Genomic DNA, 114,805 nt, shown 5'->3' on the forward strand with positions numbered 1-114,805 from the left:
AAAAACCTACGCTATGTTCGGTTCCGCCAGTGAAGTTTCCCGCGGCAAGGACACGCCATCGGGTCACTGGGAGATCGCTGGGACGCCGGTGACATTCGACTGGGGGTACTTTCCGACGGAAGGCGAAGCGTTTCCGGCGCAGCTCATCGAGGCGCTCTGCAGGGCGGCTGATGTTCCAGGAATTCTGGGCAACTGCCACGCCTCCGGCACCGACATCATTGCCCGCCACGGCGAAGAGCATATCCGGACCGGAAAGCTGATTTGCTACACCTCGTCAGACTCCGTCTTCCAGGTTGCCGCGCACGAGACACATTTCGGCCTCGACAGGCTGATGACCTTTTGCGCGATCGCGCGGGCGCTGCTCGACCAATACAATATCGGTCGCGTCATCGCTCGGCCATTCGTTGGGGAAACGGCCTCGAAGTTTCAGCGCACCGGAAACCGTCGCGATTTTTCGGTGCCGCCGCCGGAGCCGACGCTTCTCGATCGGCTTGTGAAGGAAGGCCGCAAGGTCCATGCCATTGGCAAGATCGGCGACATCTTTGCGCATAAGGGTGTATCCCGAGTGATCAAGGCGAACGGCAACGAGGCGTTGATGGACGCCAGCCTCACGGCCATGGATACTGCTGAAGATGGCGAGCTGGTCTTCACCAACTTTGTCGATTTCGACATGGTCTACGGCCACCGCCGGGACGTCGCGGGCTATGCCGCTGCGCTTGAAGCCTTCGACGCCAGGCTGCCCGAGGTCGGCGGCAAGCTGAAGCCCGGCGACCTTGTTATTCTGACCGCTGATCACGGTTGCGACCCGACATGGCGCGGAACAGATCATACGCGCGAACGCGTGCCGATCATTGCCTACGGACCTGGAATGCGATCTCGCGATATCGGCATTCGCACCACCTACGCCGACATTGGCGAGACGATCGCCCGCCACTTGCGGATTCCGCCGGGGGCACACGGGAGAAGTTTTCTATGACGTCGCATTTGAAGAAGGTCGAGCTGCACTGCCACCTGGAGGGTGCCGCGCCACCGGCGCTGACCTTGGCGCAGGCCCGGAAATACAACATCGACATCAGCGCGTATCTCGCGGATGGCGTCTATGTCTGGCATGACTTTGCGAGCTTCCTCGAGTGCTACGACAAGGTCTCCGAGGTCTACAAGACCGAGGAAGACTATGCGCTGCTGACCGAAACATATCTGAATGAGCTCGCGGGTATCGGCACCATCTACAGCGAGCTGATCGTCTCTCCTGATCACGGCAAGCGGATCGGGCTTGGCGCCGACGCCTACATCGAGGGCGTGTGCGAAGGCATCCGTCGTGCAAAGAGCAAAAGCGGCATCGAGGCACGCCTGATCGTCACTGGTGAGAGGCATTTCGGCCCGGAAAGTGTCATCGGCGCAGCCGAATATGCCGCCAAGGCGAAAAACCCGCTGATCTCCGGCTTCAATCTTGCTGGCGAGGAGCGGATGGGTCGGGTTGCCGACTATGCACGTGCTTTCGACATCGCCCGCGATTCAGGGCTCGGCCTTACCATCCATGCTGGTGAAGTCTGCGGCGCCTTCAGCGTTGCCGATGCGCTCGACGTTGTCAGGCCTTCGCGCATCGGACATGGCGTCCGTGCGATCGAGGACACGGATCTCGTCAAGCGGCTCGCCGATCTCGGAACCGTGCTGGAGGTTTGCCCCGGCTCGAATATTGCCCTGAAGGTCTTTCCGGACTTCACATCTCACCCTTTGCGAAAGCTCAAGGAGGCTGGTGTCCGCGTGACGATCAGTTCCGACGATCCGCCGTTCTTCCATACTTCGCTGGAGCGCGAGTACGAATTGGCCGCTGACGCCTTCGGCTTCAACGATGCCGCAATCAACGAGTTGACCCGAACCGGCATCGAAGCAGCCTTCGTCGATGAGCCAACGCGCCAGGCGCTGTTTGCCCGGATGTGATCCCCCAGCCCTGGGGATCAGCGTTGCAAAATGGCCTCCGCTCTTGCGGCGGAGGCAATTTCCATGAAAGAAACATCCGATAAGAACAACGATAGGAAGGGCTCTGGCCATGGACGGCGTAACGGTCATCGATCACCCGCTTGTGCAGCACAAACTCACGATCATGCGGCGCAAGGAGACATCGACCGGGAGTTTCCGCCGACTCCTGCGTGAAATCTCGACGCTGCTCTGCTACGAAGTGACCCGCGATCTGGAGCTCACGATGGAAACCATCGAGACACCGCTGCAGACAATGGAGTCGCCGATCCTCGAAGGCAAGAAGCTTGTCTTCGCCTCGATTTTGCGTGCCGGAAACGGCCTTCTTGAAGGCATGCTCGATCTCGTGCCGTCGGCGCGCGTTTCGCATATCGGCGTCTACCGTGACCATGAAACGCTGCAGCCCGTCGAATATTATTTCAAGGCGCCTGAAGATATCTCCGAGCGCTTGATCATCGTCGTTGACCCGATGCTTGCCACCGGCAATTCGTCGATCGCCGCGATCGATAAGCTGAAGGAGCGTGGCGCGCATAACATTCGCTTCCTCTGCCTTCTGGCCGCACCTGAGGGCATCAAGAACTTCCGCGACGCGCATCCCGACGTGCCGGTCTTCACGGCCTCGATCGACAGCCACCTGAACGAGAAGGGTTACATCATGCCTGGTCTCGGCGATGCGGGCGACCGCATGTACGGCACGAAGTAATTCGCAATTCGTTTACCAAGTTCATTGTTGCCTGTGGCCCGGACAAGTTTGCCGGGCCATTGGCCTTGCTGGCATTAGCAACTTATCAGCAATTATGGCGTAGAACCTGTAAGCATGGCCACGCATGACGCGGGGTTTATACAGGAAGGATTTCTGTCCCGATGCTCGTGCGTACCGTCATTTTTGCAAGCGTTGCCGCAGTGCTTGCGACGCAAATTCCATCCATCATGGAAAAGCGCGGCGGCGAAGTGGCTCTTTCGGCCAACTTCGTTACCGGCAGCGCCGATCAGGCGCCTGCCACGGCCGCCGCTGGCGGCACAATGCGGCTTCGAGCCGACGCCCAAGGGCATTACTCCGGAGACTTCAAGATCAACGGTCGACCGGTGCAGGGTCTGATCGATACGGGCGCAACCTATGTCGCTCTGAACGAGAGCTTCGCTCGGAGGCTTGGTTATACCGGCAACCAGCTGGATTTTCGCTATTCGGTCGACACCGCCAACGGGCAGACGAAGGCAGCGCATGTGACGCTTGATCGGGTGGAAATCGGCGGCATCCGCGTGCGGGAGGTGGAAGCTTTCGTGCTGAAGGATGACGCCCTTACCTCCACGCTCGTTGGCATGAGCTTCCTCAAGAAGCTTGCTTCCTATTCCGTTGCGGACGGATCGCTCAGCCTGAAGCAATAAACGGTGACCTACGGCGTCATGACGGATCTGTGTTTCTTGCTTGGTCGGCGGTCCGCGCACTCTCTCGCGTTCCGGAGACAATGATCTCCAGGACCTCATGCTCGTCCGTGTTCTTGACGTAGCGGTCGCCCACATACTCGCCGCGCTTGAGAACCATGACGCGATCGCCTACCGCAAAAATGTCGACCAGACGATGCGAGATAATGATCTGGGCAACGCCTTGCTTCTTCAGCTCCAGCATGGTTTCGAGCAGTCGTTCGGTCGCCATGACGGAAAGGTTGGCGGTCGGCTCGTCGAGAATCACGACTCGCGGTTCAAAAGAGATCGCGCGGGCAATCGCCACGGATTGCTGGCGGCCGCCCGACAGACTCTCGACCTTCTGATAGACGGAATTCACGTCGACCTTGAGACGCTTCAGTACGCTGTCCGCCTCGGCATACATCTTTCGCCGGTCGACGAAGGGCCCCCTGAGGGGCCAGCGGCCAAGGAAGATGTTCTGGCCGACATCCATGTTCCCGCAGAGCGCGAAGTCCTGGTAGATCATTTCGATTCCTGCTTCCCGACTCTCGTGCGGGCTCTTGAAGTACACCGGCTGTCCGGCAACCAGGATTTCGCCGGCATCGCGCTGGTAGGCGCCGGTCAGGATCTTCATCAGCGTCGACTTGCCAGCCGAATTGTCGCCAACCAGCCCGAGGATCTCGCCGGGAAAAAGCGCGAGATCGACTTTGCGGAGCGCTTGCACGGCTCCGAAGGCCTTCTCGATGCCCCGCATTTCCACGATGGGCCGTAGGGGCTCTGCGTCAGCCATGGATGCGTTCTCCGGTTGGCGCAGCTGTCGCGACACGGGCCCGCAGTCGCGCGAAGAGATTGGCCTGCCGTACCCATATGTCGATCAGCACGGCGACGATAAGGATGAGCCCGATGAAAACATTGATCCAGTGTTGGGGCATGCTGAAGCCCTGGACATTGAGCTGTAGAAGCGCCCGGACGAGCGTGATCACGGCTGCACCTGCAAGCGAGCCGATCATCGTGCCGTAACCGCCAAAGATCGATCCACCGCCGATGATGACGGAGGCAATGGCGTCAAGCTCTCGGAATTGGCCGGCAACCGGGTTGAAGCTACGGAAGTAAGCGACGTTGATGATCCCGGCCATGGTGGAGCAGAGCGCTGCCAGCATCAGGGAGAGGAAGCGCACGCGGTTGGTGTTGATGCCGGCATAGGCGGCTGCGCGGACGTTGCCACCGGCAGCGCAGACCTTCAGTCCGAATGGTGTGTAGGCAAGTATGACGCCGGCGACGAGAGCGACGAGAAACATGAAGATCGTCTGGACACTGACGACCTCTGCCACCGCGCGAACGATTCCCGACGGCAGCGAAAAGCCGAAATGCAGGAGAACGTCGTTCACCTTGCGGCCAAGCAGGTTGTAGCCCTCCGGCCAGCCGGTCAGCTGCTGGCCTGCCACGAACCAGGCGGCAAGACCGCGGGCAATGTAGAACATGCCGAGTGTGGCGATGAACGCGGGCAGCTTGAAGCCGACCGTGACGACGGCGTTGACGAGGCCGGCAGCCGTCCCCGCCAGCAGACCCATCGCCACGGCTGTAAACGGATCGGCGCCCAGTACCTTCAGGAAATAGGCGGCGGTGCTGCCGGCAAGCGCAAGCACGGCGCCCACGGAGAGATCGATATCCCCGGCTGCAATGACGTAGGTGAGCCCGACGGTAATGAGTGCAAGTTCGGTATAGTTGAGCAGGATCGCGAAGGTGTTGGGCAAGTTCCACCAGTAGTCCGGCCTCAGCGCCAAGCCGGTCAGCCAGAGCACCACAGTCAGGATGATGGCCAGCGCGTCACGGCGCGCGAGGAACTTGCCGAGCCCCGTGGCCGAGAGAGCCATGTCGGTCGCCATCGCTCCTTTGGTCTGAACGCCTTCCAGTGCCACGCCGCCGGTTTCGTAGGCCGGCGGCGGCGGTCGACCGCGGAGCCAGGCCCAAAACCGAGTCGCGATCTGACGTCGAATGAGGAAGGGCTCGATAAGCACCGCCGTGACAAGGAGCAGGCCCAGGAAAACCAATACGGCCCCGGCGGGTAAGGTAAACCTCGCGCCGACGGCAACATTCTCGCCATCGATAACGACCGTGCGCGTGATCGGCCAGCCTTCACGCAACACCTTGTCGATCAACACAACGACTGCGGCGCCGAGGCAAGACCCGAATACCCGCCCACGCCCGCCGAGGATCGATGCGCCGCCAATGACGACCGAAGCGATAACGGTCAGTTCCCAGCTGACGCCGTAGAGGGGGGTGACACCCTTGTCCTGCGCCGCTGCCAGGAGCGCGGAAAGCGTCGCGCAAAGTGATGAGAGTAGGTAAGCGCGAATTCGCACCCACCGCGTGTTGATGCCGGCATAGGCCGCAGCCTGCTCGTTGCCGCCGGTCGCGAAGGTCTCATAGCCCCACCGGGTTTTAGCGAGCACATAGGCACCGACGACGGCGACGAGGAGGAAGACTGCGATCTGGTTGTTGAAACCGAGAGTATTTATCTCTCCGAGACGGAAGAAGAGCGGGTAGTCTTTCGCCTTGCTGGAATAGTAGATCGCCTGACCGTGCGTAAGCGCGAGAACGAAGCCGCGACCGATGAAAAGCATGGTCAGCGTTGCGATGAAGGCCGGCACTCTCAGGATCGTTACAAGGATGCCGTTGAGGAGGCCAATCACGGTACCGAGCAGCAAGCAGAAGATTGCGCACTCGATGACACCGAAATCGAGAGCATCAGACGCAAAGAGCCTGGCAAAAACCACGGCGATGAGGCCGTAGGTGGAACCGACCGAAAGATCGAGATCCTTGTTGGCGATAACAAAGGTCATTCCAACGGCGATGATCCCGACACGGGATGTATCGCGCAGCAGCGCCAGGAGGGCTTCCGCAGACCCAAAAAAAGCCGGATTAACAAGAGCTCCACCGAGATAGAGCAGGGCGAGAAAGATCAGCAGCCCCGCCTCCCAGCCGCCGACGAGCTGAGGTGGCGCACGGCCTAGCGATGTCGTCGTGGGCGCCATGGTATCCACCGATCAACCTTGCCGTCGCGATGCTGGGGGATTTTGCATCCCCCGCATCGATTTCCAGGCGTTCAGAATGGCTAGTTCTCGAAGCGCTTGCCGACTTTGGCGACGTTATCCTTCGTCACCAATTGGGCACGCGTGTCCAGGTTGGCGGCGGAAATGCCGCGATCGATCTGGAGGTAAAGCTGCATGACGGGCCAGAAGCCCTGCAGGAAGGGTTGCTGTCCCAGCGAGCCAGTGAGATTTCCAGCCGCGATCCCCTCTTGCTGTGCCGGGCCGAGATCGAAACCAAAGGCGCAGAACTTGCCGGTCTTCCCCATCTGTGCGACCGCCTTCACGAGCGGCGGCGTGAAGACATTGTTGGCTGTAAACGCACCGACTGCGTCACCACGCGACTCAAATAGCGAAACAAGCGCGTTGACGGGGTCGTTCGGATTCGTGTCGATGCCAACATTCTCCGGCCCGGCATCCACCTTGAACGCGTCAAGCTTGCCGGCATCCTTCAGCGTCTTGACGATTGCGTTGAAGGCGGCGGTCACGCGATTATTGACCTCGATGTTGCCCATCGCGGTCGACGACGGCAGGAGAATCGAGCCGCTGGTCGCGCCGCTATCAAGCACGCACTTGGCAAGCGCCTCGCCTCCGATGGCTGCGGCTGACGCGTCCTGGCCGGTATGGCTTATGCCACTGCGGTTCAAGATGGTTGCGTCGAACGAGTTGGTTGTGGCGATGGGAATGCCGGCCTTCTCGGCGGCCTTGACGATGTCGTTGTAGGCACCGACTTGCGGCGTCGTCATGATGATGCCGTCGATTGTCGGGTCCTGGACAATCTGGTTCAGGATCTCGATTTCGCGCGCCGGATCGTCAACTGGTGATTCCGAGCCGAGTAACAGGATCTTGGCACCGATCATGTTGCCGGCAACGGTTGCGCCGACGTAAACGGGGTCAAAAAAGCCATTGCCTGCCGTATGCGTCACAATCGCGAAGGTCAAATGACCGTCAGCCGAATGAAAATCTTTCGTGCCGGACGCTTCCTTGGCGGCCTCGACAAAATCATAGCCGCCTACCGCTTTCTCAACGCCGCCCGACTGCGCAAATGCATGTGTAACGCCCAGCGACAGTACCGCAGCCGACGCTGCGTACAGCAAAGTCCGCCTCATGATTAGTCCTCCCTTGAGCCGAGGGAGAAAGTCGTTCGGGCGCAAATTATGGAGAGTGAAGGCCCGAGGGCTTCCTCCCATGCGCTAATATTCTGCGCAATTTCAATGCAAGTAAACGGCGAACTCATCGTAAGGGCGAATTTATACGCCGCATAAGCATCTCATGGTTGCTTTGCTGGAAAATAGCCGCCGAAGTCGTGTTTCAGGCTTCCGAAAAGGGCGTAGCGCGCCAGTCGTGCCTCCTGTTCCGCAGTTGAGTGCGTCCGCCTCAGGCAATAGCCGCAATGCGCTCGCAAACGACATCAGGGATGGCGGGATGACGCTCGCCGATCCTGTAGTTGGCAGCCAGCGCGGCGACTGACGCGTCTGCGGCATCCTCGTTGGCTGCATGTACCAGCGCAATCGGATCGCCCTGTTCGACACGGGTGCCAAGCGGCAAAATGTCGGATACACCGACCCGGTGATCGATCCTGTCCTCGGGATGCCGTCGTCCGCCCCCGAGGTCGACGACGGTCATGCCGATCTCACGAACGTCGCAGCCGGAGAGCCAACCGGATTGAGTCGCGAGAACCGCCTTGGTTACCGGCGCGTGGACAAGGTATTTGTCCGACTCTTCCAGGAGGTCTGAGGGGCCGCCGAGCAGGCGCACCATGCGGGCAAAGCATTCGGCGGCCCTACCCGACGAAACGGCGTCAGCGGCTCGCGTTTCGCCATCCTGCACTGAGGAGGCCACGCCTGATTCCATCAGCATCTCGGCCGCAAACGCCAGAACGGCAGCCTCCAGCCGGGTGTTCTTCTTCCTGCCTGCCAGAAAATCCAGGCAGTTGCGGATCTCCACGGCGTTTCCTGCCGCATCCGCCAACGGCTGGTTCATGTCGGTGATCAGCGCCGACGTCCGCACCCCCGCGCTGTTGGCGACATCGACGAGCGCGCGTGCCAGCATCTCTGCGTCTTTCGGCTCGGCCATGAAGGCGCCGGTGCCGACCTTGACGTCGAGCACCAAGGTCTGCAGTCCGGCCGCGAGCTTCTTTGAAAGGATTGAGGCAGTGATGAGAGGGATCGAGTCGACCGTCGCCGTCACATCCCTGATGGCATAGAGCTTGCCATCGGCGGGAGCAAGCGCGCCAGTCTGACCGATGATGGCGCAGCCGACATCCTTCACGACCTTGCGGAAAACCGTTGCATCAGGCGTGATGGTGTAGCCGGGAATGCTCTCGAGCTTGTCCAGGGTGCCGCCGGTGTGGCCGAGGCCACGACCCGATATCATCGGGACGGCCAGGCCGCATGCGGCCGCGATCGGCGCCAGCATCAGCGAAACATTGTCGCCGACGCCGCCTGTCGAGTGCTTGTCGGCGATCGGCCGGTCGATGTCTGTCCAGCTCAGCGTGTCGCCCGAACGCGCCATGGCCAGCGTCAGCGCCACCACCTCCTCGCGCGACATGCCCCTGAACCAGACCGCCATGGCGAAGGCGCCGATCTGCCCCTCGGAGAGCTGACCGGAAGCAAGCGCGGCGATGAACGATTGGATGTCTTCTGTGGAAAGCGTTCCGCCGTTTCGCTTCTGGCGGATGATCTCCTGAGGGATCATTTCAATAGCTCGATGCAGCGGCAGGCGCGGACTGCGTGCCGCTGAGAACGGCAAGAATGTCGTCGAGCAGTCCGGATGCGCCAAAACGGAAGGTGGATGGCATCGGCCAATCGGGTGCCAGGATCGTTTCTGCGAGGCTCAGATAGAGCGCCGCGTCGGCCACCGACCCGATACCACCCGCCGGTTTGAAGCCGACCTTTCGACCACTTTGGCGAATGACCCGAAGCATGATGTCAGCTGCTTCGAGCGTCGCATTGACGGCGACCTTGCCGGTCGACGTCTTGATGAAGTCGGCACCCGCGTCGACGGCGAGTTCGGCGGCGCGACGGATCAGCGCCGCATCCTTGATTTCGCCGGTTTCGAGAATGACCTTCAGCAGGATCGGATCCTTGCACTCGGCGCGGATGGCCGTCACCATGTCGGTAACGGCCTTGCCGCTACCCGTCATGAACTTGCGATAGGGAATGACGAGGTCGATTTCATCGGCGCCGTCGGCAATCGCCTCGCGCGTTTCGGCGGCAACGTCGGCGATTTCCATTTCGCCCGATGGGAAGTTGACCACGGTTGCGATCCGCACCGGATGAGCGGTGCCGAGTTGGGCGCGTGCGCGGGCAACGAAGCGCGGCCAAATGCAGATCGCTGCCGTGTTGCCATAAGGGGTCTGCGCCCGGGCGCACAGCGCGTCGATCTGAGCCTCGGTGCAATCATCCTTGAGGTTGGTGAGATCGAGGAGAGAGAGGGCGACAGCGGCGGTCTCCTTGCTGGAATGAGTGGTCATTGTTCGCTTTCTCCTGCAATCATCTCTCTTAGGATGGCGGCGAGGCGGGAGCCGCCGATCGGAGCCATATCCTTGGTCTCCTCATGGCTCAGTTCACCACCGGTCATGCCCGCTCCATAGTTGGTGATTACCGACGCCGCTGCAACCCTTAAGCCCAGCATTCGCGCGATAATGACCTCCGGCACGGTCGACATCCCAACCGCATCCGCGCCGAGGATACGGGCCATGCGGATTTCAGCCGGTGTCTCGAAGCTTGGGCCGGAAAACCACATGTAGACGCCCTGTGCCAAGGGGATGCCGAGTTTCTCGGCGGCCTTGCGCATCTTGTCGGCAAGGCTGGCATCATAGGCGCTCGTCATGCCGACAAAACGGCGATCGCTTTCCTCGCCGATCAGCGGGTTCATGCCAGAATAGTTGATGTGATCGCTAATCTGCATGACCGAACCGGGCGGCATGTCGTCTTGTAGCGATCCCGCGGAATTGGTCAGGATCAGGGTCTCGATGCCAAGACCCTTGAGAACTTCGATGGGCAGCCTCATCGCGCCGGCATCGCCCTTCTCATAGAAGTGCACGCGACCGGACAGCATGACAACCGGCACACCGCCAAGCGAACCGGCAACCACTTCTCCGGCATGACCCGAAACCGCGCTGACCGGGAAGCCCGGCAAGTCGCGGTATGGAATCCGTTGCGCGTCCGTCACCTCGCCGACAAGCGAACCGAGACCGGAGCCAAGCACGATACCGTAGCGCGGCGAAAGGCCGCCGAGCCTTCCGGCAAGCACGTCGAGCGCGCCGCTCATCCGAGTTCAGTCTCGAAGCTGAACGGCAGAAGTTCGTCCATGGTCATCGTCCTCTGCACGCCGACCTCATCGCAGAGGTAGATCTTCGTGTCCTTGGAGGCGAACTCCGAGATCTTCTGCCGACAGCCGCCGCAGGGTGGGCAAAGCGGCAGCTTTTCGGCGATGACAGCCATTTCGACGATCTTCTTCGCGCCGCCCATGATCATGGCGCTGATGGCCGTCGGTTCCGCGCACCAACCTTGAGGGAAAGACAAGTTCTCGATGTTGGCGCCGGTATAGACCTTTCCGTCCTCAGCGCGAATAGCCGCGCCGACCGGGAACTTCGAATAGGGAGCATGAGCGAAAGCCATGGCGCCGCGAGCGGCCTCGAAAAGATCGTGGGACATGTTCTCAACGTTCCTTCGTATAGGGGACACCACCCGCCTTGGGCGGGATTGCCACGCCGATGAAGCCGGCGAGCAGGACACAGGTCAGGATATAAGGCAGCGCCTGGAAGATCTGCACCGGCACTTCGCCGATCAGTGGCACCTGCTTGCCCTGCATGAAGTTTGCCAGCGCATCGAGAAAGCCGAAGAGCAGGCAGGCGAACATGACAGGCACCGGCTTCCATTTGGCAAAGACCAGCGCCGCAAGCGCGATGTAGCCCTTGCCGGCCGACATATCCTTGATGAAAGCCGCCGACTGCGCGATCGCGAGATAGGTTCCGGAGAAGCCGCAGAGGATGCCGGCGCACATGACGGCGCGATAGCGCAGCCAGGTGACCGAAATGCCAGCCGTGTCGACGGCGCCCGGATTCTCGCCGACGGCGCGCAGCCGCAGGCCGAAGCGCGTGCGGTAGAGGATCCACCAGGAAAGCGGAACCGCGAAGAAAGCGAGATAGGTCAGGATGTTGTTGCCGGAAATCACGTTGGCATAAAGCGGGCCGATGATCGGAATATCGCGGATGGCATCGGCGCCAGGCAGCACGATCGGCACAAAGCGAGCCTCAGGAAGCAGCTGCGGCGTGCGGCCGCCCTGGCCGAACCAGGCGCCGCCGAGAACGATCGTGATACCGGCGACGAAGAAGTTGATCGCCACGCCCGAGATGATCTGGTTGCCGCGGTTGGTGATCGAGGCGAAGCCGTGCACGAGGCTGAGCGCCACGGAGCAGACGATGCCGGCGCCGAGACCGAGCCATGGCGAACCGGTCAGGTAAGCAACGCAGGCCGCCGCAAACGCCGATCCGAGCATCTTGCCCTCGAGGCCGATATCGAAGATGCCTGCCCGCTCGGAAAACAGCCCTGCCAGCGCCGTGAAGATCAGCGGGATCGACAGGCGGATCGTGGAGCTGAGGACGCTGATGAAGATGTCATAATAATCCATCGTGCGTTCCCTCACGCGGCCTTGAACTGTTGGTAGACGCGAACCATCGCGGGGCGGAACATGTATTCAAGCGCGCCGGCAAAGAGGATCACGAGACCCTGAATGACAAGGATCATTTCGCGCGTGATATTGGGCATCTCGAAGGAGATCCAGTCGCCACCCTGATAGAGGATGCCGAAGAGGATCGCCGAGAAGATGATCCCGACCGGATGGTTTCTGCCCATCAGCGACACGGCGATACCAACGAAACCAGCACCGCCGACGAACTCCACCTGCAGACGGGCCGAGGATCCCATGACCGGATTCAGCGCCATCATGCCCGCAAGCGCGCCGGACAGCAGCATCGCAATCATGACGATGCGAGGGTAGGGGATGCCGGCATAGGCTGCCGCGCTCTGGCTGACGCCAAGCGTGCGCATCTCGAAACCGAGCTTGGTACGCCAGATCAGCAGCCAGACGAAATAGGCCGCAACCAGCGCAATGAGGAAGGAAACGTTGAACGGCGCGGCGCCGAGCTTGGCGCCGAACAGGTCCATCAGCCAGCCGAGTTTCGGCAACTGGCCGCCTTCAAGGAAGGTGCGGGTTTCCGGCGCCATCTTGCCAGGCACGATCAGCACATGCACCAGCAGGTAGACCATCAGCGCCGCGCCGATATAGTTGAACATGATGGTGGTGATGACGATGTGGCTGCCGCGCTTTGCTTGCAGGAAGGCCGGAATGAAGGCCCAGGCCGCACCAAACAGGCCAGCACCGACAACCGCTACCGGCATGGTCACATACCATGGGACATAGTGGTCGAGCGCCAGCGCTACCAGGGCGCAGCCGAGGCCGCCGAGATAGGCCTGACCTTCCGAGCCGATATTGAACAGGCCGGCATGAATGGCGACGGCAACGGAGAGGCCGGTGAAGATGAAGCTCGTCGCGTAATAAAGCGTAAAGCCGATACCTTCGCCGCTGCCAAGCGCGCCTTCTATCAGCAGCGACAGGGCCGCAAGCGGGCTCTCTCCGATCAGCCAGACGACAAAGCCGGAGATCAGGAAGGCAACGAACAGGTTCAACAGCGGGATGAGGCCGTAGTTGATCCAATTTGGAAGTGGAACGGAAGCAGTGCTCATCGAGGCCTCACGCGGCAATGCCGGCCATCATCAGGCCGAGGGTCTGTTCACCGGCATCGGGCGTCTTCTCACCGACCACGTGGCCGGCAAACATGACAAGGATACGGTCTGAAAGGGCGCGGATTTCGTCGAGTTCGACGGAGACGAGCAGGATCGCCTTGCCCGCGTCGCGCATCTCGATGATCCGGCGGTGAATGAACTCGATCGCGCCGATATCGACGCCGCGCGTCGGCTGGCCGATGATCAGGGCCGTCGGATCGCGCTCGATTTCGCGCGCCACGACGATCTTCTGCTGGTTGCCGCCGGAGAAGTTCGCTGTCTTCAGGCGCGGGTTCGGCGGACGAATGTCGTATTTCTCGATCTTCTCCATCGCGTCCTTGCGGATCGCGTCGAGATCAAGCAGCGGCCCCTTGCTGTAGCCGGGATTGCGATGGTAGCCGAGAACCGAGTTCTCGTACTCCTCGAACTTCAGCACCAGCCCCATGTGATGACGATCTTCGGGAATGTGAGCGAGGCCGAGCTCCCTGAGCCGCGCCGGATCGGCCTTGTCGATTGGCTGGTTGTCGAGGAAAATCTCGCCGGAATGCGGCTTGCGGATGCCGGCAATTGCCTCCAAGAGTTCGGACTGCCCATTGCCAGCGACGCCGGCAATACCGACGATCTCGCCGGCTCGGACGTCGAAGGAGACGTTGTCGACCATGGTGACGCCGCGATTGTCCTTAACGGTCAGGTTGCGAGCCGACAGGATCACCTTGCCTGGATTGGCTTCGCCCTTCTGCACGCGCAGCAGGACGCGGCGGCCGACCATCAGTTCGGCCAGCTCCTCGACCGTCGTCTCGGAAGTCTTGCGGGTCGCGACCATCTCGCCGCGGCGCATGACCGACACCGTATCGGTGATCGCCATGATCTCGCGTAGCTTGTGGGTGATCAGAATGACCGTCTTGCCCTGGTCGCGAAGGACGCGAAGGATCTTGAAAAGATGGTCTGCCTCGGCAGGCGTCAGCACGCCGGTCGGCTCGTCGAGGATGAGGATCTCGGCGCCGCGGTACATGGCTTTGAGGATCTCGACGCGCTGCTGCAGCCCGACCGGAAGCTCTTCAATGAGCGCATCGGGGTTCACTTCGAGGCCATAGTCCTTCTCAAGGCGGCGCAGCTCGGCGCGCGCGGAAGAAACGCCTTTGGCGAGCAGGGCGCCGCCCTCGGCACCGAGCATGATGTTCTCGAGCACCGTGAAATTGTCGACCAGCATGAAGTGCTGGTGCACCATCCCGATGCCGGTCGCGATCGCGGCCTGGCTGTCCTTGATGGTGACGGGATTGCCGTTGACGCGGATTTCACCGGCGTCGGCATGGTAGAAGCCATAGATGATCGACATCAGGGTCGATTTGCCGGCACCGTTCTCGCCGATGATGCCGTGAATCGTGCCCTTGGCGACGGTAAGATTGATGTCTTTGTTGGCATGAACGGCACCGAATTTCTTGTCGATGCCCACAAGTTCGATAGCGGGCGTGTCTGTCACAGCAGGCTCCAAATACGAAAAGGGCGTATGGCGGAACGGATCCGCCATACGCCCGTCTCAGTCACGGATCACTTCGGGCAAGCATTGTCCGAGGTATAGTCGTGAACCTTGATGGTCCCCGCGATGATGCCTTCCTTGGCCTTGTCGAGAGCAGCCTGCATGTCAGGCGTGATCAATGCCTTGTTGTTGTCGTCCATGGCGGCTGCAACGCCGTCTTCCTTGACGCCGAGCGCGAGAACGCCGGCCGTGAACTTGTCAGCCTTGACGTCGCTGAAGCCGTTGTAGACAGCAAGGTCGACGCGCTTGACCATCGAGGTCAGGACGGAGCCCGGGTGCAGATGGTTCTGGTTGCTGTCGACGCCGATCGAGAGCTTTTTGTTGTCGGCTGCTGTCTGCAGGACGCCGAGGCCGGTCGCACCGGCTGCCGCGTAGATGACATCAGCGCCCTGGTCGATCTGGTTCTTGGTGAGCTCGCCACCACGAACCGGGTCGTTCCAGGCAGCGCCCGTCGTGCCGGTCATGTTCTGGAACACTTCGACATCGGCCTTGACCGAGCGGGCGCCCTGCTCATAACCGCATTCGAACTTGCGGATCAGCGGAATGTCCATGCCGCCGACGAAGCCAACCTTGCCGGTCTTCGAAGCGAGGCCGGCCAGCGTGCCGACGAGGAAGGAGCCTTCTTCTTCCTTGTAGACGACAGAACGAACGTTCGGCTTGTCAACGACGGCGTCAACGATGACGAACTTCGTGTCGGGGAATTCGGCTGCGACCTTCTCGATTGCCGAAGTCCAGGCGAAGGAGACAGCGATAACCGGGTTGAAGCCGCGGCTCGCGAAGTTACGGATGGCCTGCTCGCCCTGGGTGTCGCCGGTCGGCTCGAAGTCGCGATAAGCGATCCCGGTTTCCTTCTTGAACTTTTCGGCGCCGTTGTAGGCTGCTTCGTTAAACGACTTATCGAACTTCCCGCCGGTGCCGTACACGAGCGCCGGCTTGACGTCGGCGGCGAGCGCCGTCGTGGACATGGCAGCCACGGCCAGGAGAGTCAGAAGGGATTTTTTCATGAGTTGCAGCCCTATTGTTTCTAATTGTTTGGGTCCTCCCGCAAGCCGTTTAGGCATGTCTGCGGAACCACCGACCTCCCCCCGGAGGCCTGGCTGGGCGCATCCTTGCATGGCTCAAAAAAAAATTCACGAGAAATTTTTCGACTGGTAAAGATTTGCCGCAATTGCCAAAAATCAGCTCACGCGGGCTGAATTTTGTACAAAATCATCACCGGCTTGCGATTTTTCTCGGCAAATTTGGGTTCGCCAAGACCGCTTGTCATGCCGCAAAGCGGCCAGCCACCGAGGGCTTCTTGTAGCCCACCATCCACAACATCAGCGACAGCACCAGGAACACGGCAAAGGCCGGCTGGAGCATCAGCCACTGGAAGGCAAGCGTGTAGAAGCGCGGATGGATGTAATAGGCGATGGTCGATTGAAGGGTTTCCAGCGACGAGGGGCTAAGGTCCTGCCATGCGTCACCCATGGGAGTGATAACTACCGACGACGCGGCAACGGACTGAATGGAATCAATCGTACCGGCGATGACGGCGACGGCCAGCGCAACGAGACTTGCCAAACGCAAAAGGAAACGCATCAAACTCTCCGGCGATCAAACATGCCAGGCATTTTCCTGGCCAGCCGCGCCATTCGTCAACCTCTACAAAAGATAGTTATGGAGGGGTGGAGCTACAATGGAGGGCCAGAGCGCACTTTTACCGGAAGAAGTCAAAAAACTGTTAGATTTGGGTTGATCGGCAAAAATTCATCGGTATATATCGCGCCGTTCCGACGATTTGCATCTTCGCCGATGCAGACCGCCAAAGGACAGGTGGCCGAGTGGTTGAAGGCGCACGCCTGGAACGCGTGTGTACGTGAAAGCGTACCGAGGGTTCGAATCCCTCTCTGTCCGCCATTATTGTCTTTAAGTGTCTGATTTTGAAGATATATTTCAATCTGCATTCGGCCGGCCCGCCATTGAGCCCGCCACGAGAGTCCGGGCCCTGATTTTATTGTTGGCATCCCTTTATTGTTGGCATCCCACAGAAAAATGCGAATCCCCCGTTGCCAATCGTTACGACAATCGGCTATTTGAGATTCATTAACACCAACGAATCACTGCGCAAGAGGTGCGGTGTCCTAACAAAGGGACGCCTATGCCTACCAATTCGCAGTTGGGCCTGTTTTCCTCCCCCGACAAAATTGAAGCTACTCCAGAAAGCGATTTAGCGATTCACGCCACTGCTTCGCCCGAAGCAACTTTTTCTGTGGCCACTTCCGACGCTATACCCTGCGCAAAGCCCCGGGCTGCTGCAAATGTTGGCCTCCGGCGCAAGGGCGAGGGTTCTGCGCATGCCAAGCCCCAGGCTGAAGAGCGGTATCTCTCGGTTCAGAATGTGGCATCCCGCTATGCCATCAGTATCCAGACCGTCTGGCGCCATACCAAGCATAACCCGGATTTCCCGAAACCGATCAAGATCCTCAATGGCTCCACCCGTTGGCGCATGAGCGACATCTTGGCCTTCGAGGTTTCACGCCAGGAGGTCAGCCGGTGACCGTCGCCAGCGCTCTCCGCAAGAAACGTCGAAATCTCCAGAGCGATAGGAAGGCTAACCTTCACCAGCTCTACTCAAGTGATGATGTCATCAAGCTTTATGAGATCTCACGCAATACCCTGACCAACTGGATTGCCGACGGTCTTCCCTTCATTGATGCCGGGTCGCGTCTGTTTCGCGGCTCGGACCTTAACGCCTTCCACAGTCGACGGCGGCTGAAGGCTGCCGGAGAGCCACTCGGCCGGTTCTTGGTCAACTGCTTCGGCTGCAAGCGCTCTCATTCACTGCTTGAGGGAGATGTCTCGGTTTCTCCCGGTCGCACTGACGGGATTTTCCGCGTTTCCAAAATCTGCCCGGATACCGGAGTGAGGGCCAACAGGTTCGTCTGTAGGGAAGAATTGGATACGCTCCAGAGGCTTCGCGAAACCGATCCCGGAAGCAAGACTCCCGACTAATATGTTCCCTCGGTCCAATCGAGGTTTGTGCAAATCCGGCGGTCCCGCCTCCGGGGCCGTTGCCGCAACCAGACCATCACCAAGCTCATGGAGCGCCGCCAGCCGGAAATCCTGTCCCGAACCGAAGGTTCGCCTTTGGTAATGCAAACCCATGCGATCTCAAGCGATCGCATCAAATTTAGAGATTTAAAATGACTGCATCTATCGAGAATAATGCCTCAATCGTCTACCTCTATCAGGGCGAACTGAGGCACGGCAAAGGCTTCCACCCGAAGACCGTCAACGACATCCTGCGCCATATCTGGCAGTTTGAGGCGCACACCGGATCCGTCGACTTCCGGTCAGTGACGCGCAAGATGGTCGAGGATTTCAAGGATGAGCTTATCAGCCGGGCAGACAAAGCCGGCAAGGAGGGGTTGTCCGCCTCGACCATCGTACATACGTTCGGGAACCTGAAAGCCTTCTTCACCTGGCTTTCTGGTCAGAACGGCTACAGGAGGGCGATCAGCGCCCAGCTCTACAACCACTTCAACTCGCCGCGGCATTTGGTCGAGCTCGCTGGAGCCGCGGCGCAGAAGTTCGTCCCGAGTGCAGAGCAGCTGCGGTTGATGCTTGGGGAGATGCCGGCAAATTTGCCGGCCCAGCGGAGGGACCGCGCTATGCTGGCGGCCCTTTTCCTGTTTGGTGTCCGTGATGGGGCGTTGATCTCGCTGCGCCTGAAGCATGTCGACATCGACCGCAAGCAGGTGTTCCAGGACGCGCGCGAGGTGAAGACGAAGTTCAGCAAGACGAGCATCGTCGACTGGTTTCCGATAGGAGACGCTATCGAACGTATTGTCATCGACTGGATCGCGGAGTTGAAGGCAATGGGCGCCGGAGAAGATGCCCCTCTCTTTCCTACGACACCATTCAAGCCGTGGATCGGCCGGCACAGCATCGAGCTTGAGTTCCTGACCACGGCTGCCCCTGTGCGCCAGGTCTTACGGAAGGCGGCCGCTGCCGCGGGTGTTCCCTACTTCAAGCCCCATGCGATCCGCTCCACAGTCGCGAAGCTCTGTGATGAGTGGGCCTCTTCTTTGCGGGATATGAAGGCGCTCAGCCAGAACCTCGGTCATGAGCAGGTGAGCACGACGTCGAAGTACTATGGTGATGTCGAGCCTCACGTGAAACAGGAGCTGTTCCGCAAGATGCGTGACAAGCAGCGGAACCCGGGCGCCCGCGACATAAGCGATCTTGCCGAGCGGGTCGACCTGGATACGCAGGATATGGTTCGTAAGATCCTGCAGATGGCGCTGGACAAGAAATAGTCACACGTAGTGCGCGGTGGCAGACATTTGCCATTTGCCACCGCGCATCGCCTCTGGTTGGTTGGCCCTAGTGGTTCGAGGCCTGCAAAGCCCTTCCGAAAAAATAAAAAAATCTTCGCAAACGCTCTTGCGGTTTCCCCGCGATCCGCATAAATCACGGCCACCGACGCGGCGGACCAAACCGGACCGATTTCGCGAGGGCGATTAGCTCAGTTGGTAGAGCGCCTCGTTTACACCGAGGATGTCGGGAGTTCGAGTCTCTCATCGCCCACCATTCTTTCCCCTATGTTTCAAAAACCTAAGTGATATCAAGGGCTGTCTGAGACCCTAGTCATGTACACGGGTGACATACATGGTGCATTTGATGACGAATCCTACCAAGGCCCGAACGGCGTCTACTGCTACGTGAAGCGCGTCCCAAGGATCTGATCGCTAATATCGGCAAAGAGCGCTACTCTGTTTCCCTCCGAACGAAAGATCCCAGAGAGGCCAAACGCCTTTGCGGGGAGATGGACGTTGTGAAAGAACGAAAGTTCAGGGCGCTGCGCGCAGGGCCGAGAGCCCCGTTGAAAACGGGGGATTACCGAAGGACTCGACATATCCGTTCTGCATGGGCCTTCCCGGCGCGATGTAGTGCCACTCGACCTTGTGATCCTTCGCGGCCAGACCATGACCACCAGAACGGCGCGAGCGCTGCGGCACACCATCGCGAGCCGTCGCCCTACACTGTCGGCTCGGTCACCGGCCGAGCGGCATCTACTCGAACATCGGCGACTTCACCCCATAGTATTTCTTGAACACCGTTTCATAGCCTTTGATGAACCACTCCGGCGATGAAGCTGTTGGAAGCGGTCTGATCTGCATCGGAATTGCGTCCAGCTGGAGCCCTGTCTTGAGCGTGGCGTTATCGCCCAGCATAGCCCTCGCATAGACGACCTCGACCTGCCGTGAAAACGCATTCCCTTTTTCGATCTCCTGAAATGAGCCTTGCTGTAACTTGGAAAACAAGACGACGAGAAGTAACGTCAGGATAGGTTGAACTGCGCGGTGCTTGGAGGCGACACGCGAAACGACGAGTGCAAATAAATACAGGACAGCTATTTTCCCTACCAGCATGAGGTCGCCCCAGGGATATTCTGTTATCGCCAGATAGTTCACCCGTGTCTTCAGAGAGATCAGAAACGTCACCGCGAGCACGACCAGAGCCGTCTGAATGCAAAAAAGCACGCTGCTCCGATGCTCGGCATCTTCCGGCTTTTTTCTCCCATGCCACAATGCAATGGCACTCCCGCCAATAAGAAAAAGTGCCAACCCAACCGGTGCCAGCTTGGAAGCGGGACCGAACGTGAACACTTCGCCCGGCTCGGCACCGGTTGCCATCCTTGCTCTTTCGGAAAAGAAGATCGTGACGAGAAGAGCGAGCAAGCTGAAGAGTATGTTGGTCATCACGATCATCGATCGCGATCCAATTTTGACCTGCGACATGACCGCAGGCACCTGCCATCCGTTCTTGTGCAAATGCAACCCGACCAGCATTGCGTTGAATATGAGAATTGTCGCGGAAAATGCTTCGAGCGAGAACGAGCAGACATAGGACAGCAACAACAGGCACGAAGTTTTCTCGATGCTCGCCCCGTCATCCTTGATGCCTGCTGTCATCCCGAGCAGGGCGAACGTCAAGAATGCCGGCAGCTGGTAGCAGATAAAATGTACTTGGTTTTTCCAAGGTAATAATTTGAAAATGCAAACTGCAATGATCAGCGAAAAGACAAATGAAAAAACCTTGTTTCTCGGCTCGACAGGCAATGATCGAAGGAAATAAGCAAGCACTCCGGTGGAGAAGAGTGCAAAGGCGCTTGCTGAGAAAAGCTTGTAGAAGCTAAAGAAGCTAACCTTTGAAACTCCGTTCGCGGCAAAGAACAGAAAATTGAATGTCGAGGCGAAGATGCTTCTTCCGTAGTTGTCAAAGACTCTATTTGGAGTCCATCCGCCGCTGAATTTCGGAAGCATTGAGCTCTGCAGCGACGACGCATAGTGAACTACATCGTCACCATTCATGACGGCAACGCTATAGGTCGCCAACCATATGAGAACAAAAAAGCATGCAAGAAATATAGAATGTGGCCGATTGTTGCTGATCTTCATAAGTCCTCCGTATCGCTTTGTTTGGTGGTTGTCGACCGGCCGTTTGCCGCTTCAGGGGCACAAACGCGCCGCTGGCTGTGATGCGTACGCGGGAGGTTTAATTGGAGGGAATTGTGAATAGAAAAAAATGCGTATCCATCATTGTCCCGTTCTATAACGAAGCGGATGGTATCGATCGATTTCGGAATGCAATCGCTGGCGTCATGGCGAAAGCCCCGGCATACGACTTTGAAGTCATTTGCGTGGATGACGGGAGCCAGGACGATACGTTGGAACAATTGATCGCGTTGTCGCAGGAAGACAATCGCTTTCGGGTCATCGAGCTCTCCCGAAACTTTGGAAAAGAGGCTGCGTTGACTGCCGCCATTGATTTCTCGAACGGCGACGCGGCCATTCCTTTTGATGCAGATCTTCAGGATCCTCCAGAACTCATCTTGAAGATGATCGAAAAATGGGAAGAGGGCTACGAGGTCGTGCTGGCGAGGCGTGCGGACCGCACCATGGACACGTACGTGAAGCGGAAGACCGCGGGAATGTTCTATCGGTTTCACAACCGGATGTCCGACACGAAGATACCCGAGAATGTCGGTGATTTCCGCTTGATGGACAGCGCGGTCGTGGCTGCGATCAAACGTCTCCCGGAGCGGCAGCGCTTCATGAAGGGTTTGTTCGCCTGGGTCGGATTCAGGACCGCCGTGATCGACTACAAGCGCGCTGCGCGCCAGACAGGCGAGACCAAGTTCTCCGCCTGGAAGCTCTGGAACTTCGCGCTGGAAGGCATCACAAGTTTCAGCACCGTGCCACTCAGGCTGATGGCGTGGGTGGGAAGTGTCGGGACGCTGGCCACCTTGCTCTACGCGCTCTACATCATCTTCAAGACGCTCATCTATGGCGTGGATGTGCCCGGTTACGCCTCGCTGCTCGTCGCCATTCTGTTCATGGGCAGCCTCCAGTTGATCGGATTGGGAATCCTAGGCGAGTACATCGGTCGCATCTATATGGAATCGAAGCAGCGTCCTGCGTATCTGGTTCGCCGGCATTACGGCTTCACCAGTTCAGACGAGGCCAACTGGCTGGTATCGAGATAGCTAGGGCATCGTGCTGATCCCGCAGAACGCCGGCCCTCTCGGACGAGGTGAATCGGATCGGCGACGATCACTCCTTCGCGCGGCTCATTTTCTAAAACGGATAGTTGCCGGCAGGCGCAATGCAAACCCGACAACTTTGGGCGTTCAGGAGATGCCTCTTGCAAACTGAGGCGAGCAAACTAGAAGGGGATCTCAAGACGCTGACAGGTGCAGGATGAAGATCGAGATTTTGCCGCTGGCTGGTTTGGCCAAGATCATTCCAACAAGACTAGGCGATCATCGCGGATACTTTTCAGAAGTGTTCAAGGACGGCTGGTTCCGCGAGAATGTCGCGGGCGTTGCGTTCGTGCAGGAGAATGAATCCCTGTCGGCGACGGTCGGCACGGTGCGCGGCCTGCATTTCCAGCTTGATCCGTTTGCCCAGGGCAAGCTGGTGCGCTGCATCGCCGGCAGGATTTTCGACGTCGCTGTCGATATCCGCGTAGGTTCGCCTACCTACGGCAAGTGGTATGGCACCGAGCTGTCCATGGAAAACGGCGAGCAGTTATGGATACCGGCAGGTTTCGCCCATGGCTTTGCCACGCTCGTGCCGGACTGCATCATCTCCTACAAGGTGACGGCGCCCTATAGCGCCGCGAGCGACCGCGGCCTACTGTGGAACGACCCTGCAATCGGCATCGAATGGCCGCTGCCACTCGACAATGCGGTCCTGTCGGACAAGGATAAGGTTCAGCCGAAGTTGGCTGACTTGCCGCCATCCTTCACATACTGACCATCGGCCTTGTGGCTGAAAAGCGGAGTAGACAATGCGTATTCTCGTTACCGGCGGAGCAGGCTTTATCGGCTCGGCCCTCGTGCGGCATCTGGTCAAAAGCGTCGGTGCGGAAGTGCTGAACGTCGACAAGCTGACCTATGCCGGCAATCTCGCCTCGCTGAAGGAGATCGAAGGCGCACCGAACTACCGTTTCCTGCAGGCCGATATCTGTGATCTGCCGAAGATGTCGGAGGCAATGACCACGTTCGAGCCGGACCGGATCATGCATCTGGCCGCCGAAAGCCATGTCGATCGCTCGATCAGCGGCGCCGGCGATTTCGTGCAGACCAATGTCATGGGCACGTTCTCTCTGCTGGAAGCGGCCCGTCACTATTGGAACGACCTGTCGCCAGCTCGGAGAGACGCATTCCGCTTCCTGCATGTCTCTACGGACGAGGTTTATGGTTCGCTCGGGGACGAGGGCCTTTTCGAGGAGGTCACGGCTTACGATCCGTCCTCGCCCTATTCGGCTTCGAAAGCGGCGAGCGACCATCTGGCGATTGCCTGGCATCGCACTTACGGGCTCCCGGTCGTGGTCTCAAACTGCTCGAACAACTACGGGCCCTATCACTTCCCCGAAAAGCTGATCCCGTTGATCATCCTTAACGCCATGGGCGGCAAGCCGCTGCCGGTCTACGGCCAGGGCGTCAACATCCGCGACTGGCTTTATGTCGAGGACCATGCGCGCGCGCTCGACCTGATCGCGTCGCGTGGCCGTCTCGGTGAAAAGTACAATGTCGGCGGCCGCAACGAGCGCCGTAATATCGATGTCGTGCGCCGTATCTGCGCGCTGATGGATGAGCTGCGCCCGCAGGCAAAGCCGCATACCGATCTGATCACCTTCGTTACCGACCGGCCCGGCCATGATGCGCGCTATGCCATCGATGCCACGAAGCTGGAGACGGAGCTGGGCTGGAAGGCACAGGAAAATTTTGACAGCGGCATCGAGCGGACGGTGCGCTGGTACCTGGAGAATGAATGGTGGTGGCAACCACTGCGTCAGGGCGTCTATTCCGGAGAGCGTCTAGGCGTTCTGAAGAGGGGCTGAGCCATGCGTATTGCCGTGACGGGAAAACAGGGCCAGGTCGTCTCGGCCCTTCTGGAGCGCGGTCCCGCAGCCTGTGTCGAGATCGTCGCCGTTGGCCGTCCGGAATTCGATCTCACCGATCGGGCGTCGATCCGCGCGGTCCTTTCAGAGATTGAGCCGGATGCGATCGTATCCGCTGCCGCATACACGGCGGTCGATAAGGCCGAAAGCGAAGAGGCCCTAGCCTTCGTCGTCAATGCCGAAGGGCCGACGGCGATAGCGGAAGTGGCAAAGGAGCTCGGTGTTCCGATCGTACACCTGTCGACCGACTATGTATTTCCTGGCGACAAGCAGGGCGTCTACGTCGAGACGGATGCGACCGGTCCGGTTTCGGTCTATGGCCGCTCGAAATTGGCGGGCGAGGTAGGCGTCGCTGCTACCAATCCCAACCATGCGATTTTGCGCACTGCCTGGGTCTATTCGCCCTTCGGCGCCAATTTTGTGAAGACCATGCTGCGGCTGGCCGAGACCCGCGATGCGGTGAACGTGGTCGCTGACCAGCATGGCACGCCGACCAGTGCGTTTGACATCGCCGATGCGGTCATTGCCATAGCAAAACGCCTTTCTGCAGATCCCGATATGAAACTGCGTGGCGTTTTCCATCTGACCGGCAGCGGCGAGGCGACCTGGGCGGATTTTGCCGAGGCGATCTTTGCTGGTCTGCAAACCAGAAGCGGCAAGCTGGTATCCGTCGGCCGCATCACGACAGCGGACTATCCGACAACGGCGAAACGCCCGGCCAACTCGCGGCTTTCGAACGACAAATTGAAACAGGCCTACGGAATCGTCCTGCCCGATTGGAAGGAGTCCACAAAGGTCGTACTAGACCGTCTGCCCTAAGGATCGGCGCTTTCGGGCTCCCCACACACGGAAGGAAAACGCATGAAGGGTATTATTCTCGCTGGCGGTTCGGGCACGCGCCTTTACCCGATCACCAAAGCCGTCTCCAAGCAACTCATGCCGGTCTACGACAAGCCGATGATCTATTATCCACTGACCACGCTGATGCTGGCGGGGATCAAGGAGATCCTGATCATCACCACGCCGCATGACAACGAGGCCTTCAAGCATCTGCTCGGTGACGGTAGCCAATGGGGCATTTCCATCGAATACGCGGTGCAGCCGAGCCCGGACGGTCTGGCGCAGGCCTTCATCATAGGCGCCGATTTCGTGGGATCGAACCCCTCCGCGCTGATCCTCGGCGACAACATCTATTACGGTCATGGCCTACCGCAGCTGCTGCACTCCGGCGCGTCCACGGTTAAGGGCGCGCGCGTCTTCGCTTACCACGTCAGCGATCCAGAACGCTACGGTGTCGTTGAGTTCGACGGCAGCTTGAGAGCGCTGTCCATCGAGGAAAAGCCGGCTAAGCCGAAGAGCAACTGGGCGGTCACCGGCCTTTATTTCTACGATGAGCAGGTCATCGAGATTGCCGCCAACCTGAAGCCGTCGCCGCGCGGTGAACTGGAGATCACTGACGTCAACCGCGTATATCTCGAGCGCTTTCAACTAGAGGTTGAATTAATGGGTCGCGGCTATGCCTGGCTCGATACCGGCACGCCGGACAGCCTTTTGGAGGCTGCCGACTTCGTTGCAACGCTGGAAAAGCGGCAGGGCTTCAAGATCGCCTGCCCGGAAGAAGTAGCCTATCGCATGGGCTATATCGGCGAAGCACAACTGCAGCGGTTGGCAACCGAACTCGGCAAGAGCGCCTATGGCCAGTACTTGATGAAGCTCTCAAAGACCAAGCACGACCTGGAATTCTGAAGCGCCCCAGCCCGTTCGAAAGGAGGGCCGATTTTATGGTCAGAGCGACCGGCCGACCGCGTTGCAGATATGGCGACAGACGTCCTTGACCTGCCCCATGACGCGAGCCTCAGCTCGATCCGAGCCAAGGCTCACCCAGTCGAGCGCTCATTCATCGCGGTCTCCAATCGGAAACGATGCATCACCTTTCAACCCAAACTAATCAGTCCCTAGCCGCTCAGCGACGTCTCAAATTTCCAGCAGCGGCTTGGTTTCAGGATCGGGGTCAATATGCTACCGAGGCGAGATGATAACCTGGCGAAATCACATGCGAGACCCTTTCTGTCCACTCAAATCAACGACCGATTGTTAGTTACAATACCCAGATGGTGTATTCAGTCGGACAATGGCACCTGGCGTTGATATGGCGCAGAGCATAAAAAAACCAGACGGGAAGAAAACAAGGTGAGCGAGATCTGTCAGCTGCCTACAGAACCCACACTTCTTTCCGTCTGCATTGTAACATACAAACCAAATTGGTCTGCCCTGAAGGCGACTTTGAGTAGCCTCAAAGCCGCATTGGACGTCGGGGCCATCGGAGCCGATGTACTCATCGTGGATAACTCCGCTGTCGACGATGTGTCGACTTGGATTCATTCCGCTATGCCGGATTTTCCGGTGACGGTCATTTCTGGACATGGAAACATCGGCTTCGGCAGAGCCAACAATTTTGCCCTAAAAGGGAGCCGCTCCTTGCATCTCGTGCTCAATCCGGATGTCGAGATGGATCCTGATGCACTTCAGCGTGCGATATATTTCATGAGGTCCAACCCCGCTTGTGGCCTGCTGACCCCTGCGGCATTTTCATCTGATGGCAGTCGTCAATATCTCTGCAAGAGGTACCCTGCTGTACTCGATCTAGTCCTCAGAGGTTTTGCGCCCAACTTTATCCGGCGGCTATTCCACAAGCGCTTAGATCGCTACGAGATGTGCGACCAGATTGGCGATCAAACTGTGTGGAATCCACCCATTGTGAGCGGATGCTTCATGCTTTTCCGGGGAGACGTATTTCGTACGCTGAACGGCTTCGATCCGAGATACATGTTGTATTTTGAAGACTTTGACATGTCGCTGCGCGCTTCCGCCATTACGCGGATCGCATATGTGCCGGCGGTTAGAATTGTGCACGGGGGCGGAAATGCGAGCAGAAAGGGCGCTTGGCATATTTGGCAATTCGCTCGCTCGGCGCTCAAATTTTATGCGTCGCATGGGCTGAGGTTGTTTTGAGCCGCGACCGACTTGCCGCGGAACCGCTCATGGCGATACGGTGATATTCCTCGGGTCGACGGGCTGCGGCCATCCGCGTCTATGAATGAGGGGTGGGATTTTTGTGCCGAGCCTATCTCGTACTGCGGAACCAGATCGGGGGGCGTGGGAAGCATGATCGCGGAATACAGCGCAGCCCCTAACAAGTGACACTCGATCAGCCGGTACGCCGTGGACAGTCAATCTGGTGGCAGCGGCGGCAAGCCCTTGTCAGCTCCATCACCCTCTGACATATCTTCGACAATCTTCCGCGACGATTGCCAAACATCACTGCGGCACGTCGCCGCAGTTTTGGAATTTTGGATGGCAATCGACCTTGGCCTGCGACCTTGTGACTGGGTCCTAGCTTGTCTCTCCACTTAATTTAACACGCTTATGGAATGCAAATGAATGACAAGGCCGCGCAACGGATCTGCGCCATCATTGTGACTTTCAATCCGAACGGAGAAGTGCTGGCTCGGCTGGTGTCTACAATCACGCAACAGGTCGAACACCTCCTGATCATAGATAATAACTCGAGCTCGGAAAAAAGCCTTCCCCAGCCGCATCCTTCCTTGGAAGTCATCCGGCTCGACGACAACCATGGGATCGCTCGCGCTCAGAACGAGGGCATAGAGAGAGCGCGCTCCATGGGGTGCAATTATGTGTTGCTCCTCGATCAGGATAGTAATCCTGCGCCCAACATGGTGACTGTTTTATTCGAGGCGTTAAGGCGCCTCGAAAATCATGGCGAACGACCAGCTTGCGTTGGCCCTCGTTACTCCGATACAGCGCCGGTGAATGTTTCTCCCTTTGTAAGATTGGAGGGAATTCGCCTGAAGCGACTGGACTGCGGCGGAACAGATGCTGTGGTGAAGGTAGATTTTCTTATTGCATCCGGGTGCCTTATTCCAATGTCGGTGCTGGACACCGTGGGGCCGATGACAGAGTCGCTTTTCATTGACTATGTCGACATTGAGTGGGGGTTACGTGCTCATCAGCTCGGCTATAGCTCTTTTGGCGTGTGCGAAGCGCACATGCAGCATTCCGTTGGTGACTTCTCTCTCGCCATTGGCGCTCGCCGCATTCCAGTACATGGCCCAACACGGCAATATTACCAAATCCGAAACGCCCTGTGGCTTTGCCGCCAAAATCATATAACCCCACAGTGGAAGATGGCTCTTTTCCTTCGGATTGTTCGCCGCCTGGTTCTATTTAGTCTTTTCGTTTCGCCGCGCCGTGAAAATTGTCGGTCGATGATCGCAGGACTACGAGATGGCTATAAAAGTCGTATGGGGAAAAAGTGATTTAAACGCAGGCAATGCAGATGCTCAGGAGCGAAAACGACAAGAGCTGACTGGTAAGCTTGCTTGAATAAGCGCGGACCGTGTCGGCTTCCATGGGGAGTGCCTCCCGCGACCATCGGCGCTTGCGGCGCACACCCGAAGGGTTCAGGTGCATCGAGCCGAATTCAATCGCAAAAGACTGTGTCGCGACGCCTCGGCAGCCGGCGTCGATATGTCCATCCGATCGGAATTTGACTCGCTGGCGTGTATCTGAAATACGTCCGTTTCACTTGAAGGGCCTCGACCGAGAGATCGTCAACATTCGCGCCCTCTATACATCTAACCTCAAGAGCCGAACTACCGAGCTCTGTTCCGGGTTTTGTCCATGAATTGCCTTTGTAATTGCCCTACGCCCCACGCGACGAGCCGAAGCGCACGAATTGCTGATGCGGAAGGTAGCTACTGATGCAGCGCTTTTCTGCGAGCCCTCGCGAATGCATCGCGAGCGTATGGCGACATAAGGCATTGATTTGGAATTTGACAAAGCGGGAAGTTGTCGGCCGATATCGTGGTTCGGCCTTTGGCATTTTGTGGTCGTTCTTTAATCCAATACTTATGCTGGTCATATATTCTTTTGTATTCAGCGTCGTGTTTAAAGCTCGCTGGAGCGGCGGAAGTGGATCAAAGTCGGAATTTGCTCTTGTGCTATTTGCGGGCCTAATCGTATTCAATTTTTTCGCGGAGTGCTTTAATAAAGCGCCAGGACTGGTTTTGGCGAACGCCAACTACGTGAAAAAGGTCATATTCCCACTTGAGATCTTGGCTTGGGTCAATGTTTTTTCGGCGATGTTCCACGCCCTCGTGGGCATCGCTGTTTGGGTAGTCTTTAGAATACTTGCTGTAGGTCCGCCCCCTTTTACGGTTTTGCTATTTCCGATGGCATTATTGCCAATTGGATTGATGATCTTAGGAGTCAGCTGGTTCCTGTCTTCTCTTGGCGTCTTTTTGCGTGACATTGCCCAGCTTACCGCGGTAGCCACGACAGTGCTCATGTTTCTATCTCCTATCTTTTTCCCTATCGAGGCCCTTCCTGAGCAATACAGGGCATTTCTTGCGCTCAACCCGTTGGCGCCTGCCATCGAGCAGATGCGTGATATATTACACTGGGGGACCGTTCCTGATCCGCGTGGCTACTTGCTCTATCTCATCGCAAGTATTGCGGTTGCGCTTCTCGGTTTCGGCTGGTTCCAGAAAACAAGAAAGGGCTTCGCGGATGTCATCTGATGCGGTGATTGATATCCAGGGATTGGGAAAATGCTTCCAAATGTATGCCAAGCCGCAAGATCGTCTCTTCCAGATGCTGACATTGGGCCGGAAGGCGTTTCATCAGGAATTCTGGGCCCTCAAGAACGTTTCCCTAACGGTCAGAAAAGGCGAGACCGTCGGCATCATTGGTAGGAATGGCTCTGGCAAATCGACGTTACTTCAACTTGTCTGCGGTACGCTCAATCCATCGAGGGGTAACGTGAACGTAACTGGAAGGGTTGCGGCGCTATTGGAGCTCGGAGCGGGGTTCAATCCCGAATTTACTGGTCGTGAAAATGTTTATATGGCGGCTTCTCTTTATGGACTCTCGCGCGCGGAAACCCAGGCGAGATTTGACGAGATTGCTGCGTTTGCCGACATTGGGGAGCATCTCGACCAGCCCGTCAAAACCTATTCGAGCGGCATGTATGTTCGTCTCGCCTTCGCCGTGATCGCCCATGTCGATGCCGACATTTTGGTGGTCGATGAGGCGCTGGCCGTGGGGGACGCAGTCTTCACGCAAAGATGCATGCGTTTCATCCGGCGATTCAAGGAGACCGGAACGCTCCTCTTCGTCAGTCACGACATCAATTCGGTAGTGAATCTCTGTCAGAAGGCCGTCTGGCTTCGCAACGGCGAGATTTCTGAAATCGGCGAGGCAAAAACCGTGGCTGAATCCTATCTTCAATACACATTGCAAGAGATTTATGGTGAGGATGCGAAGCTACAGAGCATCAACGAGCAGGCGCGCGAAACCGCTAAGGAAACCGATCTCATAGAAAGCGAAGCTGCCCTCGCCTTGGACTACGGCAGTCGGTATCAGGTCCATCCGAACCTCAACGACGCGAACGGTTGGAAGAGTGGCGCCGCAGAGATTCTTGATGTCAAAGTGGCGCGTGCGGACGCCGAAGACATAGGCGTATTTCGAGGTGGGGAGCGCGTGAAAGTGGCCATACGGGCAGTGGCTCACAAACCGCTCAAGCAGCCGATTATGGGGTTTCTCGTCCGCGACAGGCTCGGGCAGGATCTGTTCGGCGAAAACACGGGAGTCTTTTCGCAGCTCAACCCAAGGTCGATTGACGCGGGAGAGCGGTTCGAGGCGGGTTTTGTGTTTAAGCTTCCTATGCTACCAAATGGACAATATGTCCTAACGGCATCGTTGGCCGACGGCGATGCTCACGACAACATACAGCATCACTGGCTTCACGATGCCATGGTCATCAATGTCAGCAACAGCAAGATTCGATACGGCCTCGTCGGGGCCGAATTCGAAGATGTTAAATTGAGTATCGTCGCATGAATCCACTTGAAGAATTGTATTCGACACACCAAGGGAAGCTTTCTGATAAGTGGCAGATTTACTTGCGGGAGTACGACCGTCTTTTTGGCGAGTTCCGCTTTCAGGATATCAATCTGCTTGAAATTGGTGTGCAGAACGGGGGGTCGCTTGAGATCTGGGGACAGTATTTCGCAAGTGCGAAAAAGATCGTCGGGTGCGACATAAACGAAGCATGTCGGGCTCTAAATTACGATGATCCTCGTATCTCTCTTGTGATAGGCGATGCGACGGAAGAAAATATATACCAAGAGATTACGAACATATCGGATGCGTTCGATGTCATTGTTGATGACGGGTCGCATACGTCCGGCGATATTATAAAGACGTTTTTTCGATATTTTTCCCGTCTGAAGGAGGGAGGGATCTATGTCGTGGAGGATTTGCACTGCAGTTATTGGTCGGATTTCGAGGGTGGTCTTTATCATCCGTTTTCTTCGATTTCCTTTTTCAAAAGGCTGGTCGATATCGCCAACTATGAACATTGGGGCGTCGACAGGAAGAGAAATGGTTATGTGGCAGGCATTGCCGATCATTACGGCATCCGTGTCGACGAAGAGATTCTATCGCATGTCCACTCCGTAGAGTTTATCAATTCGATATGCGTTGTCAGAAAACGCAGCTACTCCGACAATCAACTCGGAAATCGCATATGTGCCGGTGATCTTGAGCTTGTGGTTCCGGGTCACACGACACTTGCAGGCAAGCCGCATACTGCACCTCAGCAGGCTCATTTCTGGTCGACACTAGAGCGCGCACCTGACGAGGTGTATGAATATAACCTCTATCGGATAGATACGCTGACGCGCGATCTGGATGAGGCAAAGGAGCTTCACGCGCAACAAACGTCCGCGATTGCGGCACGCGACGCCATGATCCAGGAAATGTTGTCTTCGACGAGCTGGCGAATCACAAGGCCCTTGCGTTGGTTGAAGCGCCGGCGATTGCTCGCTGGTCGTCTAATGTCGCTGAGCTGTAGCATGTTCCGAAACCGAATGGGCCTGTTGGGCGCGGCGCGGCGCGCGAACGTGGTTTATCGGCAGGGCGGGCTTCGCGCGGTCAGGACGGCGCTTGCACGGCTGGAAGGCGAGATTAACGCTGCGCCGCGCCTTGCTTCTCCGAACATGATAGCTCCGCTCTCCTATAGCGAATGGGTGAAGGAGTATGACACGCCGAACGATCGCAGCCGCGAAGAGATTCGTAAGGAACTGGAGCAATTCACCAATCTGCCTAAGATCTCGATTGTCATGCCGACGTACAATTCCAACGTGAAATGGCTGGGAGAGGCGATTGAATCTGTACGGAAGCAGATTTACGGCAATTGGGAACTTTGCATTGCGGACGACGCATCGGTCGATCCGTCCGTCCGATCGCTGTTGCTCCAATACGCGGAAAAGGACGACCGTATCAAGGTTGTGTTGCGGCCGGAGAATGGTCATATTTCCGTCGCCTCGAACACGGCCATAGACATTGCGACCGGCTGCTGGATTGCGCTTCTCGACCATGACGATGTCCTAGCCGAACACGCTATGTCCTCGATCGTCCAAGCAATCAATACCTATCCCGACGCGGGATTGATATATTCCGATGAAGACAAGTTGGATGAGAAAGGAATGCGATGCGAGCCTTTCTTCAAGCCTGACTGGTCACCACACCTGGCGTGTTCGCAAGCCTACATGGGCCATCTGGTGGCGTTCAAGATTGGTGATGCCAAGCCGAAGTTTTCGGTCGATCTTAACGGATCTCAGGATTACGACATGTGGCTGTCCGTCGCCAGCGGGTTGAGGTCGGAGCAGATCATCCATATCAACAAAATTCTTTACCATTGGCGCAAGCATCCAGAATCAACAGCCGCCGTGCCGGCAAGCAAGTCCTATGCGGACGATGCTGGTCTGCAGGCTGTGTCCAGCTTCGTGCAAAAGCGCTATCCGGGCCGTAAAGTGCAGGCTGCTAAAAACGACTGGGGCTTCACCTACAAACTGGATCATGCCGTAGGTGATGATACGAAGTTCTCGATCATCATCCCGACAAAGGATAAGACCGACCTTCTCTCTCAATGTGTGGACAGTATTCTTTCAAAGACCACGCACAAAAACTACGAAATAATCGTCCTGAATAACAACTCCGAGGAAGACGAGACTTTCCAATATTTCAAGGAAATTCAGCAGCGAGACAGGCGCGTGCTTGTTGTCGATGCGAATATCGAGTTCAATTGGTCTCGACTGAATAATATCGGCGTACAGAATGCCAGCGGCGACGTCTTTGTTTTGCTGAACAATGATACGGCCGTCATTTCTCCGGATTGGCTCCAGCGTCTCGGAGGCTATGCATTGCTGCCCGACGTGGGTGTCGTTGGAGCCCTTCTTCAGTTCGAAGACGGGACGATCCAGCATTCTGGCGTAGTCGTGGGCATGGGGGGATGGGCAGACCACGTCTACCGGGCGGCAAGGGCGGAACACACGGCGGGAACAGGTTTCGTTTCGCCGATGTTGACGCGCAATGTGCTGGCCGTCACCGGCGCATGCATGGCCATCTCGCGAGAGAGATACGAGGTACTATCCGGCTTCGATGAAGAATTCATCATATGCGGCAGCGATGTAGCTATATGCATTGCCGCCCACAAAATGGGTTTCTTCAATGTTCTATGTGCTGAAGCGAGGCTCTATCATTACGAGTCCAAGACACGCTCTTCTTTCGTTCCGGAAGTCGACTTCCTTCAATCCGCAGCGAAGTATGCGCCCTATCGCGTCGATGTGACCGACCCGTTTTTCAACCGTAACCTGTCTCTAAGTTCGACCGAGGTTCGCCTGGAGGGCCAGCCGCGTGTCTCGTAAGCTTGTCGCCCTGGCCCGCAGTCGACCTGCCATCCGTGGGGCGCTTCGGAGGCTGAAAAAGGTGGCGCTTCAGCCGGCTGTGCAAATGCGCGGCGGCGTTCGCAAGCTTGTCGCGTTGGTCATCAGCCAGCCGAGAATTCATAACTCGCTTCGCGGCCTCTATCAGGCCGCCAGACCCGAAGCCCAAGTGCGTGCCGGTCTGTCCATCGACATTCCGGAAATTTTTCCTCTGAATATCCGCCGGAGCTCGTCCGACAAACCTCGCCTCAACCTTCTTGTTCCGGCTTTGTCGAATCAACACGTCTTCGGCGGAATTGCCACGGCTCTCAATTTTTTCAGCCGGCTCGCCGGGGATGATCGGGACGTCCGCATCATTTTGACGGACGAAACGCGTTTCAAACACGACAACAATCCAGATTTTAGCAGCTGGCGCATCCTGTCGCTGAGTGATGAGGATCAGGGCGGACGCGTTGTCGTTCCGGCTGGCAATCGTGCCGGAGAAACGCTAGCGGTTCGCGAGCATGACTATTTTGTTGCCACGTCGTGGTGGACGGCTTTGCTCCTGGATAAAATCATCCGCGATAAAAAGGAGCTTTGGCGTCAGGCCGATGTGGATCGCTTTGTCTACATCGTTCAGGACTACGAACCTGGATTTTATGCTTGGTCGAGCCGGTATGCGCTCGCAGAATCTTCGTATCATTTCGCGGAACGTTGCATTGCCGTTTTCAACACATCGATATTGTCGGAGTTCTTTATTCGAAACGGCTATAAATTCGGCAGATCGTTCGTATTTGAGCCGGTCTTGCATTCGAAGCTGAGGCCTTATCAAGCCACGTTTTCCGATGTTCCCAAAGAGCGCATCATTCTCTGCTACGGCCGTCCAACTGTCAGCCGCAATGCCTTCGAGATCGTCGCGTTGGCGCTGAAGGAGGCGGCGAGCAGGAGGGACCTCAGCAAATGGCAGTTGCTGTCGGTGGGAGAGGCGCACGCCAGTCTAGATCTCGCACGCGATGTCAGGCTCAAGTCGCTCGGTAAGCTGTCTATAGACGAATATGGCAAGCTGCTGCAGAAGTCCTATGCCGGCATTTCGTTGATGATATCGCCTCATCCAAGTTATCCGCCGCTTGAGATGGCAGCGTTTGGGATCAAGGCCATTACGAATAATTACGAAAACAAGTCGCTCGCGCGGTTGTCGGATAATATTGTTGCGCCGCCGGTTCTGTCCGTTCGCGATATTGCCGATACTCTGTGCGATCTGATCGACAAATATGAGCCTGTATCGTCCGCACCGCAGACCGTATCCTCTTACATGCAGAGGTTCTCGTCGTTGGAGGATCCTTTTTCTGCGGTGATCGGAGAGGTCCGATCCGCTTTGCTGTCTTGATCGACCGGATGTTGGCCCGCCTTTGCGTGACCCGACCGGGCTTGTGCCTCCTGAGCGGTCCGCGTCGACGGACCGCTTCCTTCGAATGGGCGCGCCTGTGTGATCCAGCTTGTGAAATTCGCGACGCGTGGTAATGGCGACTCCGAACCATTGGACTGCGAACCGTAAAATCAAAGGTATCATCGCTCATGAATCCAATCCTCAAAAAGACAATGATGCGCATTCCGGCCATCGGAAAATATGCTCGGCACATCCGGGCGCTCAGTGCTGGGTTGGAAAGTAGAGATATCGAGCTCGGCCGGCTTCGGGCTCTGATCGCCGGCTCTCGGAGCCCGGGTTTGTTCGATACCGCCGAAGACTTTCTGACCGAACGCCTCACGGCGCATCCGATCCGCAATCCACTTCCTTCGGTCGCATTGAGTAGCCACGGTGCCGTGCCTGACGCCAACCGCATCAAGATAGCGGAACGTCTGATCGACGCCTATCACAAGGCACTCGCCGACGAACACCAGTCGCCTTTAAAGCGTACGTCGGAAGACCTTTGGACGGGACTATTGCGACAGGAACTGCCGGAATTGATGCGAACCATCGACCAGCGAGACCCGGAGAGGCTTGCCAATTTTCTTATGAATTTCGGACAATCCTATGTATGGTTCGGCGGGATAACGACTTGTGTCGATGGATACAACCGAAACTTGGATCCGCGTCATGTGGCGCTTTCATATCACGACAAGATGATTTGCCTCGCCGAGTTTCTCGGGGTGCTGCGCACGGAAAATCCGGAGTCGGGCCCTTGGGGTGATAATGTTTACGCCGACATAGACAGCGTCGTTGACGCGATAGAAGACGAGTTGAGGATCGATATTGCGCCCCCGCTCGGAATTATTCACACAGAAGGGCTCGTCACTCAAAAAGGACTTTTCCATTACAGGCACATCAATGCCCTCTACAGCGCCATCAAGGTTTCCCGTCTGAACCCCGGCAAATCCGCAGTGTGTGAATTCGGGGGAGGACTGGGGTTGACCGCCATGTATGCCCGCAGATTGGGTGTCTTGGACTATACGATCCTGGACCTACCGATCACATGTCTTTTGGCCGGCCACTACTTGCTACAAGCACTGGGCGAAGAACAGGTCTCTCTTTATGGAGAGGATCTTCGTCCGGGAGCTGTTAAACTGCTACCCTATTGGGAAATCCTCAACGTTCCGTCAAGCAGTGTGGAGATTTCAGTAAACCAAGACAGCTTTCCTGAAATATCAGAAAACCTGGTGTTGGAATATCTGACGCATATTAAACGAATATCGACAGGATATTTCCTCAGCATCAACCATGAGTGCTTCCATCCGCACACGGTATTTAATTGTGCGAGAAGGAGTGGCGGCTTTGAGCTTATTGATAGGAGCCGGTGCTGGGTCAGAGAAGGCTATGTGGACGAGGTTTACAGGACTAGCTAAAGGTAACCCGATCGCCGCAGACCTGACCAAACCCCCATTTTGGAGAGAACGAGATGCGGGAAGGAATAACGAAACGACGAGCCGATCACGATTTGTGAAACGGATTTATTGAGCTATTCCGCAGGAGAGTGGGATCCGATGGACTTTGAATACCAGCAAGTATTGGCGCGGCGGAAAGCTAGGCTGCTAAGCGACTACACCGTCGCGGGTAAACGAGGCATCGAGGTGGGACCACTTAACCGACCGGTTGTCCGCCGGGACGAAGCTGAGGTTTATTATGTTGACCACTGCACGACAGAGGAGTTGAATAGAAAATATGTTGGATATCCTGAGCACACGAGTGGACTAGAGGAAATCGATTTCGTCTGGGGCGAACAATCACTTGTGGAGCTGCTCGGCGATATCGCTCCCTTGGATTTCATCGTCGCCGCCCATGTAATCGAACATGTTCCCGACCTACGCGGGTGGCTCGGGGAGATGCACGACGCGCTGAAGGTTGGCGGCAGGCTTCTCCTTATCATACCTGACAAGCGGTTCACCTTCGACATCTATCGGCGTCTAAGCTCTTGGGAGGAGGTCGTTCAGGCACACCAAGAGAAACGTCGTCGTCCTGGAATGCGGGTAATGCTGGACCACTTCGCCAACATAGTGGACGCGCCGACTTGGCCTCTTTGGGACAACTACGAAACCGCGGACAACCTGCAATATCACCATGGGCCAGAAATCCTTGAGTCAGCCATGAAGCAATACCTCGAAGGTCAGTACATGGATGTCCACACATGGGTATTCACGCCGTGGCATTTCATGCACCTGATGGGCCGCATGGTGAGTGAAATGGCTCTCAGGTTCGACCTTAAGTTCTTCCTAACAACGCAAGACCACGATCTAGAATTCTACGTTCAACTCGAGCGGGTTGATGAACCGTCAACCGAATGGGCAGGTGAAGCAAGCGACGCTCGGAACGGCGCGATATGGCCCCCAGGGGCGCCGCAGATCCCCGCTGACGGGATTGTGTCAAAAAGATCAGTCGCCATCATTGACAATGTTGAGAACCAAGCGACTATCCCGCCGCCTCGTTTCTCACTCCTGCAGCGCCTCAAAACTCGGCTCGAAAAGCTCTGAGGTTCGCTTGGTCACCTCCATATCTGCGGCCACATGCGGGAACTTCTGAAAGGGTTTCCCACGGCTGGGTCGAGACCGGCCAGATAGGAGTGCTGTCCGGTCCTGAGCGCCGTGGCGCAAGCTCGCAACCCAGGGTGCACTGACGGGCACCGCCTCGCAGGAAGAGCGTCCCGGCGTCCAATACCAAAATTCTGCTTTGACTCGGCTATCAGACGAAGAGGCGGAAGCAGTCGAGTACGCCATGGCTACTCAGCCTGCGCGTATGCGCGGCATCTGGAATTCAGCGACAGAAATACGGTCTGATAGCGAGTTCTTCGGTGTGCTTGAAGAATTTCTAACCGCGGTTCGGTGCCAAGCGTGCTGGCGAAATCATCGATGGGCAGCCGCAATGAGCCTCCATCGCGGGAGGCGGTTGATTGTGCTTCTTTCTCAACAGTTCGGCGCGAGAACTAGCGAGTCCTGGCCGTCGTTTGGTTCCGGGAACAATCCCGACCAACTGCCTCTCAGCACGCGTTGTGCATATTTCAAGCCGCTTCGCTCAACCATCCCGTCCCAAGCCTCCGTAGTAAAGGCAACGGCGCTTAGAGGATGGGTGAGGTCATTTATCCTGCATCCGGGCTCCACCAGATGTTCGAAACGAAGGTCGTGGGGCGTCAGATTGGTTGCGCGAGCGCTGGCCAAGACTTCATCATCGAATAGGAATGTTGTGGCGTAGACAAGACCATTTGGCCTCAGGACACGGCGAAACTCTCGTAGATAATGCTCGATATCGCCGCGCAGCATGTGTGTGAAGACAGAAAACAGAACGATGCGATCGACGGATTGATCATCGACCGGAAGCCTGATGTCCGCCGTCGCAGTAACGCCAGGTGGGTTGTGGATCTGGTCTTTGACATCGAAGTGGTAGAATTGAAAGTTCGGGTGACGGGGTGAAATGTGCAATTTGCACCACTCTATCGAACGTCCGATGATGTCTATGCCGACGTATTTTCCATCAGTGAGGATTTCGGTTAGGGGGATTGCGTCGCGCCCGATGCCACAGCCAATTTCTACAAGAGTATGGTTGGAATCCAGTCCAATCCATCGCCTCAAATTGTGCATGTGGACCGCTGAAATGACATCGAAAGTCTCAGTCCCCCCACCGGTCATCATTATGAGATCGATCGGGATGTCATAACCTTGGAAAGTGTAAGTGCCGGCCGGTTTTTGAGGGTACCGAAGGTGTTCAATTTCCCTTAGCAATGCTTCCCGTTCCCGCAAAAGAGCCTCAATTCGCTTATCGAGGGGTGTTCGGTCGAGCACCAACTTAGGAAACAGCGCCGCTTTAATCCGTACTAGGTGGCCTATAACCGCCATCCCTTACTCCTCCTCGGTCCCACGTCGACTATGGTCGATCGTCACATGTTTCGCAACCGATGGTGTTGCGGCCGCAATTAAGGAGGCATCCGCCTTTCGGCCAGTGCCTGTTCTTTCCCGACAATCTGGGGCTTTCAATGGATCGGACAGCGTCGTTGCCCTGCGCCGTCGCACGTCTGGCGTTTTCGGCACGTCTCTCAGCCAGTCGCAGGTGGACGGCATCAACCGCATTCTCGACGCCCTCGCCTCCCATGGACGAGGCAAGACGCTCGCCTATCCGAGGACGATCAGGGTGGATCAGGGCACGGAATTCGTGTCGCGAGATCTCGACCTTTGGGCCTATGCCAAGGGCGTGACCCTAGACTTCTCACGTCCGGGAAAGCCCACGGACAACGCCTTCATCGAAGCCTTCAACGGCCGCTTCCGGGCGGAATGCCTGAACCAGCGGTGGCTCCTGATCCTTGCGGATGCGCGCGAAAAGATGGAGGACTGGCGTAGAGACGACAATGAGGTTCGGCCGCATGGGGCGATCGGCAACAAAGTGCCGATCCCGCTGATGAATTCCGGAGGCAACCAGCCCGCCTCCCTGAATGAAGCCGGAAAACTCCAGCCTCTGCTGGTCCAAAAACCTGGGGCGGTTCAAACCCCGGAAAATTCCAGCTCCCACTAGCCCAAAATCGGGTAGCACGTCAAAATGGGCCACAGCCTATTTCAAAATGGATTATTCCAACGGCGCAGGTGAGACCCAATATCGTCGAACGAGCGATCACGCCCTCAGGCCACAGCCTTGCGAATGGGTGGCTCTATAGCGAAATCGACGTTCCCATCCTGTGGAAATACGTCGCCTGAAGCGCTACAGCTTGTCACGCGGTTTGCTCTCGGCCATGGCGGCTGAATTATAGCTCTATTCTAGAAAGAAGGCTGCTCTTAAGTTTGGCTAGCGCTGCGATGGCGAAATTTCGTTTGCCCACCCTCGGAAGGGCACCGCAGTTAACCAGGCCGTCGGCGACTGCCCGAGGGGATCCTATTGGCCATGGCGATACGGAGCGTGCCCGCGCTTCTTCGACAGCAAAATCGGTGCAAACCTGATCGGAGCGCTCCAACTGAACATAAAACTCAAGATCATGGTCTTGTGTCGTCAGAAAATAGCACAAGTCGAATTTAAGTCCCATTTCGCTCGTCATTCGGTCCATCAGATGCATGAAGTGCCATGGCGTAAATACCCAAGCATGGACGTCGACATACTCACCATCTTGCCACTTCTCCATAGCGTGAGGGAGAAAGCTGTCGTCGTGGAAGTAGGGCGCGTGATCTGCCCAACTATAGTTATCCCACAGTTTCCATGTATCCGCCCTTGTCACGTTGGCGAAATGGTCCATAACAACTCTTAGTCCCGGGCGGCGGCGGCGCTCGGAATGCGCTTGAATGACCTCTTCAAACGGGCTTAATCGTCGGAAGATGTCAAACGTAAACCGCTTGTCGGGTACTATTAAAAGCAGACGGCCGCCGATCTGTAGCGCGTCGTGCATCTCCCCAAGCCATCCCCGAAGGTCGGGGACGTGCTCAATAACATGTGCTGCGACGATGAAATCCAGAGGAGCTTTAGCACCAAGCATCTCCACAAGGGTTTGATCTCGCCACACAAAATCTATCTTCTCCATCTCCGCAACCTGTTCATGCCCCTCATACTTTCTGACGAGCTCCTCAGTAGTGCAGTGATCGACATAGTAGACCTCCGCTTCATGGCGCCGAACTACCGGGCGGCTTAATGGGCCAATTTCGACGCCGCGTTTTCCTTTGGGCGTCCAATCTGCCAGCAGGCGTTCACGCCTCCTTTGCATAACAGCTTCATAGCTCACGCCTTCTCCTCCCAGGGTGCAACGCATTCGGCATTCGCTAAGCGGAACGAGTGCTGTGCCAAGAACAACAAGATCGGATAAAACCGTCAAGTGCAATCACTCAGGAAATGAGGGAGCCCGGATTCTGCATGGTGGCTTTTCGTCGCCATATATCACCACCAACGCAACCGGCTTTTTCATGGAATCACTTCCGCTTACAGGGATGAGAAAACCCTGAAAGCCTTCCTCCGCGCCAATTGCCTTTGTAACGTCCGGGCGATCTTCTAGCGGCTTGGTGAAACCAAGCAGGCGCCCGTTCTGATCAAAGGCTAAAATCCAGGCAGGTGATCGCCCTTCCTCATCAGCGGCCCACCCTGAAGCCTGCCACTGATGTAAGGAGAGTTGAGTTATCGAGTCTACAGCTGACCGCGAGCATACTTGGTCTGAAGGTATATTTGCTCCTTCTAATACCTGATTTGCTGATGGCATCGGAAGCCCGCCCCACGTCGCAAATATATTGAGTTTTTGGTTCCGCAGCATTTCCAAAGCAGGCCGAATCGCTGCTGCATTGGGAAAAAGTGATTTCAGTTGACTTTCGTGATCGACGCCAGACGCGACGAAATAGGCGGCCCTCGTAGACCATTTTACGAAGCCGGAGTATGCTGCCGCGTTGTTCCGAAAGGTTGTCAAACCGACGCAGGTCACCATCAGAAACAGTAAGAGCGTAAACTTCGTCGGTTGTAGCTCGTATTTCTGGCACTTCAGCATTGCTTGTCGAATAAGAACCAACGAGATCGTCATGATCAGCAAAAGCATTGGCGTGCTGTAGCGAGACGAGAGTGCACTCTCAACTCCCATGGGCGTTCGTCCGTAGGAAGCAGCAGCGGCAGACGCACAAAGAAAGCTGCAGAGAGCGAAAAGTGCCGCCGATACCTTATCGACTGGTTTACCCTTCAACCAAGGAACGGCAGCGTAACGTGTGAACGCGGCAACGAGAATGAAGAAAGCAACAGCTCCCGCAGTGACCGAACTGTTCAGGTTGCTGGAGAATGGTCCACCCATCATTGAGAAGAAGTATACAGCCATATTCAACGGCGTCCGCAACGCCGCGTCTCCAACAACGGGAGGATCTCGTGTCAGCATGAGATCGACTGCGATTAGCAAGACACCAATAAGAGAAAATAAAAGCAGGCCCCGACGCGAGTATCGGACGAGAATGAAGAAAATAACGATCGATATGGGTAGCGCGAACCCGCTCGCCATTGAGAAAACGCTGAATGCAGTCGCTGAAACTAGAGCTCCGAACCACCGAGCCTGACCTTGCCATTTAGTGCTTTCGGACAATCGAAGCGCACATATTAGGCTGAATACTGCTCCAATTAATACGAGATAGAATTCTGTCTGAAAGCCCCAAAGCAAGTTCTGCCATTGCACCATGGAAAGGCTAGAGGCGATTAGTACACTCGACACCGCCCAAAATTCCGCTCCTTTGCGTGTCCTATGAAACAAAAGAAACGCGATAAGTAACGACGTTAGCACCGCGCACATGACGATTACTATTACGAGAGGCCCGTTTGTCAAATTAAAGAAGAAATAGTCGAGAATAACTAGAATTTTAGCCGTAGCAATAACGTGTTCGTTGTGAGCCTTGAAGAGATATCCAATTGATATTGTACCAGACGAATCTCGGGCCAAATCAATAAGAAAGTCCCACTGGTCCCAAAACAGCGGTACAATGTAGTTCTCGCATACAAGATATATAGACCGCAATGATAACATTGTTGCGGTGAAAATTATGATCAGAAATGGCCACGTTTCTTTTAGATGCCTACGAATCATCTAGTCGCTTTCGATTTTTATCCCGAGAAGGTGAAGTGTTTGTGCGCTAGATAGCTCGTTACCACTGGACTAAGAACGCCGATTCCGTGGGCTATCGTCTCTGAATGCCAAGTATACTTAACAAACGGGAACACCCAGTTGGCTAACCCTACGCTTACAAGCCAAACCTGAATCAGTGCGATTAGATTGACGATTGCGAACCGCACATACTGCTCTTTTTGATTGCTCCCAGTCGCTTGAAACACGTATCGGCGATTGAGAACGAATGCAGCTGTCAATGCAACAGGGAACGCTAAGACAATTGCCACTTCATACGAAGTAACTAAATTGAAGCCCATACGTGCTGCCACATTGAGGCCAGCTGAAACGCCGCCAACCGCAAGAAACCGAGCGAGGGGGGTATGAATCATTTACTTTACGGCCGTGACCAGAAATTGCTTTCCTAAGAGTTTCCATGCCAGCGGCATCCTTAGATAAGCGCGCACGAAGAAATCGTTCGTCGGTGCATTGTTGTTCATCGTATAGGGCATAAAGCGGGGGATATTTTCTTCAATCCGGAAACCGGCGATCCGAAGGCCCTCCGCCAGTGACAGATGGGAGAGCGGCAGATAATGGTCGTAGAAGTCCCAGTATTCCTTATAGGCATACCGGATATTTGGGCCCATAATGATGAACCGACCGCCAGGCTTCAGCACTTCGCGGACAGCTGTTAGGACCGTATCACACTCTTTCTTGTCCCGTAGATGTTCGAGAAAATTCGATGTGAAGACGACGTCGGCAACCTCTCTGCCAACAACAGACAGATCCGTCGCCATCGAATTCCAGAAGGAGACTTCTGGGTTCAAGTATTTCGGGGCGTCCGGGTTAAGGTCGACGGCCAGTTTCCGCGTCGCCTTCACGTTGTTGATGAACTCTCCATAGCCGCACGCCAGATCCAGTACAGTCGCATTCTGCGGAATCTTTTGATCGAAGAAGTGTTTGCACAGCACCTTCCACACACGATCGCGCCGAAGCAGGCCGGTTTGTTCGAAACGATCCTTATAGATTTTTGAAAGATCACTCATCTATTGCCCTCATTGAAGTGGAAGAAATTGCTTATCGGGGATTTACTGTCTCCGCCATCAGCCGCCCATAGCGAATGCTTTCGGCGACGCCTCTATCCTCCGGATAGTAGAAGCAGGTATCCGCAATCAGCAAACCCGATATCGCCGTCTCGATCGGCGGTAGCTTTTCCCTGAAGTTGGGTTGGCAGACCGGTTGTGCGTGGCGCAGCCGTCCAACGGTCGCCTCCATTAGATCGCCCGGTTCGATGGCCGGATTGATGCGCCTGATGTAACCGAATGCCTCATCGATGAACTGTTGGTCCGCCCAGCCCCATTTCGGCTGTGTCGTTGGCATGTAGTAGGGCACGTAGACGATGGTGTCCTTCACCGGTCGCAGATTGGAGAATTCGATGATGCCGGGAATTTCGATCTCGGGATCGACGATGTTGACCCAGAAATTCTTTGTCACCGACTTCTTCAGCTTGAACAGCAGGCAGACGACGCCGATGTTGCGGATTGCGTTATATTTCTGAAGCCAGTCTGACGGCATGTCGGGCACGAGCTTCGAGATCAGCGGTGTCGGAACGGTCGATATCACGGCATCTGCCGGAAAGAAAAGTCCGCCCGCCGTGACGCCGGTAACGCGTCCTTCTGCCGTCTCGACCTTTTCGGCAGGAGAGGAGAGGTGAAGCCTGCCACCCTTCGCGGCAAAGTCCGAAACGAGGGCGTCGACCAGCGTCTGGCTGCCGCCGTCGATGAAGCCTAGCTCTTCCTGAAATATCGAGCGGCGGGAATTGCCAATGCGCTTGACGCGAGTGGCGATCCACGAGGCTGAAATGTCGTCCGAAAGCTCATAGAACTTCAGTTCCATCAGCCGCTTCCACATTTTATCGTAGACTTCCTTTCCCGAACCGCCTTCCAGCCACCGTCGCGCCGTCAGCGCTTCGATGGAGGCGAAATCCCTGCGTTTCGTCGTGAAGAACATCTGGAGGCCGGTGCGGAGCTTCGCGATCGGGCTCAGATGCGGGAAGGTCAGCAGCGATATGGGATCGCCCCAGGGATGCACCTTTCCCTTCATGTAGTAGCCCATCGACGTTGCCTTCCAGCGCATCCTGTCGCCGATGCCGAGCTCGTCCATCAGCGCGAAGGTCGGTGCATCCGACTTGCAGACGAAGTGATAGAAACGCTCGATCGAGAGGCCGCCGAAATCGAAATGCGCAGCCATGCCGCCTGGCACGGAATCGGCTTCGACAAGGTCGACTTCATGGCCCAGATTGACCGCCCTGTGGGCCGCGGCCAGTCCCATAGGCCCCGCGCCGATGACGACGACACGACTCATGATGCTCTCCTCAGAAGTCAAGAATGATCCCCGCATAGCGGGGATCGAGGAAGGTTTCGGTCATCGCCTTGCGCAGCGGCGTAGCCTTGATCCCAAAAATGCCCTCCCAGTCGATGACGGGGAAGGTTTCGGGGATGACGAGCGCTTCCAGCTGGCTGGTGGTGAACGGCGGGTTCTTGCTGAATTTGCCGTAGACGAAAAGCAGCGCCCAGAACAGACCGTAGGGGATGTGCACGATCCTGGCCTTGGGCTTGACGATATGGTGGATCACCTCGATCAGCTCGCCGTAGTGGATCTGTTCGAGACCGGAAATATCGTAGGTGCCCGTCTTGCGGCGCTCCAGGCTGGAGGCGATGATGGCGGCGAAATCGCCGACATAGAGCGGCTGGCGAATGAACTTTCCGTCGCTCGGAATGGGGAAAACCGACGCGCGGTCCATGAAGCGACGCAGCCAGCCGAGATGCTTGCGGTCGAACCAGCCGAACATCAACGTGGGACGCAGCACCACATGCGGGATGTCGTCGACGGTGTCGATGAATTGCTCTTGTGTGGTCTTGGTCCGTGTGTAGAAGTCGTCAGCCTTGGAATTGACCACCGACGAGGAGATGTGGACGAAGTAAGGCGTCTTGTGCTCGCGCATGGCGGCGACAATACATTTCGTGGCTGTCACGTTGTTGTCGATGAATTCCCGCTCGACGAGGCCGCCGATCTGCGCCTGGTTGAGGACGAGCGCATCGGCGCCGGCCAGGGCCTCGCTCCAGGCGCCCGGGTTTGCGAGATCGGCTTCGATCACCTCGATCTCGGGATGCATCCGCCGCAGCAGCGCCGTGTTGGTCGGATGCTTGTCGATGCCGACGATCTTCAGACCGGGCTTGTCCTTTAGTCGGGCAATGAGGTTTTGGCCAGCAAGGCCTGCCGCTCCGGTAATGATGATCTTCTGCGTCATATATTCATCCGATTGAATATTCTTGCCGGCATCGCGCGGATGGTCAGCATGATGTAGCGCCAGAACCACGGCGCATAAACGACCGGCCCGCCGCGGTCGGCCGCGCGACGAACGACAGCGGCGACTTGCGAGGCGGTTGCCCACAGCGGGCCGTTGCGGTCGAAGCCTTCCGTCATTGGTGTGATCGTCGGCCCCGGCTTGACGATGACTGCGCGCGGGCCGTGGTCGGCAAAGCGGTGGGCAATCCCTTCCACAAGTACTGCAAGGCCTGCCTTGGCTGCGCCATAGACGAAATTCGCCCGCCGCCCGCGGTCGCCAGCTACCGAGCCGATAACGACCAGCGAGCCGCGCCCCTGCCGTTCCAACTCCGACGCGGCCGCAAGGCTCCAGGCGGCAGCGGAGTTGAAATTGACCCTGGCGATCTCTTCCACGATGGACAGGTCCCGCTCGGCATCGGCCTGTTCGCCGAGAATGCCGTAGGCAATGAGAACGTGGTCTACGCCCCCCAGTCGCCGGACGAAATCGCCGAACGCGGCCTCAATCCCTTGCGTTTGGGCAAGATCGTGGATGGCCGTTTCCGCGCTGTGAGCGCCGCGTATCGTCAGGTCTGTGGCGATGGAGGAGAGCTTTGCGGCCTGGCGGCCGACAAGCAGGAGATCGGCGCCTTCGGCCGCGTAAAGCCGCGTCGTTGCCTCTGCGATCGCAGATGTCGCGCCGAGAACAATCACTCGCAATTTGCCGCACTCCTGTTCATTGCGCCACCCTCTTCCAGAAATGTGACTGGAAATGGGGGTCGACATGCTGGGCGAAATCTTCCCATTGGCTGTAACCGGCGCGGAACATATCGGCGGGGATCCTGCCGTCCTTGGCCGGATAGAGCCGACCGCCGGCTTCGCGTACGATCGCGTCCAACCGCCCCATCAGCCGCAGAGTGACTTCTCCGCGATTGGGAAAGTCCAGCGCCAGGGTCGTTCCGGGGCGCGGAAAGGACAGCATGCCGGGCGAGAGTCTGTCGCCGAAGGTCTTTAGGACAGCCAGGAACGATCCTTCCCCAGCAGTCGAGATCGTTTCCAGCATGGCCTTGGTGGCGTCCCTTTCGTTTTCCGGCGGGACGACGGATTGATATTGATACATGCCTGCCCTGCCGTACATGCGATACCAGTGACCTATCGCATCTAGGGGATAGAAGAAGGGATGGATCGGCACCGCTTCACGTCCCGCCTTACGCTTGCCATTCCAATAGTACAACCCGTTGAACGCGCCTATCGACAGCCTATTCAGGATAAAAGCGGGAAAATTCAACGGCATTGTCAACTTGGGTTCGGCATTGGAAGGCAGGCGCGCGCCCTTCGACGCATGGTTTCCGCGCGTGAAAAGGCCGCGGCCGAGATCCTTGCCCTTCGCCAGGCAATCGATCCAGGAAACTGTGTACTCGTATCCCTCGCTTTCCTGGGCGATCTGGAAGAATTCGTCCAGATTGGCGAAGGGGATGTTCTCGGCCTCCATGATGGCGCTGCCGATACTCATCACCTCGATCTCCGCCCAGGTGATGATGCCCGTCAGCCCGAGGCCGCCGATCGTTGCCGCGAACAGCCCGGTATTGTCCTGCGGCGTCAGCTCGAGTTCCGTGCCGTCAGATCGCAGCAGGCCGATGCGCTTCACCCATCGCCCCAGCGTGCCGGCGCGATGATGGTTCTTGCCATGCACGTCGTTGGCGATTGCACCGCCGAGCGTCACGAAGCGTGTGCCGGGTGTCACAGGCAGGAAGAGCCCCCGCCTTATCAGCATCTTTAGGAGCGTATCGAACGAGACGCCGGCTTCCGCCCGCAGAATCCGCAACTCGGGTTCGAAGAAGATCGCCCTGTCGAGCGAGGTCATTTCGAGCAGCGCACCATCGGGATTGAGGCACGTGTCGCTGTAGGAGCGGCGCAAGCCCGTTGCGAGAAGGTGTAACCCTTCGTCACGCGCGGCAACAAGCGCCCGGGGCAGGTCATCGCGCCACAGCGGGCGGGCCACTTGGTGCGGCGCGCGCAGCACTCCTCCCCATGAGCGGATGTCGTTGGAACGCGAAAACCGGATCATAGCGCCGCCAGGAAGAGCAGGACGACTATGCTGCCCAACACTAGGCTGATTCTGTCGCGCAGGGCGAAGCTGACCGGGTCGTCGTTCATCCTCCCGCGATGAGCCAACAGCCAGACCCGTCCCAGCCATATGGCAAGAACAAGCGGCATGCCCGCCAAGATCTGCGGATGGCTGTAGATGTTCGCCGGCAGCATCTCCTCGATGATGAAGAGGACTAGTACAACCAGCGAAGCGATCGCCGACGCGATCCCAAGCGTGAGCGTCAGCGGCGCATCCTCGACGCAGTAGCCGCGGCTCGCAAGGCTGTGCGATCCCGTCACTGCCGCCCGTACGATTTCGGTGTGCCGCTTGGTCACAGCCAGGGAGAAAAAGAAGAAGACGGAGAAGGTCAGCAGCCAGGCAGGGCTGGGTCGCGTGAGCAGAACGACGCCCATTACGATGCGGACGGTGAAGAGAACACCGATAATCAGAGTATCGAGCAGGGGAACCCGTTTCAGGCCGAGTGAATAGGATCCGGTAATGACGAGATAGCTCGCGAGCGCCGCGGCGAAAACGGGCGAAATGATGATCGCCGAGATAAAGGCGACGACAAGCAATGTGCCGGAAAGCTTGAAACCGAGCGGGATCGACATGCGCCCGCTCGCAAGCGCCCGGTTGCGCTTCGACCAGTGCTGGCGGTCCGCGCTGAGATCAGCCATGTCGTTCAGGAGATAGGTCGCTGACGTGACCATGAGCAGGCAGATGAAAGCGAGCACGGTCTGGACGATGAGCGGAATGTCATGCCATGCATGCCCGAGGATCAGCGGCAGGAACATCAGCACGTTCTTCGACCAGTGATGGACGCGCAGCGCCTTCAACAGATCCTTGAACGAAAGCTCAGCGTTGCGGAATTCGGCCTCTACCGGCTTTCCGAGATTGCGTGCTGTCCTGGCAACGGATGGCGAAACGCCGGCAAGCACGATGCCGCTCGCTTCCCGCCAGACCGCAATGTCGGCGGCGCTGTCCCCGACATAGGTGAAACCGTCGGGAAAGCGTTGCTTGAGATAACCAGCCTTCGCCTTTCCCTTGAGATTGGCATCTGCAGACCCGATCGCGCTGGCAAAGAGGCCGAGCCGCTTCGCCATCATGTCGACGACGGGCTGTGCGGCAGCGGAACAAAGATGAAGCTCCCGGCCGAGGTCCGCCTGTTGATGAAGCCAGTGAACAAGATCTTCACGGATAGGAAGCGTAATGTGGGTAAGATCTATCTGGCGAGCGAGCGCCGCCTTGAGGGCTGCACGGCCGTTTAAAAGGAAAAGCGTCGCCCCCAGCACGGCTAGCGGGCGCGTAAACAAACCCACAGCAATCTGCTCGTAAAGCGTGTCGGTTACGACAAGCGTTTCGTCAAGATCGACGACAATAGGTGAAAGAGCCTGCGGTGCCGGTTCGCCCACGACGTCTAGTGACATTTCGTTGCTAAGCGGCCCCGAGTCCAGCATGCATTTCCCTTCGCAACCCACCAATGCCGAAAGCCTAAAGCACATTTTGCGCTTTATGTCATGCCAGAATGCTCCCTTTCAATGAACCACTTGTCTATCTGCCGTGGATATTGACTAAGTAGCAACAACGACGATCGCTTCACTTTGTCGGTTATATTTAAGCATCAACAGCATCCCTCCTGAACCCACTCGTTTTTTTGCGTTGCAGCGCTACAATTCGAAATTTTATACCATTGAATTTATTAGGTAATTTAGAAAAAATCACGATCGGCTGTCTTAAGAGCGCCATATCAAGCTCCGAGTCAGTGGTTCGGATTTTTGCCGTTGTTGTCATCGACGTTCTGACAACTTCAAGTCTAGGATTGGAAATGGCCGGTAGCAGTGTACGGCGCGCCCCACTGCGATTATTCTAGAGGGACCATCCAGAACCGGCTTGGTTATCTTATCGCCCGCCGAGACGACAGTGTCGATGACGACGCTAGGACAGTCACCATCGTTCCAAGCTACCGGACGCCTAGTCCGAAGATCGGCGGCTGCTAAGTTCCATAATCTGACATGGCAAGCTTCTTCTAATGCTGCCTCTGCGCAAATGGATTGCAGCCGTCACTTTCCTAGGCAGAAAGCCTCCCACGCGAACATCATGGAGCGCCGTTGCTCGATAAGGTCTGTGCGATGGTAAGCAGCTTCGACAGCATTCTTGACCGTATGGGCGAGCGCGCGCTCCGCAACATCACGGGAGTATCCGTTCTCAGATGCCCAATCTCTAAAGCTTGAGCGGAAGCCATGAGCGGTAGCGATGCGCCCTGGCGTATCGCTCATAACCTCATTGTCCCGCAGAAACTTGGTGAGTGCCATATCGCCGATCGGCGTGTTGTTTCGAGAAGGGAATACCAGCCCTTCGCCGGTTTCCGAGCTCTCAAGTCGGCTTTCAAGGATCTCGATGCCCCTCGGGGTAAGCGGCACGCGGTGAATGACCTTGGCTTTCATGCGTGCCGCAGGCACCGTCCAAATCGCGTTGGAAAAGTCGATCTCGTTCCATTGCATCTGACGGAGTTCGCCCGAACGGGAGGCGGTCAGGATCAGCAACTCCAGCATGTCGCGGGTCGCGTTTGGCATTCGCGGATGAAGGATATCGGAGAAGAAGCTCGGTAAATCCCGCCATGGAAGGGCAGGCTGATGCGCGACACGTTCTCGTTTGCCTGGTTGCTTGGGCAGAAGCTTATCGACGACGCCCACAGGGCTCGCAACGATGTATCCGCTGGCAGCGGCCCAGTTCATCACTGCATCGCAGCGCTGTTTGATGCGTGAGGCAGTGTCCGGCTTCAAAAGCCAGATTGGTTTAAGGCAAGCCGCAAAGTCGGCGGGACCGAGTGCGTTGACCAATTTCTTTCCGATTCTGGGAAAGACATACTGCTCCAGCGTGTTGATCCATTGATCGATATGCTTCCGGTTACGGAAGCCCTCGGCCTTGTCAGCGTGGTGCAGTCGCGCCGCTTTCTCGAAAGTCGGGACTGCCGCCAGCCGGGCTCTCGCCCGATCCCGGTCCCTGCGAGCGTCAAGCGGATCTCTTCCGTTATCGATCACACCTCTAGCCTCAAAGGCCTTGGTTCTGGCGTCTCTGATCGTGGTCGTCGGATAACTGCCAAGACCCATCTCACGACGCTTTCCGCTTGTCGGCGACACGAAACGCAGGATCCATTTTCCGCTGCCGGCCGTGCCGCTGGGGACGAGATAGAGGCCGACGATCATCCCATCGAGAACAGGTTTGGCGTTCGGTTTCAGCTTCCGGGCTTTGGCATCACTGAGCATTTTTTTGCAGGCCATCACAGGTTAGTTGAACCTTTCCTAGCCCGCCATCTGGCCCGCCACAAGAGCCGAAATTCGATGGGATGGAATGATACTGCATGAGGTTGTGGATGCCCGAGAAATCGAAAAAACATCAATTAAATCAATATGAAACTAGCTTACCTGAGATGCGATGAGATGGACGTCAAAGCGGCCTCTCTGTCCGCCATTTGGCTTTCCGAGGATTGCGTCATTTCAGCTGCCTAGCGGCAAGCTTGCGCCTAGCATCCGTGTTTCAGCCCGCATTTCCTGGTCGATTGTCTGAGCCAGCTTTTCGCGAGTACTGACGCTGCACCTCGCAAAGCAACGACGTAGGGTGGAGTGACGGCAGCCTTCAGACGAGCCGCCATAAGGAAAAAGGTCGGAACGATATCGTGCCGACCTTCCTCAATCCGCCGCGACCATGGGCTGCCAGTACCTCCGTGGTCAGCCTATCGAAGGCGAATTCCGTAAGTCGAATGTAGCGCTTTGGGAAAGGAACTCAAGCACCCCTTATGGACGATGCGGCTGTAACGTATACCAACCGTGACCGGCGATTGTTGGTACGAACGGATCATTCGCTGTGGAGGCGGCGTTAGCGGCTGTTGTCCCCAGCCATTCGCCTGAAACCAAGAGGCCCTGCTCCAACAGCAAGGCCTCTTGTCAGTACGCGCTCGAACGCCACGCGGGCAAGCTAGCGCCCTGTTATCCGGCGGCCGTGCTGCGGGCTCGTTTCGGCAGTTTCCAGCCAGGCCGCACGAAGTGGCAGGTGTAGCCATTGGGAATGCGTTCCAGATAGTCCTGATGTTCAGGCTCCGCTTCCCAGAAGTCGCTGACCGGAACAACTTCCGTGACGACCTTTCCGGGCCACAGGCCGGAGGCATCGACGTCGGCAATGGTGTCCTCGGCGTTCGCTTGCTGAGCGTCGTCGGCGTAGAAGATCGCCGATCGGTAGCTGGCGCCGATATCGTTACCTTGCCGGTTCATTGTCGTCGGATCATGGATCTGGAAGAAGAATTCGAGGATGTCGCGGTAGCTGGTCTTCGCCGGGTCGAACAGGATCTCGATCGCCTCGGCGTGGTTGCCATGATTCCGGTAGGTCGCATTGGCGACCTCGCCACCGGTATAGCCCACGCGAGTGGATACGACGCCAGGGAGCCGCCTGATGAGGTCCTGCATGCCCCAGAAGCAACCGCCCGCCAGTACCGCACGCTCTACAGTCATTGGAAACGTCCTTTCCAGTCAAACAATGGGCACAGACATCTGCGACCATTTCTTGGGCCATAGATGGGGATTGGCGCCCCATTTTGCCAGACCGCGTTTTGCCGTCTGCTTTTCAGGGCTAGCGGCTCAAGCTACCGCTTCATGTCGGGGCAGACATAGGGAGCCTTGACGGCGGCATAACTGCGCTCGACGAGATCCTTCACCGCGGAGATTTGAAGAGTGAGCCTATCAGTAGAGATCGTCTTGATCTTGGCCAGTATGATCGCGCCGTCCTCATCCCATGAAATCTCGTTGGCCGACGGCTGTTTCCATGACCTGAGAGCGTAGGTTTCCCAGCAAGAGTCGATAAGGAGTTTGCCTTTCGGCAAAAAGATCATCATTGGGCCTGGCAGACCGGATTGCGATTTGGTCTCCGTCCAAGGCGTACCAATCAGCGGGGACGCTGCAGACTTCTCGGCAGCAAGGGTCGGCGTTTGCACGGGATGGCGGGTCCTCGAACGGCCAGGAAATCTGCGCAGCCGATTGGGTCCTGCGGTTCAACCAATGCAACACCGGGTAGCAAGTCGGATCGGGTGTCGAGCCGTCCTCCGCCGTAAAATATGTCCCGGGGATCTGCGCGGAAGACTCGCGCTTAGCGCCTACACAAATACCGCCTGATCGACGCGATCCTCCGTACCGAAGAACTTCAGATAGCGTTGAACCTCCGCCGGGTCGCCGGTTGCCTTCTGCGGATTGTCCGATAGCTTCACGGCCGGGCGGCCGTTGGCGTCAATGACCTTGCAGACGATGGAGATGGGATTGAGCCCGGAGATCTCAGTCGGCGCGCAGCCGGCGAAGTCGTTGGTGAGGTTGGTGCCCCAGCCGAAACTCATCCGCACCTTGCCTTCGAAGTGCTTGTAGGTGTGGATGATCGCGTCGACATCGAGGCCATCCGAGAAAATAAGCAGCTTCTGGCGCGGATCGCGGCCCATCTTCTTCCACCATTCGATGATCTTCTCGCCGCCTTCGACGGGCGGTGCGCTGTCAGGTCGGAAGCCCGTCCAATCGGCGACCCATTCGGGCGCGTCGCGCAGGAACGCTGCCGTTCCGAACGCATCCGGCAACACGATCAGCAGGTTGCCGCCATAGAGCTTGTTCCAGTCCCGCAGCACCTTGTAGGGTGCGTTGTGCAGTTCCTTTTCGGTCTGGGCAAGGGCCGCGGCCACCATCGGCAGCTCGTGGGCGTTCGTGCCGACCGCTTCGAGATCTGAATCCATGGCGAGCAGCACGTTGCTGGTACCGGTGAAGGCAGGCCCGATGCCTTCCTTCAAGGCCTCGACGCACCAGCGCTGCCAAAGGAAGCTGTGGCGGCGGCGCGTACCGAAGTCGGAGATCCGCAGGCCAGGCAATTCGCGCAGCCGCTCCACCTTTTCCCACATCCGCGCTTTCGCGCGGGCATAAAGCACATCGAGCGTAAACGGTCCAAGCGCTTTCATGGCGGAGCGCGACCGCAGCTCGTTGATGATGGCGAGCGCTGGGATTTCCCACATGGTCGTGTCCTTCCACGATCCATGGAAGTCGAGCACGTACTGCCCGTCACGTTTCGACAGTTCGTATTCCGGCAGCTGGAAATGCGAGAGCCAGGCAAGGAACTCAGGCTCGAAAATCTGCGCGCGGCCGTAGAAGCTGTTACCAGCGAGCCAGATCGTTTCCTTCTTGGAGAGACGCAGGGTGCGGGCATGGTCGAGCTGCTCGCGCAGTTCGCCCTCGTCGATCTCTTCGGCCAAAAGCACGCGCTTGGTGCGGTTTATGAGCGTGAAGGTGGCGTTGACCTCAGGGTAGAGCTTCCAGATCATCTGCAGCATCAGCAGCTTATAGAAGTCCGTGTCGATCAGGCTGCGAACAATCGGATCGAGCTTCCAGGTGTGATTGTAGACGCGCCGCGCGATATCAGTCTTGGCCATGTACTCCGCCCATTCCCAAGCCGGGTAAGGTGCGCCGACCGGCGCACGAAAACCGGCTCGTGTGCTTTTCTTATCGAAAAATCAGCCGGTAAAGTCCAGCGCAAACAGAAAAGCACCCTGCCGGCGGTCCGACAGGATGCGTGGTAGTGACCGCCTTGACCCGCCCGCTCCTATTGTGCAGGAGGCTTGGGCGTTGCCGGCGCCGTGTTCGAGGCTGGCGGCTGAGTCGGTGTCTCGGTCGGCACCGCATTGCCGTTTTGCAGCGAGGGCGATGGTGTCGGTGCTAATTGCTGCGACTGGATCTGCTGTCCTGGCTGCTGGGGAGCGACATCCGCGGACTCTTTCTTGCCCCAGATTTCGACGGGAATCCATACGATGAAGGCGAGCACCAGCGCGACGATCAGGACCATGAGAATCCGGGTTCCCGTCCGGCCGTGTTTTGCCTTCACAGGTGAAATCGTCTCCTCGGCATGAAGCTTGCCGTCCGCTTCTTCCCAGCGCGTTTCCGTCTGCTGAGCCATGCTTGCCTCCTTCCGATGTCGCGCAAGCCGTCATCGGCTCGCCACCTCACCTCGGAGAAAAACGAACGGAAAGCAGCATGGTTCCGGCGCTTAGTAACCCATCTGCCGATCGACGACGAATTGCAGCGGCTCGCCGCCCTCGTAGCGGGCGATCTGGCGCTCGACGTGGCGGAAGAGCGCTGTCTCATCGGAAACTGCCGCATCGTGCGGCGTGATGAACACGTTTTCGAGCCCCCAGAGCGGATCGTCGGAGGCAAGCGGCTCGACTGCGAAGACGTCGATCGACGCGCCGCCGAGCACGCCGCCCTTAATCGCGGCGACGATGTCCGATTGCACCTGGCTCTTGCCGCGGCCTGCATTGATGAACACAGGCTTGCCGAGCGCACCACCCTGCCGCAGCTTCGAAAATAGCGCGGCATTGTAGAAGCCTGTCGTCTCCGGTGTCAGCGGCAGCAGGCCGACGAGGAAATCGGTCTTGGAGAGGAATTCATCGAGCTGGCTGGAATTGTAGGTTTCGACGCCGTCGATCTCCTTGCGGCTGCGCGACCAGCCGATGACATTGAAGCCCATGACCTTCAGCTTGTACGCTGCATCCTGGCCGAGCACGCCAAGGCCCATGATGCCGACGGTGATTTCGGCGGCCTCGGGCGGAACCAGCTTGCCCCAGATGCGCGCCCGCTGATCCTTGTCGTGCTGATGCTGCTGGCGGAGATGCATGAGGCACTGCATCACCACCCATTCGCTCATTCGCGTCGTCAGGCTGCGGTCGGAGAAGCGAATGATCGGGACGTCGGGCAGCCCCGGCAGGTTCATGAAGCTGTCGACGCCGGCGCCACCGGAGAAGATGACCTTCAGATTGGGCGCGCGGCTGAAAAGATCCGCGTCCGGCTTCCAGAGCAGCGCATAGTCGATGCCGGTCAGGTCGCGATCCTTGTTGGCGGGATCGGCGAGGTTGATGCTGCCGCGATCCGCAAAGGCCGTTTTCAGGATGCGGGCAACGGTTTCGGGGTCGAACTTGAGATCGACGAGAATGGGCGGTCTTGCGGACATGATCGTCTTTACTGTTGGACGGCGGGCGTCGGCACCGCCTCGATGTTGAAGGCGGCAGCCATCAGCGCCTTGGTATAGTCATCCTTCGGCGCACCGAAGATATCGGCGGACGATCCCTGTTCAACGACCTTGCCGAAGCGCATGACGATGACGTCGTTTGCCAGCGCCTTCACCACCTTCAGGTCGTGGCTGATGAAGAGGTAGGCGAGATCGTGCTTCTTCTGCAGATCTCGCAGGAGATCGACGACTTGCGCCTGGACGCTCATGTCGAGCGCCGAGGTCGGCTCGTCCAGCATCACGAAGCGTGGTTTCAGTACCATGGCGCGGGCTATGGCGATGCGCTGGCGCTGCCCGCCGGAGAATTCGTGCGGATAGCGCCAACGGGTCAGCGGATCGAGCCCGACCTCCTCCAGCGCCCAGCAGACCCGGCTGTCGCGCTCTTCATAGGAGAGCGACCGCTCATGCACCTTCAGACCCTCGGCAATGATGTCGCCGACCGACATGCGCGGGCTGAGCGAGCCATACGGATCCTGGAACACGACCTGCAGCTGGTTTCGCAGCGGTCGCATTTCCGTAAATGAATAGCTGGCTATATCCTCGCCGACGAAGCTGATCCGGCCCTGCGAGGAGATCAGCCGTGTCAGCGCGAGGCCGAGCGTCGTCTTGCCGGAACCGGATTCACCGACGACGCCGAGCGTCTGGCCAGCGCGCAGCTGCAGGTCGATGCCGTCGACGGCCTTCACATGATCGACGACCTTGCGCATCAGCCCGGCCTTGATCGGGAACCAGACGCGGATGTCGGATCCCTGCATCACGATCGGCTTCGAGGAATCGGCAACCGGTGGTTCACCGCGCGGCTCGGAGGCGAGCAGATGCCGCGTGTACTCATGCTTCGGATTGCGGAAGACTTCTTCCACCGTGCCGGTCTCGACGATCTTGCCTTTGGTCATGACGCAGACCCGATCGGCGAACTTGCGCACGATGCCGAGGTCGTGGGTGATGAACAGCATGGACATGCCATGCTGACCCTTCAGCTGCCGCAGCAATTCGAGGATCTGCGCCTGCACGGTGACGTCGAGCGCGGTCGTCGGCTCGTCGGCGATCAAAAGCTCCGGTCGGTTGGCGAGCGCCATGGCGATCATCACGCGTTGCCGCTGGCCGCCGGAAAGCTCGTGCGGATAGGCTTTCAGCCGCTTTTCCGGCTCGCGGATGCCGACCTGGTTCAGCAGTTCGAGTACCTTGGTGCGTGCCGCCTGACCGGTCACGCCCTGGTGCAGCTCGAGAATCTCTGCGATCTGCTTTTCGATCGTGTGCAGCGGGTTGAGCGATGTCATCGGCTCCTGGAAGATCATCGTGATGTCGTTGCCGCGCACCTCGCGCAACGCCTTGTCGGATGCCTTCAGGAGGTCCTTGCCCTTGAACAGGATTTCGCCGGAGGGATGGCTGGCCGCGGGGTAGGGGAGCAGCCGCAGGATCGAGTTGGCGGAGACCGACTTGCCCGAACCGGACTCCCCGACCAGCGCCACGACCTCGCCCTTGCGGATATCGAAAGAAACGTGATCGACAGCCAGCGATGTATCGCCGCCCTGGTGGAATGCCACCGAAAGATCGCGAACGGACAGCAGTGTTTCGGCAGCGTCACTCATTGAAACGTCTTCCTGGGATCGAATGCGTCACGAACCGCCTCGCCGATGAAGATCAACAGCGACAGCATGATCGACATGGTGAAGAACGCGGTCAGTCCGAGCCACGGCGCCTGCAGGTTGGCCTTGCCCTGTGCGATCATCTCGCCGAGCGACGGCGAGCCCGGCGGCATGCCGAAGCCGAGGAAGTCGAGCGAGGTCAGCGTGGTGATCGAGCCCGACAGGATGAACGGCAGGAAAGTCAGCGTCGCCACCATCGCGTTCGGCAGAAGATGCCGCCACATGATCGTCCTGTTGCCGACGCCCAGCGCTCTCGCCGCTCTGACATACTCGAAATTGCGCGCCCGCAGGAACTCGGCGCGTACGACGCCGACGAAGCCGACCCAGGAGAAGAGCAGCATGATCCCAAGCAGCACGAAGAAGCCGGGCGGCAGGATCGCCGCGATAATCAGCAGAATGTAGAGCACCGGCATCGACGACCAGATCTCGATGAAGCGCTGCAGTAAGAGGTCCGTCCAGCCGCCGAAATAGCCCTGGATCGCACCGGCGGTGACGCCAATGACGGCCGAGCAGATCGTCAGTACCAGGCCGAAGAGCACGGAGATGCGGAAGCCGTAGATGACGCGGGCAAGCACGTCACGCGCCTGATCGTCCGTGCCGAGCCAATTGAGGTTGCCGAAGTTGCAGCCGGGATCGGAAGCACCCTGCGGATATCCGGAGCAGCGCTCCTCCTTGCTCATCATCCAGAAGGGCGCCGTCGGCGCCGAATGCGGGATGTTCGAGTTGACGGACCGATAGGAGTAGTGGATCGGCGGCCAGATCATCCAGCCGTTGGCATTGATCTCGTCCGAGATCACGTCGGAGCGGTAATCGGTTTCCGCCAGAAACCCGCCGAACTTCTCCTCGGGGTAGTTGACCAGCACAGGGAACAGGATCTCGCCCTTGTAGGAGGCGATGATCGGCCGGTCGTTGGCGATGAACTCGGCAAACAGGCTGAGCACGAACAGCACGAGGAACAGCCACAAGGACCAGTAGCCGCGCCGGTTGGCCTTGAAGTTCTTCCAGCGCCTGATGTTGGTCGGCGACAGCAGCCCCTTGCGCGGCGGCTTGACCGGCGTTGCGGTCGTCGGATTGGCGGCGGTGTCCATCACACATCCCTCCGCTCGAAGTCGATGCGCGGATCGATCCATGTGTAGATCAGGTCGGAAACCAGGCTGACGAACAGGCCGAGCAGCGAGAAGATGTAAAGGGTCGCAAAGACGATCGGGTAGTCGCGGTTGACCACTGAGAGATAGCCGAGCCGCCCCAGCCCATCGAGCGAGAAGATGTTCTCGATCAGCAGCGAGCCGGTGAAGAAGGCGGAGATGAAGGCGCCGGGGAAACCGGCGATGATGATCAGCATGGCGTTGCGGAACACATGGCCGTAAAGCACCTGCCGTTCGTTCAGCCCCTTCGCCCGCGCTGTCACCACATATTGCTTCTTGATCTCCTCGATGAAGGAGTTCTTGGTCAGCAGCGTTGTCGTTGCAAAGGCGGCCAGCGAAAGCGAGATCAGCGGCAGCGTCAGGTGCCAGAAGTAGTCGAGCGGCTTCTGCCACCAGGCGAGCTGGTCGAAATTGTCGGAGACGAGGCCACGCAGCGGGAACCAGTCATAGAAGGATCCGCCGGCAAAGAGCACGATCAGCAGGATACCGAACAGGAAGCTCGGGACGGCGTAGCCAATGATGATGATACCCGAGGTCCAGACGTCGAAGGTCGAGCCGTCCTTGACCGCCTTGCGGATGCCGAGCGGGATCGAGATACCGTAGGAAAAGATCATGATCCAGATGCCGAGCGAGGCGGAAACCGGCAATTTTTCCTTGATCAGTTCGAGAACCGTGGTGTTGCGGAAGAAGCTCTCGCCGAAGTCGAAGCGGATGTAGTTCCACATCATCTCGCCGAAGCGCGTCAGCGGCGGCTTGTCGAAGCCGAACTGCTTTTCGAGCTTCTTGATCAGTTCAGGATCAAGCCCCTGCGCGCCGCGGTACTTCGAGCCGCCTTCGTCGAGGCCACCGCCGCCGAGAAGATCGCCGCCACCGCCTGAAAGCCGCGAGTCGGCGCCTTGCGCATCGCCGGTCAGCTGCGCAATTACCTGCTCGACCGGACCGCCCGGCGCGAACTGGATGACGGTGAATGAGATAGCCATGATGCCGATAATGGTCGGGATCATCAGAAGCAGGCGGCGAAGGATATAGGCTCCCATCAGCGAGCGGCCTCCGGGGGTTTCTGTCGTAGGCTGTCCAGTCTAACGCCGCTCAATCGTCAACCTTCCTTTGCCGGTCAGTCCCGGCACTGATCATGTCCGAAGTGATTCGGTTGGCCCATTTGGAGCCCAGCCGTCAGGCCAATGCAAGTCCGCTCATTTCTTGGCGGAAGACGACCACCAGACATCAGGGAAACCGGTCGAGTAGGTCGGATATTCGGCCGGCCGGGTGATCGTGTTCCAGTAGGTGATCGACTGCGTATCGCGGTAGAACAGCGGTACTACGTAGTGGCCCGCCAACAGCACGCGGTCGAGCGCCTTGATCGCCGCCACCTGCTCGTCTCGATCAGGCGCGAAGATCACCATGCGGATCAGCGCGTCGATTGCTGGGTCTGAAATGCCGGCATAGTTGCGCGAGCCCTGCTGGTTGGAGGAGCCGGAACCCCAGTAGTCCGCCTGTTCGTTGCCGGGGTTCATCGTCTCGGCCCACACGTTCCAGATCATGTCGTAGTCGAAGCTGCGCACGCGATTGGTATATTGCGAGGCGTCGACGGTGCGCACCCGCACATCGATGCCGATCTTCTTGAGGTTGTTGGCATAGGGCACGGCCCAGCGCTCGAAGATCGGGCTCGACAGCAGGATCTCGAAGCTCATCGGCTTGCCGGTCTGCGTGTTGACCATGCGGTTGCCCTTGATCTCCCAGCCGGCTTCCTTCAGCAGCTTGATCGCGGTGCGCAGGTTATCGCGGCTCTTCTGCGGGTCGCCGCCGACAGGGTTTGAATAGGTCGTGGTGAAAATCGAAGGCGAGAGCTTGTCCTTGAGGCCGGTGAGGATTTCGAGCTCGCGCCCCTGGGGTAGGCCGGAGGAAGCAAGCTCGGTATTCCAGAAATAGCTGTCGATGCGCTTGTAGCTATTGAAGGCGACAGTGCGGTTCAGTTCCTCGAAATCGAAACCGTAATTCAGCGCCTCGCGCACCTTCTCGTCCTTGAACGTGTCACGGCGGGTGTTCAGCACCATGGCCTGCATGATGCCGGTGGCGCGCAGTGCGTTCGGCACGTCCTCTTTCTTCACGCGGCCTTCCTTGACGGCGGGGAAATCATAGCCGGTCGCCCAGCGCGCGGCGAGAGTCTCCTGCCAGAAGTCGCTGTTGCCGGCGCGGAAGGCTTCGAACTCAACGTCACGGTCGGCATAGTAGGTGTAGGTGATCGAGCCGAAATTGTTCTGCCCGACATTCACGTTGAGGTCCTTGCCCCAATAGTCGTCGCGCAGCTCGTAGCGGATCGTCGCCCCTGCCGAGAATGCGGCGATCTTGTAAGGCCCGGAGCCCATGACCGGTTCCAGCGTCGTCTTGGCGATATCGCGCGGCTTGCCGTCGGCCCCCGTGCCTTCCCACCAGTGCTTCGGCACCACCACGAGCTGACCTAGGATATTGGGAAGCTCCTTGTTGTTCTTCTCGTCGAAGGTGAAGGTCACGTCGCGCTCGCCCGATTTCTCGGCCTTGACCACATGCTTGTAGTAGTTGGAAGCGAGCGGGTTGAGCTCCTTGACCTTGTCGAAGCTGAAGATCACGTCCTCAGGCGTGACGGGCTTGCCATCCGCCCACTTCGCCTCGGCGCGCAGCCGGAACGTCGCGCTCGAGACGTCGTCGGGATAGGAAAGCCCTTCCGCAAGCAGCCCGTAGGAGGCGAGCAGCTCGTCGTCCGCCGATTTCATCAGCGTCTCGAACGGCAGCGTCAGGCCGACCGCTGTTTGGCCCTTAGAAAGCAGCGGGTTGAACGTGTCGTAGGTGCCGGATGCCGATAACCTGAGATTACCGCCCTTCGGCGCATCCGGATTGACGTAGTCGAAATGTTTGAAGCCCGGCTTGTATTTCAGCTCGCTGATGACGGAACTGCCGATGCGGAAATTTGGCTCCTGGGCAACGGCCTGCACGGGCAACGCTATTGTGCCGAGAAGAGAAAAGACCACAGCAAGTTTCGACCACGTAAGCGCCATTCGCCAACCCCGATTGTTTTTCTGCTTTCGCCGACAATAGGCGAAAAGCAGGCGAAAAACAGGTGATGTGGGAGTTTTTGTCTGGCTCGCGAGATCGTGACCATTTGTTGCTCGGGCAAGCCTGGCTCATTCCCTGCTGTGCAAAACATCGATTCACCAAAATTGCTTTTCACGGTAGATTCGATTGCAAATCACTCGGCCTTGCGCCGCAGACGCTCAGGACATGGCATGGCTTTCCATACCACCAGGACTTTCCAGACATTTTTGAAATTGGCGTTCGCCGGCCTGCTTGGCACAAGCCTTGTTGCCGGCGAAGTCGGTGCCGAGCAGAAGCAACCGAGTCCCGGCAGCGCCAAGGCGATTTTCGGCTCCGTTTCCCTGCCGAACCAGGGAACAGCTCAGCCTTATGGCTTCTATGCCAAAGGCTGCATGTCCGGCGCCGTCGCGTTGCCGGTCGATGGACCCACGTGGCAAACCATGCGGCTTTCGCGCAATCGCCGCTGGGGCAATCCCGCCATGATCTCGCTCTTGGAGCGGCTGTCTCGCGATGCGGCAAAGTATGACGGATGGCCTGGTCTGCTCGTCGGCGACATCTCGCAGCCGCGCGGTGGACCGATGTTCAACGGTCATGCGTCACACCAGATCGGACTTGATGCCGACATCTGGCTGACGCCGATGCCCGCTCACCCACTCAGCATCGAAGAACGCGAAACGCTGCCCTTCACGACGATGCTGCAGAAGAACGCGTTCCTGACAATCAACCCCAACGTCTGGACCGAATCGCGCGCCAGGCTGTTGATGCGTGCGGCGAGCTATCCGCAGGTGGAGCGGATTTTCGTCAATCCAGCCATCAAGAAGAAGATGTGCGATACCTGGACGGGAGACCGCACCAATCTTGGCAAGCTGCGCCCGATCTACGGCCACGATTCGCACTTCCACATCCGCATCAAGTGCCCACCGGGCTCAACCGCCTGCAAGCCGCAAGCGCCGGTGCCAACTGACGACGGATGCGGAAAGCCGCTGGCATGGTGGTTCACCAAGGAACCCTGGGCGCCGCCGAAGCCACCGAAGCCCGGCACGAAGCCGGTCAAGCCGCGCGAAGTGATGGTTTCCGACCTTCCGAACGCCTGTGCCGCGGTTCTCGCAGCGCCGTCCGTCGACTCTATCCAGGCCGCGACGTTCGGCGGTGCTCCCGGTGCTCCCGGTGCTCCCGGCGCGCCCGCGGTTGCGCCTATGGCGGTGATGCCTGCCGCGACGTCCGACGAGGCGCTGCCCGACATCGGCCCGGTACCGGACGACAAGCCGTCCGGCGAGTGACGCATTGCCAGCACTGCAGCGGTCTTTCAAAAGACGGGCGCTTCGTATAGAAGCAGCCAAATCGATTGAATTTTCAGGCGGAGGTCCTTTTCATGGCCGGCGGCAAGTGCCTTGCATTGATTGCGCATGACCAGAAGAAGGACGACATGGCGGAGTTTGCCCGCCGCAACCGCGAGACATTCGCGAACTGGAAGATCGTTGCCACCGGTACAACGGGCGGCCGGGTGCTGGAGGCCGCTCCCGATCTCGATGTAACCCGCCTGAAAAGCGGCCCGCTCGGCGGCGACCAGCAGATCGGCGCCCTGATTGCGACCGGCGAAGTCGATGCTCTGATCTTTTTTGTCGATCCGCTGACGCCGATGCCGCATGATGTCGACGTCAAGGCTTTGATGCGGCTTGCAATCGTCTACGATATCCCGATGGCGCTGAACGAGGCGACCGCCGACAAGCTTATTGCCACCCTTCACGCGTAACCGGCGCTTGAAAGCGCCTCGCAGGGAAACTGCCATGCAACTCGACACCAGCGACACCGTCATGCCCTTTCCGATCCTGATCGGCGATATCGGCGGCACCAATGCCCGTTTTTCCATTATTCCGGATGCCGAGGCAGAGCAGATCCATTTTCCCAATGTCCGCACCGCCGATTTTGAGACGATCGATGATGCGATCCGCAGCTGCATTCTGGAAAAGAGCAGCCTGCGGCCGCGTTCGGCGATTCTGGCCGTTGCCGGGCCGATCAGCGCTGACGAAATTCCGTTGACGAACTGCGACTGGGTCGTGCGTCCGCGAACGATGATAGACGGTCTCGGTATCGAGGACGTTCTTGTCGTCAACGACTTCGAGGCACAGGCACTCGCAATCTCGGATCTCTCTGACGAACATCGTGAGCAGCTGGGCGACGCGTCCGGCGAGATGATCGCCTCGCGTCTCGTCCTCGGCCCCGGCACCGGTCTCGGTGTTGGCGGGCTCGTGCATGCACGTGGCGCGTGGATCCCCGTGCCAGGCGAGGGTGGCCACGTCGATCTCGGGCCGCGCACCGCACGCGACCTGCAGATCTTCCCCTATGTGGAAACGATCGAAGGCCGAGTATCGGCCGAGCAGATCCTCTGCGGCCGCGGCATCGTCAATCTCTACCGGGCGATCTGCACGGCGGATGGCATTGCCCCGGTCTATTCCGATCCGGCGGACATCACCTCCCATGCGTTGGCCGGTTCCGACGCCGTTGCCGTCGAGACGATCAGCCTGTTCTCTACCTATCTCGGCCGCGTTGCCGGCGATATGGCGATGATCTTCATGGCCCGCGGCGGCGTGTTTCTGTCGGGTGGCATCCCGCAGAAGATCCTTCCAGCACTGAAGAAACCGGAATTTCGCGCGGCGTTCGAGGACAAGGCGCCGCATTCCGAGCTATTGGCGACGATCCCGACCTATGTCGTAACGCACCCCCTCGCGGCTCTTGCCGGGCTGTCGTCGTATGCCCGCAAGCCCGAGAGTTTCGGGGTCTCGACCGACGGCCGTCGCTGGCGGGCCTAACGGCTCTGGTCAAAAGGCCGTCAACTCTTTATAGAGCCGCGCGAGCGCACGCAGTCATGAGGGCTCGCGTGTCCTGACACACAGGAAGACTGATTTTTGCAATCACCCGACACCCAGAAGACGCCCGTTAACAGCGACAGCATCACCGGCATCTTGAAGCGCATCCTCGCGGAAAACGGCCGTGATCATCTGTGGGGCTATGTTTTTGCGATCACCTGCCTCGTCATCGTCGCCCTGTCGACGGCGTATACCGCCTGGATCATGAAGTCCGTCGTCAATGAGGCGTTCCAGAACCGGCGTGCGGATATTGTCTGGGCGATCTGCTTTACAATTTTCATTGCCTTCGTCGCGCGCGGTTTCGCGAGCTACGGCCAGGCGGTGGTGCTCTCGAAGATCGGCAACAATATCGTGGCGCGATATCAGCAGCGTGCCTATTCGCACCTGATGAAGCTGTCGCTCGGCTACTTCAACCAGACGCGCTCGGCCCACGTCGTTTCGCAGCTCAATCAAAACATCAGCGGCATTCGCGATGTGATGAACCTGACGATCACCTCGACCGTGCGCGACCTTCTGACGTTCGTCTCGCTGCTGGCGGTGATGATCATCCAGGATCCGCTGCTGAGCCTCGCGGTGTTTGTTCTGGCGCCGCCTCTTCTTTACGCATTGCGATATGTGTCGAAGCGGCTTCGTACCGCGACAAAAGACGCGATCCACGTAAACAACCATGTCGCAGGCGCGATGCAGGAAACGATCCAGGGCATCGCTATCGTCAAGGCCTTCACCATGGAAGGCCAGCTGGAAGGCAAGGTTGACAGGCTCGTCGAGAGCGCAGAACGGCGCGCGAACCGGATCGCCCGCCTGTCGGAACGGACGGCACCGCTGACGGAAAGCTTTGCCGGCCTCGCGGTCGCCAGCGTCCTTGCCTATGCCGCCTACGGCACGATCTATAACAACATTCCACCGGGCGCCTTCTTCTCTTTCGTCACAGCGTTGCTGCTCGCATACGATCCCGCACGCCGCCTCGCGCGCCTGCAGGTGCAGATGGAGCGCGCTGTCGTCAACGCCCGCATGATCTACGAATTCCTCGACACGGTCCCGCATCAGCGCGACGTGCCGGACGCGAAGGCGCTCGTCGTCACGGACGCCAAAATCGAATTCCGCAACGTTTCCTTCGCCTACGGCGAGGATGAAGTGTTGCGCGATGTCAGCTTCTTCGCCGAAGGCGGCAAGACCACGGCGCTGGTTGGTCCGTCCGGCGCCGGCAAGTCGACGATCATCACCCTCATTCCGCGCTTCTATGATCCGAAGGCCGGTCAGATTCTGATCGATGGTCAGGACATCGCGCACGTAACGAAGCAGTCGCTGCGCGAGCAGCTGGCCTATGTTTCCCAGCAGCCGTACCTCTTCGAGGGCACGATTCGCGACAACATCCGGTATGGCCGCCAAGAGGCGACCGACGAGGACGTCGAACGCGCGGCCCGCCTGGCCTATGCGCATGAGTTCATTCTTGCGCAGCCGCAGGGCTACGACACGCCGGTCGGCGAGAATGGCGTGACGCTCTCCGGCGGTCAGCGCCAGAGGCTCTCCATCGCCCGCGCGCTGGTCCGCAACGCTCCGATCCTGCTGCTCGACGAGGCGACCTCGGCGCTCGACACCGAGTCCGAGGCGGCCGTTCAGAAGGCGCTCGATGAGGCCATGGTCGGCCGCACAGTGGTCGTGATCGCCCACCGTCTTTCGACCGTCGTCCGCGCCGACAAGATCGTCGTCATGCAGCAGGGCCGCATCATCGAAGAGGGCAACCACGACAGCCTTGCGCGGCGCAGCGACGGTCTCTACGCTCGACTCAACAATCTGCAGAGGCCGGCCGCCTCCGATGCCCGCTGACAATAGGATGATCGACTGACATGAGCGATGCTGCGATGAAACTGGTGGTGGTTGGCGCAGCAGGGCGCATGGGGCAGACGCTCATCCGTCTCATTCACGCCATTGACGGCGTGACATTGCATGCCGCCGTCGAGCGCACCGGCTCGCCCTTCCTCGGCAAGGACGCCGGCGAAATTGCCGGTCTCGGCCCGAATGGCGTGATCATCGGCGATGATCCGCTGGCGGCCTTTCTCCATGCCGAAGGCGTTCTCGATTTCACGTCGCCCGCCGGCACGGTGGAATTCGCCGCCTTGGCGGCCCAGGCACGCATTGTCCACGTCATCGGCACGACCGGCTGCTCGGTCGACGACGACGCGAAGATCGCGGCTGCTGCCCGTCACGCCCGTGTCGTGAAATCAGGCAATATGGGCCTCGGCGTCAACCTGCTCAGCGTCCTCGTCGAACAGGCGGCTCGTGCCCTGGAACCTGCCGACTGGGATATCGAAGTTCTCGAAATGCATCACAAGCGCAAGGTCGATGCACCCTCAGGCACCGCACTGCTGCTTGGCGACGCGGCGGCCAAGGGCAGAGGCATCGACCTCGCCTCGCATTCGGTGCGGGTGCGCGACGGTCACACCGGCCCGCGCGAGCAGGGCACCATCGGCTTTGCGACGCTGCGCGGCGGCTCCGTCGTCGGCGAGCATTCGGTGATCTTCGCCGGCGAGGGCGAAACCGTAACGATGTCGCACAGCGCCACCGACCGCTCGATCTTCGGCCGCGGCGCCGTCAAGGCAGCGCTCTGGGCGCGCGACAAGAAGCCCGGTCTCTATTCCATGCTCGACGTGCTCGGGCTTTCTTCAAAGTAATCTTTTTCGGAGGCATTTTTCATGAGCGGCACTCTCGTCCTCGTTCGCCACGGCCAGAGCGACTGGAACCTCAAGAACCTTTTCACCGGCTGGAAGGACCCTGATCTGACCGAACTCGGCATTCAGGAAGCCAACACCGGCGGCAAGGCGCTCGCCGATTACGGCATCAAGTTCGACGTCGCCTTCACCTCGGATCTGAAGCGCGCCCAGGACACGCTGAAGATCATCCTCGACAACGTCGGTCAGCCGGACCTCAAGGCCTTCAGGGATCAGGCGCTGAACGAGCGCGACTACGGCGATCTCTCCGGTCTCAACAAGGACGACGCCCGCGCCAAGTGGGGTGAAGAGCAGGTCCATATCTGGCGCCGCTCCTACGATGTTCCGCCTCCGGGCGGCGAAAGCCTGCGCGACACCGGCGCCCGCGTCTGGCCGTACTACCTGACCGAAATCCTGCCCCGCGTCCTGCGCGGCGAAAAGGTGCTGGTCGCCGCCCACGGCAACTCGTTGCGCTCTCTGGTCATGGTTCTTGACCGTCTGACCAAGGAACAGATCCTGGCGCTGAACCTCGCGACCGGCGTTCCGATGGTCTACAAGCTCAACGCCGACTCGACCGTCGCTTCCAAGGAAGTGCTTGGCGATATGTCCGGCGCGCATTGATATCGATTGCGCCTCGCACGTCCGGCTGCGCGGCGCTTTCCAGCCTTGTCGCCACCAGCTTACTAGCTCTTTGACGTGGCTCCCGCCCGGGGCGCCTTTGCTCGGGCCGCCTCGAAATCCGGCAGGCGGTTGGCGATCCACTGCCAGAGCGTCACCACCTCCACCAGAAGCTCGCCGCCGAGCGGCGTCAGTTCATACTCCACCCGCGGCGGCACCTGTGGGTAGAGCGTCCGCGTCACCAGCCCGTCGCTTTCGAGCGTCCGCAGTGTCTGCGTCAGCACCTTCTGGCTGATCCCCTCGACCCGCTCCAGAACCCGCGAAAAGCGCAAGGGGGCCTTGGCCTCGGCAAGGATGTGCATGACGCGCAGCGGCCACTTTGCGCTGGCGCGCTCCAGCATCTCGCGGGCCAGCGCATCCTGCGCGTCGGTCAGTGTCTCGCAAAAATCGAATGTACCATCGTCCAGGTCAGTTACCATTAGGTATGTATAGCTCCTGCGGGTGCCTTCTTTCAAGATGAAACCGACTTGCCTATATGGTCTTGCGACGGATCAAGGAGATTTTGGATGTCACAGGTTTGGTTGATTACAGGCAGCTCTCGCGGCCTCGGCAGGGCGCTTGCGGAAGCGGTGCTGGCGGCAGGGCACAAGCTGGTCGCGACCGCGCGCGATCCATCGCAGCTAGAGGATATCAAGCACCGCTACCCCGCCAATGTCTTGACGATTCCTCTTGATGTGACCGACGAGCAATCGGCCGCATCAGCCGTGAAGGCAGCGGTTGAGACGTTCGGACGCCTCGACGTGCTCGTCAACAATGCAGGCTACGGCGACGTCGGATCGATCGAGGATACCAGCCTTGCCGATTTCCGCGCCCAGATCGAAACCAACCTGTTTGGAACAATCATCGTCACCAAGGCGGCGCTGCCGCTGATGCGCGAGCAGGGTTCCGGTCACATCATCCAGTTTTCCTCCGTCGGCGGCCGCATCGGCCCAGCCGGCCGCGCGCCTTATGCGGCCGCAAAGTGGGGCGTCGAAGGTTTCTCGGAGGTGCTTTCCCGGGAAGTCGGTCCGCTCGGCATCAAGGTGACGATCATCGAGCCCGGCGGCTTCAGGACCGATTTTGCTGGCGCCTCTACCACGCTCCGAGAAGGGCGCCCGGAATACGAAGACACCGTCGGCAAGATGGCCCGCTACCAGCGCGACTACAACGGCAAACAACCGGGCGATCCAGCAAAGGCGGCCACGGTAATCATCCATGTCGCCGCTCTCGCTGAACCACCGCTGCGCCTGTTGCTCGGCAGCGATGCGGTGCGCGGCGTCGAGCAGAACGATGCGGTGCGAGCCAAGGAGCATGTGGCCTGGCGGGATCTCAGTGTCTCCACCGACTTCGAGCCCGGTCGCTGATGCCTCCATCCACGGTCGCCTTTCTGCACGCGGCTGGGCGTGAAATTTAGGCTCTGCCGGTCTGAGCACTACTTGGCCGCAGAAGCCAAGTACACAGGATGAGGGCGGCGACCGCTCCGGCAATCTCGGCGAGCCAGAATCCCGGCAGGTCGACCGGACGGATCCCGGAGAAGGTGTTGGTCAACGATCGTGCCAAAGCGACGGCGGGATTGGCGAACGAGGTCGAGGCAGTGAACCAATAGGCGGCCGTGATGTAGAGCCCCACCAGCCAGGGCACTGCTTTTTGTTCGAACTTGACGCTGGCGAGGATCACCGCCACCAGCCCGAACGTTGCAACGCCTTCTGAAAACCACTGCGCGCCGCCGGTACGGACCTTGGTCGACATTTCAACAAGTGGCAGGGCGAACATCAGGTGAGCGGCGATCGTGCCAGCCACGCCGCCGACGATCTGAGCCAGGATGTATCCCCCAAAGTCGCGCTTCGGCAACCTGCGGGAGAGAGCGAAAACCAGCGAGACCGCAGGATTGAATTGGGCGCCGGAGATCGGGCCGAGGATGGTGATCAATACCACCAGGATCGCGCCCGTCGCCAGCGTGTTACCCAACAGTGCCAGGCCGACATCCTGGGTGAGCGATGCCGCCATGATGCCGGAGCCGACCACTGTTGCGACAAGCATCGCTGTCCCGAGCGCTTCTGCAACCAGCCGGCGCGGCAGATCAAACCCGGCCATCAGCTTGCCTTGGGCTGCCGGATGCTGGTGCCTTCGAGGGCGCCGATCTGGCGCAGGTGCGTTTCCAGCGCAAGCTTGTCGATCGAGGACAGCGGCAGGCTCAGAAAAGCAGTGATACGATTCTTCAGGAAGCGGGCGGCTTGCGCGAAGGCGCGGCCCTTGTCGACTTCGCTGCCTTCGACGGTAGCGGGATCCTCAACACCCCAATGAGCAGTCATGGGATGGCCAATCCACACCGGACAGGCCTCGCCGGCTGCGCTGTCGCAGACCGTGAAGATGAAGTCCATCTCCGGAGCGCCTGGCGCGGCGAATTCGTCCCAGTTCTTCGAACGGAATCCGGTCGACGGATAGCCTTGCGCTTGCAGCTCCTTCAATGCGTAAGGGTTGACCTCTCCCTTCGGCTGGCTGCCGGCCGAATACGCTTTGAACCGGCCTTTGCCTTCCGTGTTGAGAATGGATTCGGCCAGGATCGAGCGAGCGGAATTGCCGGTGCAAAGAAAGAGCACGTTGTAGGTGCGGTCGGTGGTCATTGCAGTTCCTCCTCCATCTTAGGGGCGCAACAGGCCGCAACCTCGGCGGCGGGCGCGCAGATTTCCGGGTGTCCGGAGCAGCAGTCTTCCATCAGGAAGCGAACCAGGCCGCCGAGCGCCTCGTAGTTTGCGGTGTAGATGATCGATCGGGATTCTCGCTGTTGCGCGATCAGGCCAGAGCGTTCCAGTTCCTTCAGGTGGAAGGAGATGTTGGAGGGCGATACCTCCGCCTGTTCTGCGATTGCGCCCGCCGCCATGCCTTTTGGGCCGGCGACCACGAGCATGCGGATGATTTGCAGGCGGGTTTCCTGAGATAGCGCGCCGAACGCAACGAGGGCTTGACGTTGATCCATATTTCAACAATCCTTGAATAATTGAAATTAGGAATAACGCAGATGGATACGATCGACAATAGCAAAGTTCAGGAAGACGATATCACGCTCTGCCAGCTACTCGGCGTGCTTACGGGCGCCAACGATTTTCCGCTGATATTCTACTACGACGGACGACCGGTGAAGCCGGGCTATCATGTCACCGAGGTAAAGGCCGGCCAGTTCTCGGCGCTGGACTGCGGTGCCAACCGGGAAGCATGGACGGAGATCTTCGTTCAGCTTTGGGATATCGAGGAGGACGACCGTACCCATATGCCTGCCGGCAAATTCCTCGCGATCATCCGCAAGGTTACTGAGGCCGTGAAGATCGACGATTCAGCCAAATTGACATTCGAAGTCAGCGACGGCGTTCAACCGATGCAGCTTTACCGCGCCGCGATGCCAGTGCTGCGCGACGGCACCGTGCACGTCGACCTGTCGCCGCGGCCGGCGAGCTGCAAGCCGCGCGATCGCTGGCTTGCGGAACAGCCCGCACAATCTTGCTGTATTCCCACTGCGAGCGCGAAGCCGGTTGACGCTGAGCCGAGCGCGTGACTGTCGGGCGAGGGCGGCTGATCAACGCCAGGTTTTCAGACGCGCCCTCTCAATTCTCGATCGTGAACTGTACGCGGTCGGCCGCAAACCGGCTGATCGCATATTGCACCGGCACGCCTTCGAGGTCGGTGTTGACGGCCTTGGTGATCAGCAGGATCGCGCCGGGCGCCAGTTCGAGTGCTGCGGTATCCGCCTCATCGGCATGGACGGCGGTGATCTCGGTGGTCGCGCGCACGTAGTCGGATAGTCCAAGCTCCGCAAAGGCCTTGGTGATCGATTCCGTCCGCTTGTAGGCGTCGGGCATGCCGCCGAAGCGCGCGGCCGGAAACCACGCCGTCGCGCAGGAGACCGGGCGGCCATCGGCCTTGCGCACCGTTTCCATGCGCACGACAGGCTCGCCCGGCCGGATCTTCAGCCCGCGCGCCACGTCCGCGTCAGCCTTCTCCTCCGAATGGGAAAGCAGCAGTGCGCGCATCTCGCGCGCCTGCTCGCCGATCCCTGTTGTAAACCGGGTGCGCTTGGTGATCGGAAAGTTCAGCCGCTCCTTGCGCTCGATCAGCGTGCCGCGCCCCTGCACGGCGCGCACGATACCCTCCTGGGCAAGGGCAGCGATCGCGCTTCTGACTGTATGTCTGTTGACGCCGAACTGCAGCGCCAGCACCGTCTCCGGCGGCACCATGCCGGTCTCGTCATAGGCACCGGCGCTGATCGCCTGGCGAATGCGGTCGGCGATCTGCCGCCACAGCGCCACGCCCGTCTGTCTTTGTACCTGCCCCGCCATTTTACCCCTTGATGTCACACGCTTGTCATGTCGCCGATTTAAGCGTAACCATATCTTGTATAGTTGTCTATATCAATAAACATTTAAAGGATGTGGCGATGACCTTAGCGGAAAAGAATGAGCCGGGGGCAGGTGGGCGCAAGCGCGTCGTCGACCTGCTTGCGCGTGCGGAGCGGCAGGAGCTGGTCGCGGCTTGGGACAAGCTGGCGGAAAAGCCGGCGGTCCAGCCTGTGCGCGGACCGGAAACGGGCCTCGTCATGGTCCGGGGTCGGATGGGCGGCGGCGGTGCGCCGTTCAACCTCGGTGAGGTGACGGTGACCCGCGCCACCGTGCGCCTTGCCTCGGGCTCAGTCGGTCACGCCCAGGCGCTCGGCACCGATCGTGAGAAGGCCCGGCTCTCCGCCATCTTCGACGCCCTCTGGCAGGAGCAGACCACACAATCCTTCGTCGAGCAGGCGCTGCTGCAGCCGGTCGCCGCACGCGTGGCGGATGCCGATCGCCGCAAGGCCGATGAGACGGCAGCAACCCGCGTCGATTTCTTCACCATGGTTCGCGGAGACGACTGATGAGCCTCAAGACGGAAGTTCTGACTGGTGGCTTTGCCGAGCCGGTCTTCCACGCCCAGCGGGTTTTCAAGCTGATGATGGATGCGATGGCGCGTCCGGGCACGATCCAGACGGTTTCCCCCGATGCTTTGCCGCCGGCCCCCCTCGGCGTTGCGGCAGGCGCGATCGCGCTGACGCTCTGCGATCACGATACCCCGGTCTGGCTGTCATCAGGTCTCGCGAAATCCGCCGTGCCGCAATGGCTCGGCTTCCACACCGGCGCGCCTGTCACGCCGGAGAAGGCCGAAGCGCGCTTCGCCTTCGTCGAAGCCGGAACGCCTCTGTCGTCCTTCGGTCTCTTTGCCGCCGGCACCCAGGAGTATCCTGACCGTTCGACGACACTGGTCATCGAACTGGCGGATATCGAAGGCGGCCGCAAGCTGGCGCTCATGGGCCCTGGCATCAAGACGGTCACCGATATCGCGCCGCTTGGCCTGCCCGACACCTTCCTGCGCCTCTGGACGGAGAACCGCGCCCTCTTCCCGCGCGGCATCGACATCGTGCTGACCTCGGGCAGCCGGTTCGTCTGCCTGCCGCGCACCACCAAGATCACCGCAACGGAGATGTGACCCATGTATGTTGCTGTCAAAGGGGGCGAAGCCGCCATTGCCAACGCCCATCGCCTGCTGGCGGATCGCCGTCGCGGTGACCGTTCGTTGCCGGCTATCGGTATCGACCAGATCGTCGCGCAGCTGGCGCTGGCCGTCGACCGTGTCATGGCCGAAGCCTCGCTCTACGATCGCACGCTTGCCGCTCTCGCCGTCCGCCAGTCGCGCGGCGACATGATCGAGGCGATCTTCCTGCTTCGCGCCTATCGCACGACGCTGCCGCGCTTCGGTTATAGCAAGCCGGTCGATACCGCCCGCATGAAGATCGAGCGCCGCGTCTCCGCCACCTACAAGGATCTGCCGGGCGGCCAGCTGCTCGGTCCGACCTTCGACTATACGCATCGCCTCCTCGACCCTTCGCTGCTGTCAGACGAAGCCGTCGAGGAGCCGACACTTCGCGATGCCGAATCCGGCCGCGTCATGCGCGTTTCGGAAATTCTGGCACAGGAAGGCCTGATCGAGGGCGATGGCGAAATGCCCGAGGATCACGAGATCGGCGACCTGACGCGCGAGCCGATGGAATTCCCGATGACCCGCGATCTGCGCCTGCAGGCGCTGGCCCGCGGCGACGAAGGCTTCCTGCTGGCGCTCGGCTATTCGACCCAGCGCGGTTACGGCCGCAACCATCCCTTCACCGGCGAAATCCGCATCGGTGAAGTCGAGGTCGAATTCGATGTTCCCGAACTTGGTTTCGCCGTCTCGCTCGGCACCATCCAGGTGACGGAGTGCCAGATGGTCAACCAGTTCAAGGGTTCGTCCAAGGCGCCGCCGCAGTTCACCCGCGGCTACGGCCTGGTTTTCGGCCAGAGCGAGCGCAAGGCAATGTCGATGTCGCTTGTCGATCGAGCACTGCGCGCCGAAGAACTCGGCGAAGACATCACGGCTCCGGCACAGGACGAGGAATTCGTCATCTCGCATGCCGACAACGTTCAATCGACCGGCTTCGTCGAGCATCTGAAGCTGCCGCATTACATCGACTTTCAGGCGGAACTCGATCTGGTTCGCCGCATGCGCAACGAATTCGAAGCCAACCGCGTCGGCGGCGATGACACGATGAAGGAGGCTGCGGAATGACCGATCTAGCCAGCTACAATTTCGCTTATCTGGACGAACAGACGAAGCGCATGATCCGCCGCGCGATCCTGAAGGCGATCGCCATTCCCGGCTATCAGGTGCCGTTCGCCTCGCGCGAGATGCCGATGCCTTACGGCTGGGGCACCGGCGGCGTGCAGGTCACGGCCTCGATCATCGGGCCGGATGATGTCCTCAAGGTCATCGACCAGGGCGCCGACGACACGACCAACGCCGTCTCGATCCGCGCCTTCTTCCAGAAGGTTGCGAATGTCGCGGTGACGACGCACACCAAGGACGCGACGATCATCCAGACCCGCCACCGCATCCCGGAAGAGAAGCTCGGGGCCAACCAGGTGCTGGTCTACCAGGTTCCGATCCCGGAGCCGCTCCGCTTCCTCGAGCCGCGCGAGACCGAGACCCGCAAGATGCACGCGCTTGAGGAATATGGCCTCATGCATGTGAAGCTCTACGAGGACATCGCGCACAACGGCCGCATCTCGAAGACCTATGCTTATCCGGTCAAGGTTGCCGGCCGCTACGTCATGGATCCGTCGCCGACGCCGAAGTTCGACAATCCGAAAATGCACATGTCGGACGCGTTGCAGCTCTTCGGGGCAGGGCGCGAGAAGCGCATCTATGCGGTTCCGCCCTATACCGAAGTCGTCAGCCTCGATTTCGACGACTACCCCTTCGAGATCCAGCGCTTCGGCAAGCCTTGTGCGCTCTGCGGCGCCGAGGAGGTCTATCTCGACGAGGTCATCCTCGATGACAAGGGCGGGCGCATGTTCGTCTGCTCCGACACCGACCATTGCGAAGACCGCCGCGCCCATGGGCATGCCGGCGAGATGTTGGCACCCAATCAGGAGGCCGCCGAATGAGCGACACCCCGCTTCTCAAAGTCAATGACGTCTCGAAATTCTACGGCAACCGCATCGGCTGCCGGAATGTCTCCTTCGAGCTCTGGCCCGGCGAAGTGCTCGCCATCGTCGGTGAATCCGGCTCAGGCAAGACGACACTGCTCAACTGTATCTCGACGCGCCTGATGCCGACGACCGGCAGCGTCGAATACCACATGCGCGACGGCGCCTATCGCGACCTCTATCGCATGAACGAGGCCGAGCGCCGCTTCCTGATGCGCACCGACTGGGGTTTCGTGCATCAGAATCCGGCTGACGGTCTGCGCATGACGGTCTCGGCCGGCGCCAATGTCGGCGAACGCCTGATGGCGATCGGCGATCGCCACTACGGCAATATCCGCTCCACCGCGGTCGACTGGCTGCAGCGCGTCGAGATCGACGAGGGTCGTATCGACGACCAGCCGCGGGCCTTCTCCGGCGGCATGCGGCAGCGCCTGCAGATCGCCCGCAATCTGGTGACCGGCCCGCGTCTGGTGTTCATGGACGAGCCGACCGGCGGCCTCGATGTGTCGGTGCAGGCCCGCCTGCTCGATCTCGTTCGCGGGCTCGTCAACGATCTTGGTCTTGCCGCCATCATCGTCACCCACGACCTTGCCGTCGCGCGCCTGCTGTCGCACCGCATGATGGTGATGAAGGATGGCCATGTCATCGAGCAGGGGCTGACCGATCGTGTGCTTGACGATCCGCGCGAGCCGTACACGCAGCTCCTCGTTTCCTCCATCCTGCAGGTCTGATCGCGAATGCCGTTCTGACTCCGGCTACCGGTGTCCGCGGCAAGCGAAACTAAGGAAAGAAATCATGGCAACGCCACTCGTTGTTTCTGAAGTCGTCAAGAGCTTCACCATGCACCTGCGCGACGGCATCAAGCTGCCGGTCGTTTCGGATGTATCCTTTTCCGTTGCCTGCGGGGAATGCGTCGTGCTCGGCGGCCCGTCGGGCATCGGCAAGAGCTCGCTCTTGAAGATGATCTACGGCAACTACGCCGTCGATAGCGGCCAGATCCTCATCAAGCATCACGACAAGATCGTCGATCTGGCAACAGCCGACCCGCGCACCGTCATCGCCGTGCGCCGCGATACGCTTGGCTATGTCAGCCAGTTCCTGCGCACCGTGCCGCGCGTCGCGGCGATCGACGTTGTTGCCGAGCCGCTGGTTGCCCGTGGCGAGAAGGCGGAAACGGCACGCGAAAAGGCGGCAGACCTTCTCGCGAAGCTGAACCTGCCGGAAGCGCTCTGGCAGCTTCCGCCAGCCACCTTCTCCGGCGGCGAGCAGCAGCGCGTAAACATCGCCCGCGGCTTCATCACCGATCACACAGTCCTGCTGCTCGACGAGCCGACCGCTTCCCTCGATGCCAGGAACCGCGCCGTCGTCGTCGGCATGATCGAGGAGAAGAAGAAGGCGGGCGTCGCCCTGCTCGGCATCTTCCACGATGAGGAAGTGCGCGAAGCCGTCGCCGACCGCATTCTCGACGTCCAGAAGTTCTCGCCGCGAAAGGCAATCGCAGCATGAGCCGCAAGATTGGCCTCGAGCCTTATTTCCATGAATCGGCATCCGTGAAGAACGCCACCTTCGGCCGCTTCACGGAGGTCTCGGAGCGTTGCCGCATCGAGGAGGTCGAGTTCGGCGACTATTCCTATGTCATGCAGGACGGCGCCATCTGGTGCGCGACGATCGGTAAGTTCGTCAACATCGCAGCATCGGTGCGCATTAATGCCACCAACCACCCGACCTGGCGCGCGACGCTGCACCATTTCACCTATCGCGCCGCCGATTATTGGCCGGATGCCGATATGGAGACCGACTTCTTCGAATGGCGCCGCTCTAACCGCGTCGTCATTGGCCACGACGTCTGGATCGGTCACGGCGCCACCGTCCTGCCCGGCGTCACGGTCGGCAATGGCGCCGTCATTGGCGCCGGTGCCGTCGTCTCCAAGGATGTCGCGCCCTACACCATCGTCGGCGGCGTCCCGGCCAAGCTGATCCGCGAACGCTTCCCGAAAGAGGTCGGCGAACGGATGGACAAGCTCGCCTGGTGGGACTGGGAGCACGATCGCCTGCGCGTTGCCCTGGCCGATTTCCGCGCGCTGAGCGCCGAAGATTTCCTCGCCCGCTACGAAGCATGATCGGGCGCCCCGGAGCTTGGCCGCCCAAAAGCGGCCGGCCGATCACCGCTATTCGCGGCTCGCCCGGGCGCTAAAACTTGCAGCCGACGAAGCATCGGCGCACCCCGTTGTCACAATAGTCGCGTCTGTCTCTGCTAGGGAAGAGCCGGAGGCGACCCCTGTTTGCCGCAAGGATACCACCCGTTTGGCCGTGGATGAGCTTGCGCGAATGCCAATTCCTGTAAGAATCGGAAATACATTGTGACTAAGTCTTTACAAAAGCTAACCTTTTCCGACTTGTCTGATAAACGTACTTCATGGATATTAGGCTGATCTTGAGGAAGTCATCATGATCAGAATGATTGAAGATCCGGCGGAATTGGCCGGCGAAGATATCACTGGCAAATATATTCTGCGCAAGCTGAACTATCATTGGTTCGCTTACGGCAAGGCTGCGATCGTGACGGCCTGCAAGGGCACGATCCTGCAGCTTGAGCGTGAGGAAACGGTCTATTCGGAACAGTGGGGTCGTCGCGCCTACACGGGAACCGGCAAGCGGTATCCGGGTGGCATCTGTCCGATATCGGCGGTCGCCTGCGTCTGCGATACCCCGGACGACGTAAATGCCGTCATCCAGCTCGATGTCGAAGCGACAGACGAGTTCTATCGGCTGATCGCCAGGACGGAAGCCAGGGTTCGCGCCCTTGCATCTTCGTCAGAGAACGCGGTGTTTCTGGCTGCTGCCGAATAGGTCTGGCTTTCCGGACGGCTCGGCGTAAGACCGAGCCTCCGCGATCCGTCCTTCGCGGATGGATATCCACAAGGCGCAAATGACCGACCACCCCGACACTGTCCTCCTCCCTGAAAATGTCGCTGCCGGGCAAGAACTCTACGTCTTCGCGGACGGTTGCTACGAACCTGTTTCAAGCGAGGGTGGCTGGGCGTTCGTGGTCCATCGCGACGATGCGGAAGTCGCCTGCGGTTTTGGCGGCGTCAAGGATACCGCCAACAATACGACGGAACTGATCGCGCTGCTCGAAGCCGTGACCTGGATCAACGCCAACGCCACGGAGGAAGCTGCTGTCGTATGGTCCGACTCGGCTTACGCCGTCAAAGGCTGCAATCAGTGGCGCCACATCTGGAAGAACAACGGCTGGAAGAAGATAAGTGCCAACGCGAAGGCCCGGAGCCGAACCATCGCAAATCCGGATCTCTGGAAAGCGATCGACGGCCAGCTGTCTCGCAATCGCCTGCTGACCATCGCCTGGTGCAAGGGCCATTCGGGCCTTGCCGGCAACGAGCGCGCGGATGAGCTTGCCGAGCGCGGCCGCCTGTCGTTGCGTGGCAAAGGTACCCGGTGAACGGTTGACTCAGGCTGGTCCGGCCGCGGCGGTGCGGTTTCCGGTAGGGGCTGCCGGCGCGTAACTTGCCGCGATCAACTGTTGGCTTCGGCCCTCACGCCCACGGGTTCTTCGCCAGCTGCCATTCACCGTTCTCATCGGGCTCGACGCGCTTGTTGCCGCGGTAGAAGATCGGCAGTCCGGTCTTCTTGTCCATCGAGAAGCGGCTGGGCGTGAACTTCTCGTCCTCGTGTCCGCGGGTGGCGAGAGCGAGTGCCTCTTTGAACTTGCCGCCTTTGCACAGGCTTTTGAAGAGTGTCTGATCCATCGCTTTGCTCCACTATCGTCGGGTCCCGGATTGCCTGCCATCGACTGGCGGTCCGGTCAACCGTCAACGGCGACAGGCCGGGGGTTGAAATCGCGAGGCGAGACGCCGACCAGCAGGCCCTTGTCTGCAGGCAAGCCGGCGGGTTTCGTTATCCACCAAAGCCTCGATTATGACAGTCCTTACACAAAACTGACATTGGAGCTTCATGAACCGGGACTAATGCACTGCCCCATATCGCACCTGGACTATGAGGAAGAGCATGATGTTCGAACTGAAGAATGTCACCCGCCGTTTCGGAACCAAGACTGCCGTCGATTCCGTGACGCTCGATATTCCTCAGGGACAGATGGTCGGCATCATCGGCCGCTCGGGCGCGGGCAAGTCCACGCTGCTGCGTATGATCAACCGCCTGCAGGAGCCGACGTCAGGCTCGATCCATTTCGCAGGCGTCGAAGTCTCGCGTCTGCGTGGCCATGCACTGCGCAATTGGCAGCGCGACTGTGCGATGATCTTCCAGCAGTTCAATCTCGTGCCGCGTCTCGACGTGCTGACGAACGTCATGCTCGGCCGCCTCAACCACCGCTCGACGACAATGAGCCTGCTCGGCGTCTTCAGCCGCGAAGAGCGCATTCACGCCATTGCCGCCCTCGAGCGTCTTGGCATCGAGCAGACGGCGCTGCAGATGGCCGGCACCTTGTCGGGTGGCCAGCAGCAGCGCGTCGCCATTGCCCGCGCCCTGATGCAGAACCCGAAGATGCTGCTCGCCGATGAGCCGATCGCCTCGCTCGATCCGCTGAACGCCAAGATCGTCATGGATGCACTCCGCGACATCAACGAGCGTGAAGGCATCACCGTCGTCACCAACCTGCATACGCTCGACACCGCGCGCAATTACTGCGAGCGCATCGTCGGCATGTCGGCCGGTCGCGTCGTCTTCGATGGCAAGCCGTCCGAACTGACGGCGGAAGCCGTCAAGCAGATCTACGGCACCGACAAGAACGGCGCCGGCATCGACGAAACGATGACGTCGACCTCGATCAACATTCCCGCGGCCGCAGCCGCGCAACAATCCGCCGGCTTGCAACCGCTGGCGCTGGCCGGTCTCTGAGAGGGGCGGCCTCGATCGTAAGCCTGCGTTATGGGCACACTTCTTCTTAAACAGAATTGCCGGAGACCCCGGTCAATCAGGAGAGAACCATGTTGAAGAAAGCACTTTTTGCCGCCACGGCGCTGTTTGCGCTCGCTGGCGTTTCGCATGCTGCCGACCTCAAGGAATTCCGCGTCGGTATCCTCGGCGGCGAAAACGAAGCCGACCGTCTTCGCAACTACGCCTGCCTTGCCGACCACCTGAAGCAGGAGTTCGGCTTCGAGAAGGTTTCGCTCTTCCCGGCTGCCGACTATGACGGCGTTATCCAGGGTCTCCTCGGCGGCACGCTCGACTTCGCAGAACTCGGTGCTTCCGGTTACGCAGCCGTCCACATCAAGGATCCGAAGGCTGTAACCCCGATCCTGACGACGCAGCAGGAAGACGGCTCGACCGGCTACTACTCGATCGGTCTCGCTCTGAAGTCGGCCGGCATCAAGGACATCAAGGACGCCAAGGGCAAGAAGCTCGGCTACGCCGATCCGGACTCCACGTCTGGTTACCTGATCCCGCTGACGCAGATCCCGAAGGACACCGGCGTTCCGAACGACAAGTACTTCGCTTCGACGCAGTTCAACGGCGGCCACGAGAACAACCTTCTCGCTGCCTATGACGGCAAGGTCGACGTTGCTGTTGACGATAGCTCGGGCATCGGCGACTTCAAGGACGGCTACACCTCCGGCACCTTCCGCAAGGCTGTCGACAAGGGCACCGTTGATCCGAACAAGCTCGTTGAAGTATGGCGCTCGCCGCTGATCCCGAACGGCCCGCTCGTCGTTCGCAACGAACTCGGCACCGAGTGGCAGGCCAAGCTCACGGACTTCTTCATGAAGCTTCCGGAAAAGGACGCCAAGTGCTTCGCAGCCATCGAAGGCGGCGACTTCAAGGGCTACTCCAAGGTCAAGCCTGACTTCTACAACGCGATCATCGACGCTCGTAAGGCTGCCATCGGCGGCTGATCGATCTTGAGATCGAGAGGGGCGGCCCTTGTGGCCGCCCTTTTTCCTGCCAAGAAAGCGGACATCGTTTCATGACCTTTGCCGATCCCCATTCCCAGACGCACCGCGCGCAGCAACCGCAGCAGAGCGCCCATGAAATCGGCGAGGCGTGGAGCAAGATGGTGGCGCGCCGGCGCCTCTACACTGGTCTCGGCCTGGTGATCCTCCTGGTCGCTTTCGTCAGCTCCGTGAAGTTCGCGGACGAAAGCAATGCCGGCCATTTCTTCGAACGCCTTCCGCACCTCTTCGATTTCGTGAGCTGGCTTGTTCCGAAGGACTGGAACGACGTCTGGCGGGCGCTGTTCGATATCGAAAGCCCGAGCCACCAGACCGGCGAAGAATACAATTTCGCGCTCGGTCGTGTGCCTGTATGGGGCAGCTTCTACATCCCCGAATATTTCGAGCTGATGATCATCACGATCAACATCGCGCTGGTCTCGACCATCATCGGCTTTGTCTTCGCCGTGCCGATGAGCTTCCTCGCAGCCCGCAACCTTTCGCCTTCTTCGCCGCTGCGCATCGTCGTCAAGCGCCTGATGGAATTCCTGCGCGCCTTTCCCGAGATCGTAATCGCCGGCCTCTTTGCCGCGATCCTCTCGATCGGTCCGGTCGCCGCCATCATCGCCGTCAGTCTTCACACGATCGGCGCACTTGGAAAGCTCTTCTACGAAGTCGTCGAGAATATCGACATGAAGCCGGATGAAGGCATGAAGGCCGTCGGCGCCAGCTGGGCCGAGCGCGTCCGCTTTGCCGCGCTGCCGCAGGTTCTGCCGAATTTCATGTCCTATGCGCTGCTTCGCCTGGAGGTCAATGTCCGTGCCTCCACCATCATCGGCGCCGTCGGCGGCGGCGGTATCGGCGAGGAGCTGAAGCTTTCCATCTCGCGCGGTTTCGGTGCCAAGACCGTGGCACTGGTTCTGTTGCTCTTCATCACCATTGTCGCGGTTGACCAGTTCTCCGCATGGCTGCGCCGCCGCCTCGTCGGCGAGCATGCCTTCCTTCTGCAGCATTGAGGTCCGCCATGACGGTGATCGACGCCAACCGGATGCATGAAATCGAACTCCGCTATCCGGACTACTTCAAACGTTCCTTCCGTCAGCGGTTCGGCGGCCTGATGATCGTCATCGCGACGCTGCTTTATGGCGTCTACGCCACCTGGTTCTTCGACTTGCCGAAGCTGCTGGCCGAAGCGCATTGGGAACGTGTCGGCCTCTATCTCAGCCAGTGGGTAAGCTACGACGTCCAGCCGGAATTCCGCATCGGCGATACCGGCATCACCGTCAAGTATCCGCGCTTCTCGCCGCTGGGCGACAACCCGCATCCCGATTGGGTGGTCAACAACCCGGATGGCAGCGTCTCGGTTTCGGTGAGTGGCGAGAGCCGCACGGTCACGGTTTCGAAGACCGAAGCCGTCGTCACGGCCCACGGCATCGCTGTCCCGGTCGAACTGTCGAGCGGTGCGCCGAAGGTCGTGGGCCCCGTCCCGAGCTGGATGACAGTCTATGACGACAACGTTCTTGCCGATCTCGGCTTTGCCGGCGACGTCAGCATCTCCGCCGACCGCGTAAAGATCCGCAAGCGCTTCCTCGGCTGGGCGAATTTCGTCTTCGACACTCAATCGCCGTTCTTCGACAAGCCGGCCGGCGAGGTCCTGAGCCTGATCGTTTCGGGTCCGGAACTGAAGCCCGGTCAATCCAATCTGTCGCTTGCTTTCGACAATATCTGGCACAACAGCGCCTGGCAGCATGGCGATGTCTGGACAAAGCTTTTCCAGACCATTGTCATGGCCTTCCTCGGCACCCTGTTTGGTGCGCTGGCAGCCTTCCCGCTCGCGTTCCTGGCGGCGCGCAACATCACGCCGAACAGGCTGTTGAATCAGGTCCTGAAGCGCTCCTTCGACTTCCTGCGTTCGGTCGACATGCTGATATGGGCGCTGTTTCTGACCCGCGCCTTCGGCCCCGGTCCACTCGCCGGCTCCGGCGCGATCTTCCTCACGGAAACCGGCACGCTCGGCAAACTCTATTCCGAAGGCCTCGAGAATATCGACAACAAGCCGCGCGAAGGCATCAAGTCGACAGGTGCGTCCACGATGCTCACGCACCGCTACGGCATCATCCCGCAGATCGTTCCTGTCTTTGTCAGCCAGACGCTTTACCAGTGGGAATCGAACGTCCGCGGTGCGACGATCATCGGCGCCGTTGGCGCGGGCGGTATCGGCCTCAAGCTCTGGGAATCGATGCGCACCAACGCAAACTGGGAAAACGTCGCCTACATGGTTCTTCTGATCCTGATGGTGGTGTTCCTGTTCGACATGGCTTCGAACGCCCTGCGTCACCGGCTGATGGGAACGAAGACACATTAAATGTGAGTATCGGCCTCGGCCATCATCATTCTGTCACGGAAATCTTTTAGCCGGAAACCGGCCTTGCAGTTGCCGTGCAAATCGCGGCAGACTGCGGCCCGCTTTCGGAACGATTTCCCAGGATACGCGTCTTGCGCTACGCACTCTATTTCACGCCGCCGAAGGATCATCCTTTGAACGGCACGGCTTCGCTCTGGCTTGGCCGCGATGCCTTCACCGGCGAAACTTATCCGGCTCCCGAATATCCGGAGATGCCGGCCGGCGAACAGTTCGAGCTGACCGCCGATCCGCGGCGTTACGGCTTCCACGCGACCATCAAGGCGCCGTTCAGCCTGGCGGCCTCCGTGACCGAGAAGGACCTGATCCCGGTCGTCGAGGATTTTGCCGCTCGCACGCCTGCTTTCGAGATTCCGGAACTGGTGCTCGGCCAGCTCGGCCGCTTTTTCGCGCTGATCCCCGGTTTCCTGCATCCGCCGCTTCAGGATTTCGCTGCGAAGGTGGTAAAGTCCTTCGAACCGTTCCGCGCCGCGCTCTCGGAGGCCGATGTCGCGCGCCGCAAGCCGGAGGAGCTGACGGAAAGCCAGAGGGCCAATCTGCTGCGCTGGGGCTATCCCTACGTCATGGATGACTTCGGTTTCCACATGACCCTGACCGGCAAGGTGCCACCCGAGCGATCGGGCGTGATGAAGGAAATCCTGGCCGAGCGATTTTCGGCCTTCACGGGCCGGCCGCTGGCAATCTCCGGCCTGGCCGTATTCGTCGAGGAGGCGCGGGGCGCCCCGTTCAAAGTTCATTCCTGGTGGCCGCTTGCCGGCGCTGAAAGCTGAAAGACCTGATCCATGAGCAAAGAAACCGTCTTTTCCAATGCGCGTATCGTCCTCGAAGACGAGATCGTCAACGGATCGGTCCTCGTCCGCGATGGCAAGATCGCCGATATCTCGACGGGCAGCTCTCATATCGGCGAAGACTTCGAGGGCGACTACCTGATCCCCGGTCTCGTCGAACTGCATACGGACCATCTCGAGGGTCACTATTCGCCGCGCCCCGGCCTGCGCTGGCACAAGACGGCGGCAATCCAGGCGCACGACGCCCAGATCGTCACCTCGGGCATCACAACGGTTTTCGATTGCCTGCGCATGGGTGCTGATGAAGACGGCGGCTTCGAGCATGGTGAAATGCGCGAGATGGCCGATGCGATCCAGAAGGCCGAGGAGGAAGGTCGCCTGCGTGCCGAGCACCTGATCCACCTGCGCTGCGAAGTCTCCGCCGACAACGTGCTGCAGCACTTCGCCGATTTCGAAAACGATCCCTATGTCCGTCTGGTCTCGTTGATGGATCACGCTCCCGGCCAGCGCCAGTTCCAGACGATGGACCAGTACATCTTTTACTATCAGAAGAAGCGCGGCCTCTCCGACGCCGAGTTCGCAAAGTTCGTTGATCGCCGCGTGTCCGAATCCGAGCGCAATTCCACGCCGCACCGCACGGCCATTTCCAAGGTCTGCGCCGAGCGCGGTATCACCGTTGCCAGCCACGACGACGCCACGCTCGCCCATGTCGACGAGGCGATCGAGAACGGCGTGCGCCTCGCTGAGTTCCCGACCAGCTTCGATGCGGCCAAGGCATCGCATGGCCATGGCATGAGCGTCCTGATGGGCGCCCCCAACGTGGTGCGTGGCAAGTCCCACTCCGGCAACATCGCGGCCCGCGACCTTGCGGAGCGGGGCGTGCTGGACGTGTTGTCGTCGGATTACGTGCCACTCAGCCTGCTCTACGCGCCGTTCATCCTGGCCGACGACGTCGAGAGCATTTCGCTGCCGCAGGCAATCGCCATGGTTACGTCGACGCCGGCGCGCACCGTCAACCTCAACGACCGTGGCCGGATCGCGCCTAGCCTGCGCGCTGACCTCGTGCGGGTCTACCGGGACCACGGCGTTCCGGTCACTCGCTCCGTGTGGCGCGAAGGACGCCGAGTCGCATGATGCCCTCGCACGAACCTCACATTGTTCCGGGAACGGAGCGCGGCATCATGGTGGTCGTCGTCGGCCCGAGCGGTGCCGGCAAGGACACGCTGATGGCGCTCGCCGCCAAGCACTTCCAGGGCCGCCCGGATGTGCATTTTGTCCGCCGTGTCATCACCCGCCACACCCATGCCAGCGGCGAGCAGCATCTCGCCGTGTCGGCCCAGGGTTTCGCGTCGATGGAGCAGGCCGGAAACTTCGCGGTCTGGTGGGAAGCGCACGGCTTGAAATATGGCATTCCGGCTGAGGTGTCGGTCGCGCTCGCACAAGGGAATCTGGTTATTGCCAACGGTTCGCGTTCGGCGCTCCACCACTTCAAGGCCGTATTCCCGCGGCTCAAGGTCATCAATGTGACAGCGACCGCCGAGGTGTTGGCAAGCCGCCTGGAGGCTCGCGGCCGCGAGACGCATGAAGACATCATGGCCAGGCTCGCACGCGGCCCCCTGACGGTGCGCGGCGATTACGACGTGGTCGACCTGGACAACAGCGGTTCGCTGGAAGAAGGCGGAAGCAGGATCATCGATGCGCTGAACGCGTTTCTGGCCGAGATCGGCTGACGCGGAGGTGGGGGGCATGCGGCCGATCACGGTTCTCGATTATGACCCGGCATGGCCCGCTCTCTTCGACGCCGCAAGACGCGAACTGCTGACGCTGGCGGCGGATAGTATCCTCACGATCGAGCATATCGGCAGCACAGCGGTCCCTGGACTGGCGGCGAAGCCGAAGATCGATCTCGATGCCGTGCTGGTGGACGAAACAGCACGTAATTCGGTCGCCTCTTTGCTTCCATCTGCCGGTTTCCGGGCTCACGGCGATCCCCACGGCGACGGCCGCTGGCCCTTCACCCGCGATCATGAGGGCTATGGCCTACGCCTCTATCTCTGCACACCTAGTAATCCGGCTCACCGTAACCGTATCCTGTTTCGCGACCACCTCCGCCGCCACCCGCAAAAGGCGGCCGAGTATCAGGCGCTGAAACGTCACCTTGCCGCAAAGGCCAATGGCGACTGGGATATCTACACCGGCGGCAAGAGCGATTTCGTCGCAGAGACGTTGCGGTTTGCGATGATCGAGGCCGAACGGTCGTTGCGCGGATAATTTTCTTGCGTAGCAGGAAACTTCGAAGCGATCTCAGGCGCTTGCCCGCCGTATTGTCCCCGCCCATCCCCGCATCCATGATCTGACGCACACTGGTGGCGTCATTGGACAGGGAGCCGGGTCGCGAACCGGATCTGACAAAACTGGTCGAAAGTCCGGCGTTCGATGATGGTTGCAGAAGAGGGGTCGCAAGTCGTCGGGGCTGGCGATCCGCCGCATCGGAAAGGCCGAGAGACGCTCCTGTCGGCCCGAAAGGGCGGAGATCTCGATGCGATCGGGCAGGCTGCACCGCCTGACAATCCCTATCTACTATAACCGCCGCCTGCCTATTCCCAGCCAGTCCACGCCGTACCGGAGCTCTTTCCGGTGCGGGGCTTTGTGTTGCCCGGCAACGGGTGCGGTTGGAAACAGGATGGACAGCTTCGGTCGACAGGCTTGCGATTTACCCGATAGCGAAATGGATCGGGTGCGGACATTCTCCGGTCCAAGCAGGCGAAGCACGGGTGTCCCGCCTGCCAGAGAGACCGAACGCACGATGCGCCCGGCTCTTGCGTTGGCCTAGATCACCTGCCCGACATCGATACGGTTGCCATCTGGATCCTCGAACACGAAGGCGCGCAGGCCATAGTCTTTGTCCTGCAGCCTCTTGATGATCCGCGCGCCATGCGCCTGGCACAGCGTATAGAGAGCATCCGCATCGTCGACCATGAGATGAGCGACGTTGAAGTTGGGGATTTCGTGGTTCGGTTGCAGCGTCAGATGCAGTTCGGCGGCATCACGCTTCAGGATAACGAAGCCGACCGGGTTGCCGTTCTCAAACACCTTGGTGAAGCCCATCACGCCGCTATAAAAGTCCACTGCCCGACCGATATCTTTTACGGGAAGCATCGCGGCGATGCGTCCGAAGCGGACACCGTGATCAGCGATCTCTGTCATCGCTCAATCTCCTTCCGAGACGTCACGAATGGCTCCGGCGGTGCGGAAGACCATGCGCGCGCTCCAATGTTTCAGCATGAAGGGCGGTGCCTACCGGGGCATCTATAGCTGCGGACGCGTCGTGTCGCAATTGCCGACTTTCTCGGCCGTCGCGCCCGTGACTGACTTCGCAAGAAGCCGAATCCCAGCATTGTCGAGGACTGGGAACGCGCTGTGGCCTCGTCCCCAGGCTGGCGGTCACTTGCGCGCCGCCAGCGGTTCTCCCCTCCGGGAGATCATTCCCCTTCGCCGCGTCCAGCCACGATCTCGCGCTTGCCGACGTGGTTGGCCGGGCCGACGAGGCCTTCCTTCTCCATGCGCTCGACGAGCGAGGCGGCACGGTTGTAGCCGATGCCGAGGCGGCGCTGGATATAGGAGGTCGAGCACTTCTTGTCGCGCAGGACGACCTTGACGGCCTGCTGGTAGAGCTCGTCGCCGTCTTCGGAGCCCATGGCGCTCTTGTCGAAGACCGCGCTGTCCTCTTCCTCGCCGGCCTCGTCTTCCTCGTCAGCCGTAACCGTATCGAGATATTCAGGGCGACCTTGCGTCTTCAGATGCGCGACGACCTTCTCGACTTCGGCATCCGAAACGAACGGTCCGTGCACGCGAGAAATCCGCCCGCCGCCCTGCATATGCAGCATGTCGCCCTGGCCGAGCAGCTGCTCGGCGCCCTGTTCGCCAAGGATGGTGCGGCTGTCGATCTTAGACGTCACCTGGAAGGAGATGCGCGTCGGGAAGTTCGCCTTGATCGTACCGGTGATGACGTCGACCGAGGGGCGCTGCGTCGCCATGATCAGGTGGATGCCGGCCGCTCGCGCCATCTGCGCCAGCCGCTGGATCGCGCCTTCGATTTCCTTGCCGGCGACCATCATCAGGTCGGCCATCTCGTCGACGATGACGACGATGTAAGGCATCGGCGTCAGGTCCATCTCCTGCTGCTCCTCGATGGGAGCACCAGTGCTTCTGTCGAAGCCGGTCTGGACCATGACGTGGATCGTCTCGCCCTTGTCGCGCGCCTGCGCCACGCGGCTGTTGTAGCCGTCGATATTGCGCACGCCGAGGCGCGACATCTTGCGATAGCGATCCTCCATCTCGCGCACCGCCCACTTGAGCGCCATGACGGCCTTCTTAGGGTCGGTGACGACAGGTGTCAGCAGGTGCGGGATGCCGTCATAGACGGAGAGTTCCAGCATCTTCGGATCGACCATGATCAGGCGGCACTGCTCCGGCGACATCCGGTAGAGCAGCGACAGGATCATCGTGTTGATGGCAACCGACTTGCCCGAACCGGTGGTGCCGGCGACGAGCAGGTGCGGCATCTTCGCGAGCTCGGCGATGACAGGCTCGCCGCCAATCGTCTTGCCGAGGCCGAGTGCGAGCTTGAAGCTGCTCTTCTCGAAGTCGGCGCTTTCGATCATCTCGCGGAAATAGACGGTTTCGCGGAGCGCATTCGGCAGTTCGATGCCGATGACGTTGCGGCCGGGAACCACGGCGACGCGTGCCGACAGCGCCGACATCGAGCGGGCGATATCGTCGGCAAGGCCAATCACGCGCGACGATTTCACGCCCGGTGCCGGCTCGAACTCGTAAAGCGTGACGACGGGGCCGGGGCGGACATGGATGATCTCGCCCTTGATGCCGAAATCCTCGAGCACGCTTTCGAGAAGCCCGGCATTCTGCTCGAGCGTCTCCTGCGACATGATCTCGCCGACACGTTCCGGTGGCTCCTGCAGCAACGAGTGCGACGGGAATTCGTAGCCCGAGGCATCGACCCTCGAGGGGACGACCTTCGGCGCAGCAAAGCGAGGGGCCGGTGCGAGCGGCTGCGGCGCCAAGGCGCGAACCGGCAGTGGAGCGATCGGCTGCGTCTTTGGCTCGACTGGTACCGCTTCTTCCAAGCGGGTCTGCTCGGTCGCGACGGGGCTTTGCGCTGCGCGGCCCCGCGTCAAACCGGGAGCGGGCGCGACGGGCAGCGGCGCTACTGGTTCAGGCGCCGGCGCAACGGCGATGGCCTGATGTTGTCGACCTGGCCGCCACTCCATGACGCGGAACCGGCTGATGATCGATTCGGGGCTGACCTCTGGCTTCGGCAGCGAAACTACCGGCGGCAGCAGGATCGGTTCCGCCGCCGCTTCCTCGAATGCCATGACTTCCCAGAACGCGAAGTCCGAGATGGCAGCCAGTTCCGTGGAGGCGCGGACAATTGTCTGGGTTTCGGGCTCGGCCGACATCATCGGTGATACAGCCACAGCCGGCTGCACTTCGATCGCAGGCGGAATCACGGCTTCATAGATCTCGAGCGGAAGGTTAGCGACTACGGGCGCCAGCGATTCCACGCTTGCGCCGATTTCCGCCGCAACGCGCTCCTGCAGCGCAAGCGGCGGCGTGCGAACGGCTGGCGTCGGCACGCGCTTCGGATTGATCAGATTCTCGGGCGTGCGGGTAAACCGCACATTCGGAGCCAGTGAAAAATTGTTCTGCCAGATAGGTGCCGTAGGCTTCTCGCCTGCGTGTTCCTGCAGCTGTTCACCTTCGACTTCCGCGGAAATCTCCTCGGCCCCTGTCAGATTGGTTCTAGGAAAGCGCATACGACCGCTACTCACTCATGATTAGCAACTAATACCCGCTCTCGAATTAGGAAATGAAGGTTAATAAGTTCCTTCCGTCCGCGCCTTCATTCGCCGCGGAATTCATGCAAAACCATTTTTTATCAATGGCTTGAACGGTAGTGAAAATTTTAATGGATTTTCGACGAAGCGCTCAGTGCGCTTCGTCCCAGTTGGTGGCGGAGCGCGCGTCGACCCTGAGCGGCACACGCATTTCAAGTGCCGGCATAGTGGCGTTTTCCATCACCGAAACGATGATCGGCGTCGCCTTCTCGACGTCTGCGTCCTCGACTTCGAAGATCAGTTCGTCATGCACTTGCAGGAGCATGCGGACGCGATCGCCAAGCCCTGCTTCCGCGAGCGCCGGTTCCATCTTGATCATTGCCCGGCGAATGATATCGGCCGCCGATCCCTGGATCGGAGCATTGATTGCCGCTCGCTCGTTGAAGGCGCGAACCGACGGGTTGGAAGAGCGAATCTCCGGATAGTTGATTCGCCGCCCGAAGATCGTCTCGACGTAGCCCTTGTCACGCGCCATCTGCTTGCGGCTGTCCATGTAGTCGCGGATGCCGGGGAAGCGTTCGAAATACTTCTTGATGTAGTCGCCCGCTTCCGAGCGCTCGATCGAGAGCTGATTGGCGAGGCCGAACGCGGAAATGCCGTAGATGATGCCGAAGTTGATGGCCTTGGCGCGACGTCGCACTTCGGACGGCATGCCCTCGACGGGTACGCTGAACATCTCCGACGCGGTCATCGCATGAATGTCGACGCCATCGGCAAACGCCTGCGTCAGCTGCGGAATCTCGGCGACATGGGCGAGCACGCGCAGCTCGATCTGGCTGTAGTCGGCCGAAATCAGCTTGTGGCCCGGCGACGAAATGAATGCCGTGCGGATCTTGCGGCCTTCCGCAGTGCGTACAGGAATGTTCTGCAGGTTCGGTTCCGAGGAGGATAGGCGACCTGTTGTCGTCGACGCCAGCGAATACGACGTGTGAACCCGCTTCGTCTGGGGATGGACGTATCCCGGCAGCGCGTCCGTATAGGTCGACTTGAGCTTGGTCAGCTGGCGCCAGTCGACGATCTTGCGTGGCAGTTCGAAGCCCGCAGCGGCGAGGTCTTCGAGCACGCTTGCCGAGGTGGACCACTGGCCGGTCTTCGTCTTCGTACCGCCGGCCAGTCCCATCTTGCCGAACAGGATATCGCCCAGCTGCTTCGGCGAGCCGATGGTGAAGCGCCCGCCGGCGAGCTTGAAAATTTCCTCCTCGAGCGCGGCAGCGCCCTGCGCGAGATCGCCGGACAGGCGCGACAGGATTTGCCTGTCGACGGTAATCCCGCGCTCTTCCATATGGGCGAGAACCGGAAGCAGGGGCCGTTCGAGGCGTTCGTAAACCGTCGTCAGCCTCTCGGCGGCAAGACGCGGTTTCAGCACCAGCCAGAGCCTGAGCGTGATCTCCGCATCCTCTGCGGCATAGTGCGTCGCGCGATCGATATCGACGAGGTCGAATGTAACGTTCGACTTACCGCTACCGGCCACGTCCTTGTAGGCAATCGGCGTATGGCCAAGGAACTTCTCCGACAGCGGGTCCATTCCGTGTGCGCCGGTTCCGGCGTCGAGCACATAAGAGATCAGCATCGTATCGTCGAAGTTTTTCGTTTCGACGCCGTATCGCTTCATCAAGAGGTAGTCGTATTTCAGGTTCTGGGCGACCTTCAGGATCGCCTCGTCTTCCAAAAGCGCCTTCAGCCGGGGCAGGGCGTCGCGCATCGGGATCTGGTTCTCGGCCAATCCGCCGCCGAGCAGATCGCCGAAGCCCGTCTTGTGGCCGATCGGGATGTAGGCGGCGCGGATGCTGGTGCCGGTGGCATTCTTATCGTTGTCGGCGATCGCCATCGAGAATCCGACGAGTTCTGCCTGCATCGCATCGAGCGACGTCGTCTCGGTGTCGAAGCCAACCACTCCGGTATCGCGCGCATCGGCAATCCATTTGTCGAGCGTCGCTACATCGCGAATGGTGACATAGCGCGAGTGATCGAAGGGTAGCGAGGCAAAAGCCTCGGCGCGTGCCTTGGCAAGGTCGCCGGGCAGGAAGGTACCTTCTCGACCGTTCACGCCATTCGTCTTCGCGGGGACGGGCACCGCGTCGCCGGCAACGTCGGGAATGCCCCCGGCCACCGGCTCGGGCTCTGCGCTGTCCAGATCGGGACCCCGCGCCGATGCACCCCATTCGACCGGAACGTCAACGGCGTCGATGGCGCTGGCGTCGCAATCGCAAGCCTCGGCAACGCGCCGCGTCAGCGATGTGAACTGCATTGCCTTCAGGAAGCCGATCAGCTTTGGCCCGTTTTGCGGCTCGAGGATCAGGTCTTCCACCTTAAGTTCGAGCGGAACGTCGGTACGCAGTCGCACCAGTTCGCGTGACAGGCGGGCCTTGTCGGCATTCTCGATGATCGTCTGGCGGCGCTTCTCCTGCTTGATCTCGGTCGCGCGTTCGAGAAGCGCATCGAGATTGCCGTACTCGGCAAGCAGCTGCGCCGCCGTCTTCGGACCGATGCCTGGGATGCCGGGCACGTTGTCGACCGAGTCGCCTGTCATCGCCTGAAGATCGATCATCTTCTCGGGCGGCACGCCCCATTTCTCGATGACGTCAGGAATGCCGATCTGCTTGTCCTTCATGCTGTCATACATGTGGACCGCAGTCGTAACCAGCTGCATCAGATCCTTGTCCGAAGAGACGATCGTCACGTCAGCGCCGAGGGCCTCGGCCTGGCGGGCGTAAGTTGCGATGATGTCGTCGGCCTCGAAACCCTCCGTCTCGATGCACGGCAGATTAAAGGCCCGCGTTGCCTGCCGGATCAGCCCGAATTGCGGGATAAGCTCGTCGGGCGGAGTGGAGCGGTTTGCCTTGTAGGCATCGTAGAGATCCTTGCGGAACGTCTTTGCCGAGTAGTCGAAAATAACGGCAAGATGCGTTGGGGTCACGCCGACCGATGTGTCGCGCGCATCCGTCAGCAGCTTCCACAACATGTTGCAGAATCCTGACACAGCGCCGACCGGCAAACCATCGGATTTGCGGGTCAAAGGGGGGAGTGCGTGAAAGGCTCTAAAAATGAAACCGGAGCCGTCGACTAGGAAAAGATGATCGCCTTTTTTCATGGCGTCATGGATAGCGCGGCGACCTTGGAAGGTCCATATAAACTTGGAGACCGAAAAGATTCCGCCTCACCAAACTGTTACCAATTTGTAATAGTCAATGCTCGGCTTTCCCTTGAAAAGCCACATTCCCGATCACAAATGATTACTACCGACGTTTGATCGTGTTTGGTCGCGTCGAGGGTCTGATAGCTGGCTTGTCCCCCGCCGCATCGGACTTGGACAAAGGCCTTATCCCCTCTCCGGGCCTTTGTCCCCATTTTAGAGCCGCCATAGCCAGACCTCCAGGCTATGGCGGCTTTGTTTTTCTGCTCTATCTTCCGAAGGACAACCTGCGATGAAGCACTTGTGATGCGTCGTATGCGATTTGTTGCACTGTTTCGTCGAGTTTTTTGCGACTAACTGAGAAGATGGGAAGTAATCGTATGGACTCGGGGGCCTACCTTGCCAGCCAGCTGGCCAAGGGCTTTGCTCGTTCGCTGCAGCGGCGCGCGGCGCGGCTCGGCTTTTCGCCAGGGCAGTTCCCGGTTCTTCTCGAACTCTGGGCCGAGGACGGGCTGACGCAGAAGCAGCTACTGGCCCGCGTCGACATCGAGCAGGCGACCATGGCGAACACGCTTGCACGCATGGCGCGCGACGGGTTGATCGACCGTCGTCCGCATCCATCCGACAAGCGGGCCCAGCTGATCTTTCTCACCGACAAGGCAAAGGGCATGGAAGATGATGCGATCGAGGCGGCGCGAGAAGCCGACCTTGCGCTATTTCAGGGCTTCAAGAGTTTCGAACGGGAGCTGACCCTCGAATATATCCGCCGGCTTCTCGACAACGCCAAGAAGCTTTGAGCAGGCGCCATTTCGCTGCCGTTATCGGTGTCGCGTTGTAAAGGCGGTCAAACTCGTCTCCGTGTACGGAAAGAAAATTTTCGTATGCAGCCAGCCTTACGCTCGGTTCGATATCAGGCTTACCGAAAGGCTGATCCCTTGCCCCAGTCCTCGCTGTAGCGTTCCGTTGCTCTGCTTTTTTCGCCTCGAAAGCAGTCGACCTTTGGTCTATCGTCCCGCGAAATTTCGAAAGGAGTCGAAAATGACCGATGCAATACCGGTGCTTTCGCGCGCGGACCAGAACCTGCCATCAAGCCTCGACAAGCTGTTTGAGCTATTGAGGATCAAGTCCATCTCGACCGATCCCGCCTTCAAGGCGGAGTGCCGCAAGGCGGCGGAATGGCTCGTGTCCTATCTGAAGACGCTGGGTTTCGAGGCTTCCGTACGCGACACGCCCGGTCACCCCATGGTTGTCGCTCATCACGCAGCGGCAAGCGCCGACGCGCCGCATGTGCTGTTCTACGGCCACTATGACGTCCAGCCCGTCGATCCCATCGAACTTTGGGAGAACGATCCCTTCGAGCCGGCGATCAAGGACATCGGCAACGGCCGAAAGGTCCTCACCGGTCGCGGCACCTCCGACGACAAGGGCCAGTTGATGACCTTCGTCGAGGCCTGCCGCGCGTATAAGGAAGTCAACGGTGCGTTGCCCTGCCGCATTACCATCCTCTTCGAAGGCGAAGAAGAATCGGGTTCACCGTCGCTGAAACCGTTCCTCGAGGCCAACGCCGCCGAACTGAAGGCGGACTACGCCCTGGTTTGCGACACCGGCATGTGGGACCGTGATACCCCGGCGATTGCCGCAGCGCTTCGCGGGCTTGTCGGCGAGGAGGTTGTCGTAACTGCGGCTGATCGCGACCTGCATTCCGGCTTGTTCGGCGGTGCGGCTGCCAACCCGATCCATATTCTGACGGCCATTCTCGCTGGACTGCACGATGAAACCGGCCGTATCACCCTCGAAGGTTTCTATAACGGTGTCGAGGAAACCCCGGCCAACATCAAGGCATCCTGGGAAACCCTCGGCAAGACGGCGGAGACCTTCCTCGGGGAGGTTGGCCTGTCGATTCCTTCGGGTGAAAAGGGCAGGTCCGTCCTTGAACTGACCTGGGCGCGGCCGACCGCCGAGGTCAACGGCATCTGGGGTGGCTATACGGGCGAGGGCTTCAAGACGGTGATCGCAGCCAAGGCCTCGGCCAAGGTTTCGTTCCGTCTCGTAGGGAGCCAGGATCCAAGCGCCATTCGCGAAAGCTTCCGCGCCTATGTCCGGTCGAAGATCCCGGCGGATTGCTCTGTCGAATTCCACCCGCACGGCGGTTCGCCGGCCATCCATCTTTCCTATGATTCGCCGGTTCTGACAAAGGCGAAGAACGCGCTTTCCGACGAGTGGCCGAAGCCTGCCGTCGTCATCGGCATGGGCGGATCGATCCCGATCGTCGGTGACTTCCAGAAGATGCTCGGCATGGAGTCGTTGCTCGTCGGCTTCGGCCTCAGCGACGATCGCATTCACTCGCCCAACGAGAAGTACGAACTGGTGTCCTATCACAAGGGCATCCGCTCCTGGATCCGCATCCTGGAAGCGCTGGCCAAGTGACGGTCGGAAGGTGCGCCTGCTTCGCGGGCGCCTGAAAAACAAAAAGGCCGGAACAAACCGGCCTTTCGTCATTCGCTTCACTTCGATGCCAGTACATCCGTGGTCAAGGAGGAAGCGAATGTTGCAGCCAGACTGATCGGGAAAGGTTAACGAATGGTTAACCAGCGAGCCACGATCACAATGGCGGAAGCGGCAACGTTGCTGGCGCGCCCAGCTTTCCACCGGCTGCAATCTGTTGAGCCTTATGTCGGTATGCCCGTCCCGCGTTTCAAGCGAGCCTCGCATATTTTTGCGTTTCGAGGCTTTCGGCTGTTCAACTCAGGTTCATCTGAGCGAACTACAAACCATTGAAAGAAAAAGGTGATTGGCTGAATCGACGCGGGGCGACGAATGGCGAACGCGTGTCCGATGCACCAGGCGACCTCTTCGAAACGCGCAGGCGGCGTGATCCGCGTGCGTCGGCAAAGGAGTTTAAAACGTGAAGTCCATACTGACGACGGCCGCTGCCGTGGCGGCCCTTTTACTTGCGCCTGCGGTCGCGGAAGCCGCAGGAGGATTTGTCACAGCCAACGTCAACATGCGCGCCGGGCCGAGCACGCAATACCCTGCCGTCACCGTCATTCCGGCGGGCGAATCGGTGGAGATTCATGGTTGCCTTGCGGATGTTCCATGGTGCGATGTGGAGTTTTACGGCGGTCGCGGGTGGGTAGCTGGTCGCTACGTGCAGGCGCTGTATCAAAGCCGGCGCGTCTATGTGGGGCCGGAATACTACCGTCCACTCGGAATTCCGACCGTGGTCTTCAGCGTCGGAAATTACTGGGACCGCTACTATCGCAATCGCGACTTTTATCGGGACCGGGATCGTTGGCGCCGGAATTCGGTCTATGATCGTCCGCCCGCTGCCGTCCGGCCGGCGCGACCGCCGGAATTTGACGGACGCCCGCGCCCCGACCGCCCGCGGCCCGATTTCGATCGTGGTCCCAATCGCCGGCCCGATGGAAACCGCGGCCCGGATCGCCGCCGGGATTTCGGCGGCCGCCCGGACGCTCAGGATTTCCAGGGGCGACCCAGTGACAACCGTCACGATTTCCAGCGACCGCCGCAGCGGACCGACGACGCGAATCAGCGTCGCGGTGGTGATGGTCGTCGTGGACCCCCACGCTGCCAGCCGGGTGATCCGAGTTGCGGATCTCAGCAGTAAACGGATAAGGCGGCCGCAGGCCGCCTTTTTGCATACGAGATGAAATGTCTGGAGCAGACAGAGGACGGCCCGGCGCTCTGGGAGAGACACCGGGCCGGATCGCGATCGGCTCGTTTGAGGGGAGACGGCCGACCTTTAGCGAAACGTGTAGGGCGTGTTTCGCTTCGGGCATAATCCACGGGGTCGCTAATGGTTCCCGCTTACCAGAGAGAAACTGAACTTTGCCGTGAGGCGAGCAGTTCGCGCATCTCGGCAAACGGACCGTGCAGCATCTTCAGACGGCTCTCTTCCATTTTGGTCAGCCGGTGGTGGCGTGCAAACTCGTGCACGCTCCAGACTTCGCGCAGCCTGAATTCTTCGGTGTTGTTAAAGTCGATGCTCATGAAATGCCTACATATTGCGCGGTCTGCGCTAATCTTAGGCGCAATTCAACGTGCTATATGTCAGATTTGTGACAGTCGCAACGAATGGCAGCTATGCCGAAAAAGCGTGGCTTGGTAAGCCAAAGAAAACAAAGCCCGGTCGAAGCCGGGCCCTGCGATTTTCCTGAATTCGACTATCGCCAATCGCGTCCGCGCACCCACGGCGGCGGGCGATCCCATCCGTAGGATCGCTCGTAGCGCCAACCATAGCGCGGCGGGCCGCCCCAGCCATAAGGGCGGCGGTCATTGCGCCAGCCGTATCGCGGCGGCGGCGGCCGGTTCCAGTTCGGCCGGCAATTGCCCCATCGGGTCAGGTGATAGCCGCGCCCGCAGGCATAGTCGACGAGCACTGTATTCTTGGCCGCAATGCCGTTCACTGGCGCAATCGGCATCGCTTCAGCCATGGAAACGCCAAATCCAAACATGGCGATCGCGGCTGCAATCATTCTCATACGCATCTCTGCACCTCTGTTATGCAAGTCCCTTGCCTGCCGATTAGAGAGCCGGTTCGGTGAACGGGGGCTGAACCAAATTTGACATTATTGGGGCAGGCATGGGCCGTTCTAACCACTTCTTAACCACCCCTTAAATCGCCGCATTTAAAGTTCAACCGGGTGGAGAACCGTTTGGCAAAGCACGGTTTCTGCGGCATCGCCGCGCGAGAAGCGAAGATGGGGTGTACCGGGTACTAGATGGCGGGCAGAGGCAAATCACGCGACAGGATCGAACCTTCTTTCAGCGGTCGCGACGACCGTGATGATGATGACGATTTCTCGCTCGATGCCGATGACCGTGTGGTGCGCGGACGCTCGACGCGGAAAGCGCCGCCGAAGTCGTCCCGTTCGCGGCAGCCGGAGCGACGCAAACGAGACCGCCGTGATCGCGATGGCGGTGGGCTCTTCGCTTTCATCCGTCGCCTTGTCTACTGGTGCATCGTTTTCGGGATTTGGGCCGGGATCGGCGTCGCCGGCCTCGTCGTTTACTACGGCTCGCGTATGCCGAGCGCGAGCACCTGGGCCATTCCGGAGCGTCCGCCGAACGTCAAGATCACCGCTGTCGACGGCAGCGTCCTTGCCAATCGCGGCACGACCGGCGGCGAAGCGCTGGCACTCGAAGATATGTCGCCGTACATCCCCGAAGCGATCGTCGCCATCGAAGACCGCCGTTTCTATTCGCATTTCGGCGTCGATCCGCTTGGCCTTGCACGCGCCTTGGTCACCAACCTGACGACCGGGCATATGGTTCAGGGCGGCTCGACGCTGACGCAGCAGCTTGCAAAGAACCTCTTCCTGTCGCCGGACCGGACGCTCGAGCGCAAGGTCCAGGAAGTTCTGCTCGCGCTATGGCTGGAGCAGAAATATACCAAGGAGCAGATCCTTGCGATGTATCTCAACCGGGTGTTTTTCGGTTCGAACGCCTATGGCGTCGAGGCTGCGTCGCGGCGCTACTTCAACAAGTCCGCGCGTGATGTGAACCTTGGTGAAGCCGCCCTTCTTGCCGGCCTCGTCAAGGCGCCGTCGCGCCTGTCGCCGGCACGCGATCCCGAGGCCGCCAATGCCCGCGCGCAGGTCGTGCTGCAGACGATGCGCGAGCAGGGCTATATCACCGATGACGAAGTGAAGACCGCCATGTCGCAGACGCCGGCCAAGGCAAAGCGCTATTGGTCGGGCGCCGGTCACTACGTCGCCGATATGGTCATCGACCAACTCCCCGGTCTGATCGGTGACGTCAAGGAAGACATCGTCGTCGATACGACGATCGACAAGACGCTGGAAAAGCGCGCGGAGCAGTCGCTGAATGACGTTCTCGGCAAGGACGGCGCCAAGCTCGATGCCTCACAGGCGGCCCTGGTTTCGCTCGACGGCACCGGCGCAATCCGCGCGCTGGTGGGCGGCAGGGACTATGCCGACAGCCAGTTCAACCGCGCCGTCACTGCCAAACGCCAGCCGGGATCGTCCTTCAAGCCGTTCGTCTACGCCGCGGCGCTGGAAAAGGGCCTGACGCCGTTTTCCGTATTCAACGACGCGCCGATCCGCATCGGCGACTGGACGCCCGAGAATTACGAGAAGAAGTATAATGGCGAGGTGACGCTCGCGACGGCGCTTGCAAAGTCGCTGAACACCGTTGCCGCCCAGCTTGTCATGTATGACGGGCCGGACCAGGTCATCAAGCTGGCACACCGTCTCGGCATCGAATCGGAACTGCAGCCGAATGCCTCGATCGCGCTTGGCACATCCGAAGTGTCGCTGACTGAGCTCACCGGCGCTTATGCCGCCTTCATGAATGGTGGTTACAAGGCGACGCCGCACGTGATCCGCAGGGTGACGACGGCCGACGGCAGCAAGGTGCTCTATGAGAACACCTACGACAATCCGCCCCGCGTCCTGTCGGAAGCGATAGCCGCAAACATGAATACGATGATGATGGGCGTCATCAACCAGGGAACGGGCAAGAGCGCCAAGCTTTCCGGCTGGCAGGCCGCCGGCAAGACCGGCACCACCCAGAACTCGCGCGACGCGCTCTTTGTTGGCTTCACCAGCAACCTCACGACGGGCGTCTGGTTCGGCAACGACGACGGCAAGCCAATGAAGAAGGTCACGGGCGGCGGCTTGCCCGCCAAGGCCTGGCAGGAGTTCATGGTCGCCGCGCACAAGGGACTGTCGCCGGCGCCGCTGTTCGGCAACGGTCAGTTCATGGCGGATCCGGCAGCCAATCCCGGCTTTGGCGATCAGCCGATGGCATCCGCCGAGCCTGGCATGGCGCCGCCGCTTGAAGAACCGACGACGATCGGCAGCATTCTTTCCGGCGTGTTTGGTGAGAGCGCCGAGCGTTATCCGCAGGCGCCGGGTCGGCCACGACGCCAGCCGATGACGGCTGATAACGGCGGCCCCGTGCCTCCCGCGGACATCGCCCAGGACGGAGATTATGGCTACGGCGACGCGCTGCCGCCGGGTGACATTGGCGAGCCTGAACCGGCGCCGGCACACCGGCCGAGACGGACGACTTTGCTCGACTTGATCATGGGGCAATAACCAAAGCATTCGGTCAGGAAAATGCCATTTTCCTGTGTGTGTCGAAATTAATCGCCGGGCGCTTGTTTTGCTGGTTTTCTGGCCATTTCTCGCCTTGCAGTCCCGAAAACCGCTCCTTATATACGCGGCATCACCGCAATCACGATTGCGTTAATCTTAAAGACCCATCCCGTAAGGGGCTGTCAGGGAAATGCCTTCTCGGGGTTCCGACAGCTTGCTTCAAGGAGAGAATGACATGGCAAAAGTAATTGGTATCGACCTCGGAACGACAAATTCCTGCGTCGCTGTCATGGACGGCAAGGACGCGAAGGTCATTGAGAACGCCGAAGGTGCGCGCACGACCCCTTCGATCGTAGCATTTTCCGAAGATGGCGAACGCCTGGTCGGTCAGCCGGCCAAGCGCCAGGCAGTTACCAACCCCACGGATACGCTTTTCGCAGTGAAGCGCCTCATCGGCCGCCGCTACGACGATCCGACGGTTGAAAAGGACAAGGCTCTCGTTCCTTTCGAGATCACCAAGGGTGACAACGGCGACGCTTGGGTCAAGGCCCGCGGCACCGGCTATTCGCCTGCCCAGATCTCCGCGATGATCCTTCAGAAGATGAAGGAAACCGCTGAATCCTATCTCGGTGAAAAGGTCGAAAAGGCCGTCATCACCGTTCCCGCATACTTCAACGACGCCCAGCGCCAGGCAACCAAGGATGCCGGCAAGATCGCTGGCCTCGAAGTTCTGCGCATCATCAACGAGCCGACGGCGGCAGCCCTTGCCTATGGTCTCGACAAGAAGGACGGCAAGACCATCGCCGTCTACGACTTGGGTGGCGGTACCTTCGATATCTCGATCCTCGAAATCGGCGACGGCGTCTTCGAAGTGAAGTCCACCAACGGCGATACCTTCCTCGGCGGTGAAGACTTCGACATGCGTCTCGTCGAATACCTCGTTGCCGAGTTCAAGAAGGACAACGGCATCGACCTCAAGGGCGACAAGCTGGCTCTGCAGCGCCTCAAGGAAGCTGCCGAAAAGGCGAAGATCGAACTGTCGTCCTCGCAGCAGACCGAAATCAACCTGCCGTTCATCACCGCTGATGCAACCGGCCCGAAGCACCTGACGCTGAAGCTGACCCGCGCCAAGCTCGAAAGCCTGGTTGAGGATCTGATCCAGCGCACGATCGCACCGTGCAAGGCTGCTCTTAAGGATGCAGGCGTAACGCCAGCCGAGATCGACGAAGTCGTTCTGGTCGGTGGCATGAGCCGCATGCCGAAGGTGCAGGAAGTCGTCAAGCAGCTGTTCGGCAAAGAGCCGCACAAGGGCGTCAACCCGGATGAAGTCGTCGCTCTCGGCGCGGCCATCCAGGCCGGCGTTCTCCAGGGCGACGTCAAGGACGTTCTGCTTCTCGACGTAACCCCGCTGTCTCTCGGCATCGAGACCCTCGGTGGCGTCTTCACCCGTCTGATCGAGCGTAATACCACGATCCCGACCAAGAAGAGCCAGACCTTCTCGACCGCCGACGACAACCAGCAGGCCGTCACCATCCGCGTTTCGCAGGGCGAGCGCGAAATGGCTGCCGACAACAAGCTGCTCGGCCAGTTCGACCTCGTTGGCCTGCCGCCGGCACCGCGTGGCGTTCCGCAGATCGAAGTCACCTTTGATATCGATGCCAATGGCATCGTGCAGGTTTCGGCGAAGGACAAGGGCACCGGCAAGGAACAGCAGATCCGCATCCAGGCATCTGGTGGTCTCTCCGACGCCGACATCGAGAAGATGGTCAAGGACGCTGAAGCCAATGCCGAAGCCGACAAGAAGCGTCGCGAAGGCGTAGAAGCCAAGAACCAGGCCGAAAGCCTGATCCACTCCAGCGAGAAGTCGCTGAAGGATTACGGTGACAAGGTGACCGAGGCCGATCGCACCGCGATCTCCGATGCGATTGCTGCTCTGAAGTCTGCCGTCGAGGCAAGCGAGCCGGATGCTGAAGAGATCAAGGCAAAGACCCAGACCCTCATGGAAGTCTCCATGAAGCTCGGTCAGGCGATCTATGAAGCGCAGCAGGCTGAAGGTGGTGCGGCAGACGCATCGGCAGAAGCTGGCGATGATAATGTCGTCGATGCCGACTACGAAGAAGTCAAGGACGACGACCGTAAGAAGTCCGCGTAAGCTGGACCAGAACGGTCACGTTTGAAACTGACATTCCGGCTGCTCTCCAGGGCAGCCGGAAATCCATTTCCGGGGTCTGATCCTTAATGGCAAAAGCCGATTTTTACGAAACGCTGGGTGTCGCCAAGACGGCGGACGAAAAAGAGCTGAAAAGCGCCTTCCGCAAACTCGCCATGAAATTCCATCCGGACAAGAATCCGGGCGATCATGAGGCAGAGCGTAAATTCAAGGAAATCAACGAAGCCTACGAAATGCTCAAGGATCCGCAGAAGCGGGCGGCCTATGACCGTTACGGTCACGCAGCCTTCGAGCATGGCGGCATGGGCGGTGGCGGCTTCGGCGGCGGTGGCTTTGGCGGCGGTGGTGGGTTCTCCGATATTTTCGAGGATATCTTCGGCGAGATGATGGGCGGCGGCCGGCAGCGGCAGCGCTCTTCGGGTGGCCGCGAGCGTGGCGCCGATCTTCGCTACAACATGGAAATTTCGCTGGAGGAATCCTTCTCCGGCAAGACGGCGCAGATCCGCGTTCCGACATCGATCACTTGCGATGTCTGTTCCGGCTCGGGCGCAAAGCCCGGCACCCAGCCGAAAACCTGCGGCACCTGCCAGGGTTCGGGCCGTGTCCGTGCAGCCCAGGGCTTCTTTTCGATCGAGCGGACCTGCCCGACCTGTCATGGTCGTGGCACGATCATTCCCGATCCGTGCACGAAGTGCCATGGCCAGGGTCGCGTCACCGAAGAGCGTTCGCTCTCGGTGAACATTCCGGCCGGCATCGAAGACGGCACCCGCATTCGCCTGCAGGGCGAGGGCGAGGCCGGCATGCGTGGCGGTCCGGCGGGCGATCTCTACATCTTCCTCTCGGTCAAGCCGCACGAATTCTACCAGCGCGATGGCGCCGACCTCTATTGCACCATCCCGATCTCGATGACGACGGCGGCACTTGGCGGCACGTTTGACGTGGCGACGCTCGATGGCACCAAGTCGCGCGTTACCGTGCCGGAAGGCACGCAGGCCGGAAAGCAGTTTCGCCTCAAGGGCAAGGGCATGCCGGTGTTGCGGTCGCCGCAGACGGGTGACCTCTACATCCAGATCCAGATCGAGACTCCGCAGAAGCTGACGAAGCGGCAGCGCGAACTCCTTCAGGAGTTCGAACAGCTGTCCTCGAAGGAAAACAATCCGGAATCGACCGGGTTCTTTGCCCGAATGAAGGAATTCTTCGAGGGCTGATCAAGTCATCGACAAAATGTTGAAAGGCTCGGTTGTTCCTGCAACCGGGCCTTTATTGTTTTTTGCTCCGGATTGCCTATGCAGGGTTGTTGCGCGGGCGCGACTTTCGCAGTGAAAATGGCTTTACTATTTTGGATCAGCCAAATGATTGGTGGGACATTAAGATAATAAAAGGGTAAATTAGCAGGCCGAACAACATAGCAGCGCCGAGGGACACTTGGAACGCCGTCTCGCAGCCATCCTCGCAGCAGATATCGTCGGTTACAGCCGATTGATGGGATCAGATGAATCCGGGACGCTGAGTGCGGTAAAGTCCTGCCGCACGGAGCTCCTCAACCCGAAAATTGCGCAGCATCGCGGCCGCATCGTCAAGATGACCGGTGACGGCATGTTGGTGGAATTCTCCAGCATTGTGAACGCGGTTGCCTGTGCCGACGAGGTGCAGCGGGAGACGGCGCAGCGAAACCTGTCCGTACTTGAAGAAAAGCGCATCGAGTTCCGGATCGGTATCCATCTCGGCGATGTTATCGTCGAGGAGGGCGATATTTTCGGCGATGGTGTCAATGTTGCTGCCCGGCTGGAAACGTTGGCCGAACCCGGCGGCATTGCTGTCTCCGCCTCGGTCAAGGACCACGTCGGCTCGCGGCTCGACCTGTCGTTCGAGGATCGCGGCGAGCACAGGCTCAAGAACATCAAGGAACCGATCAGGGTCTATGCGATCTCTCCGCGGCGGGCGCTGCCGCTGAAAGTGAACAAGGCCGCTCTGGCCGCTGCCAAGGAAAAGCACAAGCAGCTCGTTGCCGTCCTGCCTTTCACCAACATGAGCGGTGACGCCGAGCAGGAGTATTTTTCGGACGGCATCACCGAAGACATCATTACCGACCTCTCCAAGGTATCGAACCTCTACGTCGTCGCACGCAACACCGCCTTCACCTACAAGGGCAAATCCGTGCAGGTGAAGCAGGTCGCGGCCGAGCTCGGCGTCGACTTCGTTCTCGAGGGCAGCGTCCGCAAGGTCGGGCAGCGGGTGCGCATTACCGGGCAGCTGATTGATGCGAAGAACGGCGGGCACCTTTGGGCGGACCGCTTTGACCGTGACCTGACCGATATTTTTGCGATCCAGGACGAGATCACCCACGCGATCGTCGATCAACTCAAGATCAAGCTGCTGCCGGAGGAGCGGCGAGCGATCGAAGCCGAGCAGACATGCAATGTCGAAGCCTACACCTATTACCTGCGCGGTCGGCAGCTTTCTCACACCTGGACGCGGCCTTATCTGCTTCTGGCGCGGCGTATGTTTGCGACTGCGGTCGCTCTCGATCCGGAATATGCGCGTGCCTATGCCGGGATGGCCGATTGCGAGTCAGCGCTGCGCGACTGGCACGCGGGAGAGTATACGCTACAGGGGATTCTCAATCTGAGTGCCAAGGCGCTTGCACTCGATCCAAATCTCGCTGAGGCGCACGCCTCGCGCGGGCTGGCGCTGCACCAGGATGGGCGAGACGAAGAGGCGCTGAGCGAGTTCGAAAAGGCGCTGGCGCTGGAACCCGATCTCTATGAAGCGAATTTTCACTATGGCCGCTTCCTTTTCATGGAGGGCAAGTTCGAAGGAGCCATCACGTTCTTCACCAGGGCGGCCGAGATCAGGCCGGACGACTATTTGTCGCCGATACACCTGATGAGTGCATGTCGGTCGCTCGGGCTGGAGGAAGAGCGAGCGCACTGGGCAAGCATCTGCATCGAGCGCGCCGAGGAGGCCCTGGAGCGGCATCCGGAAAATTCAGGCCCTGCTCATCGCGGCGCGCTCGCCCTGGCGCACATGGGCGAGGCGGAAAAAGCAAAGGAGTGGGTGAAGCGCGCCCAGATGATCGACCCGGATGACATTGTTGCGCAGTATAACATCGCCTGTGTTTACGCGTTGCTGAACGAATGCGACGCTGCGCTGGACCTGTTGGAGGAGCTACTGCCGCTGTCGTCCTGTTATCACATCCTGTGGTTCAAGCATGATTCGGATCTGGATTCGGTGCGCGATCACCCCCGATTCGAAAAGATGCTGGATGCGATCGCGGCCTGCTCAGCCTCGCTGGACTTCAAGGTGGCGTCGGAATAGCGCTGGCGCCCGGCACTTGTTCCATTCTGGAGCAGGCCGAAATGCGCATCTGTCTTGCGTTAACGCAGGCAATGAATGGCGCTTTGCAAAGGCACACGAAGCGGCCAGTATCCTTGCGGGGATCAACCAAAAAATCGAGGGCAACTTCCATGATGGCAGCCGCCGCTTCCGTGTCTTTCCAGTCTGACGATGTCGATGTGCTCGCCGGCGCGCTCTACGCGTGGTGCGCCGAGCACAATATCAAGCTGCGCAGCCAGCAGGGACTTGCGATCGCCAGCATCGCGATAGATCTCTATCATGCCGGCCATCAGACGCAGGACGATTTGCTCGTCGCCCTTCACGAGCGCGAGCTGCACTGACCGGCAGAGCAGAGCTCAGCCCAACGCCTCGACGTAGCTGTCGCCGGTCATGATCGACAAGATGGTCTTTACGGCCTCTTTGCCTGCTGTGGAGCGAAGCTTGTCGTAGTGCAGGGCAAGCTCATAGGCCTCCGGGCTGAGACCTGGTCGCGCCGATCCGTCACGCGGATTGGCGCCTTCGAACAGGTCCGAAATATCCACGCCCAGAAAGACCGCGATCTGGTGAAGCTTGCTCGCGGATACGCGATTGGTGCCTTTCTCGTATTTTTGAATCTGTTGAAAAGTCAGCCCCAGCGCGTCTCCCAGTTCCAGCTGCGATATGCGTCGTTTGGCCCTGAGCGTCCGGACATTTCTGCCGACAATAATATCTACCGGATCTGGCACTGCTGTGTTCCCTCATTATAAATTCAAATGCGCTAGTACTATGCCCGCCTTTTGCAATATCTCAACCAACTAGTTGCAATTTTCAACCTGCTTTTGCTGTGGTTTTGAGCCGCTCAGTCATACACTTTCGGCGTAGACATCGACCGTAACGTGCACGCTATTTGCGATGCGCGTTTAGGGCGGCAATCGTGCGTAAGTCGCATTCTACTTTACTTGCCGCGGCGATCACCTGATTCCCCGTCGATTCCGTGGCTTGCCAAACTTGACCCAAGCATCGACAACTCATATTTTAGAATAATTCTAAAACGAGGTTGTCATGTTCAACAGACTTTTCAATTCATCCAAGCGTTCTTTTGATTCATTGTCCGAACAGGAAATACTCGCGCTTGCCATCGGCTCCGAAGAGGACGACGCGCGCATTTATCTCGCCTACGCCGACATGCTGCGGGACGCGTATCCCGCGTCGGCAAAAGTCTTCGAGGACATGGCCGAGGTCGAGGACACACATCGCAAATCCCTGATCGAAATTTATCGCCAGCGGTTCGGCGAGCGCATAACGCTCATCCGGCGCGAGCATGTTCGAGGATTCTATGAGCGCAAGCCCGACTGGCTGCGACGCAACCTGTCATTGGACAAGATCCGGGACGAGGCGGCGGCCATGGAACAGCAGGCCTATCGCTTCTATGTCGAGGCCGCGACCCGCGTGACCGACGCCGGCACGAGGCAGCTTTTGGGTGACTTGGCGCTCGCCGAGCAGGGCCACGAAGAGATCACCCATATGCTGGGCGACAAGCACACGCCTGAGACCGTAAAGGCGGAGGAAGACGTCGCGGCGCGGCGGCAATTGGTTCTGACCTACGTGCAGCCCGGTCTCGCTGGTCTGATGGACGGCTCGGTGTCGACATTGGCGCCGATCTTTGCGGCCGCGTTTGCGACCCAGGACACCTGGCAGACCTTCCTTGTCGGCATGTCCGCATCGGTCGGCGCCGGCATCTCGATGGGCTTCACCGAGGCGGCGCATGACGACGGCAAGATTTCCGGCCGCGGTTCGCCGATCAAGCGTGGTCTCGCCTGCGGAGTCATGACGGCGCTCGGCGGTCTTGGGCACACCTTGCCGTATCTGATCCCGAACTTCTGGACTGCAACGACGATGGCGGTGATCATCGCGATCTTCGAGCTTTGGGCGATCGCGTTCATCCAGAACAGGTTTATGGAAACACCGTTCCTGCGTGCCGCCTTGCAGGTAGTTGTCGGCGGCGGTCTTGTTCTCGGGGCCGGTATTCTGATTGGAAATGGCTGAGGTACAAAAAAGGCCGGCATCTCGCCGGCCTTTCCTGTTCAATCCGATATTGTCTACCTCAAGGCGCCGACCAAAACGTCGCGGCCGTTTTCGATGGTGACCCAGCGACCGGCATTGGCGCTCGACTGGCGCTTGATGAAGGAGTAGGGGGTGTCGAACCACGGCTTGACGCTGGATGCCAGGTTGTCGAGCACGAAGTCGCCGTTGGTGGTGCGCAACGTCAGTACGGCATGGCCTTCGCCGTCCGGCTTGCGAACGACCGTGAGCAGAAGGTTAGCTGGCGAAATTCCCCGCTGAACCAGGATGCGGCGCTTCAAGAGGGCGAAGTCTTCGCAATCGCCCGCCGTCGTCGGATAAGCCCAGACCTCATCCTTGCCGTAGATTTCCTTGTCGGTCATCGGTGTGATGCTATTGTTGACCGTGGCGTTGACCGATCGCACCATTCCCCACTTGGCATCAGACATCTCAGCCGGCGAGGTGTTGCGGTTCGGGCCGCATTCGTTGCGATGGATCTGGCAGAAGTCGTAGTGGCCGATCGGCTGGGAAGTGGCTGCGCCTGTGACCATCGAGAGGTTGTTGGTGGAAGCCGGCGTTGCGGCTGTAGACATAGCAAACACGGCCATCATGGCCACGACGAAACCCTTGATCCGCACGCCCGCTCTTCCCTTGCATCGCCCATGTATTGTTAACAAAAAGTTAACGGACGGAGGCTCGGAGAGTCAATCGTTACTTCTGGGGAGGGGGGTGCTAACCACCAACATGGTTAAAATCCGTTAGGATTTGGCACAGGCGGTACCGTTTGAATTATCGGATAAGCCCTTTGACGGCGGCAAGGATGCGCTCGATGTCCTGCGGTCGCGAAAGCCGGTGATCGCCGTCGCGCACAAAGGTCAGTACGACATCGTCGGCAGGCAGATGTTCCACCAGTTTCATGGCGTGCTGATAGGGAACGTCGGGATCCTTCATCCCCTGCAGGATATGCACGGGGCAACCGGTCTCGATGATGCCTTTGAGCACGCTGTTGTCGCGCCCGTCCTCCATCAGCGCCCGCGTATAGATGTTTGGCTCCGGGCTATAGGCCGACCGCTCTTCGAAGTAGCCGCGCTCGGCTAGCGAGGCTTTCTCCTTCTTCGTGAGGTTCGGCTCGATCAGCTCGGTGGTGAAGTCGGGAGCCGGCGCAATCAGCACCATGCCTTCGAGCTTCGGCCCGTCCTGCCGCTTGGAAAGTTCCTGCGCGAGCCTGAGAGCAATCCATCCGCCCATCGACGAACCTACGACCAGAATCCGGTCGGGGGCCGTGTGGAGGATCACGGCAAGCGCTTCCTCCAGCCAGCGCGAGATCGTCCCGTCGGTGAACTTGCCGCCGGATAGGCCGTGCCCGGAATAGTCGAGGCGTAGGCAGGCGAGACCGTTTTCCGCGGCAAACCGGTCGAGTTCGATCGCCTTGCTGCCGCTCATGTCGGAGCGGTATCCGGATAACCAAACGAGGGTTGGGCCGTTTGCCTGACCGGACCGGCTTCGCGCGAGGTAGGCAATCTCGCGTGCGGCTTCGCCTTCTCCTACGGTCAGATATTGTTGGTCATGAATGAAATTTGCGTCAGACATCGCAGAACTCCGATTGTTTTGGCCTATAAAACAGATTCTTGACAGGCTGACAGCAGGTGTTTTTTCCGCTAAAGAATGCTACTGACTCCGTTGCAGCAATGGTGAGACTACGTTTGTACTCCCGTGATTGGGAGTGCCAGGGCTGCAGCGATCCGAAACAACGCGAGGAGAATACGACCATTCGCAGACCCTTTAAAGCCGACGCGCCCGTGAAGGAAGGGCCGCGCTCGAACCGGGAAATTCGCATCCCCCGAGTTCAGCTGATTGATGCTGAAGGACAGAACTTGGGCGTTGTGCCCACCGACCAGGCGTTGAAAATGGCTGAAGAAGCCGGCCTCGACCTGGTGGAAATCTCCCCCAATGCCGAACCGCCTGTGTGCAAGATCCTCGATCTGGGCAAGCTGAAATACGCCAACCAGAAAAAGGCCGCCGAGGCGCGCAAGAAGCAGAAGATTGTCGAAGTCAAAGAAATCAAGATGCGCCCCAATATCGACACCCATGACTATGAGGTGAAGATGAAGGCGATGGGCCGTTTCTTTGAAGACGGTGACAAGGTCAAGGTGACGCTGAAGTTCCGTGGCCGCGAAATGGCGCACCAGGAACTCGGTATGAAGCTGCTGCAGCAGGTGAAGGCCGACACGACCGAATATGCCAAGGTCGAAGCCGAGCCGAAGCTTGAAGGCCGCCAGATGATGATGGTGCTCGCGCCGAAGTGAGGCGTGTAGCTACTCTCGTATCAAAGCCGTCCGTAAGGGCGGCTTTTGTATTTTGGGGCCTCGTCCACCCAATCTGACAGGATGCTGACAAACGCGCTCAACGGTCTGTCAGCGAGACTTTGGCAATCTGTTCTCAACAAAGAAGAGAGCAGAAGGCAAAGATCATGAAGAAGACCATTTCCCACACGTTTCTGGCTTCAGTCGCCGCAATCGCGGTGACCTTGTCGCTCCCGACAATCCAGACATTCAGTTCAGGCCATTTTTCGTCGGCAGCATTTGCCCGTGGTGGCAGCGATGATGGTGGTGGGAGCAGCGGTAGCGGTTCCGGCGGCTCGGGCGGCAGCGGCAATAGCGGATCCAGCCACAGCGGCGGCAGTGACGACCACAGCGGCAGCGGGCGTGGCGGTGATGATCACAGCGGTCGCGGCGGTCACGACGACGGCGACGACGATCATGGCCGTGGCCGTGGCCACGATGACGGTGCCGACCATGACGCCAATGACGACAATCCCGGCGAACACCGTGGTGGTCGCAACGACAATCGTCCCGAAGTGACCCTCGCAGTGTCTCAGCAAAGCCTGACAGGACTGCTGAATGGCTCGCTCGTTGCTGTCGACCAGCTTGGTCGGCGCCTTGAGGTTGAGATTGAGCTTGAACATGGAACGCGCACGGTGGTTGCGCATCCCCATAGAGGTGACTTTGTTCGTAATCCTGGCGCGATCACCAGCGTCAACATAGTTCCCGCTTCGGCGCAATAATCTGCCCGGCGCGGTCTTCCGGCCACCCCTTCGGAAGAAAGAACTCCGCCGCGCCCCGGCGGAGTTCTTGGTTTCTTGGAACCTTGTCTCGTCGCGATAAAGCGTTCAGTGTAGGTTCCGCGATTGCAGATGCTTGAAATACTTGGAAGGTCAATGAACACAAGCCGTCGCAGTTTCATGACGATGTTGATGCTGGCCGTGGCGCTCGCCGCCGCCGGCCCGATGTTCGTTTCCCATGCCGAAGCCAAGGATGGCAGCGACGATGGCGGCGGCGGCAGCGGCGGTGGGAGCGGTTCAAGCGGCGGCAGTGGCTCGTCGGGCTCCGGCTCGTCCGGATCCTCGGGGTCCAACTCGGGCAGCGGGAGTTCCAATTCCGGTCGTGGCGGCCACGACGATCACGGGGATGATGACGGCGGTGATGACCACGGCGGCGGCGGAGGCGGCGGCGGTAACAGCGGCCGCGGCAGCGGCGGACGGAACACCGATTCCGATCGCGCGCGCGACGCCGTTCGCGAGGGACGGATCCTGCCGCTGAAGACCGTTCTGCAGCGCATCGACGCAAAACGCTACGGTCGGGTTATCGACGTCAATCTCCGTCGATCTATGTTCAGCGATGTGTATCAAGTGAAGGTTCGCGACGGGACGGGCGCGATCAGGACATTGCGCGTTGACGCCCGCAACGGAGCATTGCTGGGGGGCTAGGGGCTATGCGTATCCTGTTGGCGGAGGATGATCCCAATATTTCCGGCCATGTGGTCGAAAAGCTGGGGCGGGAAGGCTATCGCGTCGAAGTATTCGCGAGCGGGCCTGCCGTGTGGGAAGAGGGCGAGACCGGCGATTACTCAGCCATCATCCTTGACCTCGGATTGCCCGGCATGGATGGCCTCTCAATACTGAAACGTTGGCGCGGCGCGGGCATCAACACGCCGGTTCTCGTTCTGACGGCTCGCGGCTCCTGGATGGAGCGTGTCGACGGCTTCGATGCGGGTGCCGATGACTATCTGCCGAAGCCGTTTCGTACCGAGGAACTGTTGGCCCGCCTGCGGGCGCTTCTTCGCCGCACCGGCGCTGTTGCTGTGCGCGTCAAATCCGCCAACCGTTTCACACTTGATGAGAGCGCCAGACGCGTGACGTTCGACGGGCGCGAGCTCGACCTCAGCCCGCTGGAATACCGGATGATCGCGCTTTTCATCGGAAAGCCCGGGGAAGTGCTCAGCCCCACCGAACTGGCAAGCCAGGTTCAGGGCCGTGACGACGATTCCGCCAAGAATGCCGTGGAGGCCATGGTGGCGCGGCTGCGAAAGAAGACGGACAGCGACGCCATCGAGACCCGGCGCGGCTTTGGCTATGTCCTTCCGGAGCGACCTCGGTGATCCACTCGCTGCATTTTCGCCTGGCTGCCGGAGCGCTTGTCGCGATCGCGCTGGCGTTGACGCTCGTCTGGGCGGTGCTCAGCCATCTGTTCACGGACTATCTGGCCGACCAGTATTCCAACGAAATGACGTCGGTGATGGATTCGCTGGCAGCGCGGCTCAGCGTGGAGAATGGCGCTCTTGAATTGAAGAACGAGCCTGCCGACTCGCGCTTCCAGATCCCGGCTGGCGGCCGATACTGGCAAATCTCTCCCGATGGCAACGAGGAGCCGCTGCGGTCCCGCTCGCTGTGGGACGAGGAAATCACCACGGATGACCTGTCGAAGGACATGTATTGCGGGTTCCGGGAAACGGACGGGCCGGATGGCTCGCCGCTGCTGGTGTCGATGAAGACGATGGCGCTTGGCGAAGGCGACGCAAAGAAGAACTTCACCGTCTACGCCGCTTTTTCCAAGCCGGAGATGGAAGCAGCGCTTGAAAGCTATCACCGGCCGTTGCGGTTGATGCTGCTTTCGACCGGCGGCATGCTTCTCCTGGCCGCATTTTTGCAGGGGTGGGTGGGCCTGCGCCCGCTGGTGCGGCTTCGCGATCGCGTCGCCGATATCAGGGCCGGGCGCAGCTCTCATATCGGCACGGAGGGGCCGAGCGAGGTCAAGCCGCTGGTTCGCGAGATCAACTTGCTGCTCAGCGAGCGCGAGACGGCGATCGAACGGGCCCGTGCTCGTGCGAGCGACCTCGCCCACGGTTTGAAAACGCCGCTAACGGTGTTGTCGCACCTGGTTGAAGCTCTGCCCGAGGGCCAACGCGACACCGCCTTGCAGCAGATCGAGCTGGTCCGGCAGCGCGCCGACCGCCAATTGCAGGCGGCGCGGATGGGCGTGGAGCAGATGGCAACGACATCGCTGCTCGGGATTTCCGGAAAGCTCGTCAACGTCTTGACACCCTTCACCGAAGAGAAGGGGATCGACTGGCATCTCGATATCGATCCGTCGCTCACGGTACAGGCGGATCCCGCCGATATTGCCGAGGCGCTTGGCAACGTGCTCGACAATGCCGTGCGCTTTGCCAGAACACGCATCGATCTTTCCGCCGGGCGCTCACAGGATGATGTCGTGCTCAGCGTTTCCGACGATGGGCCCGGAGCCGATCCGGAGAGCTATAACTTGATGTTGAAGCGCGGCGTCCGGATCGACGAAGGCACGGCAGGAACTGGGTTGGGGCTGGCGATCTCGGGCGATATCCTGGAGGCTTACGGCGGCAGGCTCGATCTTTCCGCCTCGCGGTGGGGCGGCCTTCAGGTGAAACTGATGCTCCCGGCCATGGCCGCCCGGCCTCCCGCCATTGCCTAGAAGATTCATCCGCCGCCCCGTTGCACTTTTATGACGCTGCGGTTATAAGCGC

The 114,805-nt window shown here is 59.4% G+C and carries 105 protein-coding genes, 2 tRNA genes and 3 pseudogenes (1 of these 110 running past the window's edge); 61 read left to right on the forward strand and 49 right to left on the reverse strand.

The window, feature by feature from the left end:
- The 4 genes and pseudogenes from FHT97_RS15370 to FHT97_RS15385 all read left to right on the forward strand — a co-directional run.
- A protein-coding gene (locus FHT97_RS15370; protein ID WP_183863353.1) for a phosphopentomutase crosses the window boundary here: on the forward strand, nt 1-976 show its 3' portion. It extends 245 nt beyond the left edge of the window; only the last 976 of its 1,221 coding nucleotides appear in the window; its start codon lies beyond the left edge, outside the window; it ends in the stop codon at nt 974-976.
- Nucleotides 973-1,941: an adenosine deaminase gene (locus FHT97_RS15375; protein ID WP_183863355.1), complete on the forward strand. Its 969-nt coding sequence runs from the start codon at nt 973-975 to the stop codon at nt 1,939-1,941. Before FHT97_RS15370 ends, FHT97_RS15375 begins: the two co-directional genes overlap by 4 nt.
- Before the next feature lie 109 nt (nt 1,942-2,050).
- Nucleotides 2,051-2,680: a uracil phosphoribosyltransferase gene (gene upp, locus FHT97_RS15380; RefSeq protein ID WP_016552306.1), complete on the forward strand. Its 630-nt coding sequence runs from the start codon at nt 2,051-2,053 to the stop codon at nt 2,678-2,680.
- A gap of 124 nt (nt 2,681-2,804) precedes the next feature.
- Nucleotides 2,805-3,363, forward strand: a pseudogene (locus FHT97_RS15385) (TIGR02281 family clan AA aspartic protease).
- A gap of 16 nt (nt 3,364-3,379) precedes the next feature.
- Here the strand turns inward: FHT97_RS15385 and FHT97_RS15390 are convergent.
- From FHT97_RS15390 to FHT97_RS15445, 12 genes are all read right to left on the reverse strand, one after another.
- A complete protein-coding gene (locus tag FHT97_RS15390) occupies nt 3,380-4,171 on the reverse strand; it encodes an ATP-binding cassette domain-containing protein (RefSeq protein ID WP_183753639.1) in 792 nt (263 codons plus the stop codon).
- Nucleotides 4,164-6,416, reverse strand: coding sequence for an ABC transporter permease (locus tag FHT97_RS15395; protein ID WP_183863359.1), 2,253 nt, complete (start codon nt 6,414-6,416; stop codon nt 4,164-4,166). The genes FHT97_RS15390 and FHT97_RS15395 overlap by 8 nt, the downstream gene beginning before the upstream one ends.
- Nucleotides 6,417-6,496: 80 nt before the next feature.
- Nucleotides 6,497-7,579: a substrate-binding domain-containing protein gene (locus FHT97_RS15400; RefSeq protein ID WP_183753635.1), complete on the reverse strand. Its 1,083-nt coding sequence runs from the start codon at nt 7,577-7,579 to the stop codon at nt 6,497-6,499.
- 268 nt (nt 7,580-7,847) lie between these two features.
- Nucleotides 7,848-9,167, reverse strand: a complete 1,320-nt coding sequence (gene deoA, locus FHT97_RS15405) for a thymidine phosphorylase (protein WP_183863361.1) — start codon at nt 9,165-9,167, stop codon at nt 7,848-7,850.
- A 1-nt stretch (nt 9,168) separates the two neighbouring features.
- Nucleotides 9,169-9,945 (reverse strand): deoxyribose-phosphate aldolase, encoded by a 777-nt coding sequence (gene deoC / locus FHT97_RS15410; protein ID WP_183753631.1) that lies wholly within the window; start codon nt 9,943-9,945, stop codon nt 9,169-9,171.
- Nucleotides 9,942-10,745 (reverse strand): purine-nucleoside phosphorylase, encoded by an 804-nt coding sequence (locus tag FHT97_RS15415; protein WP_183863363.1) that lies wholly within the window; start codon nt 10,743-10,745, stop codon nt 9,942-9,944. Before FHT97_RS15415 ends, deoC begins: the two co-directional genes overlap by 4 nt.
- Entirely contained in the window at nt 10,742-11,131 is a 390-nt protein-coding gene (locus FHT97_RS15420; RefSeq protein WP_183863365.1) for a cytidine deaminase, read from the reverse strand. Before FHT97_RS15420 ends, FHT97_RS15415 begins: the two co-directional genes overlap by 4 nt.
- A gap of 4 nt (nt 11,132-11,135) precedes the next feature.
- Nucleotides 11,136-12,107, reverse strand: a complete 972-nt coding sequence (locus tag FHT97_RS15425) for an ABC transporter permease (RefSeq protein WP_183863367.1) — start codon at nt 12,105-12,107, stop codon at nt 11,136-11,138.
- Nucleotides 12,108-12,118: 11 nt separating this feature from the next.
- Complete coding sequence (locus FHT97_RS15430; RefSeq protein WP_183863368.1) at nt 12,119-13,222, reverse strand: ABC transporter permease; 1,104 nt, start codon at nt 13,220-13,222, stop codon at nt 12,119-12,121.
- A 7-nt stretch (nt 13,223-13,229) separates the two neighbouring features.
- Complete coding sequence (locus FHT97_RS15435) at nt 13,230-14,741, reverse strand: ABC transporter ATP-binding protein (protein WP_183753621.1); 1,512 nt, start codon at nt 14,739-14,741, stop codon at nt 13,230-13,232.
- 68 nt (nt 14,742-14,809) lie between these two features.
- Nucleotides 14,810-15,802: a BMP family ABC transporter substrate-binding protein gene (locus FHT97_RS15440; protein ID WP_016552315.1), complete on the reverse strand. Its 993-nt coding sequence runs from the start codon at nt 15,800-15,802 to the stop codon at nt 14,810-14,812.
- A 259-nt stretch (nt 15,803-16,061) separates the two neighbouring features.
- Nucleotides 16,062-16,379: a hypothetical protein gene (locus FHT97_RS15445; protein WP_183753619.1), complete on the reverse strand. Its 318-nt coding sequence runs from the start codon at nt 16,377-16,379 to the stop codon at nt 16,062-16,064.
- A gap of 228 nt (nt 16,380-16,607) precedes the next feature.
- Here FHT97_RS15445 and FHT97_RS15450 point away from each other — a divergent pair.
- The 5 genes from FHT97_RS15450 to FHT97_RS15470 all read left to right on the forward strand — a co-directional run bounded on the left by FHT97_RS15450 (nt 16,608) and on the right by FHT97_RS15470 (nt 19,373).
- Nucleotides 16,608-16,697 (forward strand) — tRNA-Ser (locus FHT97_RS15450).
- A 241-nt stretch (nt 16,698-16,938) separates the two neighbouring features.
- Nucleotides 16,939-17,337: a hypothetical protein gene (locus tag FHT97_RS30670; protein ID WP_210296712.1), complete on the forward strand. Its 399-nt coding sequence runs from the start codon at nt 16,939-16,941 to the stop codon at nt 17,335-17,337.
- The gene (locus FHT97_RS15460) at nt 17,334-17,792 is read left to right on the forward strand and encodes a helix-turn-helix domain-containing protein (protein WP_183863369.1); all 459 of its coding nucleotides are present in this window, start codon (nt 17,334-17,336) and stop codon (nt 17,790-17,792) included. The genes FHT97_RS30670 and FHT97_RS15460 overlap by 4 nt, the downstream gene beginning before the upstream one ends.
- Nucleotides 17,793-17,983: 191 nt before the next feature.
- Nucleotides 17,984-19,099 (forward strand): site-specific integrase, encoded by a 1,116-nt coding sequence (locus FHT97_RS15465; protein ID WP_183863371.1) that lies wholly within the window; start codon nt 17,984-17,986, stop codon nt 19,097-19,099.
- Nucleotides 19,100-19,297: 198 nt separating this feature from the next.
- Nucleotides 19,298-19,373 (forward strand) — tRNA-Val (locus FHT97_RS15470).
- A gap of 311 nt (nt 19,374-19,684) precedes the next feature.
- Here FHT97_RS15470 and FHT97_RS15475 read toward each other — a convergent pair.
- Both FHT97_RS15475 and FHT97_RS15480 read right to left on the reverse strand, forming a co-directional pair.
- A pseudogene (locus tag FHT97_RS15475) lies at nt 19,685-19,759 on the reverse strand (integrase core domain-containing protein); the annotation flags it as partial.
- Between the two features lie 96 nt (nt 19,760-19,855).
- The gene (locus FHT97_RS15480) at nt 19,856-21,244 is read right to left on the reverse strand and encodes a hypothetical protein (RefSeq protein ID WP_183863373.1); all 1,389 of its coding nucleotides are present in this window, start codon (nt 21,242-21,244) and stop codon (nt 19,856-19,858) included.
- A gap of 113 nt (nt 21,245-21,357) precedes the next feature.
- Here FHT97_RS15480 and FHT97_RS15485 point away from each other — a divergent pair, with 113 nt between their 5' ends.
- From FHT97_RS15485 to FHT97_RS15545, 13 genes are all read left to right on the forward strand, one after another.
- The gene (locus FHT97_RS15485; protein WP_183863375.1) at nt 21,358-22,332 is read left to right on the forward strand and encodes a glycosyltransferase family 2 protein; all 975 of its coding nucleotides are present in this window, start codon (nt 21,358-21,360) and stop codon (nt 22,330-22,332) included.
- Nucleotides 22,333-22,546: 214 nt separating this feature from the next.
- Nucleotides 22,547-23,104, forward strand: a complete 558-nt coding sequence (rfbC, locus tag FHT97_RS15490) for a dTDP-4-dehydrorhamnose 3,5-epimerase (protein ID WP_183863377.1) — start codon at nt 22,547-22,549, stop codon at nt 23,102-23,104.
- Nucleotides 23,105-23,138: 34 nt separating this feature from the next.
- On the forward strand, nt 23,139-24,194 hold the full coding sequence (gene rfbB, locus FHT97_RS15495; protein ID WP_183863379.1) for a dTDP-glucose 4,6-dehydratase: 1,056 nt from the start codon (nt 23,139-23,141) through the stop codon (nt 24,192-24,194).
- A 3-nt stretch (nt 24,195-24,197) separates the two neighbouring features.
- The gene (gene rfbD / locus FHT97_RS15500) at nt 24,198-25,073 is read left to right on the forward strand and encodes a dTDP-4-dehydrorhamnose reductase (protein ID WP_183863381.1); all 876 of its coding nucleotides are present in this window, start codon (nt 24,198-24,200) and stop codon (nt 25,071-25,073) included.
- Between the two features lie 42 nt (nt 25,074-25,115).
- A complete protein-coding gene (gene rfbA, locus FHT97_RS15505; protein ID WP_183863383.1) occupies nt 25,116-26,000 on the forward strand; it encodes a glucose-1-phosphate thymidylyltransferase RfbA in 885 nt (294 codons plus the stop codon).
- A gap of 444 nt (nt 26,001-26,444) precedes the next feature.
- Nucleotides 26,445-27,266 carry a glycosyltransferase gene (locus FHT97_RS15510; protein WP_348649621.1) on the forward strand — a complete coding sequence of 274 codons (822 nt, stop codon included), beginning with the start codon at nt 26,445-26,447 and terminating at the stop codon, nt 27,264-27,266.
- Nucleotides 27,267-27,691: 425 nt separating this feature from the next.
- Nucleotides 27,692-28,591, forward strand: coding sequence for a glycosyltransferase family 2 protein (locus tag FHT97_RS15515; protein ID WP_246712645.1), 900 nt, complete (start codon nt 27,692-27,694; stop codon nt 28,589-28,591).
- A gap of 444 nt (nt 28,592-29,035) precedes the next feature.
- A complete protein-coding gene (locus FHT97_RS15520) occupies nt 29,036-29,854 on the forward strand; it encodes an ABC transporter permease (protein ID WP_183863387.1) in 819 nt (272 codons plus the stop codon).
- Nucleotides 29,844-31,175 carry an ABC transporter ATP-binding protein gene (locus FHT97_RS15525; protein WP_183863389.1) on the forward strand — a complete coding sequence of 444 codons (1,332 nt, stop codon included), beginning with the start codon at nt 29,844-29,846 and terminating at the stop codon, nt 31,173-31,175. Before FHT97_RS15520 ends, FHT97_RS15525 begins: the two co-directional genes overlap by 11 nt.
- Entirely contained in the window at nt 31,172-34,045 is a 2,874-nt protein-coding gene (locus FHT97_RS15530; RefSeq protein ID WP_183863391.1) for a glycosyltransferase, read from the forward strand. Before FHT97_RS15525 ends, FHT97_RS15530 begins: the two co-directional genes overlap by 4 nt.
- A gap of 61 nt (nt 34,046-34,106) precedes the next feature.
- The gene (locus FHT97_RS15535) at nt 34,107-35,429 is read left to right on the forward strand and encodes a glycosyltransferase (RefSeq protein WP_183863393.1); all 1,323 of its coding nucleotides are present in this window, start codon (nt 34,107-34,109) and stop codon (nt 35,427-35,429) included.
- 188 nt (nt 35,430-35,617) lie between these two features.
- Nucleotides 35,618-36,883, forward strand: a complete 1,266-nt coding sequence (locus FHT97_RS15540; RefSeq protein ID WP_183863395.1) for a putative sugar O-methyltransferase — start codon at nt 35,618-35,620, stop codon at nt 36,881-36,883.
- A 138-nt stretch (nt 36,884-37,021) separates the two neighbouring features.
- Nucleotides 37,022-38,005, forward strand: a complete 984-nt coding sequence (locus FHT97_RS15545; RefSeq protein WP_183863397.1) for a methyltransferase domain-containing protein — start codon at nt 37,022-37,024, stop codon at nt 38,003-38,005.
- Nucleotides 38,006-38,434: 429 nt separating this feature from the next.
- Here FHT97_RS15545 and FHT97_RS15550 read toward each other — a convergent pair whose 3' ends face one another.
- Complete coding sequence (locus FHT97_RS15550; RefSeq protein WP_183863399.1) at nt 38,435-39,361, reverse strand: class I SAM-dependent methyltransferase; 927 nt, start codon at nt 39,359-39,361, stop codon at nt 38,435-38,437.
- A 103-nt stretch (nt 39,362-39,464) separates the two neighbouring features.
- On the opposite strand from FHT97_RS15550, the pseudogene FHT97_RS31565 reads away from it, so the two are divergent.
- Nucleotides 39,465-39,951, forward strand: a pseudogene (locus tag FHT97_RS31565) (integrase core domain-containing protein).
- 306 nt (nt 39,952-40,257) lie between these two features.
- On the opposite strand, the gene FHT97_RS15560 reads toward FHT97_RS31565, so the two are convergent.
- The 19 genes from FHT97_RS15560 to FHT97_RS15650 form a co-directional block, all read right to left on the reverse strand.
- Nucleotides 40,258-41,220 (reverse strand): methyltransferase domain-containing protein, encoded by a 963-nt coding sequence (locus tag FHT97_RS15560; protein ID WP_183863401.1) that lies wholly within the window; start codon nt 41,218-41,220, stop codon nt 40,258-40,260.
- 96 nt (nt 41,221-41,316) lie between these two features.
- On the reverse strand, nt 41,317-42,669 hold the full coding sequence (locus tag FHT97_RS15565) for a hypothetical protein (protein ID WP_183863403.1): 1,353 nt from the start codon (nt 42,667-42,669) through the stop codon (nt 41,317-41,319).
- A gap of 386 nt (nt 42,670-43,055) precedes the next feature.
- A complete protein-coding gene (locus FHT97_RS15570) occupies nt 43,056-43,448 on the reverse strand; it encodes a GtrA family protein (RefSeq protein WP_183863405.1) in 393 nt (130 codons plus the stop codon).
- The gene (locus FHT97_RS15575) at nt 43,449-44,102 is read right to left on the reverse strand and encodes a class I SAM-dependent methyltransferase (protein WP_183863407.1); all 654 of its coding nucleotides are present in this window, start codon (nt 44,100-44,102) and stop codon (nt 43,449-43,451) included.
- Nucleotides 44,103-44,133: 31 nt separating this feature from the next.
- The gene (locus tag FHT97_RS15580; RefSeq protein ID WP_183863410.1) at nt 44,134-45,420 is read right to left on the reverse strand and encodes an NAD(P)/FAD-dependent oxidoreductase; all 1,287 of its coding nucleotides are present in this window, start codon (nt 45,418-45,420) and stop codon (nt 44,134-44,136) included.
- A 10-nt stretch (nt 45,421-45,430) separates the two neighbouring features.
- Nucleotides 45,431-46,366, reverse strand: coding sequence for an NAD-dependent epimerase/dehydratase family protein (locus FHT97_RS15585; protein WP_183863412.1), 936 nt, complete (start codon nt 46,364-46,366; stop codon nt 45,431-45,433).
- Complete coding sequence (locus FHT97_RS15590) at nt 46,363-47,094, reverse strand: SDR family NAD(P)-dependent oxidoreductase (protein ID WP_348649622.1); 732 nt, start codon at nt 47,092-47,094, stop codon at nt 46,363-46,365. The genes FHT97_RS15585 and FHT97_RS15590 overlap by 4 nt, the downstream gene beginning before the upstream one ends.
- 22 nt (nt 47,095-47,116) lie before the next feature.
- Nucleotides 47,117-48,448, reverse strand: a complete 1,332-nt coding sequence (locus FHT97_RS15595) for an FAD-binding oxidoreductase (protein WP_183863416.1) — start codon at nt 48,446-48,448, stop codon at nt 47,117-47,119.
- Nucleotides 48,445-49,926: a UbiA family prenyltransferase gene (locus FHT97_RS15600; RefSeq protein WP_183863418.1), complete on the reverse strand. Its 1,482-nt coding sequence runs from the start codon at nt 49,924-49,926 to the stop codon at nt 48,445-48,447. The genes FHT97_RS15595 and FHT97_RS15600 overlap by 4 nt, the downstream gene beginning before the upstream one ends.
- 603 nt (nt 49,927-50,529) lie before the next feature.
- Nucleotides 50,530-51,735 carry a site-specific integrase gene (locus FHT97_RS15605; protein WP_246712647.1) on the reverse strand — a complete coding sequence of 402 codons (1,206 nt, stop codon included), beginning with the start codon at nt 51,733-51,735 and terminating at the stop codon, nt 50,530-50,532.
- 720 nt (nt 51,736-52,455) lie between these two features.
- Nucleotides 52,456-52,974, reverse strand: coding sequence for a peptide-methionine (S)-S-oxide reductase MsrA (gene msrA / locus FHT97_RS15610; RefSeq protein WP_183863422.1), 519 nt, complete (start codon nt 52,972-52,974; stop codon nt 52,456-52,458).
- 131 nt (nt 52,975-53,105) lie between these two features.
- The gene (locus FHT97_RS15615) at nt 53,106-53,453 is read right to left on the reverse strand and encodes a hypothetical protein (RefSeq protein ID WP_259126368.1); all 348 of its coding nucleotides are present in this window, start codon (nt 53,451-53,453) and stop codon (nt 53,106-53,108) included.
- Nucleotides 53,454-53,612: 159 nt separating this feature from the next.
- Nucleotides 53,613-54,917 (reverse strand): nicotinate phosphoribosyltransferase, encoded by a 1,305-nt coding sequence (gene pncB, locus FHT97_RS15620; protein ID WP_183863424.1) that lies wholly within the window; start codon nt 54,915-54,917, stop codon nt 53,613-53,615.
- A 170-nt stretch (nt 54,918-55,087) separates the two neighbouring features.
- Complete coding sequence (locus tag FHT97_RS15625) at nt 55,088-55,438, reverse strand: hypothetical protein (protein ID WP_183863426.1); 351 nt, start codon at nt 55,436-55,438, stop codon at nt 55,088-55,090.
- A 90-nt stretch (nt 55,439-55,528) separates the two neighbouring features.
- Entirely contained in the window at nt 55,529-56,488 is a 960-nt protein-coding gene (locus FHT97_RS15630) for a glyoxylate/hydroxypyruvate reductase A (protein WP_183863428.1), read from the reverse strand.
- 8 nt (nt 56,489-56,496) lie between these two features.
- On the reverse strand, nt 56,497-58,134 hold the full coding sequence (locus FHT97_RS15635) for an ABC transporter ATP-binding protein (RefSeq protein WP_183863430.1): 1,638 nt from the start codon (nt 58,132-58,134) through the stop codon (nt 56,497-56,499).
- Nucleotides 58,131-59,279: an ABC transporter permease gene (locus FHT97_RS15640; protein WP_183863551.1), complete on the reverse strand. Its 1,149-nt coding sequence runs from the start codon at nt 59,277-59,279 to the stop codon at nt 58,131-58,133. The genes FHT97_RS15635 and FHT97_RS15640 overlap by 4 nt, the downstream gene beginning before the upstream one ends.
- The gene (locus FHT97_RS15645) at nt 59,279-60,373 is read right to left on the reverse strand and encodes a microcin C ABC transporter permease YejB (protein WP_183863432.1); all 1,095 of its coding nucleotides are present in this window, start codon (nt 60,371-60,373) and stop codon (nt 59,279-59,281) included. Before FHT97_RS15645 ends, FHT97_RS15640 begins: the two co-directional genes overlap by 1 nt.
- Nucleotides 60,374-60,529: 156 nt before the next feature.
- On the reverse strand, nt 60,530-62,368 hold the full coding sequence (locus FHT97_RS15650) for an extracellular solute-binding protein (protein WP_183863434.1): 1,839 nt from the start codon (nt 62,366-62,368) through the stop codon (nt 60,530-60,532).
- Between the two features lie 228 nt (nt 62,369-62,596).
- Between FHT97_RS15650 and mepA the strand changes: the two genes are divergently transcribed.
- From mepA to FHT97_RS15680, 6 genes are all read left to right on the forward strand, one after another.
- Nucleotides 62,597-63,685, forward strand: a complete 1,089-nt coding sequence (mepA, locus tag FHT97_RS15655) for a penicillin-insensitive murein endopeptidase (RefSeq protein WP_183863436.1) — start codon at nt 62,597-62,599, stop codon at nt 63,683-63,685.
- A gap of 92 nt (nt 63,686-63,777) precedes the next feature.
- Nucleotides 63,778-64,158: a methylglyoxal synthase gene (locus tag FHT97_RS15660; protein WP_037115063.1), complete on the forward strand. Its 381-nt coding sequence runs from the start codon at nt 63,778-63,780 to the stop codon at nt 64,156-64,158.
- A gap of 34 nt (nt 64,159-64,192) precedes the next feature.
- Nucleotides 64,193-65,215, forward strand: a complete 1,023-nt coding sequence (locus FHT97_RS15665; protein ID WP_183863438.1) for a glucokinase — start codon at nt 64,193-64,195, stop codon at nt 65,213-65,215.
- A 96-nt stretch (nt 65,216-65,311) separates the two neighbouring features.
- A complete protein-coding gene (locus FHT97_RS15670) occupies nt 65,312-67,099 on the forward strand; it encodes an ABC transporter ATP-binding protein (protein WP_183863440.1) in 1,788 nt (595 codons plus the stop codon).
- A gap of 20 nt (nt 67,100-67,119) precedes the next feature.
- Nucleotides 67,120-67,944: a 4-hydroxy-tetrahydrodipicolinate reductase gene (gene dapB, locus FHT97_RS15675; RefSeq protein ID WP_183863442.1), complete on the forward strand. Its 825-nt coding sequence runs from the start codon at nt 67,120-67,122 to the stop codon at nt 67,942-67,944.
- Nucleotides 67,945-67,965: 21 nt separating this feature from the next.
- Nucleotides 67,966-68,601, forward strand: a complete 636-nt coding sequence (locus FHT97_RS15680; protein ID WP_183863444.1) for a 2,3-bisphosphoglycerate-dependent phosphoglycerate mutase — start codon at nt 67,966-67,968, stop codon at nt 68,599-68,601.
- Nucleotides 68,602-68,663: 62 nt separating this feature from the next.
- On the opposite strand, the gene FHT97_RS15685 is transcribed toward FHT97_RS15680, so the two are convergent.
- Nucleotides 68,664-69,077, reverse strand: a complete 414-nt coding sequence (locus FHT97_RS15685; protein WP_183863446.1) for a helix-turn-helix domain-containing protein — start codon at nt 69,075-69,077, stop codon at nt 68,664-68,666.
- 87 nt (nt 69,078-69,164) lie between these two features.
- On the opposite strand from FHT97_RS15685, the gene FHT97_RS15690 reads away from it, so the two are divergent.
- Entirely contained in the window at nt 69,165-70,001 is an 837-nt protein-coding gene (locus tag FHT97_RS15690; RefSeq protein ID WP_183863448.1) for an oxidoreductase, read from the forward strand.
- A gap of 46 nt (nt 70,002-70,047) precedes the next feature.
- Here FHT97_RS15690 and FHT97_RS15695 read toward each other — a convergent pair whose 3' ends face one another.
- Genes FHT97_RS15695 through FHT97_RS15705 form a run of 3 tightly spaced genes read right to left on the reverse strand, consistent with a single transcriptional unit; the run spans nt 70,048 to nt 71,614 of the window.
- Nucleotides 70,048-70,731, reverse strand: coding sequence for an MIP/aquaporin family protein (locus tag FHT97_RS15695; protein ID WP_183863450.1), 684 nt, complete (start codon nt 70,729-70,731; stop codon nt 70,048-70,050).
- Complete coding sequence (locus FHT97_RS15700; RefSeq protein WP_183863452.1) at nt 70,731-71,261, reverse strand: arsenate reductase ArsC; 531 nt, start codon at nt 71,259-71,261, stop codon at nt 70,731-70,733. The genes FHT97_RS15695 and FHT97_RS15700 overlap by 1 nt, the downstream gene beginning before the upstream one ends.
- Nucleotides 71,258-71,614 carry a metalloregulator ArsR/SmtB family transcription factor gene (locus FHT97_RS15705; protein ID WP_183863454.1) on the reverse strand — a complete coding sequence of 119 codons (357 nt, stop codon included), beginning with the start codon at nt 71,612-71,614 and terminating at the stop codon, nt 71,258-71,260. Before FHT97_RS15705 ends, FHT97_RS15700 begins: the two co-directional genes overlap by 4 nt.
- 42 nt (nt 71,615-71,656) lie before the next feature.
- On the opposite strand from FHT97_RS15705, the gene FHT97_RS15710 reads away from it, so the two are divergent.
- A complete protein-coding gene (locus FHT97_RS15710) occupies nt 71,657-72,187 on the forward strand; it encodes a DUF6428 family protein (RefSeq protein ID WP_183863456.1) in 531 nt (176 codons plus the stop codon).
- 49 nt (nt 72,188-72,236) lie between these two features.
- Here the strand turns inward: FHT97_RS15710 and phnF are convergent, their stop codons facing one another.
- Entirely contained in the window at nt 72,237-72,968 is a 732-nt protein-coding gene (phnF, locus tag FHT97_RS15715) for a phosphonate metabolism transcriptional regulator PhnF (protein WP_183863458.1), read from the reverse strand.
- A gap of 98 nt (nt 72,969-73,066) precedes the next feature.
- Between phnF and phnG the strand changes: the two genes are divergently transcribed.
- The 9 genes from phnG to FHT97_RS15760 all read left to right on the forward strand — a co-directional run bounded on the left by phnG (nt 73,067) and on the right by FHT97_RS15760 (nt 79,635).
- Nucleotides 73,067-73,534, forward strand: a complete 468-nt coding sequence (gene phnG / locus FHT97_RS15720) for a phosphonate C-P lyase system protein PhnG (protein ID WP_183863460.1) — start codon at nt 73,067-73,069, stop codon at nt 73,532-73,534.
- Nucleotides 73,534-74,142, forward strand: coding sequence for a phosphonate C-P lyase system protein PhnH (gene phnH, locus FHT97_RS15725; RefSeq protein WP_183863462.1), 609 nt, complete (start codon nt 73,534-73,536; stop codon nt 74,140-74,142). Before phnG ends, phnH begins: the two co-directional genes overlap by 1 nt.
- A gap of 3 nt (nt 74,143-74,145) precedes the next feature.
- Nucleotides 74,146-75,255, forward strand: coding sequence for a carbon-phosphorus lyase complex subunit PhnI (locus FHT97_RS15730; protein WP_183863464.1), 1,110 nt, complete (start codon nt 74,146-74,148; stop codon nt 75,253-75,255).
- On the forward strand, nt 75,252-76,133 hold the full coding sequence (locus tag FHT97_RS15735; protein ID WP_183863466.1) for an alpha-D-ribose 1-methylphosphonate 5-phosphate C-P-lyase PhnJ: 882 nt from the start codon (nt 75,252-75,254) through the stop codon (nt 76,131-76,133). Before FHT97_RS15730 ends, FHT97_RS15735 begins: the two co-directional genes overlap by 4 nt.
- Entirely contained in the window at nt 76,130-76,906 is a 777-nt protein-coding gene (gene phnK, locus FHT97_RS15740) for a phosphonate C-P lyase system protein PhnK (protein WP_183863468.1), read from the forward strand. The genes FHT97_RS15735 and phnK overlap by 4 nt, the downstream gene beginning before the upstream one ends.
- Nucleotides 76,907-76,970: 64 nt before the next feature.
- Nucleotides 76,971-77,681, forward strand: coding sequence for a phosphonate C-P lyase system protein PhnL (phnL, locus tag FHT97_RS15745; protein WP_183863470.1), 711 nt, complete (start codon nt 76,971-76,973; stop codon nt 77,679-77,681).
- Nucleotides 77,678-78,295 (forward strand): DapH/DapD/GlmU-related protein, encoded by a 618-nt coding sequence (locus tag FHT97_RS15750; protein WP_183863472.1) that lies wholly within the window; start codon nt 77,678-77,680, stop codon nt 78,293-78,295. The genes phnL and FHT97_RS15750 overlap by 4 nt, the downstream gene beginning before the upstream one ends.
- A gap of 328 nt (nt 78,296-78,623) precedes the next feature.
- On the forward strand, nt 78,624-79,025 hold the full coding sequence (locus FHT97_RS15755) for a hypothetical protein (RefSeq protein ID WP_183863474.1): 402 nt from the start codon (nt 78,624-78,626) through the stop codon (nt 79,023-79,025).
- Between the two features lie 79 nt (nt 79,026-79,104).
- Nucleotides 79,105-79,635, forward strand: coding sequence for a ribonuclease H (locus tag FHT97_RS15760; RefSeq protein ID WP_183863476.1), 531 nt, complete (start codon nt 79,105-79,107; stop codon nt 79,633-79,635).
- A gap of 94 nt (nt 79,636-79,729) precedes the next feature.
- Here the strand turns inward: FHT97_RS15760 and FHT97_RS15765 are convergent, their stop codons facing one another.
- Nucleotides 79,730-79,942, reverse strand: a complete 213-nt coding sequence (locus FHT97_RS15765) for a hypothetical protein (RefSeq protein WP_183863478.1) — start codon at nt 79,940-79,942, stop codon at nt 79,730-79,732.
- A 262-nt stretch (nt 79,943-80,204) separates the two neighbouring features.
- Here FHT97_RS15765 and phnC point away from each other — a divergent pair, with 262 nt between their 5' ends.
- From phnC to FHT97_RS15805, 8 genes are all read left to right on the forward strand, one after another.
- Nucleotides 80,205-81,050, forward strand: a complete 846-nt coding sequence (phnC, locus tag FHT97_RS15770; RefSeq protein WP_183863553.1) for a phosphonate ABC transporter ATP-binding protein — start codon at nt 80,205-80,207, stop codon at nt 81,048-81,050.
- Nucleotides 81,051-81,139: 89 nt separating this feature from the next.
- The gene (gene phnD / locus FHT97_RS15775; RefSeq protein ID WP_183863480.1) at nt 81,140-82,045 is read left to right on the forward strand and encodes a phosphonate ABC transporter substrate-binding protein; all 906 of its coding nucleotides are present in this window, start codon (nt 81,140-81,142) and stop codon (nt 82,043-82,045) included.
- A gap of 71 nt (nt 82,046-82,116) precedes the next feature.
- Nucleotides 82,117-83,097, forward strand: coding sequence for a phosphonate ABC transporter, permease protein PhnE (phnE, locus tag FHT97_RS15780; RefSeq protein WP_183863482.1), 981 nt, complete (start codon nt 82,117-82,119; stop codon nt 83,095-83,097).
- A gap of 8 nt (nt 83,098-83,105) precedes the next feature.
- The gene (gene phnE, locus FHT97_RS15785) at nt 83,106-84,446 is read left to right on the forward strand and encodes a phosphonate ABC transporter, permease protein PhnE (RefSeq protein ID WP_183863484.1); all 1,341 of its coding nucleotides are present in this window, start codon (nt 83,106-83,108) and stop codon (nt 84,444-84,446) included.
- Nucleotides 84,447-84,577: 131 nt separating this feature from the next.
- Nucleotides 84,578-85,273, forward strand: a complete 696-nt coding sequence (locus FHT97_RS15790; protein WP_183863486.1) for a DUF1045 domain-containing protein — start codon at nt 84,578-84,580, stop codon at nt 85,271-85,273.
- 12 nt (nt 85,274-85,285) lie between these two features.
- Entirely contained in the window at nt 85,286-86,425 is a 1,140-nt protein-coding gene (locus tag FHT97_RS15795) for an alpha-D-ribose 1-methylphosphonate 5-triphosphate diphosphatase (RefSeq protein ID WP_183863488.1), read from the forward strand.
- On the forward strand, nt 86,422-87,021 hold the full coding sequence (gene phnN / locus FHT97_RS15800; RefSeq protein WP_183863490.1) for a phosphonate metabolism protein/1,5-bisphosphokinase (PRPP-forming) PhnN: 600 nt from the start codon (nt 86,422-86,424) through the stop codon (nt 87,019-87,021). The genes FHT97_RS15795 and phnN overlap by 4 nt, the downstream gene beginning before the upstream one ends.
- A 16-nt stretch (nt 87,022-87,037) precedes the next feature.
- Nucleotides 87,038-87,562, forward strand: a complete 525-nt coding sequence (locus FHT97_RS15805; protein ID WP_183863492.1) for a GrpB family protein — start codon at nt 87,038-87,040, stop codon at nt 87,560-87,562.
- Nucleotides 87,563-88,120: 558 nt separating this feature from the next.
- On the opposite strand, the gene FHT97_RS15810 is transcribed toward FHT97_RS15805, so the two are convergent.
- The 3 genes from FHT97_RS15810 to polA all read right to left on the reverse strand — a co-directional run bounded on the left by FHT97_RS15810 (nt 88,121) and on the right by polA (nt 94,297).
- Complete coding sequence (locus FHT97_RS15810; protein WP_183863494.1) at nt 88,121-88,498, reverse strand: VOC family protein; 378 nt, start codon at nt 88,496-88,498, stop codon at nt 88,121-88,123.
- A gap of 275 nt (nt 88,499-88,773) precedes the next feature.
- On the reverse strand, nt 88,774-91,125 hold the full coding sequence (locus tag FHT97_RS15815; protein ID WP_183863496.1) for a DNA translocase FtsK: 2,352 nt from the start codon (nt 91,123-91,125) through the stop codon (nt 88,774-88,776).
- 172 nt (nt 91,126-91,297) lie between these two features.
- Complete coding sequence (gene polA, locus FHT97_RS15820; protein WP_183863498.1) at nt 91,298-94,297, reverse strand: DNA polymerase I; 3,000 nt, start codon at nt 94,295-94,297, stop codon at nt 91,298-91,300.
- Between the two features lie 422 nt (nt 94,298-94,719).
- Between polA and FHT97_RS15825 the strand changes: the two genes are divergently transcribed.
- The 3 genes from FHT97_RS15825 (at nt 94,720) to FHT97_RS15835 (ending at nt 97,967) form a co-directional block, all read left to right on the forward strand.
- Complete coding sequence (locus tag FHT97_RS15825) at nt 94,720-95,136, forward strand: MarR family transcriptional regulator (RefSeq protein ID WP_183753487.1); 417 nt, start codon at nt 94,720-94,722, stop codon at nt 95,134-95,136.
- A 241-nt stretch (nt 95,137-95,377) separates the two neighbouring features.
- On the forward strand, nt 95,378-96,766 hold the full coding sequence (locus FHT97_RS15830; protein ID WP_183863500.1) for a dipeptidase: 1,389 nt from the start codon (nt 95,378-95,380) through the stop codon (nt 96,764-96,766).
- Between the two features lie 478 nt (nt 96,767-97,244).
- A complete protein-coding gene (locus tag FHT97_RS15835) occupies nt 97,245-97,967 on the forward strand; it encodes an SH3 domain-containing protein (RefSeq protein ID WP_259126375.1) in 723 nt (240 codons plus the stop codon).
- Between the two features lie 200 nt (nt 97,968-98,167).
- Here the strand turns inward: FHT97_RS15835 and FHT97_RS15840 are convergent, their stop codons facing one another.
- Nucleotides 98,168-98,350: a hypothetical protein gene (locus tag FHT97_RS15840; protein ID WP_016552358.1), complete on the reverse strand. Its 183-nt coding sequence runs from the start codon at nt 98,348-98,350 to the stop codon at nt 98,168-98,170.
- Between the two features lie 173 nt (nt 98,351-98,523).
- A complete protein-coding gene (locus FHT97_RS15845; RefSeq protein WP_040673870.1) occupies nt 98,524-98,847 on the reverse strand; it encodes a hypothetical protein in 324 nt (107 codons plus the stop codon).
- Between the two features lie 234 nt (nt 98,848-99,081).
- On the opposite strand from FHT97_RS15845, the gene FHT97_RS15850 reads away from it, so the two are divergent.
- The 5 genes from FHT97_RS15850 (at nt 99,082) to FHT97_RS15870 (ending at nt 107,268) form a co-directional block, all read left to right on the forward strand.
- Nucleotides 99,082-101,421 carry a transglycosylase domain-containing protein gene (locus tag FHT97_RS15850; protein WP_183863502.1) on the forward strand — a complete coding sequence of 780 codons (2,340 nt, stop codon included), beginning with the start codon at nt 99,082-99,084 and terminating at the stop codon, nt 101,419-101,421.
- 235 nt (nt 101,422-101,656) lie between these two features.
- Nucleotides 101,657-103,573: a molecular chaperone DnaK gene (gene dnaK / locus FHT97_RS15855; protein ID WP_183863505.1), complete on the forward strand. Its 1,917-nt coding sequence runs from the start codon at nt 101,657-101,659 to the stop codon at nt 103,571-103,573.
- Between the two features lie 86 nt (nt 103,574-103,659).
- Nucleotides 103,660-104,799: a molecular chaperone DnaJ gene (dnaJ, locus tag FHT97_RS15860; RefSeq protein ID WP_114710810.1), complete on the forward strand. Its 1,140-nt coding sequence runs from the start codon at nt 103,660-103,662 to the stop codon at nt 104,797-104,799.
- Nucleotides 104,800-105,016: 217 nt separating this feature from the next.
- Nucleotides 105,017-106,909 (forward strand): tetratricopeptide repeat protein, encoded by a 1,893-nt coding sequence (locus FHT97_RS15865; RefSeq protein ID WP_183863507.1) that lies wholly within the window; start codon nt 105,017-105,019, stop codon nt 106,907-106,909.
- Nucleotides 106,910-107,058: 149 nt separating this feature from the next.
- On the forward strand, nt 107,059-107,268 hold the full coding sequence (locus FHT97_RS15870; RefSeq protein ID WP_183753476.1) for a hypothetical protein: 210 nt from the start codon (nt 107,059-107,061) through the stop codon (nt 107,266-107,268).
- Nucleotides 107,269-107,283: 15 nt separating this feature from the next.
- Here the strand turns inward: FHT97_RS15870 and FHT97_RS15875 are convergent, their stop codons facing one another.
- The gene (locus FHT97_RS15875) at nt 107,284-107,652 is read right to left on the reverse strand and encodes a helix-turn-helix transcriptional regulator (protein ID WP_183863509.1); all 369 of its coding nucleotides are present in this window, start codon (nt 107,650-107,652) and stop codon (nt 107,284-107,286) included.
- 316 nt (nt 107,653-107,968) lie between these two features.
- On the opposite strand from FHT97_RS15875, the gene mbfA reads away from it, so the two are divergent.
- Nucleotides 107,969-108,952, forward strand: coding sequence for an iron exporter MbfA (mbfA, locus tag FHT97_RS15880; RefSeq protein WP_183753472.1), 984 nt, complete (start codon nt 107,969-107,971; stop codon nt 108,950-108,952).
- Nucleotides 108,953-109,005: 53 nt separating this feature from the next.
- On the opposite strand, the gene FHT97_RS15885 is transcribed toward mbfA, so the two are convergent.
- Together FHT97_RS15885 and FHT97_RS15890 are read right to left on the reverse strand one after the other, a co-directional pair.
- The gene (locus FHT97_RS15885; RefSeq protein ID WP_183863511.1) at nt 109,006-109,605 is read right to left on the reverse strand and encodes a transglutaminase-like cysteine peptidase; all 600 of its coding nucleotides are present in this window, start codon (nt 109,603-109,605) and stop codon (nt 109,006-109,008) included.
- A 151-nt stretch (nt 109,606-109,756) separates the two neighbouring features.
- Entirely contained in the window at nt 109,757-110,557 is an 801-nt protein-coding gene (locus tag FHT97_RS15890) for an alpha/beta hydrolase (RefSeq protein ID WP_183863513.1), read from the reverse strand.
- 179 nt (nt 110,558-110,736) lie between these two features.
- On the opposite strand from FHT97_RS15890, the gene infC reads away from it, so the two are divergent.
- Nucleotides 110,737-111,273 carry a translation initiation factor IF-3 gene (gene infC, locus FHT97_RS15895; RefSeq protein ID WP_025658610.1) on the forward strand — a complete coding sequence of 179 codons (537 nt, stop codon included), beginning with the start codon at nt 110,737-110,739 and terminating at the stop codon, nt 111,271-111,273.
- Nucleotides 111,274-111,524: 251 nt separating this feature from the next.
- Here infC and FHT97_RS15900 read toward each other — a convergent pair whose 3' ends face one another.
- A complete protein-coding gene (locus FHT97_RS15900) occupies nt 111,525-111,932 on the reverse strand; it encodes a hypothetical protein (RefSeq protein WP_183863515.1) in 408 nt (135 codons plus the stop codon).
- Nucleotides 111,933-112,184: 252 nt separating this feature from the next.
- Here FHT97_RS15900 and FHT97_RS15905 point away from each other — a divergent pair, with 252 nt between their 5' ends.
- From FHT97_RS15905 to FHT97_RS15915, 3 genes are read left to right on the forward strand one after another with little or no spacing between them, the layout of a single operon-like run.
- The gene (locus FHT97_RS15905) at nt 112,185-112,733 is read left to right on the forward strand and encodes a twin-arginine translocation signal domain-containing protein (RefSeq protein ID WP_183863517.1); all 549 of its coding nucleotides are present in this window, start codon (nt 112,185-112,187) and stop codon (nt 112,731-112,733) included.
- A 5-nt stretch (nt 112,734-112,738) separates the two neighbouring features.
- Nucleotides 112,739-113,404, forward strand: coding sequence for a response regulator transcription factor (locus tag FHT97_RS15910; RefSeq protein WP_183863519.1), 666 nt, complete (start codon nt 112,739-112,741; stop codon nt 113,402-113,404).
- Entirely contained in the window at nt 113,401-114,753 is a 1,353-nt protein-coding gene (locus FHT97_RS15915; RefSeq protein WP_183753460.1) for a HAMP domain-containing sensor histidine kinase, read from the forward strand. The genes FHT97_RS15910 and FHT97_RS15915 overlap by 4 nt, the downstream gene beginning before the upstream one ends.
- Nucleotides 114,754-114,805: the final 52 nt, after the last annotated feature.

It is taken from the genome of Rhizobium sp. BK399 (assembly GCF_014194695.1).
Lineage (GTDB): Bacteria > Pseudomonadota > Alphaproteobacteria > Rhizobiales > Rhizobiaceae > Rhizobium.

Excerpts from the sequence above, each read along its gene's own strand:
- FHT97_RS15710 (WP_183863456.1), top strand. The coding sequence starts at position 71,657 with ATGGATACGATCGACAATAGCAAAGTTCAGGAAGACGATATCACGCTC.
- FHT97_RS15465 (WP_183863371.1), top strand. The coding sequence starts at position 17,984 with ATGACTGCATCTATCGAGAATAATGCCTCAATCGTCTACCTCTATCAG.
- FHT97_RS15420 (WP_183863365.1), bottom strand. The coding sequence starts at position 11,131 with ATGTCCCACGATCTTTTCGAGGCCGCTCGCGGCGCCATGGCTTTCGCT.
- FHT97_RS15630 (WP_183863428.1), bottom strand. The coding sequence starts at position 56,488 with ATGTCCGCAAGACCGCCCATTCTCGTCGATCTCAAGTTCGACCCCGAA.
- FHT97_RS15595 (WP_183863416.1), bottom strand. The coding sequence starts at position 48,448 with ATGATCCGGTTTTCGCGTTCCAACGACATCCGCTCATGGGGAGGAGTG.
- FHT97_RS15830 (WP_183863500.1), top strand. The coding sequence starts at position 95,378 with ATGACCGATGCAATACCGGTGCTTTCGCGCGCGGACCAGAACCTGCCA.
- FHT97_RS15760 (WP_183863476.1), top strand. The coding sequence starts at position 79,105 with ATGACCGACCACCCCGACACTGTCCTCCTCCCTGAAAATGTCGCTGCC.
- FHT97_RS15755 (WP_183863474.1), top strand. The coding sequence starts at position 78,624 with ATGATCAGAATGATTGAAGATCCGGCGGAATTGGCCGGCGAAGATATC.
- FHT97_RS15550 (WP_183863399.1), bottom strand. The coding sequence starts at position 39,361 with ATGGCGGTTATAGGCCACCTAGTACGGATTAAAGCGGCGCTGTTTCCT.
- rfbD (WP_183863381.1), top strand. The coding sequence starts at position 24,198 with ATGCGTATTGCCGTGACGGGAAAACAGGGCCAGGTCGTCTCGGCCCTT.
- FHT97_RS15400 (WP_183753635.1), bottom strand. The coding sequence starts at position 7,579 with ATGAGGCGGACTTTGCTGTACGCAGCGTCGGCTGCGGTACTGTCGCTG.
- FHT97_RS15690 (WP_183863448.1), top strand. The coding sequence starts at position 69,165 with ATGTCACAGGTTTGGTTGATTACAGGCAGCTCTCGCGGCCTCGGCAGG.
- phnH (WP_183863462.1), top strand. The coding sequence starts at position 73,534 with ATGAGCCTCAAGACGGAAGTTCTGACTGGTGGCTTTGCCGAGCCGGTC.
- FHT97_RS15825 (WP_183753487.1), top strand. The coding sequence starts at position 94,720 with ATGGACTCGGGGGCCTACCTTGCCAGCCAGCTGGCCAAGGGCTTTGCT.
- FHT97_RS15520 (WP_183863387.1), top strand. The coding sequence starts at position 29,036 with ATGCAGCGCTTTTCTGCGAGCCCTCGCGAATGCATCGCGAGCGTATGG.
- phnE (WP_183863482.1), top strand. The coding sequence starts at position 82,117 with ATGACCTTTGCCGATCCCCATTCCCAGACGCACCGCGCGCAGCAACCG.
- FHT97_RS15840 (WP_016552358.1), bottom strand. The coding sequence starts at position 98,350 with ATGAGCATCGACTTTAACAACACCGAAGAATTCAGGCTGCGCGAAGTC.
- FHT97_RS15750 (WP_183863472.1), top strand. The coding sequence starts at position 77,678 with ATGAGCCGCAAGATTGGCCTCGAGCCTTATTTCCATGAATCGGCATCC.
- FHT97_RS15580 (WP_183863410.1), bottom strand. The coding sequence starts at position 45,420 with ATGAGTCGTGTCGTCGTCATCGGCGCGGGGCCTATGGGACTGGCCGCG.
- FHT97_RS15575 (WP_183863407.1), bottom strand. The coding sequence starts at position 44,102 with ATGAGTGATCTTTCAAAAATCTATAAGGATCGTTTCGAACAAACCGGC.
- phnK (WP_183863468.1), top strand. The coding sequence starts at position 76,130 with ATGAGCGACACCCCGCTTCTCAAAGTCAATGACGTCTCGAAATTCTAC.
- FHT97_RS15515 (WP_246712645.1), top strand. The coding sequence starts at position 27,692 with ATGAATGACAAGGCCGCGCAACGGATCTGCGCCATCATTGTGACTTTC.
- FHT97_RS15605 (WP_246712647.1), bottom strand. The coding sequence starts at position 51,735 with ATGCTCAGTGATGCCAAAGCCCGGAAGCTGAAACCGAACGCCAAACCT.
- FHT97_RS15705 (WP_183863454.1), bottom strand. The coding sequence starts at position 71,614 with ATGGATCAACGTCAAGCCCTCGTTGCGTTCGGCGCGCTATCTCAGGAA.
- FHT97_RS15660 (WP_037115063.1), top strand. The coding sequence starts at position 63,778 with ATGGCCGGCGGCAAGTGCCTTGCATTGATTGCGCATGACCAGAAGAAG.
- FHT97_RS15585 (WP_183863412.1), bottom strand. The coding sequence starts at position 46,366 with ATGACGCAGAAGATCATCATTACCGGAGCGGCAGGCCTTGCTGGCCAA.
- phnF (WP_183863458.1), bottom strand. The coding sequence starts at position 72,968 with ATGGCGGGGCAGGTACAAAGACAGACGGGCGTGGCGCTGTGGCGGCAG.
- FHT97_RS15390 (WP_183753639.1), bottom strand. The coding sequence starts at position 4,171 with ATGGCTGACGCAGAGCCCCTACGGCCCATCGTGGAAATGCGGGGCATC.
- FHT97_RS15650 (WP_183863434.1), bottom strand. The coding sequence starts at position 62,368 with ATGGCGCTTACGTGGTCGAAACTTGCTGTGGTCTTTTCTCTTCTCGGC.
- FHT97_RS15480 (WP_183863373.1), bottom strand. The coding sequence starts at position 21,244 with ATGAAGATCAGCAACAATCGGCCACATTCTATATTTCTTGCATGCTTT.
- FHT97_RS15695 (WP_183863450.1), bottom strand. The coding sequence starts at position 70,731 with ATGGCCGGGTTTGATCTGCCGCGCCGGCTGGTTGCAGAAGCGCTCGGG.
- FHT97_RS15870 (WP_183753476.1), top strand. The coding sequence starts at position 107,059 with ATGATGGCAGCCGCCGCTTCCGTGTCTTTCCAGTCTGACGATGTCGAT.
- FHT97_RS15665 (WP_183863438.1), top strand. The coding sequence starts at position 64,193 with ATGCAACTCGACACCAGCGACACCGTCATGCCCTTTCCGATCCTGATC.
- FHT97_RS15810 (WP_183863494.1), bottom strand. The coding sequence starts at position 88,498 with ATGACAGAGATCGCTGATCACGGTGTCCGCTTCGGACGCATCGCCGCG.
- phnG (WP_183863460.1), top strand. The coding sequence starts at position 73,067 with ATGACCTTAGCGGAAAAGAATGAGCCGGGGGCAGGTGGGCGCAAGCGC.
- phnN (WP_183863490.1), top strand. The coding sequence starts at position 86,422 with ATGATGCCCTCGCACGAACCTCACATTGTTCCGGGAACGGAGCGCGGC.
- FHT97_RS15685 (WP_183863446.1), bottom strand. The coding sequence starts at position 69,077 with ATGGTAACTGACCTGGACGATGGTACATTCGATTTTTGCGAGACACTG.
- FHT97_RS15765 (WP_183863478.1), bottom strand. The coding sequence starts at position 79,942 with ATGGATCAGACACTCTTCAAAAGCCTGTGCAAAGGCGGCAAGTTCAAA.
- FHT97_RS15645 (WP_183863432.1), bottom strand. The coding sequence starts at position 60,373 with ATGGGAGCCTATATCCTTCGCCGCCTGCTTCTGATGATCCCGACCATT.
- FHT97_RS15540 (WP_183863395.1), top strand. The coding sequence starts at position 35,618 with ATGAATCCAATCCTCAAAAAGACAATGATGCGCATTCCGGCCATCGGA.
- FHT97_RS15375 (WP_183863355.1), top strand. The coding sequence starts at position 973 with ATGACGTCGCATTTGAAGAAGGTCGAGCTGCACTGCCACCTGGAGGGT.
- FHT97_RS15600 (WP_183863418.1), bottom strand. The coding sequence starts at position 49,926 with ATGCTGGACTCGGGGCCGCTTAGCAACGAAATGTCACTAGACGTCGTG.
- dnaJ (WP_114710810.1), top strand. The coding sequence starts at position 103,660 with ATGGCAAAAGCCGATTTTTACGAAACGCTGGGTGTCGCCAAGACGGCG.
- rfbB (WP_183863379.1), top strand. The coding sequence starts at position 23,139 with ATGCGTATTCTCGTTACCGGCGGAGCAGGCTTTATCGGCTCGGCCCTC.
- FHT97_RS15425 (WP_183863367.1), bottom strand. The coding sequence starts at position 12,107 with ATGGATTATTATGACATCTTCATCAGCGTCCTCAGCTCCACGATCCGC.
- FHT97_RS15900 (WP_183863515.1), bottom strand. The coding sequence starts at position 111,932 with ATGTTCAAGCTCAATCTCAACCTCAAGGCGCCGACCAAGCTGGTCGAC.
- deoA (WP_183863361.1), bottom strand. The coding sequence starts at position 9,167 with ATGATCCCTCAGGAGATCATCCGCCAGAAGCGAAACGGCGGAACGCTT.
- FHT97_RS15845 (WP_040673870.1), bottom strand. The coding sequence starts at position 98,847 with ATGCGTATGAGAATGATTGCAGCCGCGATCGCCATGTTTGGATTTGGC.
- FHT97_RS15805 (WP_183863492.1), top strand. The coding sequence starts at position 87,038 with ATGCGGCCGATCACGGTTCTCGATTATGACCCGGCATGGCCCGCTCTC.
- FHT97_RS15735 (WP_183863466.1), top strand. The coding sequence starts at position 75,252 with ATGACCGATCTAGCCAGCTACAATTTCGCTTATCTGGACGAACAGACG.
- mepA (WP_183863436.1), top strand. The coding sequence starts at position 62,597 with ATGGCTTTCCATACCACCAGGACTTTCCAGACATTTTTGAAATTGGCG.
- mbfA (WP_183753472.1), top strand. The coding sequence starts at position 107,969 with ATGTTCAACAGACTTTTCAATTCATCCAAGCGTTCTTTTGATTCATTG.
- dnaK (WP_183863505.1), top strand. The coding sequence starts at position 101,657 with ATGGCAAAAGTAATTGGTATCGACCTCGGAACGACAAATTCCTGCGTC.
- pncB (WP_183863424.1), bottom strand. The coding sequence starts at position 54,917 with ATGGCCAAGACTGATATCGCGCGGCGCGTCTACAATCACACCTGGAAG.
- FHT97_RS15635 (WP_183863430.1), bottom strand. The coding sequence starts at position 58,134 with ATGAGTGACGCTGCCGAAACACTGCTGTCCGTTCGCGATCTTTCGGTG.
- polA (WP_183863498.1), bottom strand. The coding sequence starts at position 94,297 with ATGAAAAAAGGCGATCATCTTTTCCTAGTCGACGGCTCCGGTTTCATT.
- upp (WP_016552306.1), top strand. The coding sequence starts at position 2,051 with ATGGACGGCGTAACGGTCATCGATCACCCGCTTGTGCAGCACAAACTC.
- FHT97_RS15430 (WP_183863368.1), bottom strand. The coding sequence starts at position 13,222 with ATGAGCACTGCTTCCGTTCCACTTCCAAATTGGATCAACTACGGCCTC.
- dapB (WP_183863442.1), top strand. The coding sequence starts at position 67,120 with ATGAGCGATGCTGCGATGAAACTGGTGGTGGTTGGCGCAGCAGGGCGC.
- FHT97_RS15730 (WP_183863464.1), top strand. The coding sequence starts at position 74,146 with ATGTATGTTGCTGTCAAAGGGGGCGAAGCCGCCATTGCCAACGCCCAT.
- rfbA (WP_183863383.1), top strand. The coding sequence starts at position 25,116 with ATGAAGGGTATTATTCTCGCTGGCGGTTCGGGCACGCGCCTTTACCCG.
- FHT97_RS15910 (WP_183863519.1), top strand. The coding sequence starts at position 112,739 with ATGCGTATCCTGTTGGCGGAGGATGATCCCAATATTTCCGGCCATGTG.
- FHT97_RS15905 (WP_183863517.1), top strand. The coding sequence starts at position 112,185 with ATGAACACAAGCCGTCGCAGTTTCATGACGATGTTGATGCTGGCCGTG.
- FHT97_RS15415 (WP_183863363.1), bottom strand. The coding sequence starts at position 10,745 with ATGAGCGGCGCGCTCGACGTGCTTGCCGGAAGGCTCGGCGGCCTTTCG.
- phnL (WP_183863470.1), top strand. The coding sequence starts at position 76,971 with ATGGCAACGCCACTCGTTGTTTCTGAAGTCGTCAAGAGCTTCACCATG.
- FHT97_RS15570 (WP_183863405.1), bottom strand. The coding sequence starts at position 43,448 with ATGATTCATACCCCCCTCGCTCGGTTTCTTGCGGTTGGCGGCGTTTCA.
- FHT97_RS15625 (WP_183863426.1), bottom strand. The coding sequence starts at position 55,438 with ATGGCTCAGCAGACGGAAACGCGCTGGGAAGAAGCGGACGGCAAGCTT.
- FHT97_RS15525 (WP_183863389.1), top strand. The coding sequence starts at position 29,844 with ATGTCATCTGATGCGGTGATTGATATCCAGGGATTGGGAAAATGCTTC.
- msrA (WP_183863422.1), bottom strand. The coding sequence starts at position 52,974 with ATGACTGTAGAGCGTGCGGTACTGGCGGGCGGTTGCTTCTGGGGCATG.
- FHT97_RS15640 (WP_183863551.1), bottom strand. The coding sequence starts at position 59,279 with ATGGACACCGCCGCCAATCCGACGACCGCAACGCCGGTCAAGCCGCCG.
- FHT97_RS15395 (WP_183863359.1), bottom strand. The coding sequence starts at position 6,416 with ATGGCGCCCACGACGACATCGCTAGGCCGTGCGCCACCTCAGCTCGTC.
- FHT97_RS30670 (WP_210296712.1), top strand. The coding sequence starts at position 16,939 with ATGCCTACCAATTCGCAGTTGGGCCTGTTTTCCTCCCCCGACAAAATT.
- FHT97_RS15795 (WP_183863488.1), top strand. The coding sequence starts at position 85,286 with ATGAGCAAAGAAACCGTCTTTTCCAATGCGCGTATCGTCCTCGAAGAC.
- FHT97_RS15445 (WP_183753619.1), bottom strand. The coding sequence starts at position 16,379 with ATGCGTTTCCTTTTGCGTTTGGCAAGTCTCGTTGCGCTGGCCGTCGCC.
- FHT97_RS15545 (WP_183863397.1), top strand. The coding sequence starts at position 37,022 with ATGGACTTTGAATACCAGCAAGTATTGGCGCGGCGGAAAGCTAGGCTG.
- phnC (WP_183863553.1), top strand. The coding sequence starts at position 80,205 with ATGTTCGAACTGAAGAATGTCACCCGCCGTTTCGGAACCAAGACTGCC.
- rfbC (WP_183863377.1), top strand. The coding sequence starts at position 22,547 with ATGAAGATCGAGATTTTGCCGCTGGCTGGTTTGGCCAAGATCATTCCA.
- FHT97_RS15815 (WP_183863496.1), bottom strand. The coding sequence starts at position 91,125 with ATGCGCTTTCCTAGAACCAATCTGACAGGGGCCGAGGAGATTTCCGCG.
- FHT97_RS15890 (WP_183863513.1), bottom strand. The coding sequence starts at position 110,557 with ATGTCTGACGCAAATTTCATTCATGACCAACAATATCTGACCGTAGGA.
- FHT97_RS15680 (WP_183863444.1), top strand. The coding sequence starts at position 67,966 with ATGAGCGGCACTCTCGTCCTCGTTCGCCACGGCCAGAGCGACTGGAAC.
- deoC (WP_183753631.1), bottom strand. The coding sequence starts at position 9,945 with ATGACCACTCATTCCAGCAAGGAGACCGCCGCTGTCGCCCTCTCTCTC.
- phnE (WP_183863484.1), top strand. The coding sequence starts at position 83,106 with ATGACGGTGATCGACGCCAACCGGATGCATGAAATCGAACTCCGCTAT.
- FHT97_RS15700 (WP_183863452.1), bottom strand. The coding sequence starts at position 71,261 with ATGACCACCGACCGCACCTACAACGTGCTCTTTCTTTGCACCGGCAAT.
- FHT97_RS15440 (WP_016552315.1), bottom strand. The coding sequence starts at position 15,802 with ATGAAAAAATCCCTTCTGACTCTCCTGGCCGTGGCTGCCATGTCCACG.
- phnD (WP_183863480.1), top strand. The coding sequence starts at position 81,140 with ATGTTGAAGAAAGCACTTTTTGCCGCCACGGCGCTGTTTGCGCTCGCT.
- FHT97_RS15850 (WP_183863502.1), top strand. The coding sequence starts at position 99,082 with ATGGCGGGCAGAGGCAAATCACGCGACAGGATCGAACCTTCTTTCAGC.
- FHT97_RS15530 (WP_183863391.1), top strand. The coding sequence starts at position 31,172 with ATGAATCCACTTGAAGAATTGTATTCGACACACCAAGGGAAGCTTTCT.